This window comes from Xanthomonas sp. CFBP 8151 (assembly GCF_011761885.1).
Taxonomy (GTDB): Bacteria; Pseudomonadota; Gammaproteobacteria; order Xanthomonadales; family Xanthomonadaceae; genus Xanthomonas; species Xanthomonas arboricola_B.
In genome coordinates this window covers 689,932-805,274 of sequence record NZ_JAASQZ010000001.1, presented here as the reverse complement: position 1 = coordinate 805,274, position 115,343 = coordinate 689,932, and the positions used below count along the sequence as shown (strand labels likewise).

Here is a 115,343-nt window from a genome sequence, read left to right as displayed (position 1 = left end):
CGTCGACGCATGCAGCCGTTGTCGGGGCTGGGCTATGTGCTGGTGACCGGCGTACTGCCGATCCTGGGCGCGACGCTGATCCTGTGGCCGTTGCTGCTACCGCGCAATGTCGAGTTGGCCGATGCCTCCACGCTGCCGGCCGGGGACGCTGCGCCGTTCAGCCGCACCAACGTGCCCAGCCCGGACGGCAACGTCGCGGCCAACCACGATGCCAGCAACTGGACCTCGTACGCCGGCTCCAACCTGTCCAACCATTACACCCCCGGTGCGCAGATCACTCCGGAGAACGTCAAGAACCTGAAGGTGGCCTGGGAATTCCATACCGGCGATCTGAAGCCGGCCGGCTCCAAGTTGGGCTACGCCTTCCAGAACACCCCGCTCAAGGTCGGCGACCTGCTCTACATCTGCACCCCGACCCAGAAGGTGATTGCGGTGGAAGCGGCCAACGGCAAGGAGCGCTGGCGCTTCGACCCGCAGACCAACCCGAAGGCGATGGCCGGCGTTGCCGCCACCACCTGCCGCGGCGTGTCGTACTACCAGGCGCCGCAAGGCACCGCCGAGTGCCCGACGCGGATCTTCTGGCCGATGGTGGACGGCCGCCTCGGCGCGCTGGACGCGCAGACCGGCAAGCTGTGCACCAGCTTCGGCACCAACGGCTTTGTCGATCTCAATGCCGGCACCGGCAACACCAAGCCGGGCTTCGTCGGCCCGACTTCGCCACCGGTGGTGATGCGCGGTGTGGTGATCCAGCCCACCGGGCAGGTGCGCGACGGCCAGGAAGGTGATGCACCGTCCGGCGTGGTGCGCGGCTTCGATGCGCTCACCGGCCAGCTGCGGTGGGCCTGGGACCTGGGCAACCCGGCGATCACCGCCGAGCCGCCGGCCGGGCAGACCTATACCCGTTCGACCCCGAACGTATGGTCGCTGATGGCCGCCGACGACGAGCTGGGACTGGTCTATCTGCCGACCGGCAACGCGTCCGGCGATTTCTTCGGCAAGGGCCGCACTCCGCAGGATGAGGAATACACCGCCGCGCTGGTGGCCGTGGATGCGGCCACCGGCAAGGAGCGTTGGCACTTCCGTACCGTCAACCACGACCTGTGGGATTACGACATCGGCCCGCAGCCGAACCTGGTCGACTGGCCGGTGGCTGGCGGCGGTACCCGTCCTGCGGTGATCCAGGCCACCAAGTCCGGCCAGGTATTCGTGCTGGACCGCGCGACCGGTGCACCGGTCATGCCGGTCAAGCAGATCGCCGTGCCGCAGGGCACCGATCACGGCGACTGGACCGCGGCCACGCAGCCGATCTCGCCGGGCATGCCCAATACCGTGGGCGCACCGAGCCGCGAGTACGAGACCATCGTCGAGTCCGACGCCTGGGGCATGACCCCGTTCGATCAGCTGGCCTGCCGTATCCAGTTCAAGCAGCTGCGCTATGAGGGCATGTTCACCCCGCCGACCCTGCAGGGCTCGCTGGCCTTCACCGGCAACCACGGCGGCATCAACTGGGGCGGCGTGTCGGTCGATCTGCAGCGCGGCATCATGGTGATGAACAGCAATCGCCTGCCCTACACCCTGCAGGTCTACACCCGCGAAAAGATGGACGAACTGGGCGTGGTGTCGGTGTTCGACGGCAAGAGCAAGACGCCCGGCTACATGGCGCAGAAGGGTCTGGCCTACGGCGCCCGCAAGGAGCCGTGGATGTCGCCGCTCAACACGCCGTGTGTGGCACCGCCGTGGGGCTACATCTCCGGCGTGGACCTGCGCACGCAGCAGGTGATCTGGCGGCGTCCGCTGGGCACCGGTTACGACCAGGGCCCGATGGGTATCCCGTCCAAGACCAAGTTCGAGATCGGCACGCCCAACAACAGCGGCTCGCTGGCCACCGCCGGCGGCGTGACCTTCATCGGCGCGACCCTGGACGACTTCATGCGCGGCTTCGATACCCGCACCGGCAAGCAGGTCTGGGAGACCCGCGTGCCGGCCGGCCCGCAGGCCGCCCCGCTGAGCTACACCATCGACGGCAAGCAGTACATCGTGGCCGCCGTGGGTGGGCACGACCGCATGGAAACCAAGTCGGGTGACAGCGTCATCGCCTGGGCACTGCCCGACGACGCAGGCGCCAAGCCGGCGAAGTAAGCCGACGCGGCATCAGCAAGTTCTGCATCGATAGACCGGTCATCGCGAGATGGCCGGTTTTTTTTTGGGGATTCGGGATTCGGGAATGGGGAATGGAAAAGCGCTTTTCTGTTGCCGTCCGGGTTGGGCTGGATCTGTGGTGCGCCGGATTCCCGATTCCCCATTCCGCGCTCTTCGATGCGTCTTGATGGCGTCGCACGGATGGCGCTGCCGGCGCGTCTTGGCCACGTGCACGCGATCGGATCGCGTGGGGTGGCGGCCCGCGAAGTGCCTGCGGGATCTGCCCATACTTCACTCAGAATTTACAATTGCGAGGCCGGCGTGCAGGTGCAAAGGACGTCGCGGTGCACTTAGCTGCTCTGAAGCCGCTTCCAAATCAAACACATCGGCATTTCAGGGATCCGGCCCGACAGATTCCGACGAACGGCGATTTCACGCCGTCATGATTCGGGCTGGAGCGCCGATACCCATGGAACCCCACGCAGTGCAGGACAGCGCTCCCCACTTCGAATCACGCAGTTGGACTCAGCCTATGTCGCCCTCACACGATGCCACCGCCGTCTGCCGCCCGCGCTCCGGCCGCAACCTTGCGCGTGCCGCCACGACCGCATGGCTGCCTGCCGTTGCACAGATCGGGCTGCTGGTCCTGCTGACCCTGTACGCCGCCACGTTGCTGCCCGGCGGTCTCTGGGGCGGGTTGGGTCGCTTGCTACCGGTGCTGCTGGTGCTGGGCGCGGCAAGCGCCGGGCTGTGGTGGTGGCCGCGCCGTCGCAACGTCGCGCAACTGCAACAGATCCTCGGCACGGTGACGGCCATCGGTGACGGGCGCTTCCAGCGTCTGGATCTGCGCCATGCCTCCGGCGAGCTCGCGCCGGTGCTGCACGCCTTGCAGGCAACCCAGGACAAGCTGGGCATCCACATCGATGTGATGGAACAGGGCCTGCGCCATGGGCAGTTCGTGATCAAGGCGCTGGACGATCTGGACACCATGATCCGCATCGCCGACGACGACGGTCAAGTGCTATTTGCCAACCGCAAACTGCTCGCGATGCTCAAGCGGATCGAGCCGGATGTGCAGAGCTTTCGCCCCGGCTTCCATGCCGATGGCTTCGTCGGCGGCAGCATCGGCGACATCTATCCTGACAGCCAGGCCGCGATCGACCGCATGCGCGCATTGACCACCTCCGGGGCGGTGCGCGCGCCCTTCTTTGGCCGCCAGATCGACTTCGTCTACAGCCCGATCATCGCCGCCGACGGCACCAAGCTGGGCACCATCGCGCAATGGATGGACGTCACCGCACAGGTCAACGCCGAGCAGGCGCTGATCCAGATCATCGATGCCGCCGCGGCCGGCGATTTCAGCCGGCGCATGCAGATCGACGGCATGGACGGCGTGTTGCGGGCGCTGGCCCAGGGCATCAACCGCATCTACGACTCGGTGGAAATCCACCTGGCGGCGCTGGCACGCGTGATCGGCGCCATGGCCGAAGGCGACCTCACCCAGCGGGTGGACGGCGATGCGCACGGCATCTTTGCGCGTCTACGCGACGACACCAACCAGACCGTGACCCGGCTGACCGAGATCATCGGCGGCATCCAGGTCGCGTCGGACACGATCCGCCGCGCGGCGGTGGAAATCGCCGCCGGCAACACCGACCTGTCCGAGCGCACCGAGCAACAGGCGGCCAATCTGGAAGAAACCGCCAGCTCCATGGAAGAACTCACCTCCACCGTGAAGCAGAACGCCGACAGCGCGCTGCAGGCCAATCGGCTGGTGGTGGGCACCGGCGAAGTCGCGCACAACGGCGGCCAGGTGATGGACGATGTGGTGTCCACCATGGGGCAGATCAGCACCGCCTCGCACAAGATCGGCGAGATCATCGGCGTCATCGACGGCATTGCCTTCCAGACCAATATCCTGGCGCTCAATGCTGCGGTGGAAGCCGCCCGCGCCGGCGAACAGGGCCGCGGCTTTGCGGTGGTCGCCTCGGAAGTGCGCGCCCTGGCGCAGCGCTCGGCCGATGCGGCCAGGGAGATCAAGACGCTGATCGCCGACTCCACCGGCAAGGTCGAACGGGGCTCGGGCCTGGTGCATCGCGCCGGCGCGACCATGCGCGAGATCGTCGGCTCGGTCAAACACGTCACCGACATCATGAGCGAGATCACCGCCGCCAGCGCCGAACAATCCAGCGGCATCGAACAGGTCAACCGCACCGTCGCGCAACTGGACGAAGTCACCCAACGCAATGCCGCGCTGGTGCAGGAAGCCACTGCCGCTGCGCGCAGCCTGGAAGAGCAGGCCGTGGAGCTGGCCGATGCAGTGTCGATCTTCCGCCTGCAGCCTGCGCACAGCGGCGAACAGAAGCTAGTGCGCGCAAGCTTCAAAAACGCGGCCGCGTAAGCCGCCGGCATCCCAAATCACGAAATTACCGTAGGAGCGCACCCGGGCGCGACGACGCTTTCCCGGTAACGCCACATCGCGCCCAGGTGCGCTCCTACACAAAGCAGGCATGCCCGTCCGCCATCTCAGATCCCGCACGCGGCCGACCAACACGCCGATCAGCCAGCCCATCGTAGAAATCAGCGCGCTGTCGTAGGAGCGCACCCGGGCGCGACGACGCTTTCCCGGTAACGCCGCACCGCGCCCAGGTGCGCTCCTGCACAAAGCAGGCATGCCCGTCCGCCATTTCAGATCCCGCACGCGGCCGACCAACACGCCGATCAGCCAGCCATCGTGGAAATCAGCGCGCTGTCGTAGAAGCGCACCCGGGCGCGACGAAGCCTTCCCGGTAACGCCGCATCGCGCCCAGGTGCGCTCCTGCGTCGGGCGGTGGGCGCTAGTCCAGAAACCGCTCGCGCTGCTCTGGGCTCGGCAGCATGCAATGGTCAGTGCGACCGAACCAGCGGTAACGATTGCGTGCGATCAGGCGATAGCCGATGTCGCGCACGCTGCGCGGCACAACGCGCAGCACTATGACCAGCCGCCAGAAGCCGCCCAGGCCGGCCAGCACCCGCACGATCGCATCGCTGTCGGTCCACGCACCGCGGTCATCCACCAGCAGAAACGACAACGGGTCGTCCGGATCCAGGCCATGCTGCTGCAACAGCGCGCGCCCGGCCTGGCCCTGCATTGCGGCAAAGCGATAACGCCCGCGTCGATCGTGACGCAGTAGGAACCTGACCCAGCCATTGCACAGCAGGCACACGCCATCGAACACGATGGTCGCGGGCACCGCGCATGGCTGACGACCAGGCGGCTCCACGCGAGACGGCTTCGAGTGAGCAGGCTCCAACTGAGACGGCTCCAGCCCAGACACGTCAGCGAGCGCTGGATCAGCGCGGTTCAAGCCAGCCCTCGTAGCGAATGAACGGGCCGACCAGCGGCAAGTGCACGTCGACCAGGAATCCGTAACGCCCGGCGTCGGCATGCTCGCGGCACCGCACCTGCTCGAACCAGCGCGCGGGCAACGGGATCCAGCCCAATGCCCACACGCGTGTGGCCTGCCAGTACAGCGATTGCGCATCGGCGCGTAACGCGAATTCGAACCGCACCGCGCCCAACTGTTCGCGCAAGCCAGTGCCATCGCGCCATAGGCGCGAATGCATCGGCAGGCCGCCAAACCGCCGATGCCAGCGCTCGCCGGTCGCGTCGGCAAGAAACTCCACTTCGACCTCCACCTCGCCACTGCGCGGCAACCGGCTCAGCAACGCCAACAACGGGACCAGCGCATGCGTGCCGCGTTGAATCTTTGCCCGTCCCACGAAGATCTGCCGCTGCTGCACCGAATGCAGCGCGCGCACCGGCGCAGGCAGCCGCGCAAACGCGTCCTGCCCCAGCACCTGCGCGAACAACGGCATGTTCAGGGCGCGATCCAGGCCAGCGTGGCCATGCGTCCGCTGCAGCGGTCGCGACGATGCGAGAAGAAACGTTGCGGCTCGGAAATGGTGCACAGCCCGCCGCCATGGATGGCGCTGGCCGGCACACCGGCATGCTGCAGGCGCTGACGCGCCAACGCATACAAGTCCACCCGCCAATGCCCCGGGCGGGTCGCAACAAACGCGCGTTGCGCCTGCGCATCGTGCGCGACGAAGGCGTTGAACACGTCTTCACCGATTTCATAGGCCTGCGGCCCCGCTGCCGGCCCCAACCATGCCATCACCTGCTGCGGCGGCGTGCGCATCGCCGCCACGCTGCGCTCCAGCATGCCGTCGGCCAGGCCGCGCCACCCTGCATGCGCGGCGGCCACTTCGCTGCCATCGCCAGCGGCTAACACGACCGGCAGGCAATCGGCGGTGAGGATCGCCAGCACCACGCCGGGCACGGCGGTCACCGCTGCATCGGCGACCGGTTCCTGCGCGCCTGGCGCGACAGTGCCCGCTGCAGGCGGCTGTTCGCCGGGCGCGAGCACGGGCGCTTCGACACGCAGCACCTCCACCCCATGCACCTGACGCAGCCACTGCGGGGTACCGGGCAGTGCCAGCGCCTCGACCAGCAGCGCCCGGTTGCGTTCCACCTGCTCCGGCGCGTCGCCATCGGCACCGTTGCGGTTGCCGAGGTTGAGCGTGTCGAACGGCGCCAGCGAGCCGCCCAGGCCGTGACGCAGCGTGGTCAGCGCATGGATGCGTGGTGGCGCCGGCCAGTCGGCCGGCAGCACGAAGGGCGCGGCAGCGGCCACGTCAGCGGCGTGCCAGCTCGGCGGCGCGTGCGCTGTCTTCGCGCAGGGCCGTCATCAGCCGCTGCAGGTCGGCAGGTACCGGCGCGCTGGCGCGCACCGGCTCGCCGCTGACCGGGTGCAGGAATTCCAGGGTTTCGGCATGCAGCGCCTGGCGCTTGAAGGTGCGCAGCTCGTGCACCAGGTCGTCGGTGGCGCCCTTGGGCAGCTTGAGCGCGCCGCCGTACAGCGGGTCGCCGACGATCGGCGACTTCAGATGCGCCATGTGCACGCGGATCTGGTGGGTGCGCCCGGTTTCCAGCCGGCATTCCAGCGCGGTGTGCGCGCGGAAGCGCTCGCGCAGGCGGTAATGGGTGACCGCATCGCGGCCGTCGTCACGCACCGCCATCTTCAGCCGATCGCGCGGATGGCGGTCGATCGGCGCGTTGGCGGTGCCGCCGGAGACCAGCGCGCCCACCACCACCGCCAGATACTGGCGATGCACATCGCGTGCGGACAGCTGTTCCACCAGCGCGGTCTGCGCCTGCACGGTACGCGCCACCACCATCACCCCACTGGTGTCCTTGTCCAGCCGGTGCACCACGCCTGCGCGCGGCACCGCCGCCAGCGCCGGGTCGCGGAACAGCAAGGCGTTGACCAGGGTACCGTCCGGATTGCCCGCGCCCGGGTGCACCACCAGCCCGGCCGGCTTGTCGATCACCAGTACCTGGTCGTCTTCGTACAGCACGCTCAGCGGGATGTCCTGCGGTGCGGCGTGGGTCTGGGTTTCCAGCACCACCTGCACCTGCACGCTCTCGCCGCCGCGCAAGGTGTCGCGCGGACGCGCCATTTCCCCGTTCAGCAGCGCGTCGCCGGACTTGATCCACTCCGACAACCGGGAGCGCGAGAATTCGGGGAACAGCTCGGCCAGCACCGCATCGAAACGCCGTCCTGCGGCGTTGTCGGGCACGATGGCCTGGCGGATGGACGGGTCGAGGGGTTCGGCAGATGGGTCGGACATGGACACGGGCACTCAGGCAAAAGCGGGAATTTGGGGGTCCGGGCGACGGGAGTCAGTCGCCGGACAGGCCACTAGGCTATCATCGCGCTCTCGTTTTCCTGATGCGTCCTGCCCAGACCCATGATCCGACGGTCCACGTTTTCCGCGCCTGTGCGCCTTATTGCCCTCATGCTGGTTATGGCGTTCGTCGTCACCGGCTGCCACCGCGGCGCCAAGGACAAGAATCCCGATGAAGGCATGCCGGTCGAGCAGCTCTACGGCAAGGGCCACGGCTTGATGGAGAAAGGCAACTGGGCCGGCGCCGAAGCCAGCTACAAGCGCCTGATCGCCCAGTATCCGTACGGCCCGTACACCGAGCAGGCGATGATCGAAACCGCCTACGCCCAGTACAAGGCCGGCAAGCACGACGACACCGTGTCCAGCGTCGACCGCTTCATCCGGACCTACCCGACCCATCGCAACATCTCGTATCTGTACTACCTGCGCGGGCTGGCCAACAGCAACCGCGACACGGTGTTCCTGCGCCGTGTGTGGTCGCTGGATCCGAGCCGTCGCGATCTGTCCTCGCCGCAGCAGGCCTACAACGACTTCAACACCGTCACCGACCGCTACCCGAACAGCCGCTACGCGCCGGATGCGCGCAAGCGCATGATCGAGCTGCGCGACGTGTTCGCCCAGCACGAGCTGGACAACGCGCTGTACTACCTGCGGCGCAACGCCTGGGTCTCGGCGGCCGGTCGTGCCAACTACCTGCTGGAAACCTATCCGCAGAGCGCCTACCAATATGACGCAGTGGCGGTGCTGGCCGAGGCCTACACCCACCTGGGCAACAAGACCCTGGCCGCCGACGCGCGCCGCGTGCTGGAGCTCAACAGCCCGCAGCATCCGTGGCTGACCGGCAACTGGCCGAAGTATCCCTGGGCCATCCGCAAGCTCAACCCGTTCGCCGGCGAGAAGTCCGCCGCCACCGGTCAGCGCAACGCACAGATGAGCCGCGACTGAGATCACCAGGCGCTGGTGTGATGAAAAGGGGCCGCAAGGCCCCTTTTTGTTAGTGCGGCAATGCGGATGCAGCAACACGCCTGCGGTGGTGCCGGCGCGCCGATTGCCGCAGGCGCCTGCGGTGCTCGACGACAGTGACGCCTGATCGACCGAGAGATCGGCCGTCCTGCATTACGCGCACGTGCCATCCTCCCGCAGCGGGTCGCCCCTGTCTGCGGCAGCTGCGGGCATGTCGCCAGACCCGGCACCAGGTCACCGAACCGCACCTGCGCGCTGCCTATACTCGGCCTGGAAGAGGATCCGACGCTCCGCTGGCGCCAACCCAGGAGGCCGCATGTCCCGCTGCATCGTCCCGTTCGTGCTCGTCCTGTTGCTGGCGGCCATGGCCACGACCGCCACCGCAGCACCCATCGTCTACGGCGTCAACGCCCACGACAACCGCCCCGCCTACCCCATGGCCCAGGCCGAGGCCCGCTTCAAGCTGCTGGCCGCGCGCAATCTGCGCAGCTACCGTTTCGATGTGGACCCGCGCGACTACGCAACACTGGATGTCCTGGTCCCGCTGGCGCGCAAGTACGGCATCACGCTGCGCCCGATGGTCTACCCGATGTCGCGCGGGATCGGCTACCAGCTGGCACGCCGCTATGCCGCCGACATCAAGGTCTGGGAGATCGGCAACGAACAGGATCTGGTCCGCGCCGAGGCCGATGCGCGCATCGCGGCAATGACCACGATGTACCTGGGCATGCGCCAGGCCTCCAACGAACTGGGCGCCGGCCTGCGCTTCACCATCAACATCACCGCCTGCAACAGCGACGACCGCAGCGCCGACGCACGCTGCCCCGGCGATCGCAGTGGCTCGCTGTGGTTCCTGGCCAAGGCCAAGGCGGCCGGCTTCGACTTCGACCACATCAGCTTCCACTACTACGCCTTCCACCAGGATGCCGGCTACTGGGCGGAGTTGTATCTGGGCCAGCTGCGCACCGCCGCGCAGATCTACCACACGGCGGTGTTCTTCAACGAGCTCAACTGTGCGGAGATCTACACCGGCAACACCAGCGGCGGTGCCGAAGGCGACCGCGGCTGCTACGACAGTCTGGCGCAGCTGCTGCGCAACGTGCGCGCCAACTATGCCGACGTGGTGTCCGAAATGAACGTCTACGAATTGCTGGACCAGACCACCATCCAGGGCGCCGAAGGCCATTTCGGCCTGATGTACGACCTGGCGCGGCCCAAGCCCACCCTGGACCTGCTCACCCGCTTCGCTCAAGCACCGGCCGCCGCAGCGGTGGCCGGTGCGCCGGGCGACCGACCGCAATAGCCGGTCGGGCTACTGCCCGGAGTAGCCATTGGTGATCGGGTAACGCCGCTCGCGGCCGAACGCACGCCGCGACACCTTCGGCCCAGGCGCGGCCTGGTGGCGCTTCCACTCGTTGAGCCGCACCAGCCGCAGCACGTGCTCCACCGTGTCGGCGGCATAGCCGGCCGCGACGATGTCGTCGCGCGACTGCTCCTGGTCGACGTAGCGATACAGGATGCCGTCCAGCACATCGTATGGCGGCAGCGAATCCTGGTCGGTCTGGTTGTCGCGCAACTCGGCCGAAGGCGGGCGCGAAATCACTGCCGGCGGAATCACCGGCGCTCCGCCCACGGTATTGCGCCATTTGGCCAGGCCGAACACCTCGGTCTTGTACAGGTCCTTGAGCGGCGCATAACCACCGCACATGTCGCCGTAGATGGTGGCGTAACCCACTGCGTATTCGCTCTTGTTGCCGGTGGTCAGCAGCAGCCCGCCGAACTTGTTGGACAACGCCATCAGGATCACGCCGCGGCTGCGCGACTGCAGGTTTTCTTCGGTGATGTCCGGCTGGGTGCCTTCGAATAGCGGTCCCAGCGCGGCGAGCAACCCTTCGAACGCCGGCTCGATCGCGATGGTTTCCAGCCTGACGCCCAGCGCGCGGCATTGCTCGTCGGCCAGATCGTTGGACAGATTGGCGGTGTAGCGCGACGGCAACCGCACCGCGGTGACGTTGTCGCCGCCCAGCGCATCGACCGCCATTGCCAGCACCAGCGCCGAATCGATGCCGCCGGACAGGCCCAGCCAGACCTTGCTGAAGCCGTTCTTGCGGCAATAGTCCTGCAACCCACGCACCACGGCGCGCCAGGCCAGCGCGTCCATGCTCTCGTCGCCATCGTCCACCCACACCACCGGGGTGAAGCTGCGCTCGCCGGCGATGTAGTCCACCACCAGCCACTGATCGACGAAGGCGGCAGCGGCCGGATGCACGGTGCCGTCGCCATCGGCCACCACCGATGCGCCGTCGAACACCAGCGCGTCCTGGCCGCCGACCACGTTGAGATAGGCAATTGCCGCCCCGCTCTCGCGGGTGCGCTCGGCCAGCAGGGCATCGCGCTGGGCATGCTTGCCGCGCTCGTAGGGCGAGGCGTTGGGCACCAGCACCAGCTCGGCGCCGGCCTGCACGGTCCTGGCCAGCGGCTCGGCAAACCACAGGTCCTCGCAGATCACCACGCCCACCTGCACGCCCTTGACCGTCACCACGCAGTTGTCGCCATCCGGGTCCACGTCGAAATAGCGGCGCTCGTCGAACACCGCGTAATTGGGCAGTTCGCGCTTGCGGTACGTTGCCTCGGTACGCCCGTCGCGCAACACGCTGGCGGCGTTGTAGACCACGCTGCCGGCGCTCTGCGGCCAGCCGACCACCGCCACGATCCCTTGCGTGCTGGCGGCGATGCGCGCCAGCGCTTTCTCGCAATGGGCGAGAAAGCCGGGCCGCAGCAGCAGATCCTCCGGCGGATAGCCGCTGATCGCCAGCTCGGGAAACAGCACGATGTCCGCATCGAACTCGTCGCGCGCTGCCGCGATGAAATCGATGATGCGGTCGGTGTTGCGCGCCACGGCGCCGACCGGGAAGTCGAACTGCGCCATGGCGATGCGAAGCGTCTGGGACATTGGAAGGCCTATGCGAATGCAGCTGGAGAGGCATGGCGGGGCCGCATCCGGCAAGAGACCGGGATGCAGACCGGCGTCGCCGCCAAGCCTGCATTATTCCAGAAGCACGCCGGCATGCAGGGATCTGCTGCTGCCCCAGTGTTACTGGTCCACTGCGTGCGCGTCGCCTGCGTGGGTGATGGCCGGCTGCGTCGTCATCGCTCGGATTCGTTGCCGAGCAGAATGCACAACAGCCAAGGGCTCCAAATCGAACCGTGCAAGCCGATCGACTTAGCCGACAAGGCACTACAGACAACGACGATCGACCAAACCGCTGACACGACGCATCGCTTGGCCACCGGCTCCGGCAATCAGATATCGCCGCCACAAAAAAGGCCGCCCGAAGGCGGCCTTTCTGACGCTCACACGCCTGCGCGCGCAGCGTGCTTACTTCACCAGCGCAGCGATCGCCGCACCCAGATCGCCCGGCGAACGGACGGTCTTGACGCCGGCAGCTTCCATCGCCGCGAACTTGCCTTCGGCAGTGCCCTTGCCGCCGGATGCGATCGCACCGGCGTGGCCCATGCGCTTGCCGGCCGGCGCCGACGCACCGGCGATGAAGCCGACCACCGGCTTCTTCACGAATTGCTTGATGTATTCGGCACCGGCTTCCTCGGCGTCGCCACCGATCTCGCCGACCATGATGATGCCTTCGGTCTGCGGGTCTTCGTTGAACAGCTTGAGGCAGTCGACGAAGTTCAGGCCGTTGATCGGGTCGCCACCGATACCGATGCAGGTGCTCTGGCCCAGGCCCACTTCGGTGGTCTGCTTGACCGCTTCATAGGTCAGGGTGCCCGAACGCGACACGATGCCGATCTTGCCCGGCTTGTGGATGTGGCCCGGCATGATGCCGATCTTGCACTCGCCCGGGGTGATCACGCCGGGGCAGTTCGGCCCGATCAGCACGGTGTCCGGATGCGAGCGGGTCAGCACGTTCTTGACGCGCAGCATGTCCAGTACCGGGATGCCTTCGGTGATGCAGACGATGACCTTGATGCCGGCCGCAGCCGCTTCTAGGATGGCATCGGCCGCGTACGGCGGCGGCACGTAGATCACCGACGCATCGGCGCCGGTGCTCTGCACGGCATCGGCCACGGTGTTGAACACCGGCAGGTCGATATGCGTGGTGCCGCCCTTGCCCGGCGTCACGCCGCCGACGACCTGGGTGCCGTACTCGATCATCTGAGTGGCGTGGAAGGTGCCCTGCTGGCCGGTGAAGCCCTGCACGATCACCTTGGTGTTCTTGTTAATCAAAACGGACATGGATAGTTCCTTCGGTGTCGTGAATCAGGCGGCGTTCTTGACAGCTTCGACGACCTTCTTGGCACCGTCGTTGATGTTGTCGGCCGGGATGATGGCCATGCCGCTGTCGCGCAGCAGCTGCTTGCCTTCCTCCACATTGGTGCCTTCCAGGCGCACCACGACCGGAACCTTGACGCCCACTTCCTTGACCGCAGCGATGATGCCCTCGGCAATCATGTCGCAGCGGACGATGCCGCCGAAGATGTTGACGAAGATGCCTTCGACCTTGTCCGAGGACAGGATCAGCTTGAACGCCTCGATGACGCGCTGCTTGTTGGCACCGCCGCCCACGTCCAGGAAGTTCGCCGGCTCGCCGCCGTTGAGCTTGATGACGTCCATGGTGGCCATGGCCAGGCCTGCACCGTTGACCATGCAACCGATGTTGCCGTCCATGGTGACGTAGTTGATGTCCAGCTCCGACGCGGTGACTTCGGTCTCGTCTTCCTGCGTCTTGTCGCGCATGGCGATCAGCTGCTTCTGACGGAACGCGGCGTTGTCGTCGCTGTCGAACTTGCCGTCCAGCGCGTACAGGTTGCCGTCGTCCAGGATCGCCAGCGGGTTGATTTCAACCAGCGCCAGATCCTTTTCGTTGAACAGGCGATACAGGTTCACCATGATGCTGGCGAACTGGCCGGCCTGCTTGGCGGTCAGGCCGAGCTTGAAGCCGAAGTCGCGGCCGTGGTACCCCTGCACGCCTTCGACGAAATCGACGTTGAGCGAGTGGATCAGCTCCGGCGTCTGCGCGGCGACCTGTTCGATCTCCACGCCACCCTCGCTGGAGGCGATGTAGGTGATGGTCTTGGTGCCGCGGTCGACCAGGATCGACAGGTACAGCTCCTTGACGATCTCGCCGGCGGTGGTCACCAGCACCAGGTTGATCGGCAGCTCGACGCCGGCGGTCTGGTAGGTGGACATCTTGGTACCGAGCATCTTGGCCGCTGCGGCCTTCACATCGTCGGTGGTCTTGCAGAACTTGACGCCGCCAGCCTTACCGCGACCGCCCGCGTGGATCTGCGCCTTCACCATCCAGGGGCCCTTGCCCAGGGAATTGGCGACTTCAACCGCTTCGTCCGGGGTCGCCGCGACCTTGCCGGCCGGAACGGGGATGCCGTACTCGGCAAGCAGCTGTTTTGACTGGTATTCGTGGAAATTCATGCGTCACCGTGGGAAAAGGAAACGACCGCTGCGTGCAACGCAGACCGCCGGGGCGGCACGTCAAGAGACGCGAACGGGCCGCCTATTGTGGCCGACCACGCCGTGCGGCGCAAAAGCCGGCGGGAGTGCCCGCCGTTTGCGGCGCTTGCGCGCAGCCCGGCACTGTGCGCAAGCGCTACGCGGGCCGCGCACCTGCCTATACTCGCGGCTTGCTCCAGCGGGGAATCGGTTTGCCATCCAGCCCATCGCTTATCGACCGGATCCAGTCCGCGCCGCAGCGCGAGCTGTACTTCTTTTCGCTGTACCGGGTGCTGGTGGCCGGGCTGATCGCCGCCCTGGTGTTCAGCCCGCTGTCCGACGCGATCCCGGAGCCGCGCTACCCGCGCCTGGCGGCCGGCGTGGCGATCGGCTACCTGTCGCTGGCCATCCCGCTGCTGTTCTGGGGCCGCAACGAGCGCCGCCTGACCGCTACCGTGCTGTGCGCGGTGATCGCCGACATCCTCGCCGCGACCCTGGCCACGCACGCGCTGCCCGGTGCCAGCGCCGGCATCGCGATGATGCTGCTGTTCAATGTCGCCGCCGCCTCGATCCTGCTGCGCCTGCGCTACGGCATGGGCATCGCGGTACTGGCCAGTTCCGCCACCGTGCTCGAGTACCTGTGGACGGTGCTGGAAGGCGGCGGCGCCACCCGCCCGGTGGCCGAACTGGCGATGTTCGCCACCAGCTATGTCGCGGTGGCCTTCATCTGCGAGCAGATCGCCGCGCGTGCGCGCCGCAATCAGATGCTGGCCGAGGAGCGCGGCGCGCAGGTGGCCAATCTCTACGAGATCAACGAACTGATCATCCGCCGCATGCGCACCGGCGTGCTGGTGGTCGACACGCACAACCGCATCACGCTGGCCAACGAGGCGGCGCTGGCGCTGCTCGGCGACGGCGACCAGCGCAACGCCCCGGTCGACCTGTCGCTGGCCGCGCTCACTCCCGAACTCTCGCGCCGCCTGCAACGCTGGCGCAGCGGCTGGCGCCAGGAAGAAGCCCCGCTGCAACTGGGCGCCGACCGCCCGGAAGTGCAGCCGCGCTTCGTGCGCCTGCTCGCCGACAGCGACCTGGTACTGGTGTTTCTGGACGATGCCAGCGTGGTGTCGCGGCGCGCCGAATCGCTCACCCTGTCGGCGATGGGACGCTTTTCGGCCAGCCTGGCGCACGAGATCCGCAACCCGCTGGCGGCGATCAGCTACGCCTCGCAGCTGCTGGAAGAATCCCCCGACATCGGCGATGCCGACCGCCGCCTGCTGCAGATCATCCACCAGCAATGCCAGCGCACCAACGGCATCGTCGAAAGCGTGCTCGCGCTGGCCCGCCGCGAGCGCGCAAGCCCGGACAACCTGGATCTGGCCGCCTTCGTGCGCCGCTTCGTGGTCGAGTACCGGCAGACCCTGTCGATGGAAACCGACATCCTGGAAGCCAGCATCCAGGGCAATGCCGTGCATGCCTTGGTCGACCCCAAGCATCTGCACCAGATCCTGACCGCATTGGTGCACAACGCACTCAAATACGGCCGGGTCATGGACGAGCCGGCGCGGGTGAAGCTACGTGTGGAGCGCATGGAGCGCATGGCGGTGATCGACGTGGTCGACCGCGGCCCCGGCATCCCGGAGACCGTGGCCGCACAACTGTTCCGCCCGTTCTACACCACCTCCGAACACGGCACCGGGCTGGGCCTGTATATCGCCCAGGAACTGTGCCGCGCCAACCAGGCGCAACTGGACTACGTGTCGGTGCCGGGCGGCGGCGCGTGTTTCCGGATCCTGTTGCAGGGGCCCAATAGCCTGCTCGGGAAGTGAGCGGGAGCGTTGCGTCATGCCTGGAGCAAGCCCAGTGCGCATCTGCTGCGATCGTGTGCCTGCGGCCAGCCGCTGCGCATCGTGCTTTATCCGACCGGCGCAGCATTGTTGATCGCGTGAATCGTTCCGCCCGACCGCGCCCGGCAATTGTCGACTGTCATCGCCGTGGGCTATCTTGCGCCACATGAACGAACCGAAAAGTGCACTGGTTGTCGATGACGAGCGTGACATTCGCGAACTGCTTGTTCTCACCCTGGGCCGGATGGGCCTGCGCATCAGCACCGCGGCCAACCTGGCCGAAGCCCGCGAGCTGCTGGCCAACAATCCCTACGACCTGTGCCTGACCGACATGCGGTTGCCCGACGGCAACGGCATCGAACTGGTCACCGAAATCGCCAAGCACTATCCGCAGACCCCGGTGGCGATGATCACCGCGTTCGGCAGCATGGACCTGGCGGTGGAAGCGTTGAAGGCCGGCGCCTTCGACTTCGTCAGCAAGCCGGTGGACATCGGCGTGCTGCGCGGCCTGGTCAAGCACGCGCTGGAACTGAACAACCGCGACCGCCCCGCCCCGCCCGCGCCGCCGCCGGAACAGGCCAGCCGCCTGCTCGGCGACTCCAGTGCGATGGAAAGCCTGCGCGCCACCATCGGCAAGGTCGCGCGCAGCCAGGCGCCGGTCTACATCGTCGGCGAATCGGGCGTGGGCAAGGAGCTGGTCGCCCGCACCATCCACGAACAGGGCGCACGCGCGGCCGGCCCGTTCGTGCCGGTCAACTGCGGCGCCATCCCCGCCGAACTGATGGAAAGCGAATTCTTCGGCCACAAGAAGGGCAGCTTCACCGGCGCGCATGCCGACAAGCCCGGCCTGTTCCAGGCCGCGCATGGCGGCACGCTGTTTCTGGACGAAGTGGCCGAATTGCCGCTGCAGATGCAGGTCAAGCTGCTGCGCGCAATCCAGGAGAAATCGATACGCCCGGTCGGTGCCTCCGGCGAGTCGCTGGTGGACGTGCGCATCCTCTCGGCCACCCACAAGAACCTGGGCGACCTGGTCTCCGACGGCCGTTTCCGCCACGACCTGTACTACCGCATCAACGTCATCGAACTGCGCGTGCCGCCGCTGCGCGAACGCGGCGGCGACCTGCCGCAACTGGCCGCGGCCATCATCGCGCGCCTGGCGCATAGCCACGGCCGGCCGATTCCGCTGCTGACCCAGTCCGCGCTCGACGCGCTGGACCAGTACGGATTCCCAGGTAACGTCCGCGAGCTGGAAAACATCCTCGAACGCGCCCTGGCCCTGGCCGAAGACGACCAGATCAGCGCCACCGACCTGCGCCTGCCCGCCCACGGCGGCCACCGCCTGGCTGCCAGCCCCGGCAGCGCCGCTGTCGAACCCCGCGAAGCGGTGGTCGACATCGACCCCGCCTCGGCCGCCCTGCCCTCCTACATCGAGCAACTGGAACGCGCCGCGATCCAGAAAGCGCTGGAAGAGAATCGCTGGAACAAGACCAAGACCGCCGCGCAGCTGGGCATCACGTTTCGGGCATTGCGTTACAAGTTGAAGAAGTTGGGGATGGAGTAGAAGGGCCGGGAGTCGGGATTGGGGAATCGGGAATCGCAAAAGCGGGTTGACCGTGTTTAATTGCTTTGACTGCTCTGTTTTGGCCTCTACGTCTCGATGAGCTTAGAGGACGGCATTCATAGCCTTATGCTGTTCACCAATAAGAAGGGCGCTCCTCTTACGAGGAAGCGCCCTTCTTATTACGGCTTCGCAACGTTGCCCAGTTTCGCCAAAACCGGTGAGCAACAGCTTGGGTGAAAAGGATTACCGCAGTGGCCAGCTTCTCCGATTCCCCAAGCCCGATTCCCGATTCCCGGCCTTAGTCCTTGGTCACCCGATTGATCTCGGCCAGGCTGGTTACCCCGTGCGCGGCCTTGACCAACGCCGACTGGCGCAGGTCGCGGATGCCGATACTCTGTGCCGCCTCGGCGATCTGCATCGCGTTGCCGCCTTCCAGTACGATCGCGCCGATTTCGTCGGTCATCGGCATCACTTGGTAAATACCGGTACGGCCCTTGTAGCCTTCGGTGCACTCGTCGCAACCGACCGCCTCATACAGCTCGATCCCGGCAGCGATCTGCGCCGGCGTGAAGCCTTCGGCCAGCAACGCATGCTCGGGCAGGCTCGACTTGCGCTTGCAGTTGTTGCACAGGCGCCGCGCCAGACGCTGCGCAATGACCAGCGTCACCGACGAGGTGATGTTGTAAGGGGCAATGCCCATGTTCATCAAACGCGCGATGGTCTGCGGCGCATCGTTGGTGTGCAGCGTGGACAGCACCATGTGACCGGTCTGCGCGGCCTTGATCGCAATCTCGGCCGTCTCCAGGTCGCGGATTTCGCCGACCATGATGATGTCCGGGTCCTGGCGCAGGAACGAGCGCAGCGCTGCGGCGAAGGTCATGCCGCGCTTGTTGTTCTGCTGCACCTGGTTGACGCCAGGCAGGCGGATTTCCACCGGGTCCTCGGCGGTGGAGATGTTGCGCGTCTCGTCGTTGAGGATACCCAGTGCCGTATACAGGGACACCGTCTTGCCCGAACCGGTCGGCCCGGTCACCAGCACCATGCCGTACGGCTTGTGGATTGCATCCAGGAACAGCTTCTGCTGGTCCGCCTCGTAGCCCAGCTTCTCGATGCCCAGCTTGGCCGCGCTGCCGTCCAGGATACGCAGCACCACCTTCTCGCCGAACAGGGTCGGCAAGGTGCTCACACGGAAGTCGATCTGCTTGGTCTTGGACAGGTTGAGCTTGATGCGCCCGTCCTGCGGCACCCGCTTCTCGGCGATATCCAGCTGCGACATCACCTTCAGGCGCGCCGCGATGCGCTGGTTCAGCTTCACCGGCGCCTTGGCCACGTTCTTCAGCAGCCCGTCGATGCGCAAGCGCACCCGGTAGTCGTCTTCATAGGGCTCGAAGTGGATGTCGGAGGCTCCCCGCCGGATCGCATCCACCAGCACCTTGTTGACGAACTTCACCACCGGCGTGTCGTCGCCCTTGGCATCGACCCCGGAATCCCCGCCGGCGCCCATGTCCTCGTCGCCGGCCGACACGTCCAGGTCGCCCATCCCCTCATCGTCGTCACCGAGCGACGAGCCAAGCGCCGCATTGCTGGCTTGCCACTGCTCCAAGGTGCGACGGATCTGGTCCTCGTCGACCAGGATCGGCTCGACCACCAGGTTGGTATGGAACTTGATATCGTCCAGCGCCCGCGTCTGGGTCGGGTTGCTCACCCCCACGAACAACCGGTTGCCGCGCTTGAACAGCGGCAGCACCTGGTACTTCTGGAGCAACTCCTCACTGACCAGCTTGACCGCGTTCTGGCTGGTGTCGAAAACGGACACGTCCATCAGGGGCATGCCGAACTCGACTGCATTGGCCGCAGCCAACTGCGCTGCAGATACCAGTTTCTTCTCGGCGAACCACTGCGGCAAGGGAATCTTGGCCAAAGTAGCCTGCTCCATTGCAGAACGGGCTAGCACCTCGTCAAGTACCCCGTCCTGAACGAGGCGCCTCGCAATGCCAGTTATTCCAACCAAATTAGCAGTTCCCGCTAGACTCATAGCTCTTGCTCGCCGAATCATGGTTAATGATGAGCATATACCAGGCTGCTTGAAGACCTCACATAGATCCGAACCTTTCGCCTAGCAGCTGCGGATTTCTTCAAGCAAAACGGCCCTGCAGCTTCCTGCAGGGCCGTTTTTTTCCAGTACTAAAAAAAGTACTATTAACGCTGGTATCAGGTGCACTTGCCCGGCTTGTACTTAGCATCAAGGTTAGAACCACAGCTCCACAAGCCAGTTGCGGCGTCACGCGTCCAAGTCAGTGTCTTGTCATTGAACTTGGTGGCATTACCACCCTTGGTCGTGCAAGTGATCGTCGTAGCGGTAAGGGCCACAGTGCAGTAAGAGGTGGTGGGACCAACACCAATGAAACCGGCATCGGCAGTTGCGGTGCTAGGAGTCTTACCTTCGTTGGTTGCCTGTTCGAACCCAACCTTGCCGGGGGTGATTTCAGCAAGGGCCGAGGCCGCCTGCGACTTCACTACGTAATCCTGATAAGCCGGAAGCGCGATTGCAGCCAGGATTGCAATGATCGCCACAACGATCATCAGTTCGATCAGCGTAAAACCTTGTTGCTTCTTCATAGGTATCCCCTAGAGTTTTTTGTGAAGTTATCCGCCCACGGGCCACTTCCCCTGGGCGCCGCGCGACGGTTGCCACGTGCAGGGCAGTCAAAGCAGGAATCATGCCAACTCGTCGACATGTCCCCGTAAATCCCCCGGAGCAAATGATGCCCGATCTTGTGAGAGACGCATCTACTTTGTAACGGATCTGCGACCGGCTGGGAACTCGGACGGCTCGAGTCATAAGCTGACGCACAGTGTCACTTTCACTGCCATCTATCGCCCCCCCTCCTCAGACCCTGCGGAAAGACGAGGATGCCAGATGATCTGGAACCGGCTAACATCCCGCTTGTATCCGCCTGGGGATGGCGGCTGGGGATAGCTAATGTCAGCAGTGCGCAGTGCAATCAAGAAAAAACCGGCAACCACTGCCGATCAGATGAGTCCGTTTGTGTGGGAAGGCACAGACAAGCGCGGCGTGAAGATGAAGGGTGAGCAGACTGCCCGAAACGCCAATTTGCTGCGCGCAGAACTCCGCCGTCAAGGCATCAATCCAACTGTGGTCAAGGTCAAGCCGAAGCCATTGTTTGGTGCAGCAGGCAAGAAGATTACTGCCAAAGACATTTCGTTCTTCAGTCGACAAATGGCAACGATGATGAAATCTGGCGTCCCCATTGTAGGGGCCCTTGAGATCATCGGCAGTGGTCAAAAGAATCCCCGCATGCGCACAATGATCGGCCAGATCCGTACTGACATTGAAGGCGGCTCTTCGCTCCACGAAGCAATCAGCAAACATCCAGTTCAGTTTGACGAACTTTATCGAAACTTGGTTCGAGCAGGCGAAAGCGCGGGTGTCTTAGAGACGGTCCTTGATACCATAGCTAGCTACAAAGAAAACATCGAGGCGCTCAAGGGCAAGATCAAAAAAGCCCTGTTCTATCCTGCGATGGTGATGGCGGTGGCGTTGCTAGTTAGCTCCATCTTGCTCATCTGGGTGGTTCCCCAGTTTGAAGATGTTTTCAAAGGCTTTGGCGCAGAGCTTCCGGCTTTCACACAATTGATTGTCAATGCGTCGCGTTTCATGGTTTCTTACTGGTGGGCACTGCTAATCGTCGCTGTTGGAACTGTTGGCGGGCTTATTTTCGCCTATAAACGGTCCCCGGCTATGCAACATGGTATGGATCGGCTGATTTTGAAGGTACCTGTTATTGGACAAATCATGCACAACAGCTCCGTAGCACGCTTCGCTAGAACGACTGCCGTAACGTTCAAGGCCGGCGTGCCCTTGGTGGAGGCGCTGAGTATCGTTGCTGGCGCTACGGGCAACTCGGTTTATGAAGAGGCAGTGCTGCGCATGCGTGACGATGTTTCTGTTGGTTATCCTGTGAATGTGGCCATGAAGCAGGTCAACCTCTTTCCGCATATGGTTGTCCAGATGACTGCTATTGGTGAGGAAGCTGGTGCACTGGATGCAATGCTGTTCAAAGTTGCCGAGTATTTTGAGCAAGAGGTTAACAATGCAGTTGACGCGCTTAGCAGCCTGCTAGAACCCATGATCATGGTATTCATTGGTACCATTGTCGGCGGCATGGTCATCGGCATGTACCTGCCCATCTTCAAGCTCGCTTCGGTGGTTGGATAAGACGTAATGGCATTTCTCGACCAGCATCCCGGTCTCGGCTTTCCTGCCGCGGCCGGACTGGGACTGCTGATCGGCAGCTTCCTGAACGTGGTGATCCTGCGCTTGCCCAAGCGCATGGAATGGCAGTGGCGGCGCGATGCGCGCGAGATCCTGGAGTTGCCGGACATCTATGAGCCGCCGCCGCCGGGCATCGTAGTGGAGCCATCGCACGACCCGGTCACCGGCGACAAGCTCAAGTGGTGGGAGAACATCCCGCTCTTCAGCTGGCTGATGCTGCGCGGCAAGTCGCGCTACAGCGGCAAGCCGATCTCCCTCCAATACCCATTAGTCGAGTTGCTGACCTCGATACTGTGCGTGGCCAGCGTCTGGCGCTTCGGCTTCGGCTGGCAGGGCTTCGGCGCCATCGTGCTGAGCTGCTTCCTGGTGGCGATGTCGGGCATCGACCTGCGCCACAAGCTGCTGCCGGACCAGCTGACCTTGCCGCTGATGTGGCTGGGTCTGGTCGGCTCGATGGACAACCTCTACATGCCGGCCAAGCCGGCCCTGCTGGGCGCGGCGGTCGGCTATGTCTCGCTGTGGACGGTGTGGTGGCTGTTCAAGCAGCTCACCGGCAAGGAAGGCATGGGCCACGGCGACTTCAAGCTGTTGGCCGCGCTCGGTGCCTGGTGCGGGCTGAAAGGCATTCTGCCGATCATCCTGATCTCCTCGCTGGTCGGCGCCATCCTCGGCTCGATCTGGCTGGTGGCCAAGGGCCGCGACCGCGCCACCCCGATCCCGTTCGGCCCCTACCTGGCCATCGCCGGCTGGGTGGTGTTCTTCTGGGGCAACGACCTGGTGGACGGCTACCTGCACTTCGCAGGCCTGCGTTGACCGGGGTACGGCGATGAGCGACTTCATCGTCGGCCTCACGGGTGGCATCGCCTCCGGCAAGAGCGCCCTCGCCGCCGAGTTCGAGAAACTGGGCGTGCCGGTCATTGATGCGGATGTCGTTGCGCGGCGGGTTGTGGAGCCCGGCCCCATTCTTGATGCCATCGCCGATCGCTTCGGACGCGCCATCTTGTTGCCGGATGGCGCGCTAGATCGCTCCGCCTTGCGCCAAATTGTCTTTGCCGATCCACTTCAACGGAAGGCGCTCGAAGCCATCACTCACCCCGCCATCCGCGACGAACTGCGTCGCGCCGCACTGGCTGCCCGGGGACCGTACACCATCGTGGCGATCCCGCTGCTTGCCGAAGCCGGAGGACGTGCCACCTACCCGTGGCTGGACCGCATCCTAGTAGTCGATGTCCCGGCCGCCTTGCAGCACGCGCGCCTCATGCGACGCGATGGCGCAACACCCGAATTGGCAAGTCGGATGATCGCCGCACAGGCGACGCGCAAACAGCGAGAAGCCATCGCCGACGATATTGTCAGCAATGAAAAGACTCCGGAGCGATTGGAGCAGATCGCGCGCAGGTTGGATGTCGCCTATCGAGTAGCCGCTTCAGAGCATTAGCGCTTGATCATAGACAGTGGTGGTGAGGCCGTGGTTGCAAATCCATATCACGAGCATCGGAGAGACACGCTACTTTTTCGCGCTGCAGGAATGCGAACAATGCGCCCAGTGAGACTTCGGGCATAGTCGCAGTGAATTCCTCCCCTTATCCCGGCCTTTATTTAGCAGTCAAGGAAGAAAGCAATGCACACCCAAAGCAATGATTCATCCGCCACCCCATTGAATGGGTCGTCGTTATTTTCTCAAAGGCGATTCACTGCAATCGCGCTACAACAAATATCAAGCCTTGTTTTAATGACGGCGCTTTGCTTTCCTACCTTTGCCGTACTCGCTCAAGACTTCGAAGTTAGCAAAATCCCACCACTGACCGGTGAATTCAACCCTGAGATTGACAATTATGGAGCTGGCTGCCAAATCCTCCAATGTGGAGGACAAGGCAACGGGCTATGGAATGGACAGCCCGCATCAATCGTAGTTATCAGCTATACGGGGCCGGAAGGACCAGAACTTCGTCCATACACGGCGGCTGGTTTTTTAGCAGCAAATAATTGCACCACAGACAATTCCTCATGCCGACCTTCAAGCAGCGGTTATTCCCCTATATTACTGGCAAAACATTGGCAATGCCCAGCCGGATTCGATCCCAATCCAAACAACTTCATGACATGCATTCGTCGGCCAATTGATCCGGGAAAGAATAACGAATGTGACGCCTCAACATCTGGCTCTTGCACTGCGGGAAATCCGGTCAATTTTTTCACTGGCGCCAAACTACAGAAAGATATTGATTTCTCTGCGCCCGCCACCAAACTCCAATTCGTTCGCTTTTACACCAGCGGAAATATTGGGCTTGATGCCGGCTCTCCGCTAGGCATTGAGTGGCGGCACTCTTACATGCGGTCCATCAGAGCCAACTTAACGTCGGGCTCGAAAACCGTTCTGCTCACAAGACCAAGTGGCAACTCTTACTTGTTTAAGAACGAGGGAAGCGGCAAATGGCATGCAGAAAGCGACGTGCGCTACGTACTCGAGGAAGTTAGGGAGGACGGGGCGCTGGTCAACTGGCATGTCCACGCCCCCGATCAGACCATCGAAGAGTTTGATGCAGCTGGCAACTTGCAGAAAATTGACTACCCTGACGGCGATTTTGTAACCCTTCGCTATACAGAAGGAAAAATCTCAGCAGTGACTGATGCGACCGGACGGAGTCTTACTTTTGCATACAAATATGGGCAACTAGACTTTATCACGCTACCGGATGGACAGAGCTTGACGTACGCTTTTGATGATAAGAACCGATTGCAAAGTGCTTCAACGCAGGGCGGCTCAGTCAGATCATATTTTTACCAGAACAAGGAGTTTCCCAGCGCCCTAACGGGAATCGTTGATGAGCAAGGCATCCGATTCGCATCCTGGGAATACGATCAATCAGGTAGAGGAACACGCAGCTATCATGGCGCAGCCTCGGATCCGATCGATGACACAAAGATCGCCTATGACCAAAGCTCGGCAACGGTAACAAGCGCGCTAGGCGCTTCCTCTTCGTTTGCCATGACCGTTAGCTACGGGCGGGCCAAATTTGCGTCGGCGACTGCCCATTGCCCCGCATGCGGTACCTCGCAGAGCATCAAGAGCCAAACCTACGATGTCTTGGGCTATGCCGATGTCAAGCAGTACTTCAATGGCACGAAGGTAGATGAAGATTACAACGCGCGCGGACTTCGCACCCTGGAAACAACATCGCGCGACGGCCTCACCATAAAAACTGTTGCAGTCGACTGGCATCCCACCCTCCCCACTCCTGTCGCCAGATCGATTTATTCTAGCGCTGGCGACCTCTATCAGAAGCAAGAGTGGACGCTCACCCAACGTGGACAGATCCTGACTTCCACTATAACGGATGGTAAAACCGGTACTGTCAGAAAGGATATGAGCAGCTTCTGCGAACAGTCAGATGTTGATACGGGCTCTAGTTGCCCACGCATCGGACTGCAGCTGACCGCTCAGCACTACGATGGTGCTCTATGGCAAGCCACACGCTTCAACTATTACATGGCCGATGACGCAGGCTGCGCTTCTACCACCAGCAGCTGCCCGCACCGCAAAGGCGACTTGTGGAAAGTCACTAACGCCCTAGGCCAAGTCACCGAATACCTCGCCTACGACGGCGCCGGCCGCCCACTATCCATCAAGGACACCAACGGCATCGTCACCGATTACACCTATCACCCGCGCGGTTGGCTTACCGCCAGCAAGGTGCGCGGAAGCGATGCATCCAGCGAGGCCGATGACCGCATCACCCGCATCGACTACTGGCCCACCGGTCTGGTCAAGCAGGTCACCCAGCCCGATGGCGCGTTCACTGCCTTCACCTACGATGCGGCGCATCGGCTGACCGATATCACCGATAACGCGGGCAACACTGTCCACTACACGCTGGACAACGCCGGCAATCGCGTCAAGGAAGACACCCAGGACGCGGCCGGTACGTTGAAGCGCACGCTCTCGCGTGTCTACAACCAGCTCGGCCAACTCAAGACGCAGGCCACCGCGGGCAGCGACCCCACCGATTTCGAGTACGACGCCAACGGCAACGCCACCAAGGTGACCGATGCATTGGCAACCGCGACGCAGAGCGAATACGACCCGCTAAACCGGCTGTCGCGCACGCTGCAGGATGTAGCCGGCATCAAGGCCGACACCACATTCGACTACGACGCGCTGGACAACCTCACCAAGGTCACCGACCCCAAGGGTCTGGACACCAAATACGCCTACAACGGCTTCGGCGATCTGGTGAAGCTCACCAGCCCGGACACTGGCGTCACCAGCTACACCTACGACAGCGCCGGCAACCGCGCCACCCAGACCGACGCGCGCGGCAATACCACCGCCTACGGCTACGACGCGCTCAATCGCCTGACCAAGGTCACCTACCCCACCAGCGGCCTCAACGTCACTTACACCTACGACGTGACGCAGACGGCCTGCACGAGCGGGGAGACCTTCTCCATCGGCCGCCTGACCAAGATGCAGGACGGCGGCGCCATCACCCAGTACTGCTACAACCGCTTCGGCGATCTGGTGCGCAAGGTGCAGACCAGCAACAGCAAGGCGTTGGTGCTGCGCTACGACTACACCGTCGGCGGCCAGTTGCGCCGCATGATCTATCCGGACGGGGCGGTGGTCGATTATGTGCGCAACTCGCAAGGCCAGACCACCGAGGTCGGCGTGACCCCGGCCGGCGGCAGCCGCCAGGTGCTGCTGGGCAACGCCAGCTACTACCCGTTCGGTCCGGCTGCCGGCTGGACCTATGGCAATGGCCGCATCCTCGCCCGCCAGTACGATCTGGACTACCGCCCGCAGGCGATTCAGGACACCCGCCCGGGCGGGCTGGACGTGGGCTTCGGCTTCGACCCGGCCGGCAACCTCACCGCATTGACGCCCGCTGGCAATCCCACGCCGGAGATCGGCCTGGGCTACGACGCGCTGGGCCGCCTGACCGGCCTCAAGGACGGCCGCACAGGCACGCTGATCGACGGCTATAGCTTTGATGCCACCGGCAACCGCCTCAGCGCCAAGGTCGGCACGGCCATGCAGGCCTACACCTACCCGGCCGACAGCCACCGCCTCAGTGCGGTGGCCGGCGTGGCCCGCAGTTACGACGCTACCGGCAACACCACCGCCATCGGCGGCACCGCGCGCCAGTACACCTACGACACCACCGGCCGCATGACCCAGGCCCGCCGCGCCGGCGCGGTGACCATGAACTACCGCTACAACGGCCGTGGCGAGCAGGTGCGCCGCTTCTTAGGCACCACCAACACCTACACGCTCTATGACGAAGCAGGCCATTGGCTAGGCGACTACGACAGCAACGGCGCGCCCAAGCAGCAGGCGATCTGGCTGGACGATCTACCGGTCGGCCTGCTGGCCAACGCGAACACGCTGCACTACATCGAACCCGATCATCTGGGCAGTCCGCGCGTGGTGATCGACCCAACCCGCGATGTGGCGGTGTGGACATGGAGCTTGAAGGGCGAAGCCTTCGGCAACACCGCGCCGAATCAGGATCCGGATGGCGATGGTGCGGCGCTGGTGTTGGATATGCGCTTCCTGGGGCAGCGGTTTGATGCGGCGAGTGGGTTGAATCAGAACTACTTCAGGGACTATGACCCCACCACCGGGCGATACGGACAGAGTGATCCGATTGGCTTGAGAGGTGGCAGCAGCACTTTTGGATACGCATTGCAGGCTCCTTTTGTCCACATGGATTTTTATGGCTTGGCAACTTGGAAAGGCTCTACTTTTGGAGTTGGTGTCGGGGCAGGAAAGTTCGGCTTGAACATAGACTTCTATCAAGTCACTTCCCCCTGTCCGGGTGGCGGACTCGCATCTGCCTATGTGATGGCAGTCGGAGGCGCAGGTGGATTAGGGGCACCAATTTCAATGGCTGGTTCGCAAGTAGAACTCATGGACTCCAATGATGTGCCAGACCCTGATGTGTTCAACGGTCCTTATGCGAAGTTCTCTGCAGGATCAGTTTCATTTGGCCTGGGCTATCAGATGTATCAAAAAATATCGATTGGTGGAGCCTGGTGGAACTTCGGCGCTGGAGCTGAGAGCACAGGATGGCATCAGAGACAAGGCGGATTTGACGCCACTATTTATGGCGCTGCGGCAGGAAATGCCGTAGTTATCCAGCAGAAAAAATGTTCATGTGAAGCGCAATGAAGCTGGCTTATATCCTAGCGATGCTTGCGGGTGGATTTTTTCTTGGGCTAGGGGGTCTTATTCGATGGGGATCGTTCTTAGCTGCGCCTCAAACTAAGCCTTTCCGATCAGCTTGGGACAAGAGAGGTTTAATAATGGCAATCGCAGGCGCGTCGTGGATGATCCTCGTTACGGTAATTTACGAATCACTTCGCTAGCGTTTTAGTTCTGCTCGTCAAAAAAGGAACCATTTAATGACTAACAGAAGTATCTAAGGCTAGCCACTGTGGCGGCTAGACATAGGCAAGACTGATTGTCGCCAGACAGTTGACATCCCACACAACCAGTAGCAACCTCTGCCTCAAGGAGCGTAGAAACTCCTCTAGTAGCGGTACCCACCTCCGTCAAACTGGTGGGTTTTTTGTGCCTGCCTGCAGGTACAAACCGACGCGATGCCTGCGTCGGGAGGGCGGCTAATACAACACTCCTTCGGGAGGAATACGCCCGCCGACTACTAGCGGTTTCTAACCTCCCGACATCCCGTCGCCGGCCGGCGACGGTGCCTATTTTTCGAAGGAGGCGTTGTCATGACAGATGCATCGGTATTGGCTGGTGAGCGTCGTCGCTCCGTGGTGCTGGCGGAGGTGAGGCGATGAGCCGGGCGCAGTCTCCAACCGCCAAGCGGTCCAAATCAAATACCAAGCGCGCCGCTTCCTCCAAGCGAGCAGCCACGCCGGTAAAGGACACGCAGCCCATGCGGCTGGTGCCGTCACCCACGTTCGATGTGGACAACCTCGCCTTCGACCGTCACCACAGGCCCCGCGTGGACGATCTGCCGCCGCGGCCACCGCGCAAGGCACGCACGCCCACACGCTGCACGGTGGGCTATGCGTTCTACGATGCAGAACCCGGCCGACCGCACAGCCAGCGCATTCCCAGCGTGCGCTTGCGCGGGATTTGGCTGGAGCAGTTGGGATTTGCGGTTGGGTGCAAGCTGCAGATCACTGCGCGTGCGGGCGAGTTGGTGGTGACGGTGGTGGAGCGCTGAGCTGGGTTTTGGGTGCGGATGTTGTCTGCAAGCCCCGGCGTGGGGGCGTCATGGGTAAGGCTGTCGCGCCCGGGTGTGCTCCTACGGGAGTGTGGGTGGTGGTTAGCGATGGAAGGCGAGTGTTGCGATGACGCCGCGCTGCTGGCCTGGGCGTACGCTGACGCGCCAGCCGTAGAGGTCGCACAGCCGGCTGACGATCGACAGGCCGATGCCGCCGCCTTGCGAGTGGCCGGCGTGGGTGCCGCGGTAGCCGCGCTGGAACAGTTTGGCGGCGTCTTCCTCGCTCAGGCCGGGGCCGGAGTCGATCACTTCCACCGCATCGCCAAGCACGCGCACGCGCACCTGGCCGTCCTGGGTGTACTTGACCGCGTTGCCGATCAGGTTGCCCAGCGCCACCGACAAAGCAGATTCGGGCGCGTCGATGACCAGGTCGCGCTCGCCTTCCAGCAGCAGCTCCAACTGTTTGCCGCCCAGCTGGGCGCGGTGCGCGTCGATCAGTTGCTCGGCCACCTTGGCGACATTGCTGCTGCCCTGCCCGCGTTCGTTGCGCGAGAGCAGCAGCAGCGAGCCGATCAGGTCGCTGCACTGCAGTTCGGCGCGCTGGATGCGCTGCAGGCGTTGCAGCATCTTTTCGTCGAGATTGGGCTTGGTGAGCAGCAGTTCGGTGGCGCCGCGGATCACCGCCAGCGGCGTGCGCAATTCGTGGCTGACGTCGGCGTTGAATTCGCGGTCGCGCTGCACCACCTCGGTGAGGCGGGCCGAGTAATCGTCCAGCGCTTCGGCCAGCTGGCCCACTTCATCGTCGGGGAAGTGCGCGGCCAGCGGCTTGGGCTCGCTGGTGCCGCCGCGGTAGGCACGCAGGCGGGCGGCCAGGTCCGACACCGGGCGCATGACCTTGGACGCCGACCACCAGCCAATCAGCAGCGAGAAGCCGCTGAACACCAGCACCGAAAGCATCAAGGTGCGCTTGAGCTGAATCTCGCCCTTGATGGTCTGGGTCATGTCATAGGCGAGGAAGAACCACTCGCTCGGCGTCTTGCGCACGGCCAGCTTGTACGAATAGGCATTGCCGTTTTCGTCCACGCCGGAGATGGTGTGGATGCCGTCCGGGAACTGGTACCACTCCGGCTGTTCCAGCCGCAGCGCTTCGAACTTGTCGCTTTTGACCACCCGCCCACGCATCTGCTGCACCGGCAGGTCGGGGTTACGCAGCGGGTCGGAATAGAAGCGCTGCGCAAAGGCGTCGATATTGCGGTTCATCACGTCTTCCACCAACTGGTTTTCCACGCGCGAGCGCGCCCAGTTGGTGGCGAAAGCGAACAGCGTGGTCAGGCAGAAGCCCAACAACACGAACGACAGAATGATGCGGCTACGCAGGCGCCGCCGGTAGCGGCCGCGCCTACGGGCGGGCCGCGCGCTGTTATTGCTTTCAGGCATCGGGCGAGGCGATGCGATAGCCGATGCCGTGACGGGTCTGGATCATCGGTACGTCGAAAGGCTTGTCGACCACCGCACGCAGGCCATGGATATGCACGCGCAACGAATCCGAATCGGGCAGCTCCTCGCCCCAGACGCGGGTTTCTAGCTCCTGGCGGGTGACCACGGCCGGCGAGGCTTCCATCAGCGACTGCAGGATCTTCAACGCAGTGGGGTTGAGCTGCAGCAGCTTGCCGCGGCGACGCACTTCCAGCGTGTCCAGGTTGTATTCCAGATCGCCGGTTTCCAGCACGCGGGTGTGCACGCCCTTGCCACGGCGCGACAGCGCGTTGAGCCGGACCTCCACTTCCTGCAGCGCGAACGGCTTGATCAGGTAGTCGTCCGCGCCGGAGTCGAAACCGGCCAACTTGTTGTCCAGCGAATCGCGTGCGGTGAGCATCAGCACCGGTGTCTGCTTGCGCGCTTCGTTGCGCAGCTTGCGACACACCTCGATGCCATCCATGCCGGGCAGGTTGAGGTCGAGCACGATGGCGTCGAACTCGTGCACCACGGCCAGATGCAGACCGGTCACGCCGTCGGCGGCAAAGTCCACCGTGTGGCCGCGGTCTTCGAGATAGTCGCCCAGATTGGCGGCGATATCGCTGTTGTCTTCAATTACTAGAATTCGCACTGGAACCTCATTGGTTAATCTGTTTTTTTAGCGCTGGCGCCGAGAAGTGTCGTCCTGACTCACCGTCGTCTGACGGCAACACTCGGCGGCGGTCATACCCTGTCTGCTACTCGTCTGCGAACCAGATGCACGCGCGCGCCGGCAATTGGCCGACCATCTTCGCCTGCCTTGATCAAAATCTGGGTGATGGGCTCCTGATCGCCATGCAACGCTGCGCCCTGGTGCGGCTGCAGCGCGACGACGTCCGGCTGCGCCTCCAATGCGGCTTGGTTGCGATCGGGTACCGCCGCCACCTTAGCGCGCTCATCCTGACTGATCTCGGAGTGCTTCTCGCTTTTGTGCAGATCGCTACGCACCTGCTCCGCCGGTGGCTTGGGTGGCATGTCGCCACCGACCGCCGCTGCGCAGGCGGAGGTGATCAGCAAACCGATCACGCCGAACAGCATTGCGATGCTGACTTGCCTGGCCATGCCGACGCCTCCTTGTGTGCCTGAGCGATTTAACATCAGCGAATGTAGACGCGAAGCCTGGGGGCAGCAAGCCGCCACATAAAAAGGCCCAAGTGCGACAACGCACCTGGGCCAAAAGTTCATCCCGATCACCGTCACTGCCGAGAGCGGAGCCACGGTCGGGTGAGGCTAGCGAGGAAAGGATTAGATTTTTGTTAAATTTTCGATAACAAAGTTGGTGGCCCGATCAGCGGATCGACTGCTCCAGGTGCTGGATGATCGCCGCCGCCACATCCACTTCGCAGACGCCTTCCACGCCTTCCAGTCCGGGGGTCGAATTGACCTCGAGCACCAACGGCCCGCGCCGTGAACGGATCAGATCCACACCGGCCACCGCCAGGCCCAGCGCGCGTGCCGAACGTACCGCGACCTCCTGCTCCTGCTCGCTGGCCTGGGCTACCGCGGCACTGCCGCCCAGATGCAGGTTGGAACGAAAGTCGCCCTCGGCCGCCTGCCGGCGCATGGCGGCAACGACCCGGTCGCCGACCACGAAGCAGCGCAGGTCCGCCCCCTCCGCCTCGCCGATGAACTCCTGCACGATGAAGTTGGCGTATAGCCCGCGCAGCGCCTCGACCACGCCGCGCGAGGCGCTGGCTTTCTCGGTCAAGATCACTCCCGCGCCCTGCGCGCCTTCGTTCAACTTCACCACATGCGGCGGCGGGCCGAGCATCGACAGCAGGTCCTGGGTGTCGTCCGGGTTGTCGCCGAACACGGTCACCGGCATGTCGATGCCTTGCGCGGCCAGCAACTGATGCGCGCGCAACTTGTCGCGCGAGCGCAGGATGGCGTCGGACGGGTTGGGCGTGTAGGTGCCCATGAATTCGAGCTGGCGCAACACGGCGGTGGCATAGCGCGTGACCGAGGCGCCGATGCGCGGGATCACCGCGTCGAACCCGGTGATCGGTTTGCCCTTGTAGTGCAGGCTGAAACCGTCGGCGGCGATACGCATGTAGCAGCGCAGCGGGTCGAGGATGCGCACGGTGTGGCCACGCTTGCGCCCGGCCTCGATGAGCCGCCGGGTCGAATACAACTTGCTGTTGCGGGAAAGAATGGCGATCTTCATCGCGGCAGGTGTACGGCGCGGCCTGGACATGGTCGGAGTCTGATGACGGAGTGACCCAAGTCCGTAGGTCTGCCGGTCGATTGCACACGCGGGCAGCGTCACGGCCCTGCACGTTGCGTTCGACGGGTGTGCGACGGCCCCGAGAATGGGAGCGGGAGCGACGCAGCAAGGCAGCTGTCACACTGCATGCGCTGCGCGGCTTCGACGGCCTGGATGCTAGCAGGGCGGCTGCGCAGCACTCAAGCGCGTGCGTACGTCGGCACAGGTGGTGTAGACGCACGATGTGTGGCGGCGGTCGCGCAGACAACGCAGCAGACGTGCCCGATTCGACGCATCAGATCCGCGTCGGCGCGCTCGTCGCCGGTGTCTGCGCCAGGAAGAATGAGTGGCGACCGCGCGCGGCGTCGACCGCCCTCACGCCGCCGCCCTGTCGTCATGACGCAGTTTGCACAGCTGAACCCGCAATGCTTGAGCTCCCTCAATGCCGGCATGCCGGCGCACCCGAGACTCTCAATGCGACGTCCAGCAAGCGCGGCTTACGCCAACCCCTCCCGCATCCGCCAAGGACGCCCGTTTCCGCGCGGCGCCGTCTTCGATGGTCAGGGCACCAATTTTGCGTTGTTTTCCGCGCACGCCACGCGCGTGGAACTGTGCCTGTTCGACGAACAGGGCACCGAAGTGCGGGTGGATCTTCCGGAATACACCAACGAGATCTGGCACGGCTACCTGCCGGACGTCAAACCGGGCCAGCGTTACGGCTACCGCGTGCATGGCCCGTATGAGCCGACCGAAGGCCACCGCTTCAATCACAACAAGCTGTTGATGGACCCGTACGCGCGCGAGATGGATGGCGACCTGATCTGGGCAGACGAACTTTACGGTTATACCGTGGGTCACCCCGATGGTGATCTGAGCTTCGACGAGCGCGACAGCGCGCCGTTCATGCCCAAGTGTGTGGTGGTCGAAGACACCTACGACTGGGAAGACGACGCGCGCCTGCTCACGCCGTGGAACGAGACGGTGATCTACGAGACCCATGTGCGTGGTTACACCATGCGCAACCCGCAGGTACCCGAAGCCGTGCGCGGCACCTTTGCCGGCCTGGCACAGCCGCAGGTGCTGCAATACATCAAGGACCTGGGCATCACTGCGGTGGAGCTGTTGCCGGTGCATGCGTACCTGGACGATCAGCACCTGCTGGACAAGGATCTGCGCAATTACTGGGGCTACAACACCATCGGCTTCTTCGCACTGAAGTCGCGCTACCTGTCCAGCGGACATCGCGACGAATTCCGCGACATGGTCAAGGCCATGCACAAGCAGGGCCTGGAAGTGATCCTGGACGTTGTCTACAACCATACCGCCGAAGGCAGCGAGCTGGGGCCGACGCTGTCGTTCAAGGGCATCGACAACGCCAGCTACTATCGCCTTGCCGAAGACAAGCGTTACTACATCAACGATACCGGCACCGGCAACACGCTCAATCTGAGCAACTCGCGGGTGATCCAGTTCGTCAACGATTCGCTGCGCTACTGGGCCGGCGAGATGCATGTGGACGGCTTCCGCTTCGATCTGGCCACGATCCTGGGACGCGAGCCGAGTGGCTTCGACCAGCGCGGTGGTTTCCTGGATGCGTGCAACCAGGATCCGTTGCTGTCGGAGGTCAAGTTAATTGCCGAACCCTGGGACTGCGGCCCCGGCGGCTATCAGGTCGGTCACTTTCCGCCAGGTTGGTCGGAATGGAACGACAAGTTCCGCGACAATGCGCGCGAATTCTGGAAGGGCGAGGACGGCAAGCTGGCCGAGTTCGCCACCCGCTTCACCGGCTCGGCCGATCTGTTCGATCGTCGCGGCCGTCGCCCGTGGGCATCGGTCAATTTCATCACCGCGCACGATGGATTCACCCTGCGCGATCTGGTGAGCTACAACGAAAAGCACAACATCGCCAATGGCGAGGACAATCGCGACGGTTCGTCCAACGATGGTTCCTGCAACTACGGCGAAGAAGGCGACACCGATAACGCGGACGTGCTGCAGATCCGCGAGCGGCAGATGAAGAACCTGCTCGCCACGCTGCTGCTCTCGCAGGGTACGCCGATGATGCTTGCCGGTGACGAGCGTGCACAGTCGCAAGGCGGCAACAACAACACCTATTGCCAGGACAACGAGATCACCTGGCTGGATTGGGAAAACGACCCCACCGCTGGCCGCCTGACCGACTTCGTCAAAGCGCTGACGCAGTTGCGCAAGCGCTATCCAATCCTGTCGCGCGGCCGCTTCCTCAACGGCCAGTACAACGAAGAAGCGGGCCTGCGCGATCTCACCTGGCTCAATCCGGGCGGCACCGAAATGGACGATGCGCACTGGACCGATGCCGGCGCACGCTCGGTGGGGCTGCTGCTGGAAGGCAAGGCACAGACCTCCGGCGTCAAGGAACTGGCCAACGACGCCACCTTGTTGATCGTCATCAACGCTTACCACGAAGGCGTGACCTTCACCCTGCCCTCGGCCGACGAACCGGTGCACTGGAAGTTGGCGCTCTCGACCGACGACGCCCTGGAAGTGGACATGATGCCGGCCGGCGCCAGCGAATTCCTGGCCCCGCCGCGCAGCGTGTCGGTGTTCGAGTGCAAGAACGACCAGTCATCCTGACGCGGTGACACGAACTCGCGGCCTGCCGGATCTCCGGCAGGCCGCGAGTTTTTTTATTGCTTCGACATGTGCGCCGGATGCTTCGGCGTGCACAGGATCCACGCCACCGATCCATGGATGCCGACGCTGTAGGTCGTGTGCGGTGACAGCCTTGTCGGTGATATCCAGACTCCGCATCGCGCGCGTGCAGAATCGCCGCTGGCGCTGACGCAATCGCAGATGGGCTTCACGCCTTGCCGGCGAAACAGCCCGGAGCTGCAGCTGATATCAGTGATGCGTCAGGCGATGCGGGGCAGCGCACTACGCATCGGGTTGTCATTCAACCCGACCTTGAATACGCGAAAACTCAGCCTGGATAGAGCGGGAATCGCTTATCCGGATGGTTGGCCTTCCATTCCTTGTAGGAGCTGGTGCCTTCCCATGCCTTGAACGCGCGCGGGGTGCGACCACGCCCGGACCAGGTTTCGCCGGAATGCGGAATCCAGTATTTGGCCACCACGTCACCCGTGGACGACAGCGGCCCCTTGGATTTGCCGGTCATCGCCAGTGAGGCGATCTGGGACTTCTGCTTGGCATTGAAGCGGCTGCCGAACTGGGTCAGCACCTCGACCACCTGGTCGAACGCTTCCAGCGTCTGGGCATACTTCAGCTGGGCTTCTTCCTGCTCGAGCTTGCGCAGCTCTTCCAGCAATTGGGCTTTGGCGGCGGCAGAGGGTGAAGCGGGCGGAACCTGGCGCATTGGCAAAACTGAGGTTGAAAGGGTCAGCGAGTATTGCCGTTGCGCCGGCTAGCGTAAAGCGGCAGGGCACGCCCGGGCCTGGCTGCGCTCAGCGATGGCGCAGCAAGGCATGCTCGCGCGCCATGGTCAGCACCGGCCCGATGCGCCCGTCCCGGACCAGTTCGCGGCAGTGCTTGCCGACGAACTCGACCCTCGGCGCCGAAAACCACTGAATCACCCGATCCAGCTCGCCGGCGTTGATGGACCAGGCGTGGCAGACCGCCTCGCCCAGCTCTTCCACGCCCACCAGCCCAAGCTCGCGGATCTGCTCGGAATCCAGCGCGAACATCTCCAGCACCTTGCTTGCATCGTCCGGCGTGCCGTACCCAAAACGCATCTGCTCTGCACAGCAACCACTTGAGGCTGCACGCGCGGACTCAGCGCGCCGTATGCCCTTGAGAAGTGCGCCGATGAGTTGAGGATGCGTGGTCGTCATGGTACTGGCTCGATGAGGGCTGCCACTATGCCCATCGCCGCGAGCCTGCTCAATCAGGAGGTTCCTGACCATTCGGCAGGAAACAGCGAAGCGCGCAACTTGCGTCATTCTTCCCGGAGCACCTTGCAATCGCTGTCCGGTCCAGATGCCAGGCGTTATGTCCGGCCGCATCGCTCAAGAGAGGGCGAACGGCAACCATCTGCGGTCCGGCGCTTGACGATAGACGAACTCCCGAGCCCGGTTACCTGTGTGATGAGCCGGCCACACGCTGCATTGCTGCATCGCGGCGCGGGCCTGGCCCAGCGAAAGGAGACTCCAATGCCTACGCAGCCGCGGCCAAACGTTTCAATAGAAAATTCCTATTTGCTAGCAACCCACTTTCACATCACCATCACCTGGCCGGACGTGAGGCCATGAGGCCGCTCCATCTCACGGGGTGTGGAGCACACCCACAGCCGGCATGGCCAATGGCGCTTGTATGCGAGGGAAGCATGCATCTCATCCGGGTTCACCAACGTGCTGTCCATACGGCACTGTTCGTCAGCTACATTGCCCTGCTGTCCTACGCGGGCTGGATTTTCACGCACCTGCCTTAGCGTCGGCGATAGCTGCTACGGCCTCGCACCCCAGTGATGACGCGTCACTGGCCGAGTATGGCGACCGTCGGCATCGTGGACACTGTCCAGCAGCGTCCCGACCTATCTTTCGAAGCACTTATTTGAGGTCACTTGGCTCGACCAGGACGCTATTGGTGCGCCTGTCGGTCTGTGCAAACACACGCGCTCAGGCGAGGGACTGCAGTGCCCAGCCAGCGTGCCCGATGGACGTCAGGCCCTCGCACCCGACAGCTGGCGACTTTTCTGAAGGGCAGAACTACGGTTTGGTGATCGAAATTCCAGTTTTGAAGAAGATTGCCGCTATTGGGACCAATGACAGCCGGCCACCAGCCACGGCCGTCGCTGCTTACCCTGTGATCTTCTTTAGGACGTCCATGATTGCCTTCCTTCAACGTTACAACGTCGGACACCGCTTGGCTGTCGCTTTCGGAATTCTGATCCTTCTTTCGGGCCTGCTTGTGGCCACGGGGCTAGGCACGATGGCTGAGGCACGGGCACAGCTGGATTTCATCGTTCTCGACCGCACCGCCAAGATCCAGATTGGCAACGGGATGCTCGACGCAAATTCCTCGCTGCTGATCGCACTGGGCACTTATTCGATGGCAACCAGTGAAGAGCTCAGTAAGGAAGCACTCGACACCATCACCACGCAGCGTGAGCGCTACACCGATTTACGCACCAAGTTGGACACGCTCTCAAGCTCGGAGGAAGGTCGAAAAATTCGAGCTGAAATGGACGAGCGCCGGGCGACTTCGGTGAAGTTCAACGACGACGTCATGGCGCTGGCTGGCAAGAATGACAAGACTCAGGCCCAGGTCATCCTGAGCGAGAAGGCGCGCCCCGCCATTCTGGCTTGGCAGGGCAAGATCCGTGAGCTCGTCACCCGCCAGGAAGGCCAGAGCCGCCAAGCGTATGCGGACGCCGTCGAGTCGATGGATCGGGGTAAGCTCCTGCTCATCCTGGGTGGCGCGATTGTCGTGTTGGTCAGCAGTCTCCTGGCGTGGCTCATCACCCGCAGCCTGACCCAGCCGCTAGCCCGCGCCACCAAAGTTGCCGAGGCTATCGCCCGTGGTCAGCTAGACAACGACGTGCGCACGCACGCCAAGGACGAAACCGGGCAATTACTGCGCGCCATGCAGGGAATGCAACACCAGCTTCAGGCCTTGCTGGGCGCTCAGGGCGACATGGCCAAGCGCCACGACGAAGGCCAGACCAGCTTCCGTATGGACGCCACTGCGTTCCCGGGCGACTACGGCCGTATGGCGAAAGACACCAATGACCTGGTCGCTTCCCACCTAAGCGTGCAGTCCGATCTGGCACGGATCATGGGACGCTACGCCATCGGCGACCTGAGTGAACGCATGGAGCAACTGCCAGGCGAAAAAGCCGTGCTGACGCAGACCATGGATGAGGTCAAGACAAACCTGTCCGGCATGAACCATGAGATCAGACAGTTGGCGCAAGCCGCTGCCAACGGCGACTTTAGCGCACGCGGCGACGCCGAGCGGTTCCAGTACGACTTCCGGATCATGGTCGAGAGCTTGAACCTTCTCATGGCCACTGCCGACGGCAACCTGCATTCCCTGTCCTCGCTGCTCCAGTCCATTGCCGCAGGCGACCTCACTGCCCGCATGACGGGTGAGTTCAAGGGAGTCTTTGCTCAGATGCGCGACGATGCAAATACCACCGCCTTGCAGCTGGCAGAGATTGTCGGACGCATCCAGCAATCGGCCGTTTCGATCAACTCGGCCGCAAGTGAAATCGCTGCCGGCAACCAGGATCTGTCGCAGCGCACCGAGCAGCAGGCCGCCAATCTCGAGGAAACGGCTGCGTCGATGGAGGAGCTGACCTCCACCGTTCGCCAGAATGCAGAGCACGCACGGCAAGCCAACCAGTTGGCGATCGGCGCGGCAGATGTGGCATCGCAGGGCGGGAAAATCGTTAGCAACGTCGTGGGAACCATGGCGGGGATTGAAGCTTCGTCCAAGAAGATTGCGGACATCATCAGCGTGATCGACGGCATCTCATTCCAGACCAACATCCTGGCCCTGAATGCTGCCGTCGAAGCAGCGCGCGCTGGCGAACAGGGGCGCGGGTTTGCCGTGGTCGCCTCGGAGGTGCGGACCCTCGCCCAGCGCTCCAGCGCCGCAGCCAAAGAAATCAAGACGCTGATCGACGACTCGGTCGAACGCGTGGCCGAAGGATCAACCCTGGTCCACACAGCTGGCTCGACCATGGCGGAAATCGTCGCCAGCGTGCAACGCGTCACCGACATCATGGGAGAGATCTCAGCGGCCTCTCAGGAACAGTCCGCTGGCATTGAGCAGGTCAACACCACGGTCACTCAGATGGATGAAGCGACACAGCAGAACGCAGCACTGGTTGAGGAAGCGACCGCTGCGGCCCGTGCCATGGAAGAGCAAGCCACGCAGCTCACCGGGGCAGTGGCGGTGTTCAAGATTGATCAAGAGAACGCTCTTCCGGTCCAAGCAGCTCCTGCTGCAACCGCCATTGCTAGCTCAAGCAGCAGGAAGACGGCAACGCCACTGAAGACGCCTGCAGAAGTCCTCGCACGACGACGGGCACCACACAAACCCCAGCCCGTCGCCAGCTCCACAGATGGCGCAGGCTGGCAGGAGTTCTGATCCAGCCGACATTGGCCAACGAATGCCCAGATCGCCTCAGCTGGCCGATACGGCGATCGATTCTCCCGACGCACAGATTCTTCTTCACCAAGGCCTACCATGCTAGCCACGATCAAGAGCAAATTCCTGTTGGCATTGCTAGGAACACTGGTTCCCAGCATCCTGCTCTGCCTGTTCCTCCTCCACAGCCTGCACAATTCCAAGGACAGCGTCGGCACGCTCTATAACCGTGATTTCAACGGCTCCGTGCTTGCCAGCACTATCGATGGTCAGTTGACCCGAGTCGACATCAACATCCTGCGTATGATCGCGATCGGATCCCCTGATTTGATTGCGCAGTGGAAGCAGGAAAACGAGAACCGCTTCACTCAGGTCGAAGCCAACATCGCTGAGCTCAAACGGCTGTTGAACAACGAGAGCGAACATTTCGCCCAGTTGCAGAAGATCACCACGAGTTATGCACTGATGCATGAAGGCATGCGGCGCCAAGTTGAGTTGATCGAAGCCGGCGATATTGCCGGCGGCGCGGAAGTCAACCGCACCCAGGTCAAGGACAATGCCGACGCCACCTTCGCCGGGCTTGCCACGCTGCGCGAAGAGCTAGGCAATTCGGCCCAACTGCGTTATCGGCAGCAGCAGGCTGCCAACACGCGTGCAATGACGCTCTCGGCAATTGCGCTAGCACTGATCACCTTAGCCGGCATCAGCATTGCCCTGATACTTGGCAATGCGATTTCTCGTTCGATCCGAGGGGCGGTGACGGCTGTTGAACACCTGTCAAACGGAGTGCTCGATGTCGACGTCAAGGTCACGGGTAAAGACGAGACCGTACAACTGGCCAAGGCGGTCTATCGTATACGTGACCGTTTGCAGGGCGTCATCGCGGCGCAGCTAGAAATGGCGCGCCAACACGAAGTTGGTGCGATCAGCTATCGCATGGATGAAGATGCATTTCCAGGAGAGTATGGCCATATGGTGCGAGATGCCAATGCATTGGCCAGTTCGCACATTGCCGTCATGATGCGCCTTGCACAGATTACCGGACGCTATGCCGTAGGCGATCTTTCCGAGGATATGGATCGTCTACCCGGCGAAAAAGCCGTGCTCACCGAGACGATGGATCAGGTCAAGCACAATTTGACAGCAATCAACAGGGAAATAAGTCGCTTAGCCTCAGCTGCCGCAGCAGGCGACTTCGCTGTGCGAGGAGACACCGAGCGCTTCCAGCATGACTTCCGTGCAATGGTCGCAAGTCTCAATCAACTGATGTCCACCTCCGACACCAATCTGCAATCGCTATCTTCCTTGCTGCAATCCATCGCACAAGGAGACCTGACGGCGCGGATGACCGGTGAATTCAACGGCGTGTTTTCCCAGATGCGGGACGATGCCAATGCCACCGCAGCGCAACTTGCGGAAATCGTGGGACGGATCCAGCACTCTGCACTATCGATTACCACGGCAGCAACCGAAATTGCTGCCGGCAATCAGGACTTATCACACCGGACCGAGCAACAGGCCGCCAACCTGGAAGAGACAGCTGCCTCTATGGAGGAACTGACGTCTACGGTGAAGCAAAACGCCGAACATGCGCGCCAGGCCAATCAGTTGGCGATTGGCGCCGCGCATGTGGCGTCCCAGGGCGGCGACGTGGTGAACAAGGTCGTGGACACCATGTCCGGTATCGAAACCTCATCCAAGAAGATTGCTGACATCATCAGCGTGATTGATGGAATTTCCTTCCAAACCAATATCCTCGCGCTGAATGCTGCAGTGGAAGCTGCCAGAGCCGGCGAGCAAGGACGCGGGTTTGCGGTGGTTGCCTCTGAGGTCCGCACCCTGGCCCAGCGGTCCTCCAGTGCAGCGAAGGAAATAAAAGAACTCATTGATGACTCCGTCCAACGAGTTGCCGAAGGCTCCTCTTTAGTGCATAGCGCCGGCTCTACAATGGCTGAGATCGTTGCTAGCGTGAAGCGCGTCACCGACATCATGGGCAACATCTCGGCAGCCTCGCAGGAGCAGTCGGCTGGCATCGAACAGGTCAATATGACTGTCACTCAAATGGATGAAGCCACTCAACAAAACGCGGCACTGGTTGAGGAAGCGACTGCAGCAGCACGCTCGATGGAGGAGCAGGCAACGCAGCTAAGTGAAGCGGTCTCAGCGTTCAAAATTTCGGCAGGACACAACATCGCTACGGCGGCCACTGGATTCACTAAGAATTCCATGGCGAGTCCACCAGCGCTGCACAAAATAAAGGGAAATCATACAGTCACCTCAAGGCAGGTAACGCCAGCCCCTTCGAGCAGCTTAGCGGCTAGCAGTTGGCAGGAGTTCTAGTTCCCAAATTTTCCCTCGGGGCCCCACTGGCGGGCCCTGTTCTTCTAGCCTCAGTTCCACTTCACTCCTGAGCTGCCAAGCGCGGTAACACCGGCCATCGAATTGAGGGCATTGCTTATGTGAAGCCGCTACGGGAGCTCAGCGAGGCAGGGCTTTTGTCCGTCGCGCGTCGCGTCCGATCCTCCTTGAGTGCTCGCGGGTTGAACGCCAAATGGGGAGCCACCTGGTTCAAAGAGATGCGGGAACTCAACCATGTGGGCGAGCGCGCCTAACGCGTGTTTCCCAGGGCAGATCGCAAGAACTCGATGACAGCCGCACCGCTCTCTCGGTCAGCTCGCGCATAGCCCTCGGGGGTGCCACCGACTTGAAGATGAGGTCCTAGGTCATGGCGGTGAGTTGTCGGCTGCCACAGCGGCGAGATCAAATGCCCGGCATCGCTGAAATAAACGATCTGATCATGCGTGCCATGCGCATGCCGAGCCAAATAGCGTTGCGCCACCGCCGCCATTTCACCAGACAGACCCAGCCGATCGTCTCCTGCAGCGACGAGCATGAGCGGGCCGTTGATCTTTTCAATCGGCAACAACGCGGCTTTCAGCGTCGACTGGATCTCGGCTTCCTTTTCATCCAGCCAAGAAGCGTCTTCACGATAGGGCAGGAAAGGCAGATCCTTTCCCTTGAATGTCAGACCAGGCTTGTTGACTGCGCGGAAATCGGCCGGCGCTACATCCCGCTGTATTCCGCGGAATGGTGCCGGACTTCCCACGAACGAAACCACCGCGCGGAGCCGTGGGTCGTGTGAGGCAGCGGCCATCGCGATGGTTCCGCCCCATGAGCCACCCAATACACCAATCCCGGAAGGATCCACATAGCTCTGGTCTTGTAGCCAAGTCACGCCCATCGAGACAGGGTCAATCGGCACCCGCACGAGATCCTTGGGCAATCCAGGCATGCGGTAATAAGCCACAGACATCGCCACAAACCCATGAGAGGCAAGCCAGGCCGCATACATGTTGGCACTCTCGATCCCGCCCTCGGAGCCCCCGAGAGTGATGACGGTCGGATGGCGACGTCCATCTACCAGCGCGCCTTGGGGCGCGTAGACGTTGGCCACAAGTCCATCGGATGTTACCGGAAACGCGCAGACGCCTTTGCCATCGATCCATCGTCGCAGCTTCACTGTGTCGACCACTCTTCCGCCCGACACCACGTCAAGAGTGAACTCGGCTGGTGAAAACCGCAAATCCCCGGGTCTTCTCTGAATGGGAAAAGGCGAAGGTCGTGCGGGACCCTCAGGCTGCATCGACCAAAACAGACCGGTTTGATCAATTCCCATGTAGCTCCCCGCCTCAGCGGCGGTGATTGCCGGGTCGACCACGCCGTCTAGATCCGCGCGATACACCGCGCTAGAGCGCCAGATGATGCCTTTGGCATCCTTCATCGCAAGCCTGAGCTCCACGAGCTCCGCAGGGCGCATTCCTGACACGTGCACACCCAAGGGCACATCCGCCTGGCTATCCAACGAAGAAACGTGAAGCGTTGCGGCATTGGCGTGGGCGCAGGCGAGTAGAAATAAGAGAAGGGCGAGTCGGCGCATGTCAGGACGGCCTGAGAAAGGGCCAACGAGCATGTCTGCCAGGCGCTTCTTGCAACGGCTATTTGGCACGAGTCGTGTGCCCAGGGGCCTCAATCGTGCAACAGCCGCTAAAACAAGCGAGGTAGGCGCGCTTCCAGCTGTGGTCGGAATTGCCGGCTGACCCGAAGTGCTGTGCCATCTAGAAGTTCGAGTTGGGCATCCTGGTTTCGCGCCGAACGGATCGCCACGACACGCTTCACATTCACCAATGACGATCTATGGATACGAACGAACCCATGCGACTCAAGACTGTCTGCCAGGCTTGCCAGGCTATCGCGGCGCAAGTACGTGTCTTTTCCGGCGTGGATACAGACGTAATGGCCCGCCACCTCGACATAGTCGATCTCCGCCGGTGACAAGTAGACAGTTCGATCACCCACCTCAACAGCCAGGCGGGCAATCTCCGCACCCCTACCGTCTATGCGCTGACGCACGCGCCGCATCGCAAGCTGTAGACGCTTGGGATCTACTGGCTTGAGAAGGTAATCCAATGCACCAGCGTCGAAAGCGCACACCGCGTGCGTACTGTAGGCAGTGATAAAGATGATATGCGGCACAACTGATTCGAGGTGCTTCACAAGGTCCAGGCCACTCCCATCGGGCAGACCGATGTCCAACAGCAGTAGGTCGACATCTCCGAGCTGTGCGCGCTCAAGCGCCAGTTCGAGGGTGGCCGCTTCACCCACCACGACCACATCAGACTCAGACGCGAGGAAACGAACAAGCCGGTCTCGCGCAAGCGCTACATCGTCCACAACTAGAGTGCGAATCACGACGCCTCTGCCCCCCTCAGGGGGAGACAGATCGTTGCGACAAAGCATGTCTCCTGACGTTCGATCGACAACGATGCCGTGGCACCGTGGGTGAGAGCCAATCGCCGCCCCAAGTGATCCAACCCTATGCCTAGCCCACCGGGTTGCTTGCCGCAGACGGGGTTCACAACCGTGATGATGAGTTCCGCGTTTTCGACAATAGCCTTCACTTTGATCCGGACCAGCCCACCAATACGCGCTCCATGCTGGATGGCGTTTTCTAGCAATGGTTGCAGTGCCATGGACGTAACGGCGGCGTTCCAAGCTCGAGGCTCTATGTCGATGTCGAATGTGATGGTGCCGGACAGCACCTGGTGCAGCTCGATGAACTCGGCGCTCGCGCCTATTTCCTCCCTTAGCGACACCACAGGTGCGCTCTCCAGCATCGCGCGAAGGATATTCGCTACATGGCCAAGCGCACGGTCTGCCCGAGTGGCGTCACGATGCCCAAGCTCCCCGATCGCATTGAGCGCATTGAAGATGAAGTGCTGGTGCAGTCTGGACCGCAGCGCTTCTTCGTCCAGTCGGGCCAGCACGACCTCTCGCTCACTTCTCAAAATCAGGTGTGTCCAAAGCTGCCCTACCCCCATGACGACCAGATAGAGCGGAATGGCGAACAGCGTCGTGGCAGCGAGTGCGCGCTGACCGCTGCGAAGATCAAGCCCTCCCGCGCCCACGAACCCTGCTAGTTGCAGGAGACCATGCCCAAGCACCCAGCCCAGCGCCGTCAGCACCGGTATGGCAAATAGTCCAGTCAAGGCGATCAATGCCAGATGGCGAATGCTGTCCCCTGTTCCAACGATCCATCGCCTGGCGAGTCCAAGAAGCGTTGGGGTGGCCACTGCCCAGGGCACGTAGCTGCCGACTAGAAACAGGAAAGCCTTCAACAAGCCGGGAGCGCCTTGCGGGTCCTCGGCCAGCGATGTCATGGCTACTGCAGGGGTATAAGCGAGCGCAAGCATGAGCCAAGGCACCGCTACGCCCGCGTAGCGGAAGCGCGCCGAAACCGATGAAGGGTTGGAAATGGAAGAGGTGCGCGCCCGCATGGACAGTAATGCTCGGAGCCGATAAGTGTCCGGGGCAAAGTGCCGGCCACTCATTCTCGCCTGCCCTGCTCCGCCTTGGTAGTGGGACTGCCGAGCGCCTCTTTGGGGAGGATCGGTCCTGTCGCCGTGGGCGCCGCTGTAAGGCAGCTCGCACACCACCGTTGGTGCCCTCGGACTGGTGGATTTAGCCGGCAGCACGGCTATCGCACGCGCCGGGAGACGTCAGATCCTGAAACGCGCCGAGGTCCGCTGGACGCCCAGCGCGTTGAGCCAGGTCACTGGTGGCCACAGTCGCAATCGACGAGAAGAACGCCCTGATTTCGCCGCTCCGCCTCTTAGGACGGCTTGCGTTACCGCTGCTCACACCTGTTTTCTGCAGAGCCCTTCGCTGCATCCACCATCTACAGGGAAGCCCCCAGGCCCAGCCGATCGATGCTATTTGGAGACGGCGCGACTTCGACCAGGATGCGCGGTTCTTCACTCCGCCTTGTGCGGTCTGCATCTGTTTGCACTAGCAGGGCCCTTGGCCTAAGATGTGAATGATTCTCATTTATGGCGACAGGATGATGCGTGATTCCGCCCTTGTGTTGACAGGTGAGGCTCGCCTTCAGCTCCAGAACATCTATGTTGATCATCACAGCTGGCTTAAATCCTGGTTGATCAGGAAGCTCGGCAACGACGCCTTGGCACTGGATCTGGCCCAAGACGCCTTCATGCGCTTGATCTGCTCGCGCATACCGACCGACGCCATTCGCATGCCTCGCGCTTACCTCACCACCGTTGCACATGGCTTGGTCGTCAATCATTGGCGTCGCCAGTCCATCGAGAGGGCTTACCTAGATGCGCTGGCTGCCCGGGGCGAGATGGCATCCCCTTCTCCTGAAGAGGCAAAGCTTGCTTTAGAGGCGTTGGAGGAGATCGATGTCTTACTCGATGGGCTTCCTGCACGATCCCGGCAGGCGTTTTTGCTCTCTCAACTCGATGGCTGGCCCTACGCCAAGATTGCCAGGCATCTCGGGATCACCGTCAACATGGTCCAGAAAGCCATGATCCGCGCGCTTCAAGGCTGTTACCGCGCCAGCTATGGGTAACGCTCGCGCACGCGTCCTGCCACCAGAGGTCATCGACAAAGCGATCCATTGGTATGTGCGCTTGGCCTCCGGCCAGCCTGACCATCAACAGCAGGACGCTTTTGCACAGTGGCAACGGGCCGATCCCGATCATGCCGAGGCCTGGCGACGGATCGAGGCGCTCCGTGGAAGCATGACGGACCGCCTCGCGTCCATTCCAAGCAACGTCTCACGTGAGGTGCTCGGCAGCGCGAATGCCTCGCCGCAGCGACGCCACGCGTTGAAAGTCCTGCTCTGGGGTGGCACAGGGCTGGCGGGCAGCTGTCTATTGTCAGGACCTCTCGGCCTTTCGCGACAGTGGCATATCGCCACCGCTGATCTTCGAACCCAGGTCGGCGAACAGAAGCGTCTCACGCTACCCGACGGCACCGTGCTTCGCCTGAATACCGCAAGCGCGGTGGATGTGCGCTTTGACCAAGCGACCAGACGCATCATCCTTCACGAAGGCGAAGTGGACATCGTCACCGCACCAGACGCGTTGGGCCGGCGCTTCGTCGTAGAAATGCCGTCGGCAACGCTAGTGCCCATTGGCACGCGATTCGGGGTCCGCCTGAGCGACGGCGGCGTGCTTTTGACGGTACAAGAAGGCGCTGTCGACCTAACGAGAGAGACAACATCCTCCCTGCGGGTTCCCGCCGGATACCAGGTGTTTTTCGATCATCAGCACTCGGGACGCCTGACGCCCCTCGATGAAAGCGCGGTGGCTTGGACGGCTGGCCTGATCCGAGCCAATCGCATGACTCTTCACGACTTCTTAGCCGAGTTGTCGCGCTACCGACGCGGCTGGATCCGCTGCGAGGCATCGGTCGCGCAGCTTCGTCTCACTGCGCTCTACACCTTGGTCGGGGCCGACCCGGTCAATGCCATCCTGGACACCCTGCCTCAAGTCCTTCAGGTCTCCATCCGACGTGTGTCGCCTTGGCTGATCCTGGTTGGCCCGGCAAAGCACTGAGCCATTTTCGTGAGATAGCGAATAATTTTCGCTGCATGGTGGCAGATTTGGCGATCTCGATTGGCAAACCTCATGAACACCCGCTTTGATCAGCAAAGCGGGCAAGCCTTCACTTCTGAGGATTGCCTTCGCCATGGCGGCACAACGCCCCTTTCCCGCCTCCACCACCCGGCGCGCTCGACGCCACCCACTTGCCCTTGCCGTTCTGCTGGCTCAACTTGCCACTGGCACGACGGCCCTGACTGCCCTTGCGCCGCCCGCGCACGCCCAGCAGGCCACCATTGCCTTTGATGTCTCGGAAGGACCGCTCGATCAAGCCCTGCTGAGCTTCGGCCGCCAGGCAGGACTTGGGGTCGTCGTAAATGCATCGCTGACCAAAGGCCTGAGGAGCAATGGCCTCAAGGGCAACTTCACCGCCCATGACGGCGCGGCGCGGATTCTGAGCGGAACAGGCCTGGAGGCCAGTCAGCAGGGCCAAAGCCTGATCGTGCGCGCAGTTCGCTCGTCAGCACGCACCACCGATATGCTGCGGGTCGGCGGAAACTTGGGGGCGAGCCAGGGCAAGGAACGGGACCGCCGGGGTGCCGACGACGTCTACGACCTCGACATTTCCACCTCTTATATCGATCGTGCCACGATTGAACGCTTCAAGGGCAAGACACCGTCAGATCTTGTCAACGGGATCCCGGGGGTTTTCAGCGGTGATGCGCGCAACAGCGGCGCGTTGGACCTCAACATTCGCGGCATCCAAGGGCCAGGACGCGTGCCTGTCACCATTGATGGCACCGAGCAGGCGCTTACTGTCTGGCGTGGCTATAACGGCGCGAGCAACCGCAACTACATCGACCCGTTTCTGATTGGCGGCATCCAAATCCTCAAAGGTCCGTCGCTGACCCGTCATGTCACCACAGGCATCGGTGGCGCGATGGTGGTGAACACGCTAGATGTCGAAGACATCCTGGACGGAGGTCAAACCATTGGGGCGGAATTTCGCCTGGAAGGCAGCAGCAATGCGGTGAGGCCACGCCTGCCGACGCTCCACACGGGCGAAGACTATCGAACGGTGGACAGCTTCCCACAGCAAACGCCCAACATCCCTTACACCGACCGCACCTTGATGTTCCAACCGCGAAGTGGCGGAGGTGGCGTCAATGTCCTCGGTGGCGAGGATTACGCCTATCGTTTGGCATTGGGATGGAGGGCCACGGAGGATCTCGATCTGCTGGCAGCGTACAGCTATCGCGAGCGTGGCAACTATTTTGCCGGTAAGCGTGGCGCAGGCTACTACTCACACCCGCGCAGCAGCAACGCCGACGACTACATCTTGTCCATGGCCAACTACTGGCTGCCAGGCAATGAGGTAGCCAATACGTCGAGCAAAATGGAATCTTGGCTCTTTAAGTCCACTTGGCGCATCACGCCCGATCAAGTGCTGCAGTTAGGCTACCGAAGCAGCTCGTCGCATTACGGCGAGGTGATGCCGTCACGCATCATCGAGTCAGAAGATCGCAGCGCCGTTCAATGGCCACTGAGTCGGGTGGATACCCAGGCTTGGAACGCCGAATACAAATGGCAACCTCAGGACAGCCGCGTCATCGACTTCTATGCCAATTTCTGGCGAACCGACACCCAGAGCGACACCTACACCGCAGGTGGCTTCCCCAACTATGCGCAAGGCCCGGGATTTCCCCTGCTGAGGAACACGGCGCTTGCCAACGCCCAAAATGCCCGCAATGGTGTGACACTGAGCAACACGCTGCATTTGACTGATCAGCTGGACTTGACTGTGGGAGGAAGCTTTCAGCACGAAAGCCTCACCTCCACGGACGCGTATTTTGGCGTAAGCGATGGCTGGCGTATGTATCCGCGTGCAGGCCGACGCGAAGAGCGACAAGGCAACTTCCAATTCGAGTGGCGTCCATTTGAAGCACTCGCGCTCAGTGCCGGCGCACGCTACTCGTCTTACTGGGCCTTTGACGATTTCCTCGACAGCCACCAGGATGACATTCGCCAAGCAGTCACCACGGGCTACACCACCCGCTACACCACCGTGGGTACCTACACCCAGGCTGAGCGCGAAGCGCTGATCGAAGACCAACTTGCGTCCAATCGCGAACTGCTCGAACTGGAGATCATTACGCAAGAAGAGTTCGACGAGATTGCCGCACTGCTTCTGACCGATGTGCCGACCACTTACAGTGTGGATCACCAAGGCGTGTGGCAAGCCGATGCAGACGGCCGGTTCACCAAAGCCGGCAATGTCTGCCTGAATGGCTCGCTCGAGACAGATCCGGCAGCGGTGGGTCAGCTTTGCCAGACCTCCGCCGTTTCTGAAATCAGGCCGGCATCGGCGACAAAGCGCAAAGACCACGGCTGGACGCCGTTTTACGCTGCCACGCTCTACCTGGATGATTACAGCCGCATCTATGTTCGTTACGGTGAGACGCTTCGCTATCCGAGCATGTTCGAAAGCACGATCGCTTTCTCGGCCTCATTGGACGCCGAAGGTGTCAAACCGGAGCATGCGCATAACGTGGAGGTGAGCTATGTCTACGACCTGGCACAGCTGCTGTCGCCAGAATCAGTTGCAGACATCAAATTTGCCTACTACAAGAACAAGACGCGTGATGTGATCGAACGCGACCCCAGTTTCAAGTTCCGCAACATCGACAAGCAAATCATCGAAGGCGTGGAGTTCCAGGGCCGATATGACTCAGGGCGCGTGTTTGCGGATCTTGCAATCAACTACAACTTCAAAAACGAAGTCTGCGACGAACAGACGGCAGCGTTGCTATCGAGCACGAATGGCTATGTCGTCGGCAGCGGCGTCAGCGTGCCCAGTTGTGTCGACTATGGATTTGTGGGCGGCTACTTGCTGACGCAGAGCGCTCCACAGTTCTCATCCAGCGTTTCATTGGGCGGACGCTTCATGGACAAGCGCCTGGAGCTCGGCACACGTCTGAGCTACTACAAGCAGTACGAAAATGCCGATCTCGACTGGTTTAGACGAAATTCGATTCAAAGCGGGGACGGCCGACTGGTCTATACCTTCAATGTCCCCTTCTCCTGGGCCAGCACGATGCTCGTCGATGCCTATGCCACCTACAAGCTCAGCCCCAGGCTGACGATGGAACTTACGGGCACCAATCTCACAGATCGCTACTACGTCGATCCGGCGACGCGATCACTCATGGCAGCACCTGGCCGGACTATCAAGCTGAGCCTAACGGGCCGCTTCTGAGCTCACGATCATGGACAGTAACCGGGGCAAGGATGTCCACTTCCTTCCAACAAGAGACCGAATAAATGAAAATTCAGAAACCAATGCTAACCGTTGCCGTAGGCGTCACCGTCTTGCTGCTGGGCGGTGTTGCGCAAGCGGCGAATTTTGTCGGCAGCTCGACCAACGAAGGCTATGTCAAGGTAGGCGTTTCCACGGTCAGTGGCGGTCCGCATCAAGCGGGCTTTGCGGGCGTTGCGGTCAACTCCACGGGCCTGGACAAGCCGGTCGATTTCAAGGGCCTGGCGTCCTATGGCGGCACCGGGTCGGTCAAGGTGTTGAATTTCCCGTACAGCGGTGCCCCGAGCAGTCACGACAGCCTGGGCGTTTTTGCCTTCGCGCAGGTCGGGACGCAGGACGTCTGGTTCGGGGAGTGGTATTCGCGCAAGGACAACGCAGAAGGGCTGAACACCCATACCGTTTACTTCATGGGCGACAACGCCGATACCGCCATTCCAGCCTCTGGTACGGCCAGCTACAACGTCGTTGGCATCAATAACTACAGCTCCGGCAATCAACTGACCGGCACCTTTGATGCAAACTTCGGCACACGTCGCCTGACCGGCTCGATCCAGAATGGCGCCGGCTTTGCCGTCAATGTGGGCACCGCCACCATCAACACCAACGCCAGTATCTCAGGCACCAATGCCACAGCACGCCAGTCCGGAACGCTAGTCAGTTCCAATGGTGTGGTGTCGGGCCAGTTCTACGCCGGGCAAACCGCACTGGCAGGCACTGCCAACTTCACTGGTGTGCAATACGACACCGCCTTTGGCGGCTCGAAGAAGTGAGTTGATCGGCTGATCGCTTGATATTGCAACTACAGGACAAGCCAGGCCAAGCCAGTCCTGTTCCTCTTTTTTGGCCGATTCCCTATGCATGCAATCAAGACATCCCCCACCTGGGGTGTCCTACTCACGCTTGTCATCATGACATTCCCCGGGCGGGCGCTTGCGCAGCAGCAACAAGACGACATTCGCCGCCTCCTGGAACAGCGCAACCAGGCGCAGTCCGACGTACGCGAGCGAGAAATCATGAAGGAGGAGACAGACAAGGCCAGACCAACGATGGTCGTGGAGGGGCACGAATACACCGTTGCGCACAATGCCAACGACGTGGGGCGCGCGCTTTATATCGCGCTCCAGAACAAACAATGGTCGGCAGCTCAATCCTTGCTGGATGAATATCTCACACTTGCCAACCGCGATCCGCTGCTGGTCCACTATGCCCAGGGCGCGATCGCAAGACTCCATGGCGACTACGCCCGAGCCCAAGCGGAATACGCCGCCCTTCTGGACCTGAAAGCCGACTTCCTGCCGGGGCGGCTGGAACTGGCCCGCGTGTTCTTTGAGGATCAACAGAACGCTGAAGCGAGGGCGCTGTTTGATGCCATCGAGCAGTCGATCGACCGCAGTGACCCCAAAACCGTGGGCGTGCTCGGCAGCATCGACAACTTCCAGCAGGCCCTTGTCGAGCGCGACCGCTGGCAAGGCACTGCGGCGCTCGGCCCGGCGTGGAGTGACAATGTCAATCGCACTTCGGCCAGTTCCAACTGCCTGATTTCGCTTGATGGACAGTGCTACTTCAATCGCAGCACCCCCGATGCGGCGAAGTCATTTGGCTTCGAATACGACGCGGCCATCGAGAAGCGTTGGAGCATGAAGGGTCATCACGGCGTCTATGCCCGCACGACCCTGTTTGGCCAAGGCTACCGAGACAATAGCCAGTTCAACGAAGTCACCGCCGTGATGCAGTCCGGATACAGCTTCAAGTCCGGCCGAAACGCGTTCGTGCTTGCGCCTTCTTTCGAGTATTACGGCTTAGGCAACCACACCTTGTATGGCGCGCCAGGACTCCATGCAGAGTGGTCATGGACCATGTCCCCTACGTCCTTGATAAAACTCGAGGGGGACTGGAAGCGCTTGGGCTACCGAAGACAAGACTACGGCACTTACCTCAATGGCGAGACCACCTCGGTCTTTGCTAACGTCTTCAAGAGCTTCGGCGAGAGATGGATGGGCTTTGCCGGCATTGACGCGGTCAAAAGCCAAACGGAGGAAGAGGCAGATGGATTTTTTCAGCGCGGCGTTCGCCTTGGCGGTTCGTTGCAATGGCCGAAGGGTGCCCAAATGACCCTCTTTGCTTCGTCGCGCTGGCGCAGCTACGGAGCGTATAGCGCCGTGCTGGAAGCACGTCGCAGGGATCACGAACAAGGCTACACCCTCATCCTTCGTGCCCAACATCTATCGTGGGCGGGTTTCAGCCCTCTGCTGACGTTCCGGCGAAACCAGGTCAAAAGCAACATCGACTGGCTTTATAGCTACGACCGCGATGCAGTGAGCCTGAAATTCGAACATGCGCTGTAAACCTATTCCTTCGAGCATCCTCATGACGGCTCCCGACCCAAGCCAAAGCGTCGCCAGACATCTCAAATCCCAGACGCACGATGCCCATGAGGCGCTTGACCAGCGCATCATGGCGAGTGCCCCGTTTTCATCCATCACGCGCTACGTCCAGTTTCTACACGCGCAGCGCCGCTTTCACGCCACCATCGATCCCCTTTTCAAGGATCCAATCCTTCAACATCTAGTCCCGGAACTTACCGGGCGTCGTCGCTTGCATGAGATCGAACAGGATATTGGCGACTTGTCACTCGGCATCCAAGCGCATCGGGGTGCCGTGGACGTCGATTTCTCCTCTCCGGCCACAGCCTGGGGTTGGCTCTATGTCGCAGAGGGCTCCAAGCTCGGCGCTGCCATCTTGCTCAAACACGCCCGAGGGCTCGGCCTGAGCGAAACCGCTGGCGCACGCCACTTGGCCGCCCACGCCGATGGCAGAGCCCGGCACTGGCGCTCGTTCGTCAATGCGGTGGATCAACTCCCCTGGACGGAACCCGAGCTCCGCCACATGGTCGAGGGCGCACGGCAGGCGTTTTCAACCATGCAGGCGTTGGTTGAACAAGAGATGCATCTGTTCGGGTGCCGCTCCGAAACGGAGTCTGGTGATTGAAACGCCTGGCCTGGCTCTTCTTGGGCTTTGTGCTGGTGGGCCTAGGCATCATCGGCGCCTTGCTGCCTGTCATGCCGACGACCATTTTCTTGATCCTGGCGGCCGGGTGCTTTGCCCGCTCGTCGCCGGCGCTTGAGGCCACACTTCTGAGCCATCCACGCTATGGCTCGGCGCTACGGGCGTGGTCTGAGGAGAGAGCCATTTCCAGCAGGGCAAAGCGCTACGCCACGCTCGGCATCGCGTTCGGAGCGGTCTGCTTTTGGCTTGCCGCCAGACCGTCCTGGCCGTTGGGCATCGGCGTTGCGCTCGGACTAGGGCTTTGCACGCTCTGGATCCAAACCAGGCCGCTGCCGCGCATAGAGCAGCCCTCGCAGGACAAGGCTGAGCTTACAGCCAAGCTTTTCGCCCACGGTCTGTCCTGGGGCGGCCACGCCCTGGTGCTTTACGTGCTCTTGTGTCACTGGCCCGAACCTGCACGGCCAGCGGCAACGGAGCAGATCCGGGTTCGGCTCACGGTCTTGCCCCCCGCCGCTCCACCTGTCCCCGTGGTCGAGGAAATTGCAGCCGAGCCGCTGAAGGGGACCGAGGCGAGGCCGAAACCAGACACATCATCATCGCCAGAAGTCAAAAAGAGTAGGCAGGCAGCGCCTGTTACTCAGTCGCAATCGGTGAAAGACGTTGTTGAGACGCTTGCCCTCGACGAGGACAGCTCGACTTCGGAAAGCGTTCCGATACCGTCTCCGGCGTCGGCACCGCCGTCTCTATCGTTGCCTCCGAGCGCGCAGACGGGAGGAGAGGTCGATCCCGATTGGGAGGGCGAAGTGCTCACGCGACTTGAGAAATTCAAGCGCTATCCCCGGCCCGCCCGGGTTCGCCGTGAGGAAGGGACAGTGCTCATTCGAGCCTTGATCGATGGCAGCGGACATGTGCTGTCCGCCCAAGTAAAGGAAACCAGTGGCTCGGCTCTACTGGACCGCGAAGCCTTGGCGACGTTTACCAGGGCCGAGCCGCTTCCCCCTCCCCCTAGAGCGACCGTACCGGCAGAACTGAATGTGCCCGTGCACTTTTTTCTCCGCTAGGCAGCGACCTGGGACCCAGGCATGCGCCATCCAGCTACTGCCGATCAAAGAGCGTCATATGGATCCACCAGGCCCCCGAATGACCACATATGTGGGACAAGGCCACCTAGGCACTACCTAGAGGCCAGATCCAGGACATGCCTCTCGCGCGAGAAGGCAGCGTTCGATTCGCTCTGCGCATGCTGCGATCTGCTCGAACACCGGCAACGCGTTACGTTGTGAAACGATCGCACCCAATGCTCGATTCGGCCCCTTCCCAAAACGCCAGCAACTGCTGAATGACCTCGGGCTTTTCCCCGAGAGCACCCAGTGCGAGTCGCGTCCGGCTCCAACGCTGCGCGCTGACTTCCAAGATCGAGCCTAGCTGCACTTTCCGGCAGGCCATAAAGCCAAGCTGCGCCGTTCGCAGGCGTTGCCTTTGCAAGGCCTGCGCGCGCAAGCTGCTGGAGAAGCCGCGGTTGTCCGGCTGCGTCAGGAGCCGGTCCATAGACCTGTCTCGTCAGGCCTATGGACTGCCAATTCCTCTACCGCGGAGCCCGCGTGCCACAGAGCGGGCATCCCTGTTCCTCGTTGCTAGCGCACCACAGTGAAGTGCCTGGGGCGACACGGCAACATCAGTCCAGCCGATCAGCCGCCGCGTATAAACAGCGGGCGAGTCGACTGGCGCTCTGCACTGCAGTGCGCATGGTCCCCCTTCTTCATTGGTCATCAACCCGAATTGTGCGATGGTCAAACGACTTTCACTTCTGAGGATCACCATGCGACGTGTCCTTTTCTTTTCCCTGGCAGCCCTGTGCGCAAGCTGTGCCCATACAGAGCAGCCCAAACAACGCGCTTATGGTAACGATGCACTGCCGAGCGCCGAGAGCGTAGCGTTTGAGAAGACGGACGCGAGACTACGTTACAGAGATGCGCGTATTGAATGGGATGCAAAGCAATGCGCCGTTTATCAAGGCGTCGCTGCAGATGGACAGATTCGCAGCGAAGCGCTGCACGATGCCGAAGGGCGGCCACTATGTGCCAAGACACCTTGACTGTTGCCACGCGCCGAAGGGCCACATGCGTCCTGCAATCATGACAACAAGCACTGCCCAGTTATAGTCGCGAGCGACTGACATCCTCTTGAGCTCGCTACAGCGAGAACATGCCTGAGGCAGCGCCGTGCGCTGCCTCAGGCTAAGCTTAGATAATAGGGATTGAGCCGATCGTTTGTCGGCGTGCATAGGGCCTGCGCTATTACGGCCATTTCTTCAGAGCGTGTGACCTGAAGTTCAGCGCCAATGCCAACGACGCGCACGTGGAACACATGGCGCGCGTCGCGAACTGCACATGCGCACTATGTCTTCAGACCAGTCTCTACCTGCCGCTAAAAGGAGAACCCAAGGAGCAATCCGATGCCCGGTTCCCTCAAAACCCAACTTCCGTTCATTTCGATAAGCGAGACGTTGGACGAGTTGCTCGTGCGCCTAGCGGAACTCACCCCGCTCAAGACCTGGATCTTTGCAGAGATCAAGAACGATCACTGGATCATTCGTGCCTGCACGGATTCTGCGTTTGGGTTGAAAGTAGATCAGTTCCTTACATGGTCGGAGTCGGTGTGTCGGCAAATGATCGTAATGGGCGGGCCGCAATGCGCCGAAGATCTAAAAAAGGTCGACCATCTTGCTCAGGCTCCAGCCGCGCTTGGCCTTGGCATTGCAAGCTACCTCGGAGTGCCGGTCAGAATCCCCGGCCAGATGGAAGGAATGCTCTGCGGTATCGACAAGCACATAGCAGACAACGAACTGAGCAAGTTCCTGCCGCTGGCGGAAACCTTTGGCAGAGTGCTTGTCGGCGCATGGGCGCAGCACCTCTCGGAGGAACAGCCAACTACTGACACACCTTCTGCGAAAACGGCAGACCAGCTGACTGGCCTGCATGATTTCAGCGCGTTTAGGGAATTGGTGCATAGCGCAGCAAGGAAAAATCGAAACGAGCCAGGTGGCATCCTACTTTTCAGCATGAATGCAGGCAGCGCAGGGAATCACGTTGCCGCAAAAAGCGAAATCGAGACGGCTGCAGGCATCCTTCAGGCCGCAACGCGCCCACAAGATGGGCTCGCGCATGTAGCACCCGGAAGTTTCGCCATCTATTTGCCTGGTATCAGTGAAGCGGGATTGCTTTCCGTCGCGCGTCGTATCCGTGTGTCTCTCGCTGCATGTGGGATCAACTCCAAATGGGGCGCGAGTTGGTTCAACGATCTGGACCAATTCGACAAGGCAGACCATGCACTCAAGCGTGCAATCTTGCAGATGAGCGGTTCAGCAGAAGCCATTTCGGCCCAGGACCCAGCCCCTTTCTCGGGACGGGCAGACACCGAGCGAACTGCCTGAGCGTCTCGCCGAGCCGACCCTGCTGAAGACCCGTTGTTTTTGCTCAGGTCGTCTGGCTTGCACGATGCAGAGGGGTGAATGGCGCCCAGAACCAAGCAACCTTCCGTGACACCCTATGGCAACCACGCATCATCGTCGTAGTACCGAGCAAGGCGACATCTCGCTATTGAGGCGGACACCCGCCTCGGGCGATGCCCTGGTTCAGACGACCGACCTCGGACAGCCTGTCTGAGGCGTCTTCTAACTGACGGAGATTCTGGACACTGTGCTTCCCCCGGGGATGGCTAGCGAGGCGCCCTAGGCGTCGGCCCGGGGAGATCGTCTCGATGACGTGCTGACCACCAGCGTCGCGATATGCTCAGGATCGTACGACGCCGTGACGGCGGCGTTTCGCTCAGCACGCCGTTCATGGCATGACCACACATTTCAAGACGACACCAACCTCCATGCCATTGCCCCCTGCTGTTCGCCATGCGGCCATTCTCGACAGTGCCACTGACTTTGCGATCATCGCGACCGATCTGGATGCCCGCATCACCGACTGGAATAGCGGAGCCGAAAACGTCCTGGGCTGGAACGAGACTGATATGGTGGGTCAGACGATCGACCGCATTTTCACTCCCGAGGACAGAGCCCAGAATCGTCCCGAGGTTGAAATGGCTACGGCGATCGCTCACAGCAGTGCCGAGGATGAGCGCTGGCACATGCGTGCCGATGGGTCGCGCTTTTGGGCGAGCGGCAGATTGACGCCCCTCTACGCGGATGCGCGCCACATCGGCTTCTTGAAGATTCTGCGCGATCAAACAAGCGCCCGGCTGGTCACCGAACAGGTCCACGCCAGCGAAGCCAAGTGGCGTAGCACCTTCGATCGTCTCGTGGAAGCACTGATGATCGGCGAGGTAGTGCGTGACGTCCAAGGCCAGGTAATTGACTGGCGCTATCTCGAGGTCAATCCGGCGTGGGAACGCATGGTTGGCGCGACGCGTGAGCAGGTCTTCGGTCGAACCGTCCGTGACGTCATCCCGGGTGTCGAAAATGCGTGGATAGACGAGTTTGCCAACGTTGTCGATACGGGCGAACCGGCAGCTTTCGTACGCGAGGTCGGTGTCTGGTCGCGTTGGTTCGAGGGTCGCAGCTTTCCGCTTGGCCACGATCGGTTCGGTTGCCTATGCTTCGAGGTGACCGACCGTCGCAAGGACAATGCGAGACGCGACACCTTGTTGGCGCTGGACGAGCGCATCCGCGACCTGAGCGATCCCGGCGAAATCGCGTTTGCTGCCGCGCAGGTGTTGGGAGAGATGCTTGGCGCGAGCCGCGCCGGCTACGGCGACGTCGATGAGCAAGCTGAAACCATCAAGATCGAGCGTGACTGGAACGCAAAGAATGTCATCTCCCTCGTCGGCACGCACCGCTACCGTGACTTCGGCAGCTTTGTCGACGAACTGAAGAAGGGCAACCTCGTCGCGATCAATGATACGGCCACCGATAGGGCCACCGCCGCAAGCGCAGACGCCTTGAAGGCAGTAGGGGTGGGATCGCTTCTCAACCTGCCGGTCATGGAGCGCGGCCAGTTCGTCGCCATGCTGTTTCTGAACTGCCCAACGCCTCACACCTGGACGCCGCACGAGATCGCGATCGTCCGCGATGTCGCCGAGCGTACTCGGGTCGCAGTGGAACGTCGCCGGGCCGAACAGGCGCTCCATGTGTTGGCAGAGACGTTGCAGCAACAGGTCGAGGAGCGCACTCATGAGCGCGACCGGGTGTGGCAGGTCAGCCGGGACATGCTGGGCGTTGCCGATACGGACGGGGTCTGGCTTAGCGTCAATCCTGCCTGGTGCGACATCCTTGGCTGGCCCGAAAAGGCGTTCGTCGGCAAGACCTCGGAATGGCTGGAGCATCCCGATGATCGTTCGAAAACACGGGAAGAGATCGGGAATATTGCGGATGGCAATCCGACCATGTTCTTCAAGAACCGCTTTCGGACAATCGACGGCGACTACCGGTCGCTGTCCTGGTCTGCCGTCGCGGTCGCCGATCGCCTCTACTGCGTTGCGCAGGACGTGACCGAGCAGAAGCAGCGTGATGCCGCGCTCCTTGAGGCCGAAGACCGACTGCGTCAGAGCCAGAAAGTCGAAGCGGTAGGCCAGCTCACCGGCGGCGTGGCGCACGACTTCAACAACTTGCTGACGGTGATCAGAGGGTCAATCGATCTTCTGCGTCGACCCGGCCTGGCGCCAGAGAAGCGCACCCGCTACCTCGACGCCATCTCCGATACCGCCGATCGGGCCGCCCGGCTGACCAGCCAGTTGCTCTCCTTCGCCCGCCGCCAGGCGTTGAAACCCGAGACATTCGATGCCGGGGCCAGCATCGAAACCCTGCGAGAGATGCTCGGGACATTGACCGGCTCGCGTGTGGCGGTCGAGATCGAGATGGACTCCGGTCCCTCTCTCGTCAGAGTTGATCGAAGCCAGTTCGACACTGCCATCGTCAACATGGCGGTCAACGCGCGCGATGCCATGTCGGGCACAGGCACGCTGACCATCGACGTTCGCGCAGCAAACGCGATACCGCCGCACCGCACGCATCCGGTCGTCCCCGGACAATTCATTGCCGTTTCGATCACCGATACGGGCATTGGCATTGCGGACGACCAGATTGAGCGCATCTTCGAACCGTTCTACACCACCAAGGGCGTGGGGCATGGTACCGGCCTGGGTCTGAGCCAAGTGTTCGGCTTCGCCAAGCAATCCAGTGGCGACATCCTCGTGCGCAGCACGGTAGGACGGGGCACTACCTTCACCCTCTATCTCCCCAAGGCCCATGAGGACGAGTTGCAGTCCACGCTAGTGCCGGAAGCGGTTTCGCCGCTGCCCAAGGGCGCCTTTATCCTCGTTGTTGAGGACAATAGCGAAGTGGGATCGTTCGCGACCCGGGCCCTCGCAGAGCTTGGCTACAGGACGCAGTTGGCAGTCGATGCCGCAAGCGCGCTTGTCGAGCTCGGGAGCGATGGAGCCGGCTTCGACCTGGTGTTTTCAGACGTAGTGATGCCGGGTATGTCCGGTATCGAACTCGGCCAGGAGATCCACCGCCGGATGCCGCACCTCCCTGTCGTGCTGACCAGCGGGTATAGCAACGTCCTTGCCGAACAGGACCGCCACGAGTTCGAGCTTCTGCAAAAACCCTACTCGCTCGAGGAGCTGGCAAGGGTCCTGGCAAAGGTGTCCGCAAGTCGACGCCCGATCAACTAGCAAGCAAGAAATTATCTGCCCGCCGCCGCCCGGCGTCTGAGACAATTTGGGCGGGGAACTGTCGTCTTTCAGACGCAGACAACAGCCATCAAGTCCGGGGTGCAGGTAAGCGTGGCGAGCGAAGATAATCCAACTGGTAGCCACGCTTCTCTGGATGCTGCGGCCCTGTTCGCAGGTCCTGGCGAGGTGCGCGCAGTCGCACGTGAACTGGACTGGTCGCAGGGTCCTTTGGGACCGACGACCGACTGGTCGCCGGCGATCCGCACGATGGTGCGGACGATGTTCGACTCACCATTTCCAATCTGCTTGTGGTCGGGCCCACATTACGCGCTGATCTACAACGATGCCTATCGCAGGATTCTGGCGGCGAAGCACCCTGCAGCGCTTGGTCTTCTGGGGGCCGTGGTTTGGGCAGAAATCTGGGAGGAGCTTCAACCTCAGTTCGATGGCGTGCGGGCGAGAGGGGAACCGGTCTACCACGAGGATGCACCCTTCGTCATGGCACGGTTGGAAGGCGGCGGAACGGAAACCGCCTGGTTCAACTACTCATTGTCTCCTTTGCGCGATGAGGATGGCAGCATCGCTGCGGTCCTCAACATTACCCCCGAAACAAGTAGCCGGGTCCTGCTTCAGCGTCGCCTCGACCAGGAACAGGCCGCGTTGGCCTTGAGCGAGGATCGGCTGCGTTCGCAGGTTGCTGTCGCAAAAACCGACGCTGAGCGCGTGCAACTGACACTTGCGGCCGGAGCGATCATCGGCACGTGGTTCTGGAACTTGTCCACTGACCAATTCACCGTGGACGAGGCTTTTGCCACTGCTTTCGGGCTTGATCCGGCCCTCGGCCGGGAGGGCATTCCGCTCGCCCAGATCGTCGCCACGGTTCACCCGGACGATCAGGCCGGCCTGGCAGTGGCCATCAACCATGCAATCAGCAAAGGGGGGCGTTACGCTCACCAGTACCGTGTCCGTCGCCGCAATGGCCGATATCATTGGCTGGAGGCCAACGGCCACGTCGAGCATGGTCCGGACGGCACCCCGCTGCGCTTTCCTGGCGTTTTGATTGACGTCGAGGAGCGGCGTGCTGTCGAAGCAGAGCGAGAACACGCCATCGCTGCGCTGCGCGAGCTCAATGCAGACCTGGAACGCAAGGTGCTGGAGCGCTCATTTGCACGCGGGCGGACCTGGCAGGTCAGCCCTGACCTTCTGGTCGTCATCGGCGGCAATGGATGCTTCGAATCGGTAAACCCGGCCTGGACAGCCACGCTTGGCTGGTCTGAGAAGGAACTGACCCAATCGGACTTTCTCAGGTTCGTGCACCCGCAGGATCTGGTCAACACGCAAAAGGCCTGGGCGGATGCCAGCGAACGTCGATTGCCTGTGCTGCACTTTCGAAATCGCTATCGTCACAAAGACGGCGGTTGGCGGTGGCTCGCCTGGGTCGCCGTCCCGGATGAAGGAAAAGTCTACGGTTCGGCGCGTGACGTCACGCTAGAGGTCGAACAAGCGATCATTCTCAAGGAAAGTCAGCAGACCAACAAGCACGTGCAGGCCGCACTCGCTGCTGGTGCCATCATTGGCACTTGGAACTGGAACTTTGAGGATGACTTTTTCACGTTTGACGAGGGGTTCGCGTTTGCGTTCGGTCACGACCTCAGTTCAGCGCAGACGGGGTTGCCGATCGACGAAGTGCTCGTTCACGTGCACCCCGAAGACAGACCTGGGCTGAACGCAGCGATCGCCCAGACGATAGAGCGCGGCGGCGCTTACGCGCGGCAGTATCGGGTCAGGCGTGCGGACGGCAACTACTACTGGATCGAAGCGAACGGCCGTGTCGAATTCGATGCCGCCGGCAAATCCACCAACTTTCCCGGCTTCATCATCGATGTCGATGAACGCGTGAGCCTTGAAGCGGAGCGTGACCGGGCCACGGCTGAGCTGCGCACCCTCAGCAATACGCTTGAAACCCGAATAGCCACACGTACTGCCGAACTGATGCAAGCCGAGGAGTCGCTGCGGCAATCGCAGAAGATGGAGGCGGTGGGCCAGTTGACCGGAGGCCTGGCGCATGATTTCAACAATCTTCTGACGGCCGTCACCGGCGGTCTGGAGATGCTCGCGGCGAAGGTTGCCAAGGGCGAATACGGCAAGCTCGACCGCTATATCGCAATGGCGCAAACTGGCGCCAACCGGGCCGCGGCATTGACCCAACGGCTTCTCGCCTTCTCGCGCCGGCAGACCCTGGCCCCAATCCCGACCGATGTCGACAGACTGATCGCGAGCATGGAGGAGATGATCGACCATACGCTCGGACCTGAGTTCGAGGTCAAGGTCGTCTCGATCCCAGGCTTGTGGCCAGTGCTCGTAGATGCTCCGCAGTTGGAGAATGCGCTTCTTAATCTGGGCATCAACGCACGCGACGCCATGCCCGATGGTGGGCTGCTAACGATCGAGACCAGCAACGAGCGGCTTGATGCACGCGCCGCAGCCGACCAGGATCTACCGGAGGGCGAATACGTCTCAATTTGCGTTACCGACACCGGCATCGGCATGCCGCCAGAAGTGATTGCGCGTGTCTTCGATCCGTTCTTCACCACCAAGCCCATCGGTCAGGGCACAGGGCTTGGACTGTCGATGATCTACGGTTTCGTGAGGCAATCCGGCGGCCAGGTGTGCATCTACTCCGAAGTGGGCAAGGGCACGACAATGTGCCTCTACCTGCCGCGATACCTGGGAGACGTAGCAGCTACCGAGCAGGAGGCGGGTAATGCTGACGCCGGCAAGGCGCTACCAGGCGAGACGATATTGGTCGTCGAGGATGAAATCGCAATCCGGCAACTCGTCGCCGACGTTCTTAGCGATGCCGGTTATCGCGTATTGGAGGCCCCGAACGGCCCGGCTGGAGTCAAACTACTGCAATCAGAGGAGCGGATCGATCTGCTCATTACCGATGTGGGACTTCCGGGTGGGCTCAACGGCCGGCAGGTTGCCGATGCTGGACGTGTCGTTAGGCCGGCGTTGAAGGTTCTATTCGTCACTGGCTATGCCGCCAACGCAGCCGTGGGCGCCGGGCACTTGGACGAGGGGATGCAAGTGCTGACCAAGCCCTTCAATATCGCTGAGTTGGAGATGCGCATCCGAGAAATGATCGGAAACGAAAGTGCAGCGTTACCGTCCTGACACGAATCCGAATGCGCACTTTGTCATTGCTGAGCCGCCGACGGTCGCTTTTATCATTCGTACCGACTGGCTTATGCAGGAAAGACCAGATCCGGATCACCTACTTGCCATTTGAATAACCGCGCAAAGGCCTCGTCTGCCGACACAGTCAGCCAATCCCGCGGATCCCCGTAAATGCAAAGCGGCCGAACGAGAGGCTCCGACTTTGACAGCGCCGTCAATAACGAAAACTCGAATGTCGACACTCCGCCTATCATCCTACTGGAGACAATGACCGGACAGAATCTTGGCTTGTCGATCGAGGTATGCCATTGCCCCATGGAGGATTTACCTGACGAGGGAAACAGAGAGGCAAATCCGAACACTTTGATGAAGTATCTCTTGTTATCCCATAGCGCACGGTCATCGGGATTCAAATCCTCAAACGCTTGGTCATAGATAAAAGGTGTCCGTCGAATTTTCTTGCGTCCGAACTTTGCTCGAAACGCGCGTGTCAGCAGCCCATCTCCCGTAACCACATCCACATGGCGATGTCGCTCCACCAGGGTGGGCTGCTGTGTTTTCTCTAGGATTTGCAGGACTTTGATCAAGAATCCTCCGCTGCATCGTCCGATAGATGGATGATGTTCTTGAGTAGACAGATCCCCCTGCAGGTATTTAGCAGGCAACGAGCTCAAGAGCCAGAAGCCGCATAAATCGTTAATATTTAATGGCGAGGACAGGTGCCGGGGTGACAAATGGCCACCGCTCTCGCCTCAGTGCTGCAGATGCTATGCCCGGCCCGTCGACGGGCGCGTCCATCCAATCGAATGCCCAGCTCAAGCTTTCCGCCCTTCGCGCACGTGGTTGTCGGCTGGGGGCGACGCAGCAACTCGGCCTGCGTGTTGTCCCCTGTAGTCGTCGTGTGGTCGTCGTTCGACTGGCCACGGCAGTCATGCTTACCAACCCGGCCAAGGCTGCGTTGTGCCAATACACGCCATGTACTGCTTGAACGGCGCTGTCGTATCAACGACTGACTCGCCGTATTGCCTGCCGCCGTCGCGCCTCAGGCCTCGCACAGATCCCAGAGAGCACGTCAGGTAGAGAGCATGTCCGGTGTTGCGCAAGTACTAACTGCACGGGCATGCGCGCGACCGGAAACAGGCGGATCGAAACCGTGCCGATACAACAGCCCCAGCGTGGAACTGTCGCGCTACCAACGAGTACAGTTCGCTCGGTGCCTGCTCGATCCGAGCAAATTCTGCCCGTAACGCAACAGGCTTCTGGCCAACGATTATTTCAGCGGAGCAACGGCTTGCGCATAAGTGCCTACCGTTTCGCCTTTTGCCAGCACATGGCCCGCCGCAGCGGCAAGTATCTGGTCTCGTGTCGCGCCGGGCTTGACGTCCAACATCGTGTCGAGCGCGAAGACCTGGAAGTGATAGTGGTGCGGTGGATCGCCCACCGGCGGGTGGGGTCCGTAGTAGCCAACCGAACCGCGGCTCGTTGTTCCCTGAAGCACACCCTCAGGCTCGGTCAGGCGCATTTGCTCCTGCAGGCCTTCCGGCAACCTGGTGACGTTGGCGGGAATGTTCCAAGCAACCCAATGGACGAACGGCGTGATGGGCTTGGCATCAGGGTCTTCCACGATGACGACGTAAGACTTGGCGTTGGCGACCGCTTTCCAAGACAGTGCGGGCGAGACGCCATCCGCATAGTCGCTAAAACGCTTGTCCATCCTAGCGCCATTGGCGAATGCGGGTACCGTAACGGCCAGTGTCCCCTTGCTGTCGGTTTCGGCACGAGTAAGGGCAAGTGGCACTCCATTGCCCTGGTTGACCTGCGCCTGCATCGATGCCGACGGCGCCTCGATGGACTGCCCCGCTGCTGCACCAGCGCGAGCTGGTGCGCCCGTCGCGGAGATACGGTAGATGATGCCATTGGCGTCGTCAGAGACCAACAGAGCACCACCGGCCGTTTCAGCAAGACCTACCGGCCGAGCAAAATGTTTCGTGCCGCCCTCGGTCAGGAAGCCGGTAACGAATGGTTCGAAAGCAACGGGCTTGCCGTTCTCGAACTTCACTCGGACCACCTCGTACCCGGATGCCGGCTTCCGGTTCCACGATCCACGGAAGGTGATAAACGCGTCGCCCCTGTAATCGGACGGGAAGGAACTGCCATGGTAGAAGTGGAACTGCATGGCCGCAGCGTGAGCCGTATAGCCCATCACCATCGGTTCGCTGATGGCCGCCCACTGCTGTTTCGTCATCTCGCCCTGCGGCGTGCTCTGCGGGTTGACCCCGTCCCTGCCCCAGATATGGGGCCAGCCGTATTGCTTGCCCTTGCTGAGGTGGTTGAGTTCCTCAGGCTGGACCTCGTCTCCCAGGAAGTCAATGCCTTGGTCCATGCCCCACAACTCGCCGGTCGCTGGGTCCCAATCGAAGCCGATGGTGTTGCGCAGGCCGCTCGCAAAAATGGTGCGGGACTTCCCGTCGGGCGACACCCGCAGCATCGTCGCGTGCTCGGGATTGGTTTCGTTGCAAGCATTGCAGGTCGAGCCGATGCTCAAATACAGCATGCCGTCAGGGCCGAATGCCATCGTCCGGTTCGGGTGCTGCCCGCCATCCGGCAGATCGCCCACCAGCAGCGTCAGCGGCCCCAAGGTTCCGTCTTTCAGAATCGGAGCAACGAACAACTCCTTGACCGTGACCAGGTAAAGCTGGCCATCGCGAATAGCCAGTCCATGCGCGCCCGATCTACTGGCGACTACCTTGGGAGGTGCGTCCAGCCTGCCGTCGTCGTTGGCATCTTTCAGAAGCAAGATATCGCCCTGATCGCGACGGGAAACGTAGATGTTGCCGCCCGGAGCGACCGCGATGATGCGCGCATTCTTGAGTCCGGTTGCAAACGCCTTAATTTGGAAGCCGGCAGGGATCTTCAGGCCAGCGATCTGCTTGGACGTAGCGTCGACCTTGTCGGGCTTGAACGTGTGGACTTGCGCCTGCACGTCAGTGCCATCGCCCTGCTGCGCGTGTGCATGACCTACCAACAAGCCGAGCAGTGTTACGGACAAGATACGGCGCATGTGGCTCTCCCGATGCGTGAATGAAGCGTTCGATGACTGCCTAATGGATTGGCAGCCGATAGGCCCTTCTTGCACGAGCTGCGTGACGGGAACAGCAAGGAAACCCCCACTTCCCTTTGGCCACGGCTATGTCCGCCCATGTGAAATTAGACACTCGCCCCAATCGACGCGAGCCCACCCAGTGCAGGTCACAATGGCCACGGTTGGCGTTGGATGTGCAACGTCCTGCGCAAGGGATTCCGTGGTCCTACCGAGTCAGATGGTCCTTGATGAGATCGAGCGCTCCCCGTTCGGCCGACAGCGTGCGGGTCAGCCCGATGTCGATGCCCTCTGAGGTCGACAGACCCGCACCGCGCCGGACCTTGGCCACGATGCTCCCGCTGTCTGAGTAGTGCCCTGATCGGCTGCGGTACGAACGTGCCGGGACGGTCATGAGCATCAAGACCTGGCGCAGAAGGGGCAGGATGCAACTGAAACGAAGCCTGTTGATCTTCGCAACACGTTGCATCCCCCCACGTCCCCGGCGTGCGCGCCGCCAATTACCACAGGCCTGCTCAATCCGCGAAGCTCAAAACCACGCGACCTTCGATGGTGCCTTGGTGCATGCGGGTAAACACATCGTTGATGTTCTCAAGCCGGTCGGTTTGGACCGTCGCGGCCACCTTGCCCTGCTCTGCGAAGCTGAGCGACTCTTGCAGATCCAAACGACTGCCGACGAGCGATCCCCGCACGGTCACCGGGGCAGCAAATGACATGACCATTGCATCGGCATAAACATTCGTCGCTGCATACACCATGCTTGGTTACTCCCTGTTGCTGGGAGAGGTGCTTTCCACACGCGTGTTGTGCCGCGTTTTCTGATTGGTTGGGTGATCTGCAGTAGCGCGACCTGCCATTACCGCGAACCGCGCAGCCGGTGTCTTGATAGAAAACACGTCGTCTGCAATGGCTATGGGTCTGTGCTGGCGACGCGCGTGGCGACAGATCTGCCGCCGTGCGCCGAGAAATGGCTGCCGTAGTCGTATTGGAGCAGATCCTCCTCAGCAGCAAAGGCGTGGAGTGCAGCCTAACGACTCAGACTCAAAGCTGCTTTGAGTTCAATCAATTTTTTGTTGTGTCGCGAGCGCGTTCCAGCCAGAGCTAAGCCGATCTTCTTATGCCCAGGACCCGATCTCCAAAACGCGCTGCGGTTGGATGTCAGTTCTTCGAATGGCAAGTATTACGTAACTCATATAACTAGACCCGCATCGCTCACGTTCTCTCTTGCAAGCAAGCTCACCTGGTTTCCCGCACATTCCATCTTCCAAGCTGAGTTGATCGAGATCAAGGCAGAAGTGTATGGTGCACTGCACCATAGAACATGAGATGGACATCGTTGGGCGTTCCCTGCAGTGCCCAGTCGTGCCGCAGCAAGAAAGAAAGGCTGTTGTGAAACAACAGTGCCAGACCGTTCAAGGAGTTTTGAAATGAAGCTTGGTGGAAACCTATCACTCGTTGCAGGTGCTGCCCAGAGCGGCGAAGCCTCTTCGGTTAAGGCCTCTGACGAGTACGACATGCACTCGCGCACCTCAGCTCACCCCAGACCCGACTTCATCACCAACGCACAGCAGACGTTCGCGCTGACCGTAGTGAGTCTGACGGGAGCCCAGTGGGAGGGGAACGTTCGGGAGGTCAGTCTTCCTGGGGAACAGGGTCGATTTGGCGTGATGGCAAAACATACGCCAATGCTGAGCACGCTGCGCGAGGGCATGATCCTCATCTATCCGGAAACGAGCGAGCCGCCTTTCCAGCTGTATGTATCAGGGGGCTTCGTCGAGGTCCAACCGACTCACGTCACCGTTCTGGCTGACTTGGCGCTGAGAAGCGAAGACCAGGACAAGGCGAGGGCCGAAGTCGCCAGAAATGCTGCGAACTCTCCCATGGCGACATCTTTCACGGATGACGCTTATGCTCAAACGCGTACCGAGCTTATGCATCGCTTCGGGGCAAGCCCACGCGCCAAGCCTTGATGACTGGAACCACTGCGCATATCGCTTCAAGCGTTCTCCGCTTGTTGGACAGTCAAAAGAGGGCCGGTCATGCCAAGTCGCTTCAAAGCAGCATTTACGTATTTCAATCAAGCGGTTCCGTTCAAGCTTCCTCAGGCCTTGGTGACAACGGCGGTGCTTATCGCATTGCTATTGCTTCCATGTCCTGAAGGACTGACGCCCAAGGCGTGGGGGTTGGTCGCCATTTTCCTGACCACGATCATCGCAATCATCCTCAAGGTAATGCCCATTGGGGTTATGGCGATGATGGCCCTTGTCATCGTCGCACTGTCCCAAGTCACCTCAACCAACTCGAAGGGTGCGATCACTGACGCGCTTTCTAGTTTCTCGAGTCCACTCATCTGGCTGATCGTGGTTGCGATCTTGATTTCGCGTGGTCTGAAGAAGACGGGCTTGGGAAACCGCATCGGAATGTTGTTCATTGCGTTGCTGGGCAAGCGGACCCTGGGCATCGGATACGGCCTGACGATTTGCGAACTCTTGCTCGCCCCCTTTACACCCAGCAATACCGCGCGTGGCGGGGGCATTGTTCACCCGATCATGAGGTCGATTGCCAACTCGTTCGATTCTGACCCGGCGAAAGGCACGCAGGGCAAGGTCGGAACCTACTTGGCGTTGGTGAATTACCATGCCAATCCCATCACATCGGCAATGTTCCTCACCGCCACAGCACCCAACCCGCTGGTGGTCGACTATGTCGCCAAAGCGACCAACCAACAGCTGCACCTGTCCTGGACGACTTGGGCACTCTGCATGTTTCTACCCGGGTTGGCCTGTTTGATCATCATGCCTCTGGCCATTTATCTGCTCTCTCCTCCGGAACTGAAAGTCACTCCCAACGCAGTCGATTTCGCCAAGGGCCAATTAAGGCAGATGGGCGCGCTGACGGCGAAAGAAAAAGTGATGATCGGGACCTTTGGCTTGCTGTTGGTCCTTTGGGCCAACGTGCCCGCGATGATTTTCGGTGCCTGGTGGACCTTGGATCCCACCGTTGTCGCATTCGTCGGCTTGTTTGCGCTGATCATCACCGGCACCTTGGACTGGGACGATGTGCTTTCCGAAAAAAGTGCCTGGGATACGCTGGTGTGGTTTGGCGCACTGGTGATGATGGCCGAGCAGCTCAACAAGCTGGGCGTGGTTGGCTGGTTTACCGAGGCAATGAAGGGCGCCATCATCGCGAGTGGAATGGGATGGAAAGCGATTGCCGGCGTGCTCGTCTTATCCTTTGTCTTTTCCCACTACCTGTTCGCAAGCACGACCGCCCACATCAGTGCGATGCTGCTTGCGTTCTTAGGCGTGGGGGCACTGCTCATCCCCCCGGACTACGTCATTCCCTTCATGCTCATGATGACTGCGTCTTCGGCGATCATGATGACACTGACTCACTACGCCACCGGCACCTCGCCCATCGTCTTCGGCAGCGGCTACGTCAGCTTGGGCACTTGGTGGAAGATCGGACTCGTCATGTGCTTGCTTGAGCTCCTCATCTTCGGGCTCGTCGGAAGCATGTGGTGGAAAATCCTTGGCTTCTGGTAAATAGGCCCACGGACACGGCGCGTGGCGCTGCGCCTCACAACGGAGTATTTGCCATAGTGGAGTAACACCTTCGCATTCCGCACGAGATGCGGCCAGACAGGCCACTCAACATTTTCCGGGAATCCAACAAAGCACGTATATCGATGTCGTTCCGCCATTGGCTTAGGGCCAGAACGTTGTCCTTGCGGCGAAACCTCTGCGCGTCAACGGCGTTGAACTAACTGTCAGAGTTGTCAAGTGGCCAAACAGCAGGACACATCACTGGTTTGTGTCCTGCAGGAGAATCAGGGCCTTGGTCATTAATCCGACCATCATCTGTCCGCCACCTGGTTACTGCCGAGAGCCCTTCAATTTTCCGCGACTATAAGTGGAAAGCGAGACCGACAAGTCTGGCGAGAGCGGTTCTACCCGAGCTTGCCTCTTCTACGCAGTCCAAGAACCAGAGGGAAGATCACCCCGCCGGGGCCGACGCAGTGAAGCGCCGGCCGTTTTGGTGATTGACGTTTTGACCCTTTGCACCCTGGCGTACGAAGAAGCCAGGCACCCCACTGATGGTCTCGATGTCCTCCAGTCGGAGCTGGGCGATTGGATTGATGCGAGCGCCCGGATAGAGGCCCAGGATCGGGCCAAACCAGCGATGCGGATACTCGGGCACTCGTTTCGGAAGTTTCACCACCAGGCCGGCCGGGCGCGACATCATCAGCGGCTTGGGCAAGATTGATACCTCGATTGATACCTCGGAGGGCATCGCTCGGAATCATCAATCGGCCGAAACATCCAACTCAATCAAGCAGTTACGGACTGAGTAGAAGCTCTGGAGCGGGCGATGGGAATCGAATCAAACCTCTAACGCGATGATTCTAAACGATTTTCCAAACAACCCACACGGTACTTGGACTTGTCGGTGGACTTAGTTTAGTCACCTGCCTGAGAACGGGCAATGCGCTTGTTCCAACGCAAGCCAACAGATAGCCAGCGCTGTCGCTCAAGCCGAACCTTTACGGGCTTGAGTCCAGCTCCTGCCGCTGCCGCAACAAGCCGGCAATCTCGGCCCATACCCCACCAGATGGCCGTCGCTCTCCTGCAACTGTTGTGCATCTGCCTGATCTTCAATTGGCTACGCAGCCAAAGAGCGACCTCTTTACATGGTCAGCAGAACTCGCTGTTCTCTCGGTTGGTCGCTCCGAGTCTGCCGGACAGTTTAGCTGTCACGCTCCTGCGTGAATCTGGCAAAGATCTCCAACGTCTCAGGACTGACGTGGTGCTCAATGCCCTCCGAGTCACGGCGGGCGATGTCTGCAGGCACACCGAGGGCGAGCAGGAACTCCTCGACCGTCCGGTGCCGTTCGCGACTAGCGGCCGCCAGTGCCTCTCCGGCCTCGGTCAGGAACACGCCGCGGTAGCGGCGCTGCACCGCAAAACCCTCGCGCACCAGCCGCTTGAGCATCTTGGCCACCGTCGGTTGGGCCACGCCCAGGCGCTCGGCGATGTCCACCTGCCGGGCCTCGCCCTCGTGCGCGATCAAATCCGAGATCAGCTCGACATAGTCCTCGATGAGTTCCAGCCGGTGCGCCTCGCGAACTTGCCGGAAGCTCTCGACCTGCACGCTGGCGTCAAGCAGCCCGGAAGCGTCGGCAGCGTCGACAGTCGGGGCGGACTTGCGAGGCATTGATACGAAGCCAGTGGCGGCCACGGGGCCGGATCCGGCTATTGTCGGCTATTTTAGACCCCGGGGAGAAATGATAGGGCGTTCTCGTTCTTGAAGTAATTGCTACCTATGATAGCACTTGCTATATTTCCGCGACCGTTTCAGCAGCCTTCGCCGCGCTGGACAACCCTCCTTCCGTCCTGTCCTTGGTCGTACCCCTGATGTCCATTTCTGCACTCCGCGATCCGCGCCATTTGCGCCATGCGCCCCCCCTGCTTTTCTTGGTGCCATCCTTGGCCCTTGCTACCGGCCGACCGCCGGTCGCAACCGAGCTCGATGCCGTCGAAGTGACCGTCAGCACCGCCACTCGCACCGAGCGCCTGCTGTCCGATGCGCCGATCCGCACCGAAGTGCTGCGCGGCGAGGACATCGCCCTGCGCGCGGTCACCGACTTCTCGCGCGTGGCCGAACTGATCAACGGCCTGCGGGTGGAGAGCAACTGCCAGAACTGCAACACCTCCGAGGTGCAGTTGCTGGGCCTGGGCGGCGCCTACAACCAGTTGCTGTTCGATGGCGCGCCGCTGTTGTCCACGCTGGGCGGGGTGTACGGCCTGGAGCAGATCCCCGCGGCGTTCATCAACCGTGTCGAAGTGGTCAAGGGCGGCGGTTCATCGCTGTACGGGCCGGGCGCGGTGGCCGGCGTGGTCAACCTGATCCCGCAGCAGCCGACCCGCAACGGCGGCTTCGTGCAGCTGGGAACCGACGTGCAGGACGGGGAACCGGCGTGGAGCATCGATGGCCGCGGCGACCTGGTGTCGGCCGATGGGCGCGGCGGCCTGTCGGTGGTCGGCCAGTGGTCGACCACCGACGCCATCGATTTTAACGGCGACGGCTACAGCGAGATCGTCGAGAAAGACCAGCAGGTCGCCGGCGCACAAGGCTGGTATGCGCCGGGGGAGGACACCCTGCTGCGCGCCAACTACCTGTTCACCCACGAGGAACGCCGCGGCGGCAACCGTCTCGACCAGCCCGAATGGCTGGCCAACATCGCCGAGTCGCTGGAGACCGACTACCACCGTGGTGGCGTGCATCTGGATCACGTGATCAGCGACAGTGTCGACTTCACCGTCGGCTACTCGTTCGCCTTCATCAAGCGCAAGAGCTTCTACGGCGGGCTCGGCGAGGTTGCGACCGATCCGGATTTCGACCCGGACGAACTCGACCCTGGCGTGCCTGGCAGCGCAGCGGAAACCTCGTTCAACCAGTACGGCTACACCGAGAATCCGCTGCACTACCTCGACAGCCAGTTCAACCTTCGCCGCGGCGCGCATGCCCTGGCGTTCGGCCTGCAGTACAAGCGCGAATCGGTGCGCGACGACCAGCGCAACGGCGACGGCGACACCGTGCTGCGGGGCGAGCGCGAGACGTTCAGCAACCTCGGCGCTTTCGTCCAGGACGAGTGGACGGTCGGCGATGCGGTGGATCTGGTGCTGGGCGTACGCGTGGACAAGCACTCGGGGCTGGACGATGCGATCTTCTCGCCGCGCATGGCGCTGGCCTGGCAGGCCAGCGACGCACTGAAGGTCCGCGCCGGCATCTCGACCGGCTTCCGCGCCCCGGAAGTGTTCAGCGAAGACCTGCACGTGGATACGCTGGGCGCTGATCCGATCCGCATCCGCAATGCCGACGGTTTGACCGAGGAGCGCGCGACCACCGCGATGCTCGGCGTGGATTGGCGTCCCGGCACGGACGGCCGCCTGAGCTGGGATGCCACGGTGTCGCTGACCGAACTGCGCGATACCTTCGTGCTCAGCGAGATCCGCGAAGATGCCGGCGACCTGTACCAGGTCCGCGAGAACGCCTCCGGCTCGCAGGTGGCCGGCTTCGAGAGCAACCTCGGCTGGCAGGCAAGCGACACCGTGCGTGTCAGCACCGGCGTGGCCTGGTACCGCTCGCGCTTCGACGAGGCGCAGGTGGTATTCGACGACACCGAAGACGGCGGCGACACGGTGATCGAGACGCGCGACTATCTCAAGACCCCGCGCTGGAGTGGGCAGGCACAGCTGACCTGGTCGCCGTCGCCGTTGCTCGATGCCTATGTGGGGCTGAAGTACACCGACCACATGTGGGTGCTCAACAACAACACCGCCAGCCTCAACCGCAGTCGCGAGTTCTGGGTGGTCGATGCCGGCACCACCTGGCACCTGGGCCAGGGCGACCGCCACTGGGATCTGGCGCTGGGCGTGCGCAACCTGTTCGATCAGCGGCAGAAGGATCTGGAAACCGGCGCCGGCCGCGACAGCGACTACGTCTATGGCCCGCGGTTCGCGCGGTCGGTCTATGCGAGCGCACGGTTCAACTTCTAGGCAGCCGCGCTTCGTCGCGGTGCTGGCCGGCCTGTTCGCCGTGCTCGTCTCGCTGGCGACCGTCGCCGGCGACGTTTCGTCGCCCGAACCCGGCCTGCGCGACGGCATCGCCCGGCATCTCGTCCGTCCCGAGGGCGCACGCTTCGTCCCGTTCCGTTGGGAGCGCGAGCCAGAGATCGTCGCGCTCTATTTCGGGGCCGACTGGTGCGGCCCCTGCCATGCCTTCGTGCCGACCCTGCGCGAAGTCCGCGACGCGTTGCGCGCGGCCGGCGCCGATACCGAAGTGGTCTACGTCAGCCTCGATACCAGCGAGGCCGACATGCGCCGCTACATGCGGTTGCAGGACATGCCGTGGCCGGCCATCGACCATCGCCGCTTGCGCGCCCTTCCGGCGATCCGCGCGCTGGGAGGCATGGCGCCGCCCAACCTCGTCCTGGTCGATCGCGACGGCCGCGTGCTGGCCAGTGGCTGGGACCGGCGGCGCTACACCGGGCTGCAACCGGTACTGGATACATGGATGCAGCGATCTGCCACATCGCTTGGTGGCGAGGGCCACCCAGCCAACGCCATGTCTTCCCCGAGGGAACCTTCCCGATGAATCCGTCACGACACCACGCCATGCGCTGGACATCCGCCTTCGCGCTCGCCTGCCTGCTGCTGGCCGGATGCGGCCCTTCGGCGCCGCCCGCGGACGGCAACGTTGCCGATGCGGACGCAAAGTTCAAGGTCGTCACCACCTTCACCGTCATCGCCGACATGGCCCGCAACGTCGCCGGCGACGCGGCGGTGGTCGAATCGATCACCCGCCCCGATGCCGAGATCCACAACTACCAGCCCACGCCCGGCGACCTGGCACGGGCGCGCGGCGCACGGCTGATCCTGTGGAACGGCCTGAACCTGGAACTGTGGTTCGAGAAGTTCTTCGCACGCATGGACGGCGTACCCGGCGTCGTGGTCAGCGACGGCATCGAACCCCTCGGGATTGCCGAAGGACCGTACACCGGCAAGCCCAACCCACACGCCTGGATGTCGCCCGAGGCGGCGCGCGTGTACGTGGACAACATCCGCGACGCGCTGGTCGCGCACGATCCGGCCAATGCCAGCACCTATCGGGCCAACGCGGAGGCCTACAAGGCACGCATCGACGCGGCCTTCGTGCCGATCCGTGCACGCTTCGCCGCCCTGCCCGAGAATCGCCGCTGGCTGGTGACCAGCGAGGGCGCCTTCAGCTACCTGGCCCGCGATTTCGGGCTGAAGGAACTGTACCTGTGGCCGATCAACGCCGATCAGCAGGGCACGCCGCAGCAGGTGCGCAAGGTGATCGACGGCGTGCGCGCACACGACATCCCGGTGGTCTTCAGCGAGAGCACGGTCTCGCCGGCACCGGCGCAGCAGGTCGCACGCGAGAGCGGTGCGCGCTACGGCGGCGTACTCTACGTCGACTCGCTCAGTGGCCCGGACGGCGAGGTGCCCACCTATCTCGACCTCTTGAGGGTGACCGCCGACCGCATCGCCACGGAGCTGTCGCAATGAGCGCAGGCACGCCGGCGAACGATGGCGCGCCCGGGCTGGAGGTCGATGACGTCAGCGTCATCTATCGCAACGGCCACGTTGCGCTGGAGCAGGCCTCGTTCTCGATCCCGGCCGGTTCGATCGCCGCCCTGGTAGGTATCAATGGCAGCGGCAAGTCGACGCTGTTCAAGGCGGTGATGGGGCTGGTACCCATGGCCTCGGGGCGGATCCGCATCCTCGGCCACGGCGTGCGCGCCGCGCTGAAGGCCGGCAAGGTCGCCTACGTGCCGCAGAGCGAGGAAGTGGACTGGAACTTCCCGGTGCTGGTCGAGGACGTGACGATGATGGGCCGCTATGGCCACATGAACACGTTCCGCATCGCCTCGCGAGAGGATCACCGCAGTGTGGATGCCGCGCTCGAGCGCGTGGGCATGTCGGCGTTGCGCAAGCGACAGATCGGCGAGTTGTCCGGCGGGCAGAAGAAGCGCGCGTTCCTGGCGCGGGCGCTGGCCCAGGACGGGCGCGTCATCCTGCTCGACGAGCCGTTCACCGGCGTAGACGTGACCACCGAGGATGCCATCGTCGCCCTGTTGCGGGAGCTTCGCGAGGAGGGCCGGATCCTGCTGGTGTCCACCCACAACCTCGGCAGCGTGCCGGAATTCTGCGACCGTACCGTGCTGCTCGCCCGCACCGTGCTGGCCAGCGGCCCGACCGCCGAGGTGTTCACCCGCGAGAACCTGGAACGTACCTTTGGCGGCGTGCTGCGCCACTTCGTGTTCGCCGATGGCGACCAGCGCGCCGCCGGCCTGGGCATCCTGACCGACGACGAGCGCCCCCTGGTACTGGTCGAGGGCAAGCCGACCGCGCGCGGACCGCGGGAAACGCCATGAATGAGATAGTCGGCTGGCTGCTCGAACCCTTCAGCTACGGCTACATGCGCAACGCGATCTGGGTGTGCGCGCTGGTCGGAGCGGTGTGCGCGTTCCTGTCGGCGTACCTGATGCTCAAGGGCTGGTCGCTGATCGGCGATGCGCTGTCGCATTCGATCGTGCCCGGCGTGGCCGGCGCATGGATGCTGGGATTGCCATTCTCGCTGGGCGCGTTCCTGGCCGGCGGACTGGCGGCGGCGACGATGCTGCCCACCGGTGAAATTCTGCGGAACTGATCGGATCACCTGACCCAAATCCGAAAAGCCTTCCTCTTGCATCCGCTCCGAGCCGATCGTGACGACCGGTGATGGCGTCGTGCCCCCACGGATACGCGTGCCGGTCACGGTCATTCCCTGGATGTCCGTGACTGGCTCTTCCTCCCGCTGTGCAGACGACACTGGCGCCGCGGCGGCTGACGTTGCCGCCGACGGACTGCTTGAGTTCCCCGACCTCCGGATGACAACGGTGGTGTCGTTGGCTTGGCGAAACTCGAGGCCGCTTCCTTGGAGGAGCGAGCCCAGCGCTTCACGCCACGTCAGCCGACCGATGAGTGCCCGCGACTGCTTCCCGGCCACCAGCTCTGGCTGGTAGATGACCTGGATGCCGGTCTGCGTGCTGAAGCGGCTCAGCGCCCCCGCCAGGTCCCGCGCCGGAATGTTGAACTCGGCGGACACGTCCGTCGCAGGCGTGGATTGGGCGGCCGCCGTGTACGCCGGCAAGCCCGCCGCGATGGCGACGGCCAGCGTTGCGCGCACGAGCGATTGGCTGCAGCGGCCGAGCCGGGTTCCACTACGCATGTCGTGTCCTCTTCCCCTTGTAGCGCTCGGCGGAGTTGCCTGTGTGCGCCCCTAAAGGAAGATTGATGACGGTCGAGGCGAACCCCGAACGTTGCAGGGTGATGTCGCTCCTGTGTCCGGCCTATTGCGGCCGGAGCACGATGTCCTGGCCGCTGTCGTCCACCTGCACGGGTAGGATCAGCCCGACCGCGACGGCGAGGGAGGCGCTGTCGCCGGCCTTGAAATCGCCGCTCAGCGGGGTATCAGCCAGCATCGGGTCGCCCAGCCTGAGCTTGCGGGCCGAATAGCGGTTGGCCTCGGTCACCACTTGGCTCAGCGGGGCGCTGCGGAAGCGCAGCCAGCCGTCCACCCAGCCGTTCGCCTGCTCCAGGTCGACGGGCTGCACCACGATGCCGGCATTGGCCGTCAGCGTGGCCCGCTCGTTGGGCAGCAGGGCGTGGCGCTCCTGCCCGTGCGCCACCTCCACCTTGCCCTCCAGCAGGGTGACGGCGCTCGCGTCGGGATCGCGGCGCACCTGGAAGCGCGTGCCGATGGCGGTCACCGTGCTGCCGCCCAGGTGCACCACGAACGGCCGACCTGCGTCGCGGGCCACCTCGAACTGCGCCTCACCGCGCAGCAGCTCGACGTCGCGCTGCCGGCGGCTGTAGCGCACGTCCACCGACGAGTCCGTGTTGAGCACGACCTCGGTGCCGTCGGCCAGGGTCTCGGTACGGCGTTCGCCGAATTCGGTGGCGTAGGTCACCGGCTCCAGCGCCGTGACCCACAGGAAGAAGAAGGCACCACCGAACAGCGGGCCGATCGTCGCCGCGGCGGCCAGCGGCCAGCCCATCCACCGCCGTCGGCGCAGCGACGCCCGATCTCGCTGGGTCAGCGCCTGCAGGCGGGGCCGGTCGCGCAGCTCGCCGGTGCGATCCCATAGGCGCTGCATCTTGTCGTACTCGGCCGCATGGCGCGGATCGGCCGCCAGCCACGCCTCGCGCTGCCGGCGCTGCTGCGGTGATTCGGCGCGGCGCCGGGAGAAGTACTCGGCGGCCTGGTCGGCGATGCGGCGGGTTTCCTGGTCCATGTCCATGCCTAGAACTCCCAATCGCCCACCGCCTCGCGGCAGGCCAGCAGTGCGCGCTGGATATGCTTCTCGACCATCCTCTGCGAGATCCCCATCTCCTCGGCCACCTGCGGCTGCGAGAGGCCTCCGAATCTGTTGAGCACGAAGGCGATGCGACACTTGGGGGGTAGATCCGCGATGGTCTGTTCGAGCAACAGGTCGATCACCTGGCGCGCGTTCGCGATCTCCTCGACGGCCGGCTGGCTCTCCGAGATCTGTCCGGCGTCCTCCAGCGATAGGTGGCGGCCGGCCTGGCGACGCTTTTGCGCACGCAGGAACTCGAGGATCAGGTTGTTGGCGATCTGGAAGAGCATCAGCCGGTGATCCTCGATCTCCGGCGCGTCGCGGTAGGTCATCATCCGCGAGAAGGTTTCCTGCGTCAGGTCGGCAGCGGTCTCGCGGTCGCCGAGCCGTCTGTGCATGAAGGCGAGCAGCTCGTCGCGGTGCCGGGACACGGCGGCGTCGAAGTCGGCGCGTTGCGTGTCCTCCTCGTCGCGTGGCCTTTGTTCGTCGGATCCGGTGCGCTGCAGTGGGGTCATGCCGGGTGCGGTTCGCGTGCCGGACGGCGCGGCGCCCGGGCCCGTTGCAGGCCCGTCCACGGCGTACGGCAGCACGATGCCGTCAGCATTCACCAGCCTTTCCTCGCAGGCAAGCGCGGCGGCCCTCGGGGGCGGCAGCGACGGGCGGTGGATCGTGGCGACGGGTCAAGGCGAGCTCCGGACGAACGACGGGACAGAGTCGCGGTCGCGCGGCCCCTATAGAGGCTTGATGACGGGGAAGGCGAACCCCGTATGTCCGCCGGCGCGCGGCCGGTGGAATCGGGGGTCTGCGGCGTCCCGATTCTTCGTGGCGCCGGTTGGCGATCGCGACTGAACTAGTGCCTTCGACCCACCGGACTCCAGGCATGGCCGCTTTCAGGCTCCCCCTCGCCGCCCTGGCAACCCCGCACGGCCGCCGCACCGGGCGGCCGCACGCCATCGCGACCGGGCGCCCATGAGCTGGGCCACCGTCCGCCGCTACGGCTCGCGCCTGCTCGTGGCGCTGCTGCTGTTGGTGGCGGTGCTGGTGCTGGCCGTCGCCGTCAACGTGGTCGGCATCCGCATCGCCGGCGGCATCGACGGCTGGGAGCGCTGGATGGACGCGCACGCCAACGTCTTCCTGGTCTGGCGGCTGCTGCTGTACGGCGGCACGGCCTGGGGCTGGATCTGGATGCGCCGCCGCGTGCGCGCGCGGGAGCCGGAAGGCGCCGGGATGCAGCGGCTGGTGCGTCTGGAAGTCGCGGCGGTGGCCGCGCTGCTGGTACTGGAAATCAGCCTGCTGGCGCAGGCCGGGTGATGCGGAGTCCGCGATGACGCTCTATACGACCGACTATCTGGAGTATTACCTGACGCTGGTCTCGTGGATCGTCCACAACGGGGTGTGGGCGGTGCTCGTCGCGAGCGGCGTGTTTGCCATCCCGTTCCTCGCCATCGTGATCCAGGAATGGCTGAAGGCCCGCGCGGAAGGCGCGGACGAGGGCAACAAGGGCCTGCTGTCGGCGGCCCGCATCGAGAACCGCGTGTTCGTGGCTATCGTCGTCATCATGTTCGCGGGCATTCCCTTCATCGACGTGGATTTCAGCACGCTCCAGTTCGACCGTTCCCGATCCACGCAGTGCCAGGTGAACGTGCCGGAGCCCTCGGAGACGGGCTGGTCGCAATCCTTCAGCACGATCAACAACCAGTCGGCAAAGGTGCCGGTCTGGTGGTTCTTCATACACGCGATCTCCCGGGCGATTACCGGCGCCTCGGTGGCGGCGATCCCTTGCGGCACCGACCTCCGGCAGATGCGGATGGACGTGGACGCCACGCGCATCGACGACCCCGTATTGGCCCAGGAGGTCGCGGACTTCAGCCAGAACTGCTACGGGCCCGCCCGGGCACGGCTGTTCATGTCACGGCCGGATCTGGACGAGGAACAGATGCACGACGTGACGTGGATCGGTTCGCGCTACTTCGTCGACACGCCGGGCTTCTATGACACCTACCGCGCCAGGACTCCGCGTGAAGGCTGGCCCTATGACGCCACCCGCGATGCCGGCCTGGCCGAAGTCCCCCGCGGCGCCGGCTATCCGACCTGCCGGCAGTGGTGGGCCGACGGCAACGGTTTGCGCGCGCGGCTGCTGGACCAGGTGGATCCCGGGCTGCTGACGCGCCTCGGCGGCTGGGCCGGCTTCCTGAGCCAGGACCAGGTGAACGACTCGGTGATCCGCGCGATCGCCTCGCCGCGGCAGCAGAAGTTGAACCAGGGTTCCGTCTACACGGACTACGGCGGCCAGATCGAGATGACGTTGCCCAATGTCATAACGCGCGCCGCCGGCGACGTGGGGCTGGCCGTGGGAGCGCTGGGCTATTTCCCGGCGATGGACGTGATGCGCCAGGCGCTGCCGATGGTGCTGGCGATGCTCAAGATGGCCTTGGTGATCTGCATCCCGCTCGTGTTGATGATCGGCACCTACGACCTGAAGACCCTGGTGACCTTGAGCGTGGTGCAGTTCGCGATGTTCTTCATCGACTTCTGGTTCCAGTTGGCGCGCTGGATCGACTCGACGATTCTCGATGCGTTGTACGGATGGGGATTCGGCTGGAATCGGCCGCACACCAACTTCGACCCGCTGATCGGGTTGAACAACACGTTCGGGGATATGCTCTTGAACTTCGTCATGGCGACGATGTTCGTGGTGTTGCCCAGCTTCTGGCTGGCCGGGTTGAGCTGGGTCGGCATTCGTGCGGGCTACGCGCTTCAAGGCATGTCGGAGGGCACCAAGGGCGCGACGCAAGCCGGCGGCAAGGGCGCCGGCGTTGTTTCATCTAAGCTGAAGTGACGCCGCCGCTGGCGGGCTCAGTCGTCGTCCTTGTACAGCTCGTGCGAATGGTCGTTGTAGAGGTTCGGGTCGTAGCCGGGGGTATTGCGGAGTTCGTCGAGCGTGGTGAAGGAGTAGTCGTCTCCATCGTCCGGCGCCCCATTCCCGGCCACCCAGGCCGCGACAACCGCGAACACCAGCAGCAGCGCCAGCCAGAACGCGGCGTACAGCAGCACGCCCAGCACGGCCAGCTTCACGACCCACAGCAAGGCCGTCGCTGCGCCCGCGGGCACGCCGTGCGCCATCAGCCAGCCGGCCACCTGCCGCTCGCGACGCACGTAACCGCGCCACATCCCGCCGAGCCGGCGGCCCAGGCGTTCTGCAGTGCTGATGCGGTTCTTCGTGTTCATCGTCGTTCACCTGCTACATGTGTTGGACGGCTATTCCAGTTTGCTCCAATCCTGCCGGCTTGCGGCCACCAATGCGTTCCAGTCGTCGGGCGGATTTCCACGCCCCAGCATCTTCTCGAACACCGCATACGGGTCGGACTTGCTGCCCGACGAGCGCAGCGTCTGCTCGTCGTTGACCCAGGCGTAGACGATCACCTTCGCCTTGGAGTCGTAGCGGAAAAACAGCCGGAACCGTCTCCCGATCTTGGCGCGCCGCCAGTGGCGGTGGGCCGGTCCCAGGGTGTTGCCCTGGCGGTACTCGTCCCGGGCCGGATCGCCCGGCACGGTCTCCAGCATCAGCTGGCTCAAGGTCCGGAACAGCTTGACGTTGGCGTTCGACGCGAAGCCTTCCGGATCGTTCTGCTCGGCGCGCTGCGCGGCGGCGTACAGCTTCTGCAACTGCTCGATCACGCAGGCGTGGAACAGCAGCGTCCAGCCATGCCGCTGCATCAGAGCGCCACTTCGCCGTCGATCTCCTCATCCAGATTCGCGCCGTGGCCCGCCTGCTCCAGGATGGCGCGGGCCAGGTCTTCCGGCAGCCCGCGGACATTCCGACCCGCCTCGATATCGCGCGCCAGCAGGCCCAGGAAGGCGCCGATGGCAGGATCTTCGTGCCCGGCCTCGGCGCGCGTGACCACGATCTGGCCGTCCTCGCGCAGTTCGAAGTCCACCTTGCCGCCGGCATCGACGCCCAGCGCCTGCCGGATCGGCTTGGGCAGGGTGATCTGCCCCTTGGAGGTGATGGTGGCCTGTTCGCGGATGGTCGGCATGGTCGGGCTCCTGTTTCAACGGCTGCATGGTAAGGAAATTTCCTTACCATGTCAATCCGGCTGCCGGGCGCCTCGGGCCGGCAACTGGCCCAGCCAAGATGCCGGGCCGTCCGATATCGCTTTGATCAGGGCATCCGGCCCGCCGTGGCTCTATACGCAAAGGGTCACAAAGGCCAAAGGGCTGGCAAGGGGCAAGGGAACGGGGGGCAAGGGGAAAGGCCCTACCCGAAAAGGCCAAAAGGCGCTCCTGCCAGCCCGTCATCCGGGATACGCCATGCTTTCGCTGTTCCAGCGCAAAAGGGGGGCGCCAACCGCTGGCGCACAGCCCGCTCCCTCAACCGCGATGCCCACCGGGCTGACGCGGCCGCAGTCGTCCGCGTCGCTGTTGGCCACCCCGCGCAGGCAGCGCCTGCTGGAACACATCTGGCAGCGGACCTCTCTGTCGCGCAAGCAGTTCGCCACCCTGTACCTCGCGCCGCTGGAACGCTACGCCGAGCTGGTGCAGCAGTTTCCCGCCTCGGAAAGCCACCATCACGCATACCCCGGGGGCATGCTCGACCATGGCCTGGAAATCGTGGCCTACGCGCTCAAGCTGCGCCAGGCGCACCTGCTGCCCGTGGGCACGCCGCCCGAGGACCAGGCCGCCCAGGCCGAGGTCTGGACGGCTGCCGGGGCCTACGCCGCGCTGCTGCACGACATCGGCAAGATCGCCGTCGACCTGCACGTCGAGCTGGCGGACGGCACGACCTGGCACCCCCCTGGCATGGGCCGCTTCAGAGGCCGTATCGCTTCCGCTACCGGGAGGATCGGGAATACCGGCTGCACGGCGCCGCCACCGGGCTGCTGTACCACCGGCTGCTCGACCGGGACATTCTCGACTGGCTCAGCGGATACCCCAAGCCGTGGGCGTCCCTGCTCTATGTGCTGGCCGGGCAGTACGAGCATGCGGGCGTGCTGGGCGAACTCGTCGTCCAGGCCGATCGGGCCTCGGTGGCGCAGGAGATGGGCGGCGACCCGAGCCGCGCGATGCAGGCGCCCAAGCACGCGCTGCAGCGCAAGCTGCTGGACGGCCTGCGCTACCTGCTCAAGGAAGAACTGAAGCTCAACCAGGCCGGTCCGGCGGACGGCTGGCTGACGGATGCGCTATGGCTCGTCTCCAAGACGGTCTCGGACAAGCTCAGGGCGCATCTGCTGTCGCAGGGCATCGACGGCATCCCGGCCAACAACACGACCCTGTTCAACGTGATGCAGGACCACGGCCTGCTGCAGCCCACCCCGGACGGCAAGGCCATCTGGAAAGCGACGGTCACCAGCGATTCGGGCTGGTCGCACACCTTCACGCTGCTGCGCCTGGTGCCCACGCTGATCTGGAACGCCGACGAGATGCCCGAGGCGTTTGCCGGCACCGTCGTCATCGAGCCGTCGTCCGAGACCGGGGAAGCCGGCGCAGCCGACGCTCCCGCCGTCGCGATGGCGGTATCTCCTTCTGCCACGCCGGCGGAGCCGGACGCCGCCGCGCCAGCCGAACGCAGCGGTCCCCGTGGCGCAGCCGATCATGCGGATGCGGTGGATGAGCTGCTGTCGATGCTCGCAACACCCGAACCGCCTTCCGCCGCCGCGAAGCCCGCGTCGGCTCCCTCGGCGCAGGTCGAGGATTCGCGCCCCGATACCCCCGGCCACGGGCCGGAACGCGAGCCGGTGCAGGAGCCTCCTTCGCTCCAGGCACCGCCATCCGGGGAACATTTCCTGGCCTGGCTCAAGCATGGCCTGCAGTCACGCAAGCTGATCCTCAACGACGCGAAGGCACTGGTGCATACGGTGGACGACACGGTGTATCTGGTGAGCCCCGGCGTGTTCCAGCGCTACGCCCAGGAACATCCGCGCGTCGCGGTCCTCGCCAGGCAGGACGACGTGGCCGACTGGCAGTGGGTGCAGAAGCGCTTCGAGAAGATGCAGCTCCATCGCAAGCAACGCAGCGGCCTGAACATCTGGATCTGCGAAGTGACGGGGCCGCGCAAGTCCAGGAAGCTGCACGGTTACTTGCTCCTGCACCCTCAACAACTGTTTGACGAGGTGCCGCCAAACAATCCGTATCTGTCGCTCAAGTCCTCTGCATGATGGGCCATCAGGCGCATCCGCCCGCGTGCCGTCGATTCATGAGCTTTGCTCAAGACAGGATGTGGGCTCCGGGGGTTAATGCGAACTCCCGCCGTACGTATCATGAGGCGATGGGCTTTCTCCGGATCGCCAACGGATTTGGCAAAAGAATCCGGCGAGGGCCTTTAGGTTGCCGCTCCACCTACCCGGTAGTGATGCATGCGCCACCCGCTTTGACCAAGGAGCCATCTCGATGAATCGATCGCACAGGGGTATCACGACGCTGGGCGCCGCCCTCATTGCCTGCATGGGAACGGGTGAGGCCCTCGGCCAGGGGCGGCCTTCGGCCGCCTACGTCGACGTGACGACGACGCACGTGCCGCAGGCCCCCGACCTGCACGCCGTGGACGCGGTGATGATCGACGTCGACCGCGACGGCGACCTGGACGTGGTGGTCGCCGTCGAGCATGGCGCCAACGTGCTCTACCTCAACGATGGCACGGGCCGGCTGACGTGGATCCCCGGCGTGTTCGGCGATAGGGCCAACGACAACGAACACGTGCGCGCGGCCGACTTCAACGGCGACGGCATCATGGACGTGATCTTCATCGCCGAGGCCGACGAGGTGCACAACCTGTTCTTCGGCGACGGCAAGGGTGGCTTCGTCGCCATGAACGAGCGCCTGCCCAGCGGCAGCCAGGGCAACGGACTGGCGGTGGGCGATGTGAACGGCGACGGCCTGCCGGACATCGTGGTCGGCAACACCCCCGAGGACAAGCCCGGCCCGGCCCGCAACTTCCTCTGGCTCAACGACAGGGAGCGCCCGGGTCACTTCATCGACGTCACCGCCACCCACCTGCCGGCCAGCGAGGACCACACCCAGGGCATCGCGCTGGCCGACATCGACGGCGACGGCGACCTGGACATGGTGGTCGCCAACCAGTCTCCGCCCAACCGGCTGCTGCTCAACGACGGCCAGGGCCGGTTCACCGACGCCAGCGACCGCCTCGACCTGCCGGTGCCGCTGGAAACCCGCGAAGTGCACGTGTTCGACGCCAACGGCGACGGCCACCCGGACATCGTGTTCTTCAACCTCACCAGCAACAACCACGGCTGGGACAAGGACCCGCAGACGCGCCTGCTGATCAACGACGGCCATGGGAGATTCAAGGACCAGACCGCCGAACGGCTGCCCGTGCACCGCTTCTCCAGCTGGGGCGGGACGGTCATCGACTTCAACCAAGACGGCGCGCCCGACCTGCTGGTCAGCGCGATCCAGGTGCCGGGCTTCGTCCCCTTGCAGGTGCGCGCCTGGCAGAACGATGGCCATGGCAATTTCACCGACGTCACCCTGCAGGCAATGCCCAGCGCCACCGTGGGCCGCAGCTGGAGCATGGCCCAGGGCGACCTGGACGGCGACGGCAAGCCGGACGTGTTCATCGGCGGCTGGCGCTCGCAGGCTCGGCTGCTGCTGACCGACAAGGCGCTGGCAGGGCCGCAGCGGCCGGCGGCGTCGCCGCGACCGCCTGCCGCAACCGCGGAGTGACGCAGGCGCAGCGTTACGGCAAGCCGGGAGCGCCTTCGTCCGCGGCCTGCGGCGACCGGCAAGACCCCATCGCGACCGAATGCTCCTGCGAGGGGAGCCCGAAGAAGCGATTACACTTCGACGCCCCAAAGGAGAGCGCATATGGCGGCAATTCGCCTCGCAGGCATTTCAGGCAGCATCCGCGCAGCGTCCTTCTGTACGGCCGTGCTTCGCGGAATCCAGCACTCCCTGGACAAGGGCATCGTTCTCGACATACATCCGCTGGACGACGTGCCTCTCTACAACCAGGATGTGGACGCCGACGCGCCGCCGGCCAGCGTCCTGGCCCTGAGGAATGCCATTGCCGAGGCCGAGGGCGTGATCATCTGCTCACCGGAATACAACTACGGCATGAGCGGGGTGCTGAAGAACGCCCTGGACTGGGCGTCCCGTCCGTATGGCCAGGCCGCGCTGCTCGGAAAACCCGTGCTGATCATGAGCGCCTCGCCCGCCTTCACCGGCGGCGTGCGCGCCCAGGCCCAACTCATCGAAACGCTGAGCTCGACGATGTCGCGCCTGGCAAGATGCCCGCAGATCGTCATCGGAGAGGTCCACAAGAAGATCCATGACGGCCGGCTGACCGACGAGGCGACGCTGAAGTTCGCGCTGGGCGCCATCCGGGATTTCGCAAGAGAGATCGGCTAAGCGCGGGAGCGGGTCCTGGGCACCCGAATCCCGGGCAACCCGGCTCCCGTCGCTGCACATTGCCCGGCGCCGCACCAAGCGCGGTGCCGGGCAAGCGACCATCACGCGACAGGACGGCAGGCCCGTCCCGCGCCGGGTGACATCGACGACCGGAGCGAGCAACCGGCCGACCAGGGCTACTCCAGCACCCGTCGCTGCCAGAGATCGGTCAGCGCCACCTCCTCCAGTCCCAACCACTGCGCCAGCACCTCGCCAGTGTGCTGCCCCAGGGTCGGCGGCGCCTGCCGGTACTGCACGGGCGAGGCCGACAGACGGATCGGGTTGGCCACCAGCGGCACCTGGCCTGCCACCGCGTGCGGCAGCTCCACGCGCATTCCCCGGGCCTGGACCTGGGGATCGGCGAAGACCCGGTCCAGCGTGTTGACCGGGCCGCAGGGAACCCCGGCCGCTTCCATCGCCTCGAGCCAGGCGGACGTGGTCCGGGCGACGGTAGCCATGCACAGCAGCGCGATCAGTTCGTGGCGATGCAGGACCCGCTGCGGGTTGCTGGCGAAACGCGGGTCCAACGCCCATTCCGGATGCCCGAGCAAGTCGCACAACTTCGTGAACTGGACGTCGTTGCCCACGGTGATGACGATGTAGCCGTCGGCGGTGGGGAGTTCCTGGTAGGGCACGATGTTGGGATGGGCATTGCCCATGCGCTCGGGCACCTGCCCGCCGACGAGGTAGTTGGACGCCTGGTTGGCGAGGCTGGCGACCTGCACGTCGAGCAGCGCCAGGTCGATGTGCTGGCCCTCGCCGCTGCGCTGGCGGTGCGCAAGCGCGGCGAGGATCGCCACGGCGGCGTACATGCCGGTCATCACGTCGGTCAGCGCCACCCCCACCTTGACCGGACCGCCGCCGGGCGCGTCGTCCGGCTTGCCGGTCAGGCTCATCAACCCGCCCATGGCCTGGATCATGAAGTCGTAGCCGGCGCGGTGGGCGTATGGCCCGTCCTGGCCGAAGCCGGTGATGGAGCAGTAGATCAGGCGCGGGTTGGCCGCGCGCAGCGTGGCCTGGTCCAGGCCGTAGCGCGCCAGCCCACCGACCTTGAAGTTCTCGATCAGCACGTCGGCCTCGCCGGCCAGCGCTCGCAGCAGCGCCTGCCCATCCGGTTGGCTCATGTCCACCGCGATCGAGCGCTTGTTGCGGTTGGCGCTGAGGTAGTAGGCGGACTGCGCGGCACCGGCCTCGGCGTCCCCGGCACCGGCCAGCCAGGGCGGACCCCAGGCGCGGGTGTCGTCGCCGCGGCCAGGCCGCTCCACCTTCACCACGTCGGCGCCGAGATCGGCCAGCAGTTGGCCGGCCCACGGGCCGGCCAGCACCCGCGACAGGTCGAGCACGCGCAGCCCATCCAGGGCCCCGGGGGCGACCGCGGTCGGAGCCGAGGTCACGAGAACGCGGCGATGCCGGTGATCGCACGCCCCAGGATCAGGGCATGGACGTCGTGGGTGCCCTCGTAGGTGTTGACCACCTCCAGGTTCACCAGGTGGCGCGCGACGCCGTACTCGTCGCTGATGCCGTTGCCGCCCAGCATGTCGCGCGCGGCGCGGGCGATGTCCAGTGCCTTGCCGCAGGAGTTGCGCTTCATCATCGAGGTCAGGTCCACCGACGCGATGCCCTCGTCGCGCATCCGCCCCAGCCGCAGGCAGCCCTGCAGGCCCAGCGTGATCTCGGTGGCCATGTCGGCCAGTTTCTTCTGGATCAACTGGTTGGCGGCCAGCGGCCGGCCGAACTGCTTGCGGTCCAGCACGTACTGGCGCGCACGCTGGTAGCAATCCTCCGCCGCCCCCAGCGCGCCCCAGGCGATGCCGTAGCGCGCCGAATTGAGACAGGTGAACGGGCCTTTCAGGCCGCGCACCTCGGGGAAGGCGTTCTCTTCCGGACAGAACACCTCGTCCATGACGATCTCGCCGGTGATCGAGGCGCGCAGACCCACCTTGCCGTGGATCGCCGGCGCGCTCAGCCCCTTCCAGTCCTTGTCCAGCACGAAGCCGCGGATGCTGCCCTCGTCGTCCTTGGCCCAGACCACGAACACGTCGGCGATCGGACTGTTGGTGATCCAGGTCTTGCTTCCGGACAGCCGATAGCCCCCGTCCACGCGGCGGGCCCGCGTCACCATGCTGCCCGGGTCGGAGCCGTGGTTGGGCTCGGTCAGGCCGAAGCAGCCGATCCATTCGCCGGTCGCCAGCCTGGGCAGGTACTTCTGCTTGGTCTCTTCATTGCCGAAGGCGTGGATCGGCACCATCACCAGCGAACTCTGCACGCTCATCATCGAGCGGTAGCCCGAGTCCACCCGCTCCACCTCGCGCGCGATCAGGCCGTAGTCCACGTAGCCCAGGCCGGCGCCGCCGTAGGCTTCGGGGATGGTCGCGCCGAGCAGGCCCAGTTCGCCCATCTCGCGGAAGATCGCCACGTCGGTGTGCTCGTTGCGGAAGGCCTCCAGCACGCGTGGGGCGAGCCGCTCCTGGCAGTAGTCGCGCGCGGACTCGGCCACGGCCCGTTCCTCGTCGCCGAGCTGGCGCGACAGCAGCAGTGGATCATCCCAGTGGAAAACGGGCTTGGTGTGCGAAACACTCATACATGGACCCCGGAACATTTGGATAGCACATCATCCACGCGGATGAAATCCAGGCGCAAACGATATATTCTCAGTCACCTGTTCCAATTACTCACTTGAAGGTATGCGACGCAAGCTTCCCTCCACCGCCGCGCTGGCCATGTTCGAAGCGGCGGCGCGGCACCAGAGCTTCACCAAGGCGGCCGAGGAAATGGCGGTGACGCAGAGCGCGGTCTGCCGGCAGATCGGCGCGCTGGAGGCCTTCCTCGGCGTGAAACTGTTCCGGCGCGGCACGCGCGGGGTGACGGCGACCGAGGCCGGGGCCGCCTATGGCCGGCAGATCGCCGCGCGCCTGGACGAGGTCGAGCGCGACACCCTGAACCTGATGAGCACCGGCGGCCAGGGCGGCGCGCTCGAACTGGGCGTGGTGCCCACGTTCGCCACCCGATGGCTGCTGCCGCGGCTGGCTGACTTCAATGCCCGCCATCCGGGCGTGACGGTGCACCTGAACGCCCGTACGCGGCCCTTCATGTTCGACGAGTCACCGATGGATGCCGCCATCGCGGCAGGCGAGAGCCCTTGGCCGGGCACCCGCGGCATGTTCCTCATGTGCGAGCAGGTGGTCCCGGTCGCGAGTCCCGGCTATCTGCAGAGCCGCCGGCGCGAGTCCGGCGAGGCGGACTGGTCCCGCTGTACGCTACTGCAGCAGAGCACCCGCCCCTACGTGTGGCGACACTGGTTCGACAGCTGCGGCATGCGCCTGGACGGCGACATGTCTGGCCCGCGTTTCGAGTTGTTCTCGATGCTGATCGAGGCCGCTCAGCTCGGCATGGGCGTGGCGCTGGTGCCACGCATCCTGGTCGAGCAGGAACTGGCGCAGCGCACCCTCTCGCTGGCATCCGGGCATGCGGCGCCCAGCGATCGCGGCTATTACCTGATCTGGCCGGAACGCAAGAGTGGCAACGCCGCGCTGGACGTGTTCAGCCAATGGCTACGCGCCGAAGCGGAGGAATCCCCCTGACGCAGTGCCGCGCCAAGGCGCCGCGCTCGAGCGCCGGGAGCCAGGCGTTGCAAGATGCAGCCGCGCGGATTATTTGCTTACTAATTTACTTTATGCACAATCCGGAGCACAATGAACGTTAATCTGGCGACAAGGCCCCTCCGCGCATGAGAAGCCATGCTCTCGCTGTCCCTGCCGAGCAGGATGCGCCTCTGGTCGAGCAGGCTTATCACGCCCTGCGCCGCGCTCTGATCCATTGCGAGTACGAGCCCGGGCAGCGCCTGCGCGTGGAGGAACTGCAGCGGCGGCTGGGCTTCAGCAGTAGCCCGCTGCGCGAAGCACTGAACCGATTGGTACGCGACGGTCTGGTCAGGACCTTGGAACACCGCGGCTTCCGCGTCGCACCGATCACGGTGGAGGCGGTGGCCGACCTGACGCGCGTGCGCCTGCTGCTGGAAACCGAGGCCCTTCGCGAGTCCATCCGCCAGGGCGATGATCGCTGGGAAGCCTCGCTTGTGGCCGCCTTCCACCACCTGTCGCTGATCGAGACGCGTATGGGAACCCAGCCCATGCTGCTGAACACCGAGTGGTCGCGGTCGCACCGCACCTTCCACCTGACCACCTACGCGGCCAGCAGCTCGCCGCTGCTGCGCGAGATGGTCGAGGACCTGTTCGACCAGGCCGAACGCTTCCGCTGGTTCTCGTCGAGCTTCCGCAAGGCCGAGCGCTCCAAGCACGACGAACACAAGAATCTGTTCGACGCGATCCTGGCCCGGGAAGCGGACAAGGCCGCCAGCTTGCTGGAACAGCACGTGCGCCGGACCGAACGCAACGTTATCGACAGCCTGCTCGCGCTGCAGCAGCAGACCCTCACGGCGCAGTAGGTCGGCACGGTACGGTCCGCGGCCGCATTCGAGCGCAAAGCCCACACGCCGACCCTCACCTCGTGCGGCGGGGTGCTGCACCCGTCCCGCCGCCTCTTTACTGCGAGGCGACGCTGTCCTGGGCCTGGGCGACAATGTCGTCGAGCGGCAACCGCACCTCGCCCCGCCGGATTGGCACGCAATGGTCGGGGAACTCCTGCACGAACTCCACGCCCTGGTCGCGCGCCCAGCCCAGGAAATCGGCCAGGTGGTTCATCGGCCCCTCGGGCTGGTGGCCGCTGGGCCGGTCGTGCAGCACCATCAGCGTCCACGGACGGACCAGCACGTCGCGCCTGGCCTGTGCGAGCCAGCTGTCGGGCGAGGGCACATCGACCTTGCGGTCCAGTGGCACGCTGTCCCACAGCACGACCGTCCCGGCGTGCGTGCGCAGGTAGACGACCGCCTCGGGATTGAGCAGATGCGGGCCGAGCCTGCCCTTGCCGTTGGGCCGGAACAGGCGATCCGGATGGGCCAGGTCGCCAAGCAGCGCCTCCATCTCGCCGATCTCTCGCTGCGCCGCGCCGGCGACATGCTGCAGCCCCAGCGGCTCGCCGTGGCTCAGGGTGTGATTGCCGAGCCAGTGCCCGGCCTCGTGCGCGCGCCGGGCCAGCCGGGCGCCGTCCGGCGTGCGCAGCCGGCTGCCGACCAGGAAGAAGGTCGCCTTGACCCCGAAGCGGTCCAGTACCGAAAGCACGTGGTCGGTGATGCCCGGCGTGGGGCCGTTGTCGAACGTCAGGGTCAGTCGGGTCATGGCCATCTCGTCGGCGACTCAGGAGGTTGAGAGTAGATCGAACGCCGTAGCGGGACCGTTGCGGGCGAACTACTCCCAGCCTCTCAAATCAGCGCCGGATACGATCCTCCGTCCAGGTGCACGTTCTGGCCGGAGACGAAGCCGGCCAGGTCGCTGCACAGGAAGGCGCACATGGCGCCGAACTCGCGCGGCTGCCCCAGGCGCCGCGCCGCGATGCTCTCGACCTGGCGGCGGCGCGCCTCCTCGTAGCTGATGGAGTCGCGCGCCATCGCCACCTTGGCCATCTGCTCCTGCCGCGCGGTGTCGAAGCGTTCCGGCAGCAGGTTGTTGATCGTCACGTTGTCGCGCGCCACTTCCAGCGACAGCCCCTTCATCGCCGCGGTCAGGCCGGCGCGGGCGCCGGAGGACAGCGTCATGTGCGGCCGCGGCGTGGTGACCATCGCCGAGGTCACGTTGACGATACGGCCGAAGCGGCGTTCGCGCATGCCCGGCAGCACCGCGCGCACCAGTTGCAGCGGGGCGACCATGTTGGCCTCCAGCGCGGCCAGCCAGGCATCGCGCTCGAGCTGCTGGAACGCGGCCGGCGACGGCCCGGCGTTGTTGTTGACCAGGATGTCCGGCTGCGGGCAAGCCGCCAGCAACGCATCGCGGCCCTGCTCGGTGGTGACGTCGGCGACGATGCCGTGGACCTCCACGCCAAGGCTGGCGCGCAGGTCGGCGACCGCGGCGTCCAGGCGCTCCTGGTCGCGTCCGTTGACGAACACGCGCACGCCTTCGCGCGCAAGCGCCTCGGCGCAGGCGCGGCCCAATCCCTGCGTCGATGCGCAGACCAGGGCCGTACGGCCGGCAATCCCTAGATCCATTCTGTTGTTCCTTGTCCCGACGGGGTTGAATGCGGCACGATGGCCACGCTGAATGCGCGCACCCGCCGCTGGCGGATCAAGCGCCGGCGACGGCGGCGGCGACCGGCTGGCGGCGCTCGCCAGATGCCGCGACCGCCTCCTCGCGCACGGTGTTGACCAGGGTGCCGACACCCGAAATCTCCACCTCGACCCGGTCGCCGGGCTTCATCCACAACGGCGGCGTCCGCGCCGCGCCGATACCGCCCGGGGTGCCGGTGACGATGACGTCGCCCGCCCGCAGCGGCGTGAAGGTCGAGCAATAGGCGATCAACCGCGGAATGGTGAAGATGAGCTGGTCCAGCGTGCCGGACTGCACCACCTGACCGTTCAGGCGGGTCTGGATGGACAGCGACTCCAGGTCGGGCACCTCGTCGGGCGTCACCAGCCAGGGGCCGAAGGCGCCGGTGGCCGGCCAGTTCTTGCCTGCATGGAACTGGGTCGTATGGCGCTGGAAGTCGCGGATGCTGCCGTCGTTGTAGCAGCTGTAGCCGGCGATCACCGACAGCGCGTCGGCCTCGGCCACGCGCCGGCAGTCGCGGCCGATCACCACAGCCAGTTCGCCCTCGTAGTCGAACATGGTCGACTCCGGCGGCAGCAGCATCGCGCCCAGGTGCCCGACCTGGCTCGACGGATAGCGCGCGAACACCGTGGGATGGCCGGTGGGCTCGCGCCGGGTCTCGGCCCGGTGTTCCTCGTAGTTCAGGCCGATGCACAGCACTTGGCCCGGATCGGGCACCACAGGCGCGAGCACGACCGCGTCGGCGGCGTAGTCGGCGACCACTCCGGCCCGCAGCAGATCGCGCGCCGCCGCCAGCGCACCGGTCTCCAGTGCCGCGCGCAGCGTCGGACAGCCGGGCAGGCGTCTGCCCACATCGACGACGCCACGCTCGGTCCACAGCCCCCATGAGGAGCGCCCTTCAATGCCGAAGCTGATCAATCGCACATGTGTCTCCTTGTCGGTACTTTCGGCCGTGCGGCGCCGTGCAGCGCCGCCGCGCCGGTCTTCGCGGCGCGCTGCAGCGTCTGCCCACGGGCCCGGTCAAGCGTGGGCCGCCTCGCGGTAGCGCGCGCGCAACCGGTTGTTGGGCGCCCGCTCGCCGTCGATCCAACGTTTCAGGTCTTCGTCGGCATGCTCGCGCTGCGAGGCCATGATCTCGTCGATGTCGGGCGGATCGACGGTGAACTCCAGCTCCAGCCCGTCCTCCATCTTGGTGTAAAGCGAGCGGCAGTAGCCATGGTCGATTTCCCGGAACGGCACGCTGGCGCTCTTCATCCGCAGCCGGAGGTCCTCGTAGCGCTCGGCCCCCACGCGCAGCGCGAGATGGTCGAAGCGCTCGATCACCGCACGCTGCGCCGGCTGGCAGCGCTCGAACACCGACGGATCGTCAAACTCGAAGAAGGCCAGCGCACCGCCATCGTCGAGCCCGTAGAACGTATGGCAGAAACTGTGCTCCTCGTCGATCTCCCTGAGCCGCGAGCGCTCGATCCAGGTGGCGATCAGCGGAAAGCCCAGCACGCCCTCCATGAACTGGCGCACCTTGGCCTGGTCGCGCACCACCGAACCGTAATGATGCAGCCGGGTCGGAACATCGTTGACAGCATTGGCGTTACCCATCGTCGTCCTCCTCTTGTCCTTTCCTGGAACCCCGCCGGGGCAGGGGGGATGCGGTTCCCTGCAGGACCGCACGCCGGCCGCGTTGTCGCGGTTCCATTCGAGGCTGGTTTGATTTTATGCACAAAATATTGTTTTGCGCAACGAAACTATCCGCTCCATCCCATTACCGCCTTCAGCTCCAGATGCGACTCCAACCCGTGGACGCCGCCTTCACGGCCGTTGCCGGAGCGCTTGTAGCCGCCGAACGGCGCCGCCGGGTCGGGGCCGGCGCCATTGAGATACACCCGCCCGGCGCGCAGCCGGCCGGCGATGCGCCGGCATGCGTCCGATTCCGGTCCGTAAACCCACGCAGCCAGCCCGTATTCGGTGTCGTTGGCGATCTCGATCGCTTCCTCTACCTCCTCGTAGGTCAGGATGCTCAGCACCGGCCCGAAGATCTCCTCGCGCGCGATCCGCATCCAGGGCTCGACGTCCGCGAACACCGTCGGCCGGACAAACAGGCCCCGCGCCAGGCCGTCGGGCCGGCCCGGACCGCCGGCCACCAGCCGCGCGCCCTGCTCGATTCCGGAGCCGATCAGTGCCTGCACCTTGTCGAACTGCGCGGCGCTGGCCAGCGGACCCATCTCGGCCGTCGGGTCGCGCGGATCGCCGACGACGATGGCATCGGCGGTGGCGGCGGCGATCTCGGCCGCGCGCGCGGCCTGCGCGCGATGCACCAGCAGACGGGTCGGCGCCTGGCAGGACTGGCCGCTGCCGACGTAGGCGCGGCGCACGCTCGCCGGCACCACCGCCTCCAGGTCCACGCCGGGAAGCAGCAGGTTGGGCGACTTGCCGCCCAGCTCCAGCAGCACGCGCTTGACCGACTCGGCGGCGGCCTTGCCGATGGCCACGCCGGCGCGGGTGGAGCCGGTGAAGTTGATCATGTCCACCTCCGGGTGTTCGACCAGCGCCGTCCCGGTGAGCGCGCCGTCGCCATTGAGCAGATTGACCACGCCCGGCGGCACGCCGGCCTCGTGCAGGGCCTCGGCCAGGACCAGTGCACTGAACGGCGCCACCTCGCTCGGCTTGGCCACCACGGTGCATCCGGCCGCCAGCGCCGCGGCCAGCTTGCCGGCCAGCGACACCAGCGGCACGTTCCAAGGCACGATCAGCGCGCACACTCCGATCGCCTCGCGTACCAGCAGCGTGCTGCCCTGCGGCTGCTCGAACGCATAGCCGCGCACGAGACCGGCCATTTCCTCGAAGCGCTGGGCCGCGCCCAGCACATGGAAGCTGCGCGCGAATGCGAGCGGCGCGCCCATCTCGGCGCTGACGCAGGCCGCCGCCTCATCGGCGCGCTGGCGCAAGGCCGCGCCGATCCGCTCCAGCAACAAGGCGCGCTGCTCGACCGGGGTCCGCGAAAAGGACGCGAACGCCCGCCTGGCGGCCTGTACCGCAAGATCGACCTCCGCGGCCGTGGCGCATGCGACCTCCCCGATCGGCGTCTCGCTGGCCGGATCCAGGACCGACACGACCTGGCCGCCGCGCGCGGGCTGCCACTGCCCGTCGATGTAGAACTGATGCGCGCTTTGCATGTTGCACTCTCCTGTGTTCCCCGCTGCGGCGGTCATGGCGCTCGCTCCGCCGCGGGCGGATCGCCGCGCCGCGCGCCCTGCAACACGAACAGCAGCACCGCCGGGCGCTGCCCGGGGTTGCGCCAGGCGTGGCGCCCGCCGTGCATCACCACGATCTCGTGCTGTTTCAGCGGGATCTGCTGGCCGCCGTCGAGCTCCAGCACGATCTCGCCCTCCAGCAGCACGTCGTAGTCGACCGAGTCGGTGGTATGCATGCCCGGGCAGTCGGGCTCGAAGGTCTCGGCGAACCCGGGCAGCTTGGCGGCAAGCTCCTGGCCGTAGGCGGCCGCATCGAAGTCGGCGCGCGTGAGCGTGGAATCGGGCGGGAGGGTGACCACGAGCAGGCGGCTCTGCCCGTGCGCGGGCAGCACGCCATCGGTGCGGGTGGTGTCCGCCGGCTCGCCGCGCCCGACGGCGGGAAGCGCGGGGGCGGACCACAGCAGCGAGACATGGAATCCCGGCGCGGCATCGAAGGTGACACTGCGGGGCGGATCGCCATCGGCGAAAACCCGGCTGGTCCCGTCATGGTCCGTGCCGGCCACGATGCGTCTGAGTTTCATAGGCACTCCGAATTCTGTTGTGGTGCCGCACCCGCTGAGAGCGCGGCGCGGCCATCCGCGCACGCAGACGCGGCTCACGGATACCGCCGCGGGGCGGGGCGGCGTACCGCGGCACGGCGATCAGATCCTGACCACGATGTTCTCGAAGCCGCCGCCGGAACGGTGCGAGGCCGCCTCGACCGCGTCGTTCACCTGCTCCAGCGCGAACACCTTGTGCTCGAACGCCGACAGGTCCAGCGCGCCCGACTCCGCCAGCGCGGTCATCTCCTGGGCTTCGGCGCTGGTGAACCAGCACGAGCCCATGAACGCGATCTGCCAGTTCATCAGGTGGATCGGGAAGATGTTCATCGTCTTGTCCATGCCGCCGATCACCACCAGGCGCCCACCCTTGCCCAGCGACATCAGCGCATCCAGCATCGCCTGCGATTCGGCGCCCGCGGCCAGGCAGTCGACCACGGCATCGATGCCCTTGCCGCCGTTGATCGCCATCACGCGTTCGGGCACGTTCCCTTCGGTGGCATTGACGATCTCGATCCGGTCCGGCGCCAATGCCTTCACCCGCTCCAGCAGCGCCTGGGTCCTGGCCACGGCGATGATTCTCGGCACGCCCATTGCCAGCGCGATCAACGCCGTGCCCACGCCGAGCGTGCCGGTCCCGCCGTTGATCAGCAGCGTCGTCCCGGGCCCGACCCGGGCCTTGCGCAACGCGCCGTAACAGGTGCCCAGATAACCCCAGCGCGCGCCGTCCTCGTCGCTGACGTTGTCCGGCAGCGTCACCATCGCATCCACCGGCGCGATCATGTAGTCAGCGAATCCGCCCCACGGATAGCGCGCGTAAATCTCGTTCGAGCGCTTGCTCAGGCCGAAGTAGCCAGCCATGGTCTGGTCCAGGCAAAGCGTTTTCCTGCCGGCCGCGCAGTGGTCGCACTCATCGCACGAGCGCAGCGGATTGACGTACACGCGCTGGCCGACCTGCAGCCCTCCCGGTGCCACATCCGGCCCCAGCGCCTCCACCACCCCTACCGGATCCAGCCCGAAGATGGCCGGCAATGGCGGCAGGGGCAGGAACGGAAACCATTCCGGATAGTGGTACGTCACGTTGCGCAGGTTCGGCACGACCCCGCAGGAACGCACGCGCACCAGCACGTCGTCGCCCTGCGGCCCCGGCACCTCTACCTCATCCAGACGAAATGGCGTGGCCACTTCGTGCAATCTCGCTGCTCGCATCTTCATTCTTTGATCCCTCCCACAGAATTGACGAATGATCTCGACCGTACTTTGATAACTGACTTGATCCTGCGAGCAGCCGCATCGTTGCTGCATCGCACCCAGCATCCCGGCGCCCCAGCGGAATCGCAGGCGCCAACGCAACCTCCTAGAGCGGCATGGTGAACATGAACCAGAATCGCTCGCCTTCGGTCCGGTTCTCGACACCGAACTCGCGCTGGTACTTCAGCACCATGCCGCCCCTGCCGCCGGCGATGTCGTAGGACACCTGCGGGCCGAATCCGAACGCGCGTCCCCTGTGGCCGTCGCCCACGACGGCGCCGTGCTGGCGGTCGTCGGTGAACTGCACCAAGCCGAACCCCTGCGCCGCGATCTTCAGCTTCGGATGACCCGCCAGCGGGCGCACACCCACGCCGAAATCCAGCATGGCGCTGTGCCCGGAGCGGTAGTCGGTCGCGGAGTTCTTCCGGTTGAACTCCAGGTTCGCGCCCGCCGACAGCTCCCATCGCGGATGCGGCAGCCACGTCACCCCCATCGTGGGCGCGATCGACCAGTAGTTGAGCCCGTTGTTGGCCAGGCGGTTCTCGTCGTACTTCCCGGTCGGCGCGTAGATCACCGGACCGCCGTAGGCGAACACGGTGCCGGTCGGATTGACGTAGCCCAGGTAGAGCGGGAAGAGCACCAGATCGCCCGCGCCCGTGCTGCTGCCCTCTTGTCCGAACGCCCGCAGGCGGACGCGCGTGAACGGCAGCAGGGCCCCCGAACTCATCTGGAACGGACCGGCGCGGCGCTGCCAGGTGTGCATGACCCGGGGAACGAACGCCTGCACCTCCACGTTGAACCCGGGGTCCAGCGAGCGGCCCGCACTGTCGTTGGTGCGGTCGCTCCGGTAGTGCTGCGTGTAGAGATAGAACTGCGTCTGGCCGGGTGCCGGCATCACGCCGCTCATGATGGTATCGACCCCGACCGGGTAATGGGTCTGCCCGTTCTCGCTGGCCAAGGCCCCGCACGACAGGGACACGGCAACGGCCAAGCAGCCGAGACCCGTCCGCAATCGGTGACGACACCGTACTGGCGCCATTTTCATTCTTTAGCCCTCCACTAAAAAATGGGGGGAGTCTCCCGGAAGGCGCGCAGCCTTTTCTCTTGGAGCATCCCGTCTTGGTTTCTTTCATCGTCCGAACGATGCGCCGCCCGTTTACCGGCGGGTGATCAGTCCTCCTTCGTCAATGCATCCAGATACGCGACGACCCAGTCCGGATCGGTCACGATGACCGAATGCCCGGCCGCGACCTCCACGTAGCTCCAGTCCTCGCGGGCGCGCGCATAGTCCGCGCTGGCATCCACCGCCGCGAGCGCGGGAGAGGTACAGCGGACGTAGCTGACCGGCAGGCCATTGCCCAGGTCATGCGTCAGCGCCAGGCGGGTGTTTTCCGCCCCGACCGGCTGCGGGGTGAGATGACGCTCCAACCATTCCAGCAGCGCCGGGTCCGATACGCCGAAGGACGCCGCAGGCGGCGGCGCGATGCCCACGCCTCCCGTCGCTACGGCCCGTACCAGCCGCTCCTCGCGCTGTTGCGGCGACATGGCCTCCAGGCGACTGGCGCCGTCGAACGGGATGCCGCCATCGATCAGGACCAGGCGCCGCAGGCGATGCGGGATCCGATCGGCGACGCCCAGCGCCGTGCGTGCGCCGAAGCTGTGCCCGACCAGCACCACGTCGTCCAGTTCCTCCATCTCGATGAGCTGGACGATGTCCTGGACGAAAGTTTCCATCGTGATGTCCGGACCCAGCAGGTGCCGCCGTTCGCCGAGGCCGGTCTGTGTGGGGGTATGCACCTCGTGCCCGAGGGCCCGCAGCCCCGAGGCCACCGGACGCCAGCACCAGCCGCCATGGAACGCGCCATGCACCAGGACGAAGGTCGCCGCGGTCACGCCCGCACCCCGGAAAGAGCAGGCGACGCGCCGGACAACCGGCGTAGCGCGGAGCCAGTGGCCTGCCCGTCCGCCAAGCCACCGGGCTGTGCCGATGCCCGGACCGGGGCCGCCATGCTCGAGATGCGCATGTTCACGCTATTCACACTGCCCTCCCAGGCGCGACGCGCGTTGTCGTCGCATCGAATTATGCACAAAATAAAGTTTTGCGCATTATACTTAAGTAGTAGAGACCGCCCCGGGAGCCTGGCCGGCCGCGGGGCTTTCAAAGGTCAAGCACCAGGCGCGCACTGCGGGCGCGCGAACAGCACGGCGTGAACTGGTCGCCTGCGGCCTGCTCGTCGGGCGTCAGGTACAGGTCGCGATGCTCCGGCTCACCCTCCAGCACCCGGGTCAAGCAGGTCCCGCAGACTCCCTGCTCGCAGGAGGTCGGCACCTCGATCCCCGCGCGCGCCAGGGCCGCCACCACCGTTTCCTCCGCGCCGACCCGGACCACCGCGCCGCTGGAGGCGATCTGGATGTCGAAGCTGCCATCGGCGCTGGTGTCCACCGCCGCCGCCGTGAAGTACTCGCGATGCAGCCGCTCGTCCGGCCAGCCCGCGGCGCGGGCGCTGTCGAGCACCCAATCCATGAAACCGGAAGGACCGCAGACGTACAGGTGCGCCTGCGCCGGGGCGGTGCCCAGCAGCGCCGTCACGTCGAGTTTCTGCGCATCGGGGCCGTCGTCGAAATGCAGGTGGCTGTGCTCGGCGAAGCGGGACGCGCCGATGCGCTCGGAGAACGCCATGCGCTCGACCGAACGCGCGCAGTAGTGCAACTCGAAGGACGCGCCAGTGTTGGCCAGGCGCTCGGCCATGCACAGGATCGGGGTGATGCCGATGCCGCCGGCCAGCAGCACGCTGTGCGCCGCGGCGTGGGCGAGCGGGAAGTGGTTCTTCGGCTCGCCGATGCGCAGCAGGTCGCCTTCACGCAGCGCGTGCATGGCTGCCGATCCGCCGCGCGAGGCCGCATCGCGCAGCACCGCGATCATGTAGCGGTGGTTCTCCTCCGGGTCGTTGCACAACGAGTACTGCCGCACCAGGCCGTCGCCCAGGTGTACGTCCACGTGCGATCCGGCCGAGAACGCGGGCAGCGTGGCACCGTCGGGGTCGACCAGTTCGAAACTGCAGATGTCCAGCGCCTCCATCGTCTTGCGCGCCACCCGCACCGTGCGCACCGCGCCTTCGCTGCCCTGCTCGCGGGCGGCGACCGGTGCCGGCGGCGATGGCGCATCGACCGGCTCGCTGCGCGCTTCGACCCGCTGCGCGCCGATCAGCACGAACAACAGCACCGCCGGCTGCGTCCCGGGATTGCGCCAGGCATGCCGTTCGCCGTGCTGGACCAGGACGTCGTGCGGCTTCAGCGCGACCTGCCGGCCGTCGTCGAACGCCAGCACGACCTCGCCTTGCAGGACCACGCCATAGTCGATCGAGTCGGTGCGGTACGAGCCGAGCGCATCGGACTCGAAGCGCGCCGCGAAGTCGGGCAGCTTGCGTGCCAGCTCCTCGCCGAACGCGGCCGCGTCGAACTGCGCCCCGGTCATCACCGAATCCGGGGGCAGCGTGACCCGCACCAGCCGGGTCTGCCCCGGCGCCGGGATGAAGCCGTCCTGCGCGGTGGCGTCCAACGGCGCGCCGTTGCCGACCCCGGGCGCGGCCGGCGTCGACCACAGCAGCGCGGCCTCGAATCCGGGCATGGCTTCGATGGTGACGCGGCGCGGCGGCACGCCATCGGCGAAGACGTCCGCCCTGCCTTGATCGTTGCTGCCTGCGACGATGCGTCTGGCGTTCATGATCTCACCCCTTCACGCCTCGGCACGACTGGGCGCCTGCGCCGGCTCCTCGTCGCCGCGGATCAGCCGTTCCATCAGCCGCCGCCCGCTCACGCAGTGCGCGTCGGCGCGCAGCAGCACGTCCTTCGGGTTGCCGCCCGCGGCCTGGACCATCTTCTCAATCTCGACGACGGCGAAGATGTCCTCGTCCAGGACCGGCCTGACCGCGGCGACAACGGCCTCACGGTCCTCGCCCGAGGACTTGTCCCGGCCCGAGGCGAAGAAGTAATGGCAGGTATGCCGGGTCGCCGGGGTGACCGCGTGGAAGATGCGTCCGCGCAGCAGCATCTCGCCCGGCGCCTGCGGATCGTTGGCCGAGCGCTGGAAGTCCTCGTAGATGAAGTGCAGCGACGGCGCGAACCAGTTGCTGCCCCACGACCGGTCCACGTCGCCGTCGTAGTCGATCAGCCTCCTGAAGTAGGCCGGCAGGTCCTTCACCGGGACCACGCTGCGGCAATGCAGCGTGCGCTCGGTCTGGCTGCGTTCCAGATTCGCTTCGGCGATCTCGGGCGAGCCGATCGACTTGCTGTGCAGATAGGCCAGGTGGGTCAGGTCGAGGAGGTTGTCATGCATCAGCATGTGCCGACCCTCGATCAGGTAGTACGCCTTCGGAAACGTGTCGAACTCCGGATTGCCCAGGTCCATCGCGTCGTGGTCCGGGATCAGCGACTCGTCGCACTTCGCCGGGTCGCCCATCCAGATCCAGATCCATTGCCAGCGCTCGGCAACCGGATAGGAGCGGATGTTGCACGACGAGGGGATCGGCTGCTGGGAAGGGATCCGGACGCATTGCCCGTCGGGGTTGAACGTCAGCCCGTGATAGCCGCACTGCAGATTGTCGCCGACGACCTCGCTCTTGCCCAGCGGATAGTGGCGATGTGGACAGCGCCCGTCCACCGCGACCACGCCGCCATCCTGCTTGCGGTAGAACGCCAGCGGCTTGTCCAGCAGCCACCGCTCCATCGGCTTGCGGGTGACTTCGGACGACCAGGCTGCCACATACCATTGGTTGAGCGGCGCGAACATTCCTTCGGAAAGCGGATACATATTCAGTCTCCTTGCTCGTTCGAGCATCGAGGGATGCGAGTTGACGCGGGCGGCGGGCGCCCGTGGCCCGGACCCGGGCCGTTTTTCAGGGGTCGACGGCCAGCGTTTCCAGGCTGCCGCCGGGCTGGGCTGTCGCGTGTCATCGGGAGGACACCGGGGATGCCGCCGACGGGAGATCGGCGCCTGCTTCCGCAGGGTCGGGCTTGCTGCGCGCCAGAAGCACCAGCACCAGGCCGACGATCGAAAGGCAGGCGAACAGATAGAAGCCGACCGTGTAGGACGCGGTCCAGTCGAACACCCGACCGAGAATGATCGGACTGACGATCTGGCCCACTGCGAGCACGGCATAGGCCGAACCGAAAATCTGCGAATAGGCCGCCGATCCGAAACGCCGCGCGACGACATAGGGCAGCATGTCCAGTTCGACGCCCTGCGCGGCGCCCAGCATGACCGCCACGAGAATCAATGCGGAGATTCCCGTCGTGGCAAGCAGCAGACAGCCGATGGCCTGGCTCAGGAAGAAGATGACGGCCACCAGCCGCAACGAGAACCGGTCGAGCAGGAATCCGGTGACGACCCGGGCGATCAGCGTCGACATCCCGATCGTTGCCAGGGCCGCAGCGGCGTGCGCGGGATCGCCGCCGGCATCGGACACCATTGCCCCGATGTGGAAGCTGATACCCATCGTCACCAGCAGGATCAGCGCGAATCCCACCGAATACAGCCAGAAATCGCGCGTCCTCACTGCCGCGGCGAACGGCACGCTGGCCACCGGCGGCGCATCGTCGGCCTCGTTGCGCCGTTTCACCTCGCTGTGCGGCAACTGCCCCTTGTTGACCCGGATCAGGAGAAAGTAGTTGATCAGCGCCAGCACCAGCGCGAACAGAGCGGTGTAGACGAACGCCGAACGCCACCCGCCGTAGCCGATGCCCGCGTTGATGACGTAGGGAAACAGGACCCCGCCAATTCCGACGCCCGACCCGGCCAGGGCCAGGGCCAGGCCGAGGTTGCGATCGAACCATCTCGGCAGGACCGCCAGGTAGGATGGATAGGAGGCGATGCACCCCGTGCCGGCCACCAGGCATGCGATGACGACGAACGACCAGTAGGAATCGACTTGCGAGAACAGGGCGTACGCAAGGGTACCGGCCACGATTCCGACCAGTATCACCCGTTTCGGACCATGCCTGTCGACGAAATAGCCGACGATCGGCAGCATGACCGCGTTCACGACGCTGGCGGCGGAGTAGGCGAACGAAAACTCGGTCCTGCTCCACCCGAACTCCCCGGTCATCGGCGTCATGTAAAGGCCGAACGTCAGCCAGAAGAACGGCCCCACCGACATGGCCATGCCGAAGGCACACCCGGATACCACCATCCACTTTTTCATTCTCCCTCCCATCGAGCACTTCCGGCAGTGGCATTCAGCCGTATGCCGGGCAGTGGACAGCAGCCACCGCGGATGATTCGATCAAGCAGACTCCGGTTGTGCATGCAGCCGGACATCGTCGGCGATCAGAAGATGTAGCCGAGGCGGATGAATCCAGAGTGGTCGAACTTGTAGCCACCCTCGACACTTATGTCCCGGGTCAGTTCGGCATAGACTTGGAATCTCGGCGCCACCCAGTAGGCAAGCCCCAGACGTCCTCGAAGCGATCTGGTGCGCCTGTCCGTGTCCACTCCGTCAACGTGGATCCGGCCACCCCAGGCATTGATGGCGCCGACCGAACCGGTCAGTTTCTCGGTGAATCTGTAGCCCATCCATGGTTGCAGCGAGTACCTGTTCTCCTGCGAAAGCGTCGCGCGCTCCGGACCGGAATCGTCGTTGTCGCCATAGACGGTGACATCGCCGACCAGATCGAACTGCCATCGCCCCAGCACCCGGGAGTAACCGGCCTGCAGCACGCCGTGGTAGCGATTCGCCGCAACATTCACGGCGCTGTCGTGGTGATAGGATCCAAGCGGAACATAGGCAATTGCGGTAATTCCCAGATATTCGCCTTTGGTCGTGTCGTTGACCGGCCAGACGCTGACGCCAACGAACGGGTCCATGAAGCCACTGTCGACCCCGACCCGCGCGCCGCCAAGCTCGACTTCCTGGGACATGAACGGCAACCCGGCCTGCAACTGGACGCGCGTCCCACCTGCATCGAGAAAGTAGAGGTAGCGGGCGATGCCGGACGTGGTGGACAGCTCCGTGCCGTCCCGGATCGAAGGACCGCTCCCGGGAACGTAGGTCGTGGCCCTGCCGTTCGCCGCGTACAGCAGGCCGAGATGCGTCCCGGGAGGCGCGGGGATGTAGCTGCCCAGGGATACGTTTTCGGCCATTGCGGCCAGAGGTACAGCGGTGCAGATGCTGACGGCATTCCGCAGCAAGCTGACGCGGCCGCGCGCACGCTGTGCGCGGCCAGATTGGCGCTCGCGCTTCGCGACGGCGGCGTCGAGACGCTTCGGCAGGACGTGCTCATCCGGCCACCGGACCCCCGCCGCCGGAACGCACGCGGGCCCAGCCATTTCGCATGGCTTCGATTCATGCATCTTTTAGTCCCTCCACTAAAAAATTCTTTTTTTATTCGACTCTGTTTTCTTGAAGAATCTCTCCGCAAAAAAAACGGCACCTGCTCCATATCGGCCGCAATGGCCGGCTCCCGCGTATTCGCGGAACGCCATGGCCGACGGTTCTCTATCGACCCCCGCTTGGCGCGTGTCCGAATCCAGGGGCGCGCTCTGGGGCGGTCGCGATCACGGCTTGTCCGTCCGCGACGTCCCCGCCGGCCGAACGGCGCGGATGCACGCGTGAGCCGCACTCGCATCCACCACCGCCCAGCGTGGGCGTCATGACGCGGACACCGCGCACCGGCGCGAGCCAGTACATGGCGACCGCGCCACGCGCTGTCGCACCGGTATCGCTTCCGGTCGGTGGAGGAACGGGATGCCCGCCTCGATCGACGCCCGGTACCAACGGCACGGTGCAACGGCATCGGGTATCCGGCAGATCGCACGTCGGCAGCAGCGTCCGACTCGAAATGTTCATACCTCCCTCCCAGCTCCGGCATGCATGACGGCACACCAATGCCATAAAATTTATGCACAAAAAATGTATTTGTGCAATATTAACGCCGTTCCTTGCTACGCTGGTTGCCGGCGGACCGTCCTGCGACGCGGGTGGTCGCATCCCTCTCGCCGGCATCGACAACCTCTCCGGATTGCATCGCAATGGTTCCAGACGACCTCCTCGCCCAGCACGGCCCACGCGAATCAATGGACTACGACGTGGTCGTGGTCGGCGCGGGGCCGGGCGGGCTGGCGACGGCGATCCGGCTGAAGCAGTTGGCGGTCGAAGCGGGCCGCGAGGTTTCGGTCTGCGTGCTGGAGAAGGGCTCGGAGCCGGGGGCGCATGTCCTCTCGGGCGCGATCATGGATCCGCGCGCGCTGTCCGAGCTGTTCCCGGACTGGAAGGAGCAGGGCGCGCCGCTGAAGCAGGCGGTGACCAAGGACGAGTTCCTGTTCCTCGACGCGACCGGCGCGAAGGCCACGCCGGGCTGGCTGTTGCCCGAGTGCTTCCACAACGCTGGCAACTACATCGTCGGCCTCGGCGCGGTAACGCGCTGGCTGGCGCAGCAGGCCGAGGCGCTGGGCGTGGAGGTCTTCCCCGGCTTCGCCGCCGACGAGGTGCTGTACGACGACGCAGGCGCGGTCAGGGGCGTGGCCACCGGCAACATGGGCATCGGCAAGGGCGGCCAGCCGACCGACCAGTTCCAGCTGGGCATGGAACTGCACGCGAAGTACACGATCTTCGCCGAAGGCGCGCGCGGCCAGCTTGGCCGTGAGCTGATCGCGAGGTTCAAGCTGGACGAAGGCAAGGATCCGCAGAGCTACGGCATCGGCATCAAGGAGCTGTGGCAGGCCGATCCGGCCAAGCACCAGCCCGGCCTGGTCGTGCATACCGCCGGCTGGCCGCTGGAATCCGACACCTACGGCGGCTCGTTCCTGTACCACGCCGAGGACGGCAAGATCGCGGTCGGTTTCGTCGTTGGCCTCGACTACAGGAATCCATGGCTGAGCCCGTTCGAGGAATTCCAGCGCTTCAAGACCCACCCGGCGATCCGCAAGCACCTGGAAGGCGGCAAGCGCATCGGCTACGGCGCGCGCGCGATCACCGCCGGCGGGCTGCTGTCGTTGCCGAAGACCGTGTTCCCCGGCGGCGCGCTGGTCGGCTGCGAAGCCGGCTACCTCAACGCCAGCCGCATCAAGGGCAGCCACGCCGCGATCAAGACCGGGATGCTCGTCGCCGAGGCCGCGTTCGCGGCGCTGGGCGAGGGCCGGGCCCACGACGAACTGGCCGCCTACCCGGACGCCTTCGAAAAGAGCTGGCTGCACGCCGAGCTGCGGCAGTCGAAGAACTTCAAGCAGTGGTTCAAGAAGGGAAGGACCTTCGCCACGCTGATGACCGGGATCGAACAGTGGCTGCTGCCGAAGCTGGGCATCCGCAACCCGCCGTGGACCATCCACCGCGACAAGCCCGACCACGCCTGCCTGGAGCCGGCCGCAAAGCACGAGAAGATCGTCTACCCAAAGCCGGACGGCGTGCTGACCTTCGATCGGCTCAGTTCGGTGTTCCTGTCGAGCACGACCCACGACGAGGACCAGCCGAGCCACTTGACGCTGAAGGATGCGTCGGTGCCGGTGAACGTGAACCTCGCCGAGTACGCCGGCCCCGAAGCACGCTACTGCCCGGCCGCCGTCTACGAGTTCGTCGGCGTTGAGGAAGGCCGGCCGCGCCTGCAGATCAACTTCGCCAACTGTGTGCACTGCAAGACCTGCGACATCAAGGACCCCGCCCAGAACATCGTCTGGGTGGCGCCGCAGGGCGGCGGGGGGCCCAACTACGCCGGCATGTAGCGCTGCAGCCCGGCCCTTCCGACCGCCGCTTTCCCCTCACAACGGCGGCCGATGCGGATCGCCGGTTCGGCCCCCGTCAAGCGCAACAGACTGCGGGATCACTGCCTGCAGGCGGCAGGGAGCGGGCGCCCCGACGCCGGCACTTCCGGTCGATCCGCGCCAGGGCGGGTCTCGACGCGCCATCACGTCGGCGCGCCTTGGCGGGTCGAGACCCGCCCTACATCCGATCCAGCCCGGGTATCGCGCGCGAGCGTGCGCCGGCTTCGCTCTCACCCCGGCTCCGCTTCGCGAACGGTGCCGCCGCGGCGGCGCTGCAAACCACGCCCGCTGCCGAAAGGCATTTCGACGATGTCCAGCCAGCCCGCGGTCGTCAAGGCTTTTCCGCAGTTGCGGCGACTGGAGATCGAGCTAGAATGCCTGCCTGCGCAGTCCCTGCGCCGTCGTTTCCTTGGGGTTCATTCCGGTGTAAGTCCAGTTCGCTGCGAGTCCGCGGTCCTTCGTCCCTCCGCTCGCACGAGGCTGCGCCTCCGCCCGGCTGCCTTTCGTCGTCCCCTGGGTTCCTGCAGGGGCGGCGTTCCATTCCGGGACCGGAACGACGCACTGGCGCGTATCCGCGCCAGCCTCCGACCGGGCCTGTTTCCCGGAACACCCCCATGTTGAAATCCTTGCGGCAGGACTGGCTGTCCAATGTCCGGAACGATCTGCTGGCCGGCATCGTCGTCGCGCTGGCCCTGATTCCGGAGGCCATCGCCTTCTCGATCATCGCCGGCGTCGATCCGCAAGTCGGGTTGTACGCCTCCTTCAGCATCGCCACGATCATCGCCTTCACCGGGGGCCGACCCGGGATGATCTTGGCAGCCACCGGGGCGATGGCCCTGGTCATGGTGATGCTCGTCAAGGAGCATGGTCTGCAGTACCTGCTGGCCGCCACGGTACTGACCGGCGTGCTCCAGATCGTCGCCGGCTGGCTCAGGCTCGGCGCACTGATGCGCTTCGTCTCGCGCTCGGTGATCACCGGCTTCGTCAACGCGCTGGCGATCCTGATCTTCATGGCGCAGCTGCCGGAGCTGACCAACGTCACCTGGCATGTTTACGCCATGACCGCGGCCGGCCTGGGCATCATCTACCTGTTCCCCCATCTGACCAGGGCGATCCCGTCGCCGCTGGTCGCCATCGTGGTACTGACGGCCGTGGCCCTCGTTCTGGGCCTGGACATCCGCACGGTGGGCGACATGGGCCAACTGCCCGACAGCCTGCCGGTGTTCCTGCTGCCCGACGTGCCGCTGAACCTGGACACGCTGAAGATCATCTTCCCGGTTTCGGCGACCCCGGCGGTGGTGGGCCTGCTGGAATCGATGATGACCGCCTCCATCGTCGACGACCTGACCGACTCGAGCAGCAACAAGAACCGCGAGTGCGTGGGCCAGGGCGTGGCGAACGTCGCAACCGGCTTCCTTGGCGGCATGGCCGGATCCGCCATGATCGGCCAGTCGGTCATCAACGTGAAGTCCGGCGGCCGCGGCCGCCTGTCCACGCTGGCGGCCGGTGTGACGTTGCTCATCCTGGTGGTCTTCCTCGGCGACTGGGTCAGCCGCATCCCCATGGCCGCCCTGGTCGCGGTGATGATCATGGTATCCATCGGCACCTTCGACTGGTCGTCGATCCGCAACCTGCGCGACCACCCCAGGAGTTCCAGCGCGGTGATGCTGGCCACCGTGGCGGTGACGGTCGGCACCCATGATCTGGCCAAGGGCGTGCTGGTCGGCGTGCTGCTGTCGGGCTTCTTCTTCGCGCACAAGGTCGGCCGGATCTTCCGGGCAAGCTCGCACACCGAAGACGAAGGCCGGGTGCGCGTCTACACCATCACCGGTCAGGTCTTCTTCGCCTCGGCGGAACGCTTCATCAACGCCTTCGACTACAGGGAAGTCATCGAGAAGGTGCGCATCGACGTGAGCCGTGCGCATTTCTGGGACATCACCGCAGTGAGCGCGCTGGACAAGGTGGTCATCAAGTTCCGTCGCGAGGGCACCGACGTGGACGTCGTCGGCCTGAACGAGGCCAGCGCCACGATGGTGGACAGGTTCGCCATGCATGACAAGGACGGCGGTGCAGACCTGATGGAGGGCCACTGAAGGGAGCGCAGATCATGAAGAACGAGAACAAGGTACTGGCATGCGTGGACCAATCCCGGTTCGCCGAGTATGTGGCCGACCATGCGGCCTGGGCCGCCCGCCGCATGGACGCGCCGCTGGAGTTCCTGCACGTCATCGACCGCGACCCCGGGAAGGACTCTGCGCAGGACCATAGCGGCGCCATCGGCATCGACGCCCAGCAGGATCTGCTGGCCAGGCTGGCGGAACAGGACGAGGCCCGATCCAGGCAGGCCCGCGAGCAGGGACGGATCTTCCTCAACCGCTTGCGCGAGCGGGCCCTGGCCGCCGGCGCGACGCAAGTCGATGTGCGGCAACGCCACGGCGAACTGGAGGAAACCCTTGCCGAGCAGGCGCAAGGCGTACGGCTGCTGGTCCTGGGCCGTCGTGGAGAGTCCGCGGACGCAACGCAGCGCGAGCTGGGACGCAACGTGGAACGCGTCGTGCGTGCGTTGAACCGGCCGATCCTGGCGATTGCCGAGGATTTCCGTCAACCGCGGCGCGTGATGATCGCCTTCGACGGCGGCAGCGTCACCCGGCGCGGCGTGGAAATGGTTGCAGGCAGTCCACTGTTGCGGGGCCTGCCGATCTCCCTGCTGATGTCCGGCAAGGACAGGCCGGATACGCGCAAGCAGCTCGACTGGGCCAGCAGCACCCTGCAGGCCGCGGGTTTCGAGACGACGGTCGCGCTGGTGCCCGGCGATGCGCAAACAGTGATTGCCACGGCAGTGAAGGAACAGGCCATCGACATGCTCGTCATGGGCGCATTTGGCCACTCCGCGCTACGCAGCCTGCTGCTCGGCAGCAAGACGACCGAACTGCTGCGTTCATCCCGCATTGCCACGCTCCTGCTCCGGTAGCCGAAAGCGCCTCGTTCGGCCGGTCTGGGCCGTTCGTCACCGGACGCCGCTTGCCATCTCCCGTTTCGGCGCGGGCGAGCGGAGTGTCGCTCTGGAGTCAATGCGCTCCCGAGCCGGTCAGCCAGCGAGAGAAGCGTTGTGCAGAACGTGGCAGGCCGCTGCCGCCAACGACCTCGCCTGGTCGGTGCCCTGCATCTGCGACAGGATCGGCGACCCGCTCGCCGGCCGCTGGAGAGTGGCGTTCGCACGAAGCACGTGCTTGACGAACGCGGCCTGCAGCGGGTGCAGCCGCTCGGGCGTGCCGAGCCCCTCGATGGTGGTGATCGACGCGCCCTCGTGCATCACCGCGAGGGTGAGGCAAGCGTTGATCCGGCGTCCGTCGAGGAGCACGGTGCAGGCGCCGCACTGGCCCTGGTCGCAGCCCTTCTTGGTGCCCGTCAGGCGCAGCTGCTCGCGCAGTGCGTCGAGCAGCGTGGTGCGGTTGTCCACCTGCAGGACGACCGCGCGGCCGTTGATCTCCAACGACACGTTCGAGGTCGGCAGCAGCCCCACCGCTTCCCTGGGACGGCTGTCGGCGGTCGCCCCAGCCCCCGGCGCGGCGACCGACGCCACCGCGCCCGCCGTGGCGGAAGCGCCGAGCGCCAGCATCTGGCGGCGGGAAATCCTGAGCTCGCTCATGGCTGTCTCCTTAAGAAGGCTCGCTGATGGAACATCTCCCGCCGCCGGCGAAGCGAACGCGCCGGGCCTGGGTCCAGCCCGGCGCAGATTCAGCCGGCTACTACGTCCGACAAGGCGGCAGCGCGCTCGGTTCGACATCCCCCGAAGCCGGATCCATCGCGTCCCGCGCACACCACCAGCGCGGATAGCGCGCGTTGTCGTCGCCCAGCTGGACGGCGGCGCCGATCGGCGGGGTCAGCAGCCGGAAGGACCGCCCCTCGCTCGCCGCCACGACCCGTTCGAACGGCTCGTCCCAGTCGTGGGCGGCGATGCTGAAGCGGCCGACATGCCCGGGCAGCAGCACGCCGGCACCCAAGTCCTCGGCGGCCCGCACCGCCTCTTCGGGGAACATGTGGATGTAAGCCCAGCGCGCGTCGTACTGGCCCATGTCCAACGCCACCAAGTCGAAACCGCCGAAGCGCTCGCCGATCTCGCGAAAGTGCGGGCCGTAGCCGCTGTCGCCGCTAAAGAACAGCTTGCGCTGCGGCGTCTGCAGGGCGAAGCCGACCCACAGCGTCTTGTCGCGGGTGAGCATGCGCCCGGAAAAGTGCCGCGCCGGCAGCACGTGGACGCGCAGGCCCTCGACCAGGTCCAGGCTGTCGTTCCAGTCGGCCTCGTGCACGCGCTCGGCCGGATAGCCCCAGCGCTCGAAGAACTCGCCCACGCCCAGCCCGACCACCACCTGGCCGACCTTGGGCCGCAGCGCCCTGGCGCTGGGGTAGTCCAGGTGGTCCCAATGGTCGTGGGTGACCAGCAGCAGGTCGATGTCGGGCATGTCCTCGGCGGTGTACGGCGTGGTGCCGGCGAAGGCCACGTTGGTGCGGGGGAACGGCCCGGCGTTGAGGCTGAACACCGGATCGACCAGCACCCGCTTGCCGCCGAGCTGGACGAAGAACGAGGAATGGCCGAGCCAGACCACCACGTCCTCGCCGGGCGGCAGGGCCTTCAGGTCGACCCGGGTGGACGGCAGCGGCGCCGGGGGCTTCAGGTTGGGGTTGCGATCCAGCAGCAGCGACAGCACGTTGGAAACGAGACCGACATCGTCGGTCATCATCGGCGTGTCGACCAGGTTGCGGAACTGCCCGTCGGCATAGTGCGGGGAACGCTCGACCACCTGCAGGCGCGCACCCTCGGGCAGCGCGCCGAACTTGGGATGCTGCAGGTAGGCATAGCCGCCACCGGCCAGGACGACGCCCAGAACCAGCAGTGCGAGCGCGGCGCGGCGAAGCCACCGCTTCATCGACGTCGTTCCTTGCGGCCAGTGCCCGGCGCCTTGTCAGTCATCGAAGCGCCCGCGGATCGCCTCGAGTTCGCCCACGACCGCGGCCGGCTCGCTGGCCAGTGGCAGGTTGTCGCGGTCGCCAATGGCGTCGACATCGCCCGCCGGATCGGCCGGCAGCGCCGCGAACAGCGGCTCCAGGTCGGCCTGTGCGGCGCCGCGTTCGGCCACCAGCTCGAAGGTCTTGCGCTCGGCCGCCGGCGAGGTCAGCGAGGCGACCAGGACCTGGGCGATCTGGGCACGGGCGACCACGCCATCGGCCGGCGAACTGGCCCAGTGGGTGTCGCCCTGGCGCAGCACCAGGCGGTGCTGGTCGGCCTCGTTGTAGTCGAACCAGCCCGGCCGCACGATGGTGTGGGGCAGCCCGCTGGCGCGCACCAGGCGCTCGCCGCGACGCTTCCAGTCGTGCCCCACCGTGGGCTTGGTGACCCCGACGGTGGTCATCAGCGCGATCCGCGCCGGCGACTTCAGCACGCTGAGCACGTTGCGCACCGCGCCGTAGTTCACCTGTTCGGCCCCCTTGGGATCGTTGCCGCCGATGCCATGGGTGAAGACGATGCCGGTGACGCCGGCCACGGCCTCGTCCAGGGTGTCGGCGCGGGTCAGGTCGCCGACGACGACCTGCACGCCGGCCGGGAACAGCCCCGCCTGCGCGGGGTCGCGCACCAGCGCGCGCGCCGTGTAGCCGCGCCTGACCGCTTCGGCCACGGCGAGCCTGCCGATGCTGCCGCTGGCGCCGACGAACAGGACGACGGATTGGTCTGTACTCATGGGATTCTCCTCTTTCCCGGGATCGCGCCCGGCGGCGCTACTGTCATCGTTGGATACGGACGCTGCCCGCGCCTGCGCCGGTCCGGCGATGGCCATTGCAGGCAGCAGCGAACAGGCAAGCAGCAACACGACGAGCCCGTGGATGCTGAAACGACGCATAAGGCATTCTCCTCCGGGTGACATCAATCGGCCTTCCCGTCGATCCAGTCCAGGATCAGGTCGGCGATCTGCAGGTTGTTCCGGTCCATCATCATCATGTGGCTGTTGCCGCGAACCCCGGTCTGCGCCGTGCTCATCAGGCGGACGTCGCCGTGGGCGGCGTCGATGCGCTGCTTGAACGCCGCGCAGTCATCGTAGCGGTCCTGCCAGGTCGGCCCGGGCAGCCCGGTCGGCGAGGACAGGTGATCGCCGAACAGGATCAGGATCGGTGTCTGCGCCAGAATCGCGATCTCCTCATCCGTATGCACCTGCGCGTTGCAGGTGCCCGGCTCCACATCACGACGCCGCGGATGCCCTTGTCGTCGATGATCGCCGATTCCAGCGGGTAGGGGCCGGACTGCGAATGGGTGAGCAGCACCGCGCCATCGAGCTGCCCGGCCAGGTCCGACAGCGCCTTCCAGTTGGGGTTCTGCGCGCGCGAGGTGCCGAGCAGGTCCGGGATGCTCTGCCTGGACAGCCGGTCCGCCGCCTCGATCGGGAACTGGGTGTCCGGGAACGGCGTGCCCGGCTCCGGCCCGATGCGGAAGTTGGTCCACGCACCGAAGCCGTCGGCGAGCCGGAGCAGGTTGGGCTGCTGCTCCGGCGCCAGCCGCCCGGCGCGGACATTGTTGAACGCGGATTGATCGAAGCCCGAACGCGCCCGCCCGATCTGGTCGACGACGTAGACCGGATGGCTCTTGCGCACGAAGTACTCGTACCAGCCCATGCGCCCATCCGGCGTGGTGTCGTAGGTCTTGCCGCTGAGCGTGGCGCCGTGGACCATCACCACCGGCACCTTGTCCGCATCGACCGGCACCATGTACTCGACGTACATCTGCTCGATCGTGATGCGGTCGTCCGGGCCCATGCTGCCGAGCTCGACCGCGGTCTTGTCGACCTGCTCGCCGCCGACGAAGAAGCTGCCGCGCGAGGCGAGCACCAG

88 protein-coding genes and 3 pseudogenes (2 of these 91 only partly in view) are annotated in these 115,343 nt (G+C 64.0%); 41 read left to right on the top strand and 50 right to left on the bottom strand.

The features are described 5' to 3' along the window. Together FHT08_RS03405 and FHT08_RS03400 are read left to right on the top strand one after the other, a co-directional pair. Window positions 1-2,139, top strand: the 3' portion of a protein-coding gene (locus FHT08_RS03405) for a membrane-bound PQQ-dependent dehydrogenase, glucose/quinate/shikimate family (RefSeq protein ID WP_208408886.1). The gene continues 300 nt to the left of window position 1, outside the view; the window shows 2,139 of its 2,439 coding nt (coding positions 301-2,439); its start codon lies beyond the left edge, outside the window; its stop codon occupies window positions 2,137-2,139. Between the two features lie 532 nt (window positions 2,140-2,671). Further along, complete coding sequence (locus FHT08_RS03400; RefSeq protein ID WP_166774301.1) at window positions 2,672-4,540, top strand: methyl-accepting chemotaxis protein; 1,869 nt, start codon at window positions 2,672-2,674, stop codon at window positions 4,538-4,540. A gap of 436 nt (window positions 4,541-4,976) precedes the next feature. On the opposite strand, the gene FHT08_RS03395 is transcribed toward FHT08_RS03400, so the two are convergent. The 4 genes from FHT08_RS03395 to rluD all read right to left on the bottom strand — a co-directional run bounded on the left by FHT08_RS03395 (window position 4,977) and on the right by rluD (window position 7,812). Next, window positions 4,977-5,402: a thiol-disulfide oxidoreductase DCC family protein gene (locus FHT08_RS03395; RefSeq protein WP_166774300.1), complete on the bottom strand. Its 426-nt coding sequence runs from the start codon at window positions 5,400-5,402 to the stop codon at window positions 4,977-4,979. 70 nt (window positions 5,403-5,472) lie between these two features. Further along, entirely contained in the window at window positions 5,473-5,997 is a 525-nt protein-coding gene (locus FHT08_RS03390) for a DUF4166 domain-containing protein (RefSeq protein WP_166774299.1), read from the bottom strand. Between the two features lie 2 nt (window positions 5,998-5,999). Beyond that, window positions 6,000-6,815, bottom strand: a complete 816-nt coding sequence (pgeF, locus tag FHT08_RS03385; protein WP_166774298.1) for a peptidoglycan editing factor PgeF — start codon at window positions 6,813-6,815, stop codon at window positions 6,000-6,002. A 1-nt stretch (window position 6,816) separates the two neighbouring features. Further along, on the bottom strand, window positions 6,817-7,812 hold the full coding sequence (gene rluD, locus FHT08_RS03380; RefSeq protein ID WP_166774297.1) for a 23S rRNA pseudouridine(1911/1915/1917) synthase RluD: 996 nt from the start codon (window positions 7,810-7,812) through the stop codon (window positions 6,817-6,819). 120 nt (window positions 7,813-7,932) lie between these two features. Here rluD and FHT08_RS03375 point away from each other — a divergent pair, with 120 nt between their 5' ends. Further along, the gene (locus FHT08_RS03375) at window positions 7,933-8,814 is read left to right on the top strand and encodes an outer membrane protein assembly factor BamD (RefSeq protein WP_104536105.1); all 882 of its coding nucleotides are present in this window, start codon (window positions 7,933-7,935) and stop codon (window positions 8,812-8,814) included. A 334-nt stretch (window positions 8,815-9,148) separates the two neighbouring features. After that, window positions 9,149-10,135, top strand: coding sequence for a hypothetical protein (locus FHT08_RS03370; protein ID WP_166774296.1), 987 nt, complete (start codon window positions 9,149-9,151; stop codon window positions 10,133-10,135). Window positions 10,136-10,144: 9 nt separating this feature from the next. Here the strand turns inward: FHT08_RS03370 and FHT08_RS03365 are convergent, their stop codons facing one another. The 3 genes from FHT08_RS03365 to sucC all read right to left on the bottom strand — a co-directional run bounded on the left by FHT08_RS03365 (window position 10,145) and on the right by sucC (window position 14,281). Next, on the bottom strand, window positions 10,145-11,785 hold the full coding sequence (locus FHT08_RS03365) for an NAD+ synthase (protein ID WP_166774295.1): 1,641 nt from the start codon (window positions 11,783-11,785) through the stop codon (window positions 10,145-10,147). Window positions 11,786-12,211: 426 nt separating this feature from the next. Further along, window positions 12,212-13,087, bottom strand: coding sequence for a succinate--CoA ligase subunit alpha (gene sucD / locus FHT08_RS03360; RefSeq protein ID WP_011038208.1), 876 nt, complete (start codon window positions 13,085-13,087; stop codon window positions 12,212-12,214). Window positions 13,088-13,111: 24 nt separating this feature from the next. Further along, window positions 13,112-14,281, bottom strand: a complete 1,170-nt coding sequence (gene sucC, locus FHT08_RS03355) for an ADP-forming succinate--CoA ligase subunit beta (protein WP_104607430.1) — start codon at window positions 14,279-14,281, stop codon at window positions 13,112-13,114. Window positions 14,282-14,511: 230 nt separating this feature from the next. Here sucC and FHT08_RS03350 point away from each other — a divergent pair, with 230 nt between their 5' ends. Together FHT08_RS03350 and FHT08_RS03345 are read left to right on the top strand one after the other, a co-directional pair. After that, entirely contained in the window at window positions 14,512-16,125 is a 1,614-nt protein-coding gene (locus FHT08_RS03350; protein WP_104607431.1) for a HAMP domain-containing sensor histidine kinase, read from the top strand. Between the two features lie 184 nt (window positions 16,126-16,309). Continuing rightward, a complete protein-coding gene (locus FHT08_RS03345; protein WP_166774294.1) occupies window positions 16,310-17,704 on the top strand; it encodes a sigma-54 dependent transcriptional regulator in 1,395 nt (464 codons plus the stop codon). Window positions 17,705-18,002: 298 nt separating this feature from the next. Here FHT08_RS03345 and pilB read toward each other — a convergent pair whose 3' ends face one another. Both pilB and FHT08_RS03335 read right to left on the bottom strand, forming a co-directional pair. After that, entirely contained in the window at window positions 18,003-19,739 is a 1,737-nt protein-coding gene (gene pilB, locus FHT08_RS03340; RefSeq protein WP_166774293.1) for a type IV-A pilus assembly ATPase PilB, read from the bottom strand. A gap of 176 nt (window positions 19,740-19,915) precedes the next feature. Continuing rightward, window positions 19,916-20,323: a pilin gene (locus FHT08_RS03335; RefSeq protein ID WP_102251438.1), complete on the bottom strand. Its 408-nt coding sequence runs from the start codon at window positions 20,321-20,323 to the stop codon at window positions 19,916-19,918. Between the two features lie 364 nt (window positions 20,324-20,687). On the opposite strand from FHT08_RS03335, the gene FHT08_RS03330 reads away from it, so the two are divergent. The 5 genes from FHT08_RS03330 to FHT08_RS03310 all read left to right on the top strand — a co-directional run bounded on the left by FHT08_RS03330 (window position 20,688) and on the right by FHT08_RS03310 (window position 29,200). Further along, entirely contained in the window at window positions 20,688-21,944 is a 1,257-nt protein-coding gene (locus tag FHT08_RS03330; RefSeq protein WP_102251437.1) for a type II secretion system F family protein, read from the top strand. 6 nt (window positions 21,945-21,950) lie between these two features. After that, window positions 21,951-22,814 carry an A24 family peptidase gene (locus tag FHT08_RS03325; RefSeq protein ID WP_002812278.1) on the top strand — a complete coding sequence of 288 codons (864 nt, stop codon included), beginning with the start codon at window positions 21,951-21,953 and terminating at the stop codon, window positions 22,812-22,814. A 13-nt stretch (window positions 22,815-22,827) separates the two neighbouring features. After that, a complete protein-coding gene (coaE, locus tag FHT08_RS03320) occupies window positions 22,828-23,439 on the top strand; it encodes a dephospho-CoA kinase (protein ID WP_102251436.1) in 612 nt (203 codons plus the stop codon). 183 nt (window positions 23,440-23,622) lie between these two features. After that, window positions 23,623-28,173: an RHS repeat-associated core domain-containing protein gene (locus tag FHT08_RS19905; RefSeq protein ID WP_243848936.1), complete on the top strand. Its 4,551-nt coding sequence runs from the start codon at window positions 23,623-23,625 to the stop codon at window positions 28,171-28,173. A gap of 631 nt (window positions 28,174-28,804) precedes the next feature. Then, entirely contained in the window at window positions 28,805-29,200 is a 396-nt protein-coding gene (locus FHT08_RS03310) for a SymE family type I addiction module toxin (protein WP_104595706.1), read from the top strand. Window positions 29,201-29,302: 102 nt separating this feature from the next. Here the strand turns inward: FHT08_RS03310 and FHT08_RS03305 are convergent, their stop codons facing one another. The 4 genes from FHT08_RS03305 to rimK form a co-directional block, all read right to left on the bottom strand. Beyond that, entirely contained in the window at window positions 29,303-30,637 is a 1,335-nt protein-coding gene (locus tag FHT08_RS03305; RefSeq protein ID WP_166774292.1) for a HAMP domain-containing sensor histidine kinase, read from the bottom strand. Beyond that, entirely contained in the window at window positions 30,630-31,307 is a 678-nt protein-coding gene (locus tag FHT08_RS03300) for a response regulator transcription factor (RefSeq protein ID WP_006448355.1), read from the bottom strand. The genes FHT08_RS03305 and FHT08_RS03300 overlap by 8 nt, the downstream gene beginning before the upstream one ends. A gap of 92 nt (window positions 31,308-31,399) precedes the next feature. Then, a complete protein-coding gene (locus FHT08_RS03295; protein WP_243848935.1) occupies window positions 31,400-31,777 on the bottom strand; it encodes a hypothetical protein in 378 nt (125 codons plus the stop codon). Between the two features lie 226 nt (window positions 31,778-32,003). Beyond that, on the bottom strand, window positions 32,004-32,909 hold the full coding sequence (gene rimK, locus FHT08_RS03290) for a 30S ribosomal protein S6--L-glutamate ligase (RefSeq protein ID WP_166774291.1): 906 nt from the start codon (window positions 32,907-32,909) through the stop codon (window positions 32,004-32,006). Window positions 32,910-33,392: 483 nt separating this feature from the next. On the opposite strand from rimK, the gene glgX reads away from it, so the two are divergent. Further along, on the top strand, window positions 33,393-35,531 hold the full coding sequence (gene glgX, locus FHT08_RS03285) for a glycogen debranching protein GlgX (RefSeq protein ID WP_166774290.1): 2,139 nt from the start codon (window positions 33,393-33,395) through the stop codon (window positions 35,529-35,531). Window positions 35,532-35,877: 346 nt separating this feature from the next. Here the strand turns inward: glgX and FHT08_RS03280 are convergent, their stop codons facing one another. Then, entirely contained in the window at window positions 35,878-36,270 is a 393-nt protein-coding gene (locus FHT08_RS03280) for an H-NS family nucleoid-associated regulatory protein (RefSeq protein WP_047127095.1), read from the bottom strand. Between the two features lie 88 nt (window positions 36,271-36,358). After that, window positions 36,359-36,745 (bottom strand): hypothetical protein, encoded by a 387-nt coding sequence (locus FHT08_RS03275; protein ID WP_166774289.1) that lies wholly within the window; start codon window positions 36,743-36,745, stop codon window positions 36,359-36,361. Window positions 36,746-37,736: 991 nt separating this feature from the next. On the opposite strand from FHT08_RS03275, the gene FHT08_RS03270 reads away from it, so the two are divergent. Further along, complete coding sequence (locus FHT08_RS03270; RefSeq protein ID WP_166774288.1) at window positions 37,737-40,007, top strand: methyl-accepting chemotaxis protein; 2,271 nt, start codon at window positions 37,737-37,739, stop codon at window positions 40,005-40,007. Between the two features lie 99 nt (window positions 40,008-40,106). Continuing rightward, entirely contained in the window at window positions 40,107-42,347 is a 2,241-nt protein-coding gene (locus FHT08_RS03265; protein ID WP_166774287.1) for a methyl-accepting chemotaxis protein, read from the top strand. A 268-nt stretch (window positions 42,348-42,615) separates the two neighbouring features. Here the strand turns inward: FHT08_RS03265 and FHT08_RS03260 are convergent, their stop codons facing one another. From FHT08_RS03260 to FHT08_RS03250, 3 genes are all read right to left on the bottom strand, one after another. Next, window positions 42,616-43,944, bottom strand: coding sequence for an acyl-CoA thioester hydrolase/BAAT C-terminal domain-containing protein (locus FHT08_RS03260; protein WP_166774286.1), 1,329 nt, complete (start codon window positions 43,942-43,944; stop codon window positions 42,616-42,618). Between the two features lie 107 nt (window positions 43,945-44,051). After that, a complete protein-coding gene (locus tag FHT08_RS03255) occupies window positions 44,052-44,756 on the bottom strand; it encodes a LytTR family DNA-binding domain-containing protein (protein WP_343204130.1) in 705 nt (234 codons plus the stop codon). Beyond that, window positions 44,753-45,841 carry a histidine kinase gene (locus FHT08_RS03250; RefSeq protein ID WP_166774284.1) on the bottom strand — a complete coding sequence of 363 codons (1,089 nt, stop codon included), beginning with the start codon at window positions 45,839-45,841 and terminating at the stop codon, window positions 44,753-44,755. Before FHT08_RS03250 ends, FHT08_RS03255 begins: the two co-directional genes overlap by 4 nt. 539 nt (window positions 45,842-46,380) lie before the next feature. Between FHT08_RS03250 and FHT08_RS03245 the strand changes: the two genes are divergently transcribed. The 7 genes from FHT08_RS03245 to FHT08_RS03215 all read left to right on the top strand — a co-directional run bounded on the left by FHT08_RS03245 (window position 46,381) and on the right by FHT08_RS03215 (window position 55,291). Continuing rightward, window positions 46,381-46,932: a sigma-70 family RNA polymerase sigma factor gene (locus FHT08_RS03245; protein ID WP_243848934.1), complete on the top strand. Its 552-nt coding sequence runs from the start codon at window positions 46,381-46,383 to the stop codon at window positions 46,930-46,932. Beyond that, window positions 46,925-47,923 carry a FecR domain-containing protein gene (locus tag FHT08_RS03240; RefSeq protein WP_104604925.1) on the top strand — a complete coding sequence of 333 codons (999 nt, stop codon included), beginning with the start codon at window positions 46,925-46,927 and terminating at the stop codon, window positions 47,921-47,923. The genes FHT08_RS03245 and FHT08_RS03240 overlap by 8 nt, the downstream gene beginning before the upstream one ends. A gap of 85 nt (window positions 47,924-48,008) precedes the next feature. Further along, complete coding sequence (locus FHT08_RS03235; RefSeq protein ID WP_243848933.1) at window positions 48,009-51,164, top strand: TonB-dependent receptor; 3,156 nt, start codon at window positions 48,009-48,011, stop codon at window positions 51,162-51,164. A gap of 65 nt (window positions 51,165-51,229) precedes the next feature. Further along, entirely contained in the window at window positions 51,230-51,994 is a 765-nt protein-coding gene (locus tag FHT08_RS03230) for a Slam-dependent surface lipoprotein (protein WP_047127101.1), read from the top strand. Between the two features lie 84 nt (window positions 51,995-52,078). After that, entirely contained in the window at window positions 52,079-53,569 is a 1,491-nt protein-coding gene (locus tag FHT08_RS03225; RefSeq protein WP_243848932.1) for a surface lipoprotein assembly modifier, read from the top strand. Window positions 53,570-53,591: 22 nt separating this feature from the next. Next, on the top strand, window positions 53,592-54,212 hold the full coding sequence (locus FHT08_RS03220) for a biliverdin-producing heme oxygenase (protein WP_166774283.1): 621 nt from the start codon (window positions 53,592-53,594) through the stop codon (window positions 54,210-54,212). Further along, window positions 54,209-55,291: a TonB family protein gene (locus FHT08_RS03215; protein WP_166774282.1), complete on the top strand. Its 1,083-nt coding sequence runs from the start codon at window positions 54,209-54,211 to the stop codon at window positions 55,289-55,291. The genes FHT08_RS03220 and FHT08_RS03215 overlap by 4 nt, the downstream gene beginning before the upstream one ends. Before the next feature lie 211 nt (window positions 55,292-55,502). Here FHT08_RS03215 and FHT08_RS03210 read toward each other — a convergent pair whose 3' ends face one another. Then, window positions 55,503-55,778, bottom strand: coding sequence for a hypothetical protein (locus tag FHT08_RS03210; protein WP_104604928.1), 276 nt, complete (start codon window positions 55,776-55,778; stop codon window positions 55,503-55,505). 907 nt (window positions 55,779-56,685) lie between these two features. Between FHT08_RS03210 and FHT08_RS03205 the strand changes: the two genes are divergently transcribed. The 3 genes from FHT08_RS03205 (at window position 56,686) to FHT08_RS03195 (ending at window position 64,088) form a co-directional block, all read left to right on the top strand. Then, on the top strand, window positions 56,686-57,663 hold the full coding sequence (locus tag FHT08_RS03205; protein WP_208408826.1) for a GGDEF domain-containing protein: 978 nt from the start codon (window positions 56,686-56,688) through the stop codon (window positions 57,661-57,663). A gap of 413 nt (window positions 57,664-58,076) precedes the next feature. Beyond that, window positions 58,077-60,911, top strand: a complete 2,835-nt coding sequence (locus tag FHT08_RS03200) for a PAS domain S-box protein (protein ID WP_166774281.1) — start codon at window positions 58,077-58,079, stop codon at window positions 60,909-60,911. Between the two features lie 111 nt (window positions 60,912-61,022). Next, complete coding sequence (locus tag FHT08_RS03195) at window positions 61,023-64,088, top strand: PAS domain-containing hybrid sensor histidine kinase/response regulator (protein WP_208408825.1); 3,066 nt, start codon at window positions 61,023-61,025, stop codon at window positions 64,086-64,088. A 71-nt stretch (window positions 64,089-64,159) separates the two neighbouring features. Here FHT08_RS03195 and FHT08_RS03190 read toward each other — a convergent pair whose 3' ends face one another. The 4 genes and pseudogenes from FHT08_RS03190 to FHT08_RS03175 form a co-directional block, all read right to left on the bottom strand. Continuing rightward, window positions 64,160-64,678: a hypothetical protein gene (locus FHT08_RS03190; protein ID WP_166774280.1), complete on the bottom strand. Its 519-nt coding sequence runs from the start codon at window positions 64,676-64,678 to the stop codon at window positions 64,160-64,162. Window positions 64,679-65,361: 683 nt separating this feature from the next. Beyond that, complete coding sequence (locus tag FHT08_RS03185; RefSeq protein ID WP_166774279.1) at window positions 65,362-67,152, bottom strand: YbhB/YbcL family Raf kinase inhibitor-like protein; 1,791 nt, start codon at window positions 67,150-67,152, stop codon at window positions 65,362-65,364. Window positions 67,153-67,399: 247 nt separating this feature from the next. Continuing rightward, entirely contained in the window at window positions 67,400-67,660 is a 261-nt protein-coding gene (locus FHT08_RS03180) for a hypothetical protein (protein ID WP_104604932.1), read from the bottom strand. Window positions 67,661-67,706: 46 nt separating this feature from the next. Then, a pseudogene (locus FHT08_RS03175) lies at window positions 67,707-67,913 on the bottom strand (hypothetical protein); the annotation flags it as partial. Window positions 67,914-68,618: 705 nt separating this feature from the next. On the opposite strand from FHT08_RS03175, the gene atpC reads away from it, so the two are divergent. Further along, on the top strand, window positions 68,619-69,161 hold the full coding sequence (atpC, locus tag FHT08_RS03170) for an ATP synthase F1 subunit epsilon (RefSeq protein WP_243848931.1): 543 nt from the start codon (window positions 68,619-68,621) through the stop codon (window positions 69,159-69,161). 69 nt (window positions 69,162-69,230) lie between these two features. Then, on the top strand, window positions 69,231-70,736 hold the full coding sequence (locus FHT08_RS03165) for a DASS family sodium-coupled anion symporter (RefSeq protein ID WP_166774278.1): 1,506 nt from the start codon (window positions 69,231-69,233) through the stop codon (window positions 70,734-70,736). A gap of 475 nt (window positions 70,737-71,211) precedes the next feature. Here the strand turns inward: FHT08_RS03165 and FHT08_RS03160 are convergent. Together FHT08_RS03160 and mntR are read right to left on the bottom strand one after the other, a co-directional pair. Then, window positions 71,212-71,409, bottom strand: a pseudogene (locus tag FHT08_RS03160) (integrase); the annotation flags it as partial. A 528-nt stretch (window positions 71,410-71,937) separates the two neighbouring features. Further along, complete coding sequence (gene mntR, locus FHT08_RS03155; RefSeq protein WP_166774277.1) at window positions 71,938-72,405, bottom strand: manganese-binding transcriptional regulator MntR; 468 nt, start codon at window positions 72,403-72,405, stop codon at window positions 71,938-71,940. A gap of 263 nt (window positions 72,406-72,668) precedes the next feature. On the opposite strand from mntR, the gene FHT08_RS03150 reads away from it, so the two are divergent. The 5 genes from FHT08_RS03150 to FHT08_RS03130 are packed head-to-tail and all read left to right on the top strand — an operon-like array spanning window position 72,669 to window position 77,427. Beyond that, on the top strand, window positions 72,669-74,750 hold the full coding sequence (locus FHT08_RS03150; RefSeq protein ID WP_343204129.1) for a TonB-dependent receptor: 2,082 nt from the start codon (window positions 72,669-72,671) through the stop codon (window positions 74,748-74,750). Next, entirely contained in the window at window positions 74,725-75,348 is a 624-nt protein-coding gene (locus tag FHT08_RS03145) for a thioredoxin-like domain-containing protein (protein ID WP_166774275.1), read from the top strand. The genes FHT08_RS03150 and FHT08_RS03145 overlap by 26 nt, the downstream gene beginning before the upstream one ends. A gap of 20 nt (window positions 75,349-75,368) precedes the next feature. Next, entirely contained in the window at window positions 75,369-76,283 is a 915-nt protein-coding gene (locus tag FHT08_RS03140; RefSeq protein ID WP_166774274.1) for a metal ABC transporter substrate-binding protein, read from the top strand. Next, window positions 76,280-77,152 (top strand): manganese/iron ABC transporter ATP-binding protein, encoded by an 873-nt coding sequence (locus FHT08_RS03135; RefSeq protein ID WP_166774273.1) that lies wholly within the window; start codon window positions 76,280-76,282, stop codon window positions 77,150-77,152. The genes FHT08_RS03140 and FHT08_RS03135 overlap by 4 nt, the downstream gene beginning before the upstream one ends. Continuing rightward, window positions 77,149-77,427, top strand: a complete 279-nt coding sequence (locus tag FHT08_RS03130; RefSeq protein ID WP_276568200.1) for a metal ABC transporter permease — start codon at window positions 77,149-77,151, stop codon at window positions 77,425-77,427. The genes FHT08_RS03135 and FHT08_RS03130 overlap by 4 nt, the downstream gene beginning before the upstream one ends. A 682-nt stretch (window positions 77,428-78,109) precedes the next feature. Here the strand turns inward: FHT08_RS03130 and FHT08_RS03120 are convergent. Together FHT08_RS03120 and FHT08_RS03115 are read right to left on the bottom strand one after the other, a co-directional pair. Beyond that, entirely contained in the window at window positions 78,110-79,060 is a 951-nt protein-coding gene (locus tag FHT08_RS03120) for a FecR domain-containing protein (protein ID WP_166774272.1), read from the bottom strand. A 2-nt stretch (window positions 79,061-79,062) separates the two neighbouring features. Further along, complete coding sequence (locus FHT08_RS03115; protein ID WP_166774271.1) at window positions 79,063-79,725, bottom strand: sigma-70 family RNA polymerase sigma factor; 663 nt, start codon at window positions 79,723-79,725, stop codon at window positions 79,063-79,065. 361 nt (window positions 79,726-80,086) lie between these two features. Between FHT08_RS03115 and FHT08_RS03110 the strand changes: the two genes are divergently transcribed. Together FHT08_RS03110 and FHT08_RS03105 are read left to right on the top strand one after the other, a co-directional pair. Continuing rightward, on the top strand, window positions 80,087-80,428 hold the full coding sequence (locus FHT08_RS03110) for a hypothetical protein (protein ID WP_166774270.1): 342 nt from the start codon (window positions 80,087-80,089) through the stop codon (window positions 80,426-80,428). Window positions 80,429-80,441: 13 nt separating this feature from the next. Next, window positions 80,442-81,956, top strand: a complete 1,515-nt coding sequence (locus tag FHT08_RS03105) for a conjugal transfer protein TraG N-terminal domain-containing protein (RefSeq protein WP_166774269.1) — start codon at window positions 80,442-80,444, stop codon at window positions 81,954-81,956. A gap of 17 nt (window positions 81,957-81,973) precedes the next feature. Here FHT08_RS03105 and FHT08_RS03100 read toward each other — a convergent pair whose 3' ends face one another. Genes FHT08_RS03100 through FHT08_RS03090 form a run of 3 tightly spaced genes read right to left on the bottom strand, consistent with a single transcriptional unit; the run spans window position 81,974 to window position 83,154 of the window. Further along, window positions 81,974-82,345 carry a DUF3742 family protein gene (locus FHT08_RS03100; protein WP_166774268.1) on the bottom strand — a complete coding sequence of 124 codons (372 nt, stop codon included), beginning with the start codon at window positions 82,343-82,345 and terminating at the stop codon, window positions 81,974-81,976. A gap of 30 nt (window positions 82,346-82,375) precedes the next feature. Next, on the bottom strand, window positions 82,376-82,834 hold the full coding sequence (locus FHT08_RS03095) for a type II toxin-antitoxin system YhaV family toxin (protein WP_166774267.1): 459 nt from the start codon (window positions 82,832-82,834) through the stop codon (window positions 82,376-82,378). Further along, on the bottom strand, window positions 82,834-83,154 hold the full coding sequence (locus FHT08_RS03090; protein WP_166774266.1) for a type II toxin-antitoxin system PrlF family antitoxin: 321 nt from the start codon (window positions 83,152-83,154) through the stop codon (window positions 82,834-82,836). Before FHT08_RS03090 ends, FHT08_RS03095 begins: the two co-directional genes overlap by 1 nt. A 274-nt stretch (window positions 83,155-83,428) precedes the next feature. Between FHT08_RS03090 and mobH the strand changes: the two are divergent. From mobH to FHT08_RS03075, 3 genes and pseudogenes are all read left to right on the top strand, one after another. After that, window positions 83,429-85,272 (top strand): annotated as a pseudogene (gene mobH, locus FHT08_RS03085) (MobH family relaxase). A gap of 355 nt (window positions 85,273-85,627) precedes the next feature. Then, window positions 85,628-86,797: a VCBS repeat-containing protein gene (locus FHT08_RS03080; protein WP_208408824.1), complete on the top strand. Its 1,170-nt coding sequence runs from the start codon at window positions 85,628-85,630 to the stop codon at window positions 86,795-86,797. Window positions 86,798-86,938: 141 nt separating this feature from the next. After that, on the top strand, window positions 86,939-87,481 hold the full coding sequence (locus FHT08_RS03075) for an NAD(P)H-dependent oxidoreductase (RefSeq protein ID WP_166774264.1): 543 nt from the start codon (window positions 86,939-86,941) through the stop codon (window positions 87,479-87,481). A 176-nt stretch (window positions 87,482-87,657) separates the two neighbouring features. Here FHT08_RS03075 and FHT08_RS03070 read toward each other — a convergent pair whose 3' ends face one another. Together FHT08_RS03070 and FHT08_RS03065 are read right to left on the bottom strand one after the other, a co-directional pair. Further along, window positions 87,658-88,914 (bottom strand): CaiB/BaiF CoA-transferase family protein, encoded by a 1,257-nt coding sequence (locus FHT08_RS03070; protein WP_166774263.1) that lies wholly within the window; start codon window positions 88,912-88,914, stop codon window positions 87,658-87,660. After that, window positions 88,911-90,101 carry an acyl-CoA dehydrogenase gene (locus FHT08_RS03065; protein WP_166774262.1) on the bottom strand — a complete coding sequence of 397 codons (1,191 nt, stop codon included), beginning with the start codon at window positions 90,099-90,101 and terminating at the stop codon, window positions 88,911-88,913. Before FHT08_RS03065 ends, FHT08_RS03070 begins: the two co-directional genes overlap by 4 nt. Before the next feature lie 103 nt (window positions 90,102-90,204). On the opposite strand from FHT08_RS03065, the gene FHT08_RS03060 reads away from it, so the two are divergent. Both FHT08_RS03060 and FHT08_RS03055 read left to right on the top strand, forming a co-directional pair. Continuing rightward, entirely contained in the window at window positions 90,205-91,101 is an 897-nt protein-coding gene (locus FHT08_RS03060) for a LysR family transcriptional regulator (RefSeq protein WP_166774261.1), read from the top strand. A 146-nt stretch (window positions 91,102-91,247) separates the two neighbouring features. Continuing rightward, window positions 91,248-91,964, top strand: a complete 717-nt coding sequence (locus tag FHT08_RS03055; RefSeq protein ID WP_166774260.1) for a GntR family transcriptional regulator — start codon at window positions 91,248-91,250, stop codon at window positions 91,962-91,964. Between the two features lie 97 nt (window positions 91,965-92,061). On the opposite strand, the gene FHT08_RS03050 is transcribed toward FHT08_RS03055, so the two are convergent. From FHT08_RS03050 to FHT08_RS02990, 13 genes are all read right to left on the bottom strand, one after another. Continuing rightward, entirely contained in the window at window positions 92,062-92,754 is a 693-nt protein-coding gene (locus tag FHT08_RS03050; RefSeq protein WP_166774259.1) for a polysaccharide deacetylase family protein, read from the bottom strand. A gap of 83 nt (window positions 92,755-92,837) precedes the next feature. Beyond that, window positions 92,838-93,617, bottom strand: coding sequence for an SDR family oxidoreductase (locus FHT08_RS03045; RefSeq protein WP_166774258.1), 780 nt, complete (start codon window positions 93,615-93,617; stop codon window positions 92,838-92,840). A gap of 76 nt (window positions 93,618-93,693) precedes the next feature. After that, on the bottom strand, window positions 93,694-94,599 hold the full coding sequence (locus tag FHT08_RS03040; protein ID WP_166774257.1) for a fumarylacetoacetate hydrolase family protein: 906 nt from the start codon (window positions 94,597-94,599) through the stop codon (window positions 93,694-93,696). 96 nt (window positions 94,600-94,695) lie between these two features. After that, window positions 94,696-95,271: a VOC family protein gene (locus FHT08_RS03035; protein WP_166774256.1), complete on the bottom strand. Its 576-nt coding sequence runs from the start codon at window positions 95,269-95,271 to the stop codon at window positions 94,696-94,698. Window positions 95,272-95,417: 146 nt separating this feature from the next. Further along, window positions 95,418-96,881, bottom strand: coding sequence for an aldehyde dehydrogenase family protein (locus FHT08_RS03030; protein WP_208408823.1), 1,464 nt, complete (start codon window positions 96,879-96,881; stop codon window positions 95,418-95,420). Beyond that, the gene (locus tag FHT08_RS03025; protein WP_166774255.1) at window positions 96,878-97,444 is read right to left on the bottom strand and encodes a cupin domain-containing protein; all 567 of its coding nucleotides are present in this window, start codon (window positions 97,442-97,444) and stop codon (window positions 96,878-96,880) included. Before FHT08_RS03025 ends, FHT08_RS03030 begins: the two co-directional genes overlap by 4 nt. A 120-nt stretch (window positions 97,445-97,564) precedes the next feature. Next, window positions 97,565-98,779 carry an alcohol dehydrogenase catalytic domain-containing protein gene (locus tag FHT08_RS03020; RefSeq protein WP_208408822.1) on the bottom strand — a complete coding sequence of 405 codons (1,215 nt, stop codon included), beginning with the start codon at window positions 98,777-98,779 and terminating at the stop codon, window positions 97,565-97,567. A gap of 40 nt (window positions 98,780-98,819) precedes the next feature. After that, window positions 98,820-99,671, bottom strand: a complete 852-nt coding sequence (locus tag FHT08_RS03015; protein WP_166774254.1) for a transporter — start codon at window positions 99,669-99,671, stop codon at window positions 98,820-98,822. 212 nt (window positions 99,672-99,883) lie between these two features. Next, window positions 99,884-100,606 (bottom strand): alpha/beta fold hydrolase, encoded by a 723-nt coding sequence (locus FHT08_RS03010; RefSeq protein WP_166774253.1) that lies wholly within the window; start codon window positions 100,604-100,606, stop codon window positions 99,884-99,886. Between the two features lie 265 nt (window positions 100,607-100,871). Next, window positions 100,872-102,371, bottom strand: coding sequence for a 2Fe-2S iron-sulfur cluster-binding protein (locus FHT08_RS20185; protein WP_343204128.1), 1,500 nt, complete (start codon window positions 102,369-102,371; stop codon window positions 100,872-100,874). Between the two features lie 78 nt (window positions 102,372-102,449). Further along, on the bottom strand, window positions 102,450-103,523 hold the full coding sequence (locus tag FHT08_RS03000; RefSeq protein WP_166774252.1) for an aromatic ring-hydroxylating dioxygenase subunit alpha: 1,074 nt from the start codon (window positions 103,521-103,523) through the stop codon (window positions 102,450-102,452). A gap of 139 nt (window positions 103,524-103,662) precedes the next feature. Next, on the bottom strand, window positions 103,663-104,913 hold the full coding sequence (locus FHT08_RS02995) for an MFS transporter (RefSeq protein WP_166774251.1): 1,251 nt from the start codon (window positions 104,911-104,913) through the stop codon (window positions 103,663-103,665). 125 nt (window positions 104,914-105,038) lie between these two features. Beyond that, window positions 105,039-106,061, bottom strand: a complete 1,023-nt coding sequence (locus FHT08_RS02990) for a transporter (protein WP_166774250.1) — start codon at window positions 106,059-106,061, stop codon at window positions 105,039-105,041. Between the two features lie 678 nt (window positions 106,062-106,739). Here FHT08_RS02990 and FHT08_RS02985 point away from each other — a divergent pair. The 3 genes from FHT08_RS02985 (at window position 106,740) to FHT08_RS02975 (ending at window position 111,435) form a co-directional block, all read left to right on the top strand. Then, entirely contained in the window at window positions 106,740-108,425 is a 1,686-nt protein-coding gene (locus FHT08_RS02985) for an electron transfer flavoprotein-ubiquinone oxidoreductase (protein ID WP_166774249.1), read from the top strand. 653 nt (window positions 108,426-109,078) lie between these two features. Continuing rightward, window positions 109,079-110,557, top strand: a complete 1,479-nt coding sequence (locus tag FHT08_RS02980; protein WP_166774248.1) for a SulP family inorganic anion transporter — start codon at window positions 109,079-109,081, stop codon at window positions 110,555-110,557. A gap of 14 nt (window positions 110,558-110,571) precedes the next feature. Then, complete coding sequence (locus FHT08_RS02975; RefSeq protein WP_166774247.1) at window positions 110,572-111,435, top strand: universal stress protein; 864 nt, start codon at window positions 110,572-110,574, stop codon at window positions 111,433-111,435. Between the two features lie 117 nt (window positions 111,436-111,552). On the opposite strand, the gene FHT08_RS02970 is transcribed toward FHT08_RS02975, so the two are convergent. The 5 genes from FHT08_RS02970 to FHT08_RS02955 form a co-directional block, all read right to left on the bottom strand. Next, window positions 111,553-112,113, bottom strand: coding sequence for a 2Fe-2S iron-sulfur cluster-binding protein (locus FHT08_RS02970; RefSeq protein WP_166774246.1), 561 nt, complete (start codon window positions 112,111-112,113; stop codon window positions 111,553-111,555). 100 nt (window positions 112,114-112,213) lie between these two features. After that, on the bottom strand, window positions 112,214-113,392 hold the full coding sequence (locus FHT08_RS02965; protein ID WP_166774245.1) for an MBL fold metallo-hydrolase: 1,179 nt from the start codon (window positions 113,390-113,392) through the stop codon (window positions 112,214-112,216). A 36-nt stretch (window positions 113,393-113,428) separates the two neighbouring features. After that, window positions 113,429-114,202, bottom strand: coding sequence for an SDR family oxidoreductase (locus tag FHT08_RS02960; RefSeq protein ID WP_208408820.1), 774 nt, complete (start codon window positions 114,200-114,202; stop codon window positions 113,429-113,431). 182 nt (window positions 114,203-114,384) lie between these two features. After that, entirely contained in the window at window positions 114,385-114,669 is a 285-nt protein-coding gene (locus tag FHT08_RS19795; RefSeq protein WP_208408819.1) for a hypothetical protein, read from the bottom strand. Further along, a protein-coding gene (locus FHT08_RS02955; protein WP_208408818.1) for a hypothetical protein crosses the window boundary here: on the bottom strand, window positions 114,621-115,343 show its 3' portion. Its footprint extends 138 nt past the window's final position; the window shows 723 of its 861 coding nt (coding positions 139-861); its start codon lies beyond the right edge, outside the window; it ends in the stop codon at window positions 114,621-114,623. Before FHT08_RS02955 ends, FHT08_RS19795 begins: the two co-directional genes overlap by 49 nt.

Excerpts from the sequence above, each read along its gene's own strand:
- FHT08_RS03265 (WP_166774287.1), top strand. The coding sequence starts at position 40,107 with ATGCTAGCCACGATCAAGAGCAAATTCCTGTTGGCATTGCTAGGAACA.
- rimK (WP_166774291.1), bottom strand. The coding sequence starts at position 32,909 with ATGTCCAGGCCGCGCCGTACACCTGCCGCGATGAAGATCGCCATTCTT.
- FHT08_RS03375 (WP_104536105.1), top strand. The coding sequence starts at position 7,933 with ATGATCCGACGGTCCACGTTTTCCGCGCCTGTGCGCCTTATTGCCCTC.
- FHT08_RS03330 (WP_102251437.1), top strand. The coding sequence starts at position 20,688 with ATGTCAGCAGTGCGCAGTGCAATCAAGAAAAAACCGGCAACCACTGCC.
- FHT08_RS03100 (WP_166774268.1), bottom strand. The coding sequence starts at position 82,345 with ATGAACACGAAGAACCGCATCAGCACTGCAGAACGCCTGGGCCGCCGG.
- FHT08_RS03020 (WP_208408822.1), bottom strand. The coding sequence starts at position 98,779 with ATGCTGGGTGCGATGCAGCAACGATGCGGCTGCTCGCAGGATCAAGTC.
- rluD (WP_166774297.1), bottom strand. The coding sequence starts at position 7,812 with ATGTCCGACCCATCTGCCGAACCCCTCGACCCGTCCATCCGCCAGGCC.
- FHT08_RS03065 (WP_166774262.1), bottom strand. The coding sequence starts at position 90,101 with ATGAGTGTTTCGCACACCAAGCCCGTTTTCCACTGGGATGATCCACTG.
- FHT08_RS02960 (WP_208408820.1), bottom strand. The coding sequence starts at position 114,202 with ATGAGTACAGACCAATCCGTCGTCCTGTTCGTCGGCGCCAGCGGCAGC.
- FHT08_RS03130 (WP_276568200.1), top strand. The coding sequence starts at position 77,149 with ATGAATGAGATAGTCGGCTGGCTGCTCGAACCCTTCAGCTACGGCTAC.
- coaE (WP_102251436.1), top strand. The coding sequence starts at position 22,828 with ATGAGCGACTTCATCGTCGGCCTCACGGGTGGCATCGCCTCCGGCAAG.
- FHT08_RS02990 (WP_166774250.1), bottom strand. The coding sequence starts at position 106,061 with ATGCATGAATCGAAGCCATGCGAAATGGCTGGGCCCGCGTGCGTTCCG.
- FHT08_RS03105 (WP_166774269.1), top strand. The coding sequence starts at position 80,442 with ATGACGCTCTATACGACCGACTATCTGGAGTATTACCTGACGCTGGTC.
- FHT08_RS03185 (WP_166774279.1), bottom strand. The coding sequence starts at position 67,152 with ATGCGCCGTATCTTGTCCGTAACACTGCTCGGCTTGTTGGTAGGTCAT.
- FHT08_RS03180 (WP_104604932.1), bottom strand. The coding sequence starts at position 67,660 with ATGCAACGTGTTGCGAAGATCAACAGGCTTCGTTTCAGTTGCATCCTG.
- FHT08_RS03230 (WP_047127101.1), top strand. The coding sequence starts at position 51,230 with ATGAAAATTCAGAAACCAATGCTAACCGTTGCCGTAGGCGTCACCGTC.
- FHT08_RS03165 (WP_166774278.1), top strand. The coding sequence starts at position 69,231 with ATGCCAAGTCGCTTCAAAGCAGCATTTACGTATTTCAATCAAGCGGTT.
- FHT08_RS03220 (WP_166774283.1), top strand. The coding sequence starts at position 53,592 with ATGACGGCTCCCGACCCAAGCCAAAGCGTCGCCAGACATCTCAAATCC.
- sucD (WP_011038208.1), bottom strand. The coding sequence starts at position 13,087 with ATGTCCGTTTTGATTAACAAGAACACCAAGGTGATCGTGCAGGGCTTC.
- FHT08_RS03250 (WP_166774284.1), bottom strand. The coding sequence starts at position 45,841 with ATGCGGGCGCGCACCTCTTCCATTTCCAACCCTTCATCGGTTTCGGCG.
- FHT08_RS03045 (WP_166774258.1), bottom strand. The coding sequence starts at position 93,617 with ATGGATCTAGGGATTGCCGGCCGTACGGCCCTGGTCTGCGCATCGACG.
- FHT08_RS02980 (WP_166774248.1), top strand. The coding sequence starts at position 109,079 with ATGTTGAAATCCTTGCGGCAGGACTGGCTGTCCAATGTCCGGAACGAT.
- FHT08_RS03240 (WP_104604925.1), top strand. The coding sequence starts at position 46,925 with ATGGGTAACGCTCGCGCACGCGTCCTGCCACCAGAGGTCATCGACAAA.
- FHT08_RS03075 (WP_166774264.1), top strand. The coding sequence starts at position 86,939 with ATGGCGGCAATTCGCCTCGCAGGCATTTCAGGCAGCATCCGCGCAGCG.
- mntR (WP_166774277.1), bottom strand. The coding sequence starts at position 72,405 with ATGCCTCGCAAGTCCGCCCCGACTGTCGACGCTGCCGACGCTTCCGGG.
- FHT08_RS03345 (WP_166774294.1), top strand. The coding sequence starts at position 16,310 with ATGAACGAACCGAAAAGTGCACTGGTTGTCGATGACGAGCGTGACATT.
- FHT08_RS02970 (WP_166774246.1), bottom strand. The coding sequence starts at position 112,113 with ATGAGCGAGCTCAGGATTTCCCGCCGCCAGATGCTGGCGCTCGGCGCT.
- FHT08_RS03295 (WP_243848935.1), bottom strand. The coding sequence starts at position 31,777 with ATGGCCAGGCAAGTCAGCATCGCAATGCTGTTCGGCGTGATCGGTTTG.
- atpC (WP_243848931.1), top strand. The coding sequence starts at position 68,619 with ATGAAGCTTGGTGGAAACCTATCACTCGTTGCAGGTGCTGCCCAGAGC.
- FHT08_RS03270 (WP_166774288.1), top strand. The coding sequence starts at position 37,737 with ATGATTGCCTTCCTTCAACGTTACAACGTCGGACACCGCTTGGCTGTC.
- FHT08_RS03095 (WP_166774267.1), bottom strand. The coding sequence starts at position 82,834 with ATGCAGCGGCATGGCTGGACGCTGCTGTTCCACGCCTGCGTGATCGAG.
- FHT08_RS03310 (WP_104595706.1), top strand. The coding sequence starts at position 28,805 with ATGAGCCGGGCGCAGTCTCCAACCGCCAAGCGGTCCAAATCAAATACC.
- sucC (WP_104607430.1), bottom strand. The coding sequence starts at position 14,281 with ATGAATTTCCACGAATACCAGTCAAAACAGCTGCTTGCCGAGTACGGC.
- FHT08_RS03090 (WP_166774266.1), bottom strand. The coding sequence starts at position 83,154 with ATGCCGACCATCCGCGAACAGGCCACCATCACCTCCAAGGGGCAGATC.
- FHT08_RS03035 (WP_166774256.1), bottom strand. The coding sequence starts at position 95,271 with ATGGGTAACGCCAATGCTGTCAACGATGTTCCGACCCGGCTGCATCAT.
- FHT08_RS03050 (WP_166774259.1), bottom strand. The coding sequence starts at position 92,754 with ATGACCCGACTGACCCTGACGTTCGACAACGGCCCCACGCCGGGCATC.
- FHT08_RS02975 (WP_166774247.1), top strand. The coding sequence starts at position 110,572 with ATGAAGAACGAGAACAAGGTACTGGCATGCGTGGACCAATCCCGGTTC.
- FHT08_RS02965 (WP_166774245.1), bottom strand. The coding sequence starts at position 113,392 with ATGAAGCGGTGGCTTCGCCGCGCCGCGCTCGCACTGCTGGTTCTGGGC.
- FHT08_RS03135 (WP_166774273.1), top strand. The coding sequence starts at position 76,280 with ATGAGCGCAGGCACGCCGGCGAACGATGGCGCGCCCGGGCTGGAGGTC.
- FHT08_RS03245 (WP_243848934.1), top strand. The coding sequence starts at position 46,381 with ATGATTCTCATTTATGGCGACAGGATGATGCGTGATTCCGCCCTTGTG.
- glgX (WP_166774290.1), top strand. The coding sequence starts at position 33,393 with ATGCGACGTCCAGCAAGCGCGGCTTACGCCAACCCCTCCCGCATCCGC.
- FHT08_RS02985 (WP_166774249.1), top strand. The coding sequence starts at position 106,740 with ATGGTTCCAGACGACCTCCTCGCCCAGCACGGCCCACGCGAATCAATG.
- pilB (WP_166774293.1), bottom strand. The coding sequence starts at position 19,739 with ATGAGTCTAGCGGGAACTGCTAATTTGGTTGGAATAACTGGCATTGCG.
- FHT08_RS03145 (WP_166774275.1), top strand. The coding sequence starts at position 74,725 with ATGCGAGCGCACGGTTCAACTTCTAGGCAGCCGCGCTTCGTCGCGGTG.
- FHT08_RS03335 (WP_102251438.1), bottom strand. The coding sequence starts at position 20,323 with ATGAAGAAGCAACAAGGTTTTACGCTGATCGAACTGATGATCGTTGTG.
- FHT08_RS03390 (WP_166774299.1), bottom strand. The coding sequence starts at position 5,997 with ATGCCGTTGTTCGCGCAGGTGCTGGGGCAGGACGCGTTTGCGCGGCTG.
- FHT08_RS03325 (WP_002812278.1), top strand. The coding sequence starts at position 21,951 with ATGGCATTTCTCGACCAGCATCCCGGTCTCGGCTTTCCTGCCGCGGCC.
- FHT08_RS03280 (WP_047127095.1), bottom strand. The coding sequence starts at position 36,270 with ATGCGCCAGGTTCCGCCCGCTTCACCCTCTGCCGCCGCCAAAGCCCAA.
- FHT08_RS03205 (WP_208408826.1), top strand. The coding sequence starts at position 56,686 with ATGCCCGGTTCCCTCAAAACCCAACTTCCGTTCATTTCGATAAGCGAG.
- FHT08_RS03030 (WP_208408823.1), bottom strand. The coding sequence starts at position 96,881 with ATGACCGCCGCAGCGGGGAACACAGGAGAGTGCAACATGCAAAGCGCG.
- FHT08_RS03025 (WP_166774255.1), bottom strand. The coding sequence starts at position 97,444 with ATGAAACTCAGACGCATCGTGGCCGGCACGGACCATGACGGGACCAGC.
- FHT08_RS03140 (WP_166774274.1), top strand. The coding sequence starts at position 75,369 with ATGCGCTGGACATCCGCCTTCGCGCTCGCCTGCCTGCTGCTGGCCGGA.
- FHT08_RS03305 (WP_166774292.1), bottom strand. The coding sequence starts at position 30,637 with ATGCCTGAAAGCAATAACAGCGCGCGGCCCGCCCGTAGGCGCGGCCGC.
- FHT08_RS03120 (WP_166774272.1), bottom strand. The coding sequence starts at position 79,060 with ATGGACATGGACCAGGAAACCCGCCGCATCGCCGACCAGGCCGCCGAG.
- FHT08_RS03210 (WP_104604928.1), bottom strand. The coding sequence starts at position 55,778 with ATGGACCGGCTCCTGACGCAGCCGGACAACCGCGGCTTCTCCAGCAGC.
- FHT08_RS03400 (WP_166774301.1), top strand. The coding sequence starts at position 2,672 with ATGTCGCCCTCACACGATGCCACCGCCGTCTGCCGCCCGCGCTCCGGC.
- FHT08_RS03200 (WP_166774281.1), top strand. The coding sequence starts at position 58,077 with ATGACCACACATTTCAAGACGACACCAACCTCCATGCCATTGCCCCCT.
- FHT08_RS19905 (WP_243848936.1), top strand. The coding sequence starts at position 23,623 with ATGCACACCCAAAGCAATGATTCATCCGCCACCCCATTGAATGGGTCG.
- FHT08_RS02995 (WP_166774251.1), bottom strand. The coding sequence starts at position 104,913 with ATGAAAAAGTGGATGGTGGTATCCGGGTGTGCCTTCGGCATGGCCATG.
- FHT08_RS03225 (WP_243848932.1), top strand. The coding sequence starts at position 52,079 with ATGCATGCAATCAAGACATCCCCCACCTGGGGTGTCCTACTCACGCTT.
- FHT08_RS03370 (WP_166774296.1), top strand. The coding sequence starts at position 9,149 with ATGTCCCGCTGCATCGTCCCGTTCGTGCTCGTCCTGTTGCTGGCGGCC.
- FHT08_RS03275 (WP_166774289.1), bottom strand. The coding sequence starts at position 36,745 with ATGACGACCACGCATCCTCAACTCATCGGCGCACTTCTCAAGGGCATA.
- FHT08_RS03260 (WP_166774286.1), bottom strand. The coding sequence starts at position 43,944 with ATGCGCCGACTCGCCCTTCTCTTATTTCTACTCGCCTGCGCCCACGCC.
- FHT08_RS03365 (WP_166774295.1), bottom strand. The coding sequence starts at position 11,785 with ATGTCCCAGACGCTTCGCATCGCCATGGCGCAGTTCGACTTCCCGGTC.
- FHT08_RS03110 (WP_166774270.1), top strand. The coding sequence starts at position 80,087 with ATGAGCTGGGCCACCGTCCGCCGCTACGGCTCGCGCCTGCTCGTGGCG.
- FHT08_RS03000 (WP_166774252.1), bottom strand. The coding sequence starts at position 103,523 with ATGTATCCGCTTTCCGAAGGAATGTTCGCGCCGCTCAACCAATGGTAT.
- FHT08_RS03055 (WP_166774260.1), top strand. The coding sequence starts at position 91,248 with ATGAGAAGCCATGCTCTCGCTGTCCCTGCCGAGCAGGATGCGCCTCTG.
- FHT08_RS03060 (WP_166774261.1), top strand. The coding sequence starts at position 90,205 with ATGCGACGCAAGCTTCCCTCCACCGCCGCGCTGGCCATGTTCGAAGCG.